The sequence below is a fragment of the Bradyrhizobium sp. CCBAU 11430 genome, from assembly GCF_028128855.1.
Lineage (GTDB): Bacteria > Pseudomonadota > Alphaproteobacteria > Rhizobiales > Xanthobacteraceae > Bradyrhizobium > Bradyrhizobium ottawaense.
Window position 1 is genome coordinate 1 of record NZ_LBJV01000055.1, and the last position, 115343, is coordinate 115343.

Annotated in this window: 103 protein-coding genes and 3 pseudogenes (1 of these 106 running past the window's edge); 46 read left to right on the forward strand and 60 right to left on the reverse strand. The window is 62.6% G+C overall.

The genetic code is table 11. From position 1 onward, the window contains the following. Positions 1 to 136 precede the first annotated feature (136 nt). Positions 137 to 673 carry a MarR family winged helix-turn-helix transcriptional regulator gene (locus tag XI04_RS16175; RefSeq protein ID WP_028142138.1) on the reverse strand — a complete coding sequence of 179 codons (537 nt, stop codon included), beginning with the start codon at positions 671 to 673 and terminating at the stop codon, positions 137 to 139. A gap of 176 nt (positions 674 to 849) precedes the next feature. On the opposite strand from XI04_RS16175, the gene XI04_RS16180 reads away from it, so the two are divergent. The 3 genes from XI04_RS16180 to XI04_RS16190 are packed head-to-tail and all read left to right on the forward strand — an operon-like array spanning position 850 to position 4395. Then, positions 850 to 1890 (forward strand): branched-chain amino acid ABC transporter permease, encoded by a 1041-nt coding sequence (locus tag XI04_RS16180; RefSeq protein ID WP_028142139.1) that lies wholly within the window; start codon positions 850 to 852, stop codon positions 1888 to 1890. A gap of 7 nt (positions 1891 to 1897) precedes the next feature. After that, positions 1898 to 3667, forward strand: a complete 1770-nt coding sequence (locus XI04_RS16185) for a branched-chain amino acid ABC transporter ATP-binding protein/permease (RefSeq protein ID WP_049806666.1) — start codon at positions 1898 to 1900, stop codon at positions 3665 to 3667. After that, entirely contained in the window at positions 3664 to 4395 is a 732-nt protein-coding gene (locus XI04_RS16190; RefSeq protein WP_028142140.1) for an ABC transporter ATP-binding protein, read from the forward strand. The genes XI04_RS16185 and XI04_RS16190 overlap by 4 nt, the downstream gene beginning before the upstream one ends. 176 nt (positions 4396 to 4571) lie before the next feature. Here the strand turns inward: XI04_RS16190 and XI04_RS16195 are convergent, their stop codons facing one another. Further along, the gene (locus XI04_RS16195; protein WP_097668317.1) at positions 4572 to 5204 is read right to left on the reverse strand and encodes a pyridoxamine 5'-phosphate oxidase family protein; all 633 of its coding nucleotides are present in this window, start codon (positions 5202 to 5204) and stop codon (positions 4572 to 4574) included. 118 nt (positions 5205 to 5322) lie between these two features. On the opposite strand from XI04_RS16195, the gene XI04_RS16200 reads away from it, so the two are divergent. Continuing rightward, complete coding sequence (locus XI04_RS16200; protein ID WP_271609563.1) at positions 5323 to 6207, forward strand: LysR family transcriptional regulator; 885 nt, start codon at positions 5323 to 5325, stop codon at positions 6205 to 6207. A gap of 151 nt (positions 6208 to 6358) precedes the next feature. Here the strand turns inward: XI04_RS16200 and XI04_RS16205 are convergent, their stop codons facing one another. Continuing rightward, positions 6359 to 6778, reverse strand: coding sequence for a PaaI family thioesterase (locus XI04_RS16205; RefSeq protein ID WP_028142143.1), 420 nt, complete (start codon positions 6776 to 6778; stop codon positions 6359 to 6361). 221 nt (positions 6779 to 6999) lie between these two features. Then, on the reverse strand, positions 7000 to 8169 hold the full coding sequence (gene pobA, locus XI04_RS16210) for a 4-hydroxybenzoate 3-monooxygenase (protein WP_271609564.1): 1170 nt from the start codon (positions 8167 to 8169) through the stop codon (positions 7000 to 7002). Between the two features lie 252 nt (positions 8170 to 8421). On the opposite strand from pobA, the gene XI04_RS16215 reads away from it, so the two are divergent. From XI04_RS16215 to XI04_RS16255, 9 genes are all read left to right on the forward strand, one after another. Beyond that, complete coding sequence (locus XI04_RS16215; protein ID WP_028142145.1) at positions 8422 to 9438, forward strand: TRAP transporter substrate-binding protein; 1017 nt, start codon at positions 8422 to 8424, stop codon at positions 9436 to 9438. Between the two features lie 224 nt (positions 9439 to 9662). Next, positions 9663 to 10172 carry a TRAP transporter small permease gene (locus XI04_RS16220; RefSeq protein WP_018321429.1) on the forward strand — a complete coding sequence of 170 codons (510 nt, stop codon included), beginning with the start codon at positions 9663 to 9665 and terminating at the stop codon, positions 10170 to 10172. 2 nt (positions 10173 to 10174) lie between these two features. Continuing rightward, the gene (locus XI04_RS16225; RefSeq protein WP_038950089.1) at positions 10175 to 11494 is read left to right on the forward strand and encodes a TRAP transporter large permease; all 1320 of its coding nucleotides are present in this window, start codon (positions 10175 to 10177) and stop codon (positions 11492 to 11494) included. A gap of 12 nt (positions 11495 to 11506) precedes the next feature. Next, on the forward strand, positions 11507 to 11968 hold the full coding sequence (locus tag XI04_RS16230; protein ID WP_271611065.1) for a DUF3237 domain-containing protein: 462 nt from the start codon (positions 11507 to 11509) through the stop codon (positions 11966 to 11968). Between the two features lie 254 nt (positions 11969 to 12222). Further along, positions 12223 to 13032, forward strand: a complete 810-nt coding sequence (locus tag XI04_RS16235; RefSeq protein WP_028142148.1) for a crotonase/enoyl-CoA hydratase family protein — start codon at positions 12223 to 12225, stop codon at positions 13030 to 13032. Further along, positions 13029 to 14912 (forward strand): feruloyl-CoA synthase, encoded by a 1884-nt coding sequence (locus XI04_RS16240; RefSeq protein ID WP_028142149.1) that lies wholly within the window; start codon positions 13029 to 13031, stop codon positions 14910 to 14912. The genes XI04_RS16235 and XI04_RS16240 overlap by 4 nt, the downstream gene beginning before the upstream one ends. A gap of 27 nt (positions 14913 to 14939) precedes the next feature. After that, positions 14940 to 15701: an SDR family NAD(P)-dependent oxidoreductase gene (locus tag XI04_RS16245; protein WP_028142150.1), complete on the forward strand. Its 762-nt coding sequence runs from the start codon at positions 14940 to 14942 to the stop codon at positions 15699 to 15701. Between the two features lie 12 nt (positions 15702 to 15713). Further along, entirely contained in the window at positions 15714 to 16133 is a 420-nt protein-coding gene (locus tag XI04_RS16250) for an acyl-CoA thioesterase (protein ID WP_028142151.1), read from the forward strand. 89 nt (positions 16134 to 16222) lie between these two features. Next, entirely contained in the window at positions 16223 to 17374 is a 1152-nt protein-coding gene (locus XI04_RS16255; RefSeq protein ID WP_038950093.1) for an ABC transporter substrate-binding protein, read from the forward strand. Positions 17375 to 17525: 151 nt separating this feature from the next. Here XI04_RS16255 and XI04_RS16260 read toward each other — a convergent pair whose 3' ends face one another. Then, entirely contained in the window at positions 17526 to 18254 is a 729-nt protein-coding gene (locus XI04_RS16260; RefSeq protein WP_271609565.1) for a glutathione S-transferase family protein, read from the reverse strand. A gap of 38 nt (positions 18255 to 18292) precedes the next feature. Further along, entirely contained in the window at positions 18293 to 18553 is a 261-nt protein-coding gene (locus XI04_RS16265) for a hypothetical protein (protein WP_018321420.1), read from the reverse strand. Positions 18554 to 18665: 112 nt separating this feature from the next. Here XI04_RS16265 and XI04_RS16270 point away from each other — a divergent pair, with 112 nt between their 5' ends. Continuing rightward, complete coding sequence (locus XI04_RS16270; protein WP_026202551.1) at positions 18666 to 19364, forward strand: helix-turn-helix transcriptional regulator; 699 nt, start codon at positions 18666 to 18668, stop codon at positions 19362 to 19364. 18 nt (positions 19365 to 19382) lie between these two features. Next, positions 19383 to 19706, forward strand: a complete 324-nt coding sequence (locus XI04_RS16275; protein ID WP_028142154.1) for a YkgJ family cysteine cluster protein — start codon at positions 19383 to 19385, stop codon at positions 19704 to 19706. Here XI04_RS16275 and XI04_RS16280 read toward each other — a convergent pair. Both XI04_RS16280 and XI04_RS16285 read right to left on the reverse strand, forming a co-directional pair. Beyond that, positions 19703 to 20101 carry a hypothetical protein gene (locus XI04_RS16280; RefSeq protein WP_028142155.1) on the reverse strand — a complete coding sequence of 133 codons (399 nt, stop codon included), beginning with the start codon at positions 20099 to 20101 and terminating at the stop codon, positions 19703 to 19705. The genes XI04_RS16275 and XI04_RS16280 overlap by 4 nt on opposite strands. Positions 20102 to 20373: 272 nt before the next feature. Further along, a complete protein-coding gene (locus XI04_RS16285; protein ID WP_049801962.1) occupies positions 20374 to 20721 on the reverse strand; it encodes a DUF3307 domain-containing protein in 348 nt (115 codons plus the stop codon). A gap of 404 nt (positions 20722 to 21125) precedes the next feature. Between XI04_RS16285 and XI04_RS16290 the strand changes: the two genes are divergently transcribed. From XI04_RS16290 to XI04_RS16305, 4 genes are all read left to right on the forward strand, one after another. After that, complete coding sequence (locus XI04_RS16290) at positions 21126 to 22571, forward strand: TAXI family TRAP transporter solute-binding subunit (RefSeq protein ID WP_028142157.1); 1446 nt, start codon at positions 21126 to 21128, stop codon at positions 22569 to 22571. A gap of 220 nt (positions 22572 to 22791) precedes the next feature. Beyond that, on the forward strand, positions 22792 to 23010 hold the full coding sequence (locus tag XI04_RS16295; protein ID WP_028142158.1) for a hypothetical protein: 219 nt from the start codon (positions 22792 to 22794) through the stop codon (positions 23008 to 23010). A 157-nt stretch (positions 23011 to 23167) separates the two neighbouring features. Further along, positions 23168 to 24274 (forward strand): cyclic nucleotide-gated ion channel, encoded by a 1107-nt coding sequence (locus tag XI04_RS16300; protein ID WP_028142159.1) that lies wholly within the window; start codon positions 23168 to 23170, stop codon positions 24272 to 24274. Positions 24275 to 24286: 12 nt separating this feature from the next. Further along, entirely contained in the window at positions 24287 to 25072 is a 786-nt protein-coding gene (locus XI04_RS16305) for an enoyl-CoA hydratase/isomerase family protein (protein WP_097668314.1), read from the forward strand. A gap of 187 nt (positions 25073 to 25259) precedes the next feature. On the opposite strand, the gene XI04_RS16310 is transcribed toward XI04_RS16305, so the two are convergent. Beyond that, positions 25260 to 25904, reverse strand: coding sequence for a glutathione S-transferase family protein (locus XI04_RS16310; protein ID WP_097668313.1), 645 nt, complete (start codon positions 25902 to 25904; stop codon positions 25260 to 25262). 89 nt (positions 25905 to 25993) lie between these two features. Here XI04_RS16310 and XI04_RS16315 point away from each other — a divergent pair, with 89 nt between their 5' ends. After that, entirely contained in the window at positions 25994 to 26974 is a 981-nt protein-coding gene (locus XI04_RS16315) for a helix-turn-helix transcriptional regulator (protein WP_097668312.1), read from the forward strand. Positions 26975 to 27112: 138 nt separating this feature from the next. Next, positions 27113 to 27361 (forward strand): hypothetical protein, encoded by a 249-nt coding sequence (locus XI04_RS16320; protein ID WP_028142163.1) that lies wholly within the window; start codon positions 27113 to 27115, stop codon positions 27359 to 27361. A gap of 56 nt (positions 27362 to 27417) precedes the next feature. Here the strand turns inward: XI04_RS16320 and XI04_RS16325 are convergent, their stop codons facing one another. From XI04_RS16325 to XI04_RS16335, 3 genes are all read right to left on the reverse strand, one after another. Then, a complete protein-coding gene (locus XI04_RS16325; protein ID WP_028142164.1) occupies positions 27418 to 28365 on the reverse strand; it encodes a fatty acid desaturase in 948 nt (315 codons plus the stop codon). A 2-nt stretch (positions 28366 to 28367) separates the two neighbouring features. Further along, positions 28368 to 29390 carry an alpha/beta fold hydrolase gene (locus XI04_RS16330; RefSeq protein ID WP_271609567.1) on the reverse strand — a complete coding sequence of 341 codons (1023 nt, stop codon included), beginning with the start codon at positions 29388 to 29390 and terminating at the stop codon, positions 28368 to 28370. A gap of 156 nt (positions 29391 to 29546) precedes the next feature. Further along, entirely contained in the window at positions 29547 to 30350 is an 804-nt protein-coding gene (locus XI04_RS16335) for an MBL fold metallo-hydrolase (RefSeq protein ID WP_212475118.1), read from the reverse strand. A 152-nt stretch (positions 30351 to 30502) separates the two neighbouring features. On the opposite strand from XI04_RS16335, the gene XI04_RS16340 reads away from it, so the two are divergent. Both XI04_RS16340 and XI04_RS16345 read left to right on the forward strand, forming a co-directional pair. Then, positions 30503 to 31705: an MFS transporter gene (locus tag XI04_RS16340; RefSeq protein WP_271623728.1), complete on the forward strand. Its 1203-nt coding sequence runs from the start codon at positions 30503 to 30505 to the stop codon at positions 31703 to 31705. A 130-nt stretch (positions 31706 to 31835) separates the two neighbouring features. Next, positions 31836 to 32849, forward strand: a complete 1014-nt coding sequence (locus XI04_RS16345) for an AraC family transcriptional regulator (protein ID WP_249162408.1) — start codon at positions 31836 to 31838, stop codon at positions 32847 to 32849. A 37-nt stretch (positions 32850 to 32886) separates the two neighbouring features. Here the strand turns inward: XI04_RS16345 and XI04_RS16350 are convergent, their stop codons facing one another. Together XI04_RS16350 and XI04_RS16355 are read right to left on the reverse strand one after the other, a co-directional pair. Then, the gene (locus XI04_RS16350) at positions 32887 to 34500 is read right to left on the reverse strand and encodes an acyl-CoA synthetase (RefSeq protein WP_271609569.1); all 1614 of its coding nucleotides are present in this window, start codon (positions 34498 to 34500) and stop codon (positions 32887 to 32889) included. A 67-nt stretch (positions 34501 to 34567) separates the two neighbouring features. Beyond that, positions 34568 to 35335 (reverse strand): FadR/GntR family transcriptional regulator, encoded by a 768-nt coding sequence (locus tag XI04_RS16355; protein ID WP_049801960.1) that lies wholly within the window; start codon positions 35333 to 35335, stop codon positions 34568 to 34570. Between the two features lie 165 nt (positions 35336 to 35500). Between XI04_RS16355 and XI04_RS16360 the strand changes: the two genes are divergently transcribed. The 4 genes from XI04_RS16360 (at position 35501) to XI04_RS16375 (ending at position 41896) form a co-directional block, all read left to right on the forward strand. Next, positions 35501 to 36706 (forward strand): ABC transporter substrate-binding protein, encoded by a 1206-nt coding sequence (locus tag XI04_RS16360; RefSeq protein WP_028142171.1) that lies wholly within the window; start codon positions 35501 to 35503, stop codon positions 36704 to 36706. A gap of 239 nt (positions 36707 to 36945) precedes the next feature. After that, the gene (locus XI04_RS16365; RefSeq protein WP_152102342.1) at positions 36946 to 38013 is read left to right on the forward strand and encodes an HlyD family secretion protein; all 1068 of its coding nucleotides are present in this window, start codon (positions 36946 to 36948) and stop codon (positions 38011 to 38013) included. Beyond that, a complete protein-coding gene (gene rbbA / locus XI04_RS16370; RefSeq protein ID WP_271609571.1) occupies positions 38010 to 40781 on the forward strand; it encodes a ribosome-associated ATPase/putative transporter RbbA in 2772 nt (923 codons plus the stop codon). Before XI04_RS16365 ends, rbbA begins: the two co-directional genes overlap by 4 nt. A gap of 2 nt (positions 40782 to 40783) precedes the next feature. Then, positions 40784 to 41896, forward strand: a complete 1113-nt coding sequence (locus XI04_RS16375; protein WP_038950110.1) for an ABC transporter permease — start codon at positions 40784 to 40786, stop codon at positions 41894 to 41896. A gap of 8 nt (positions 41897 to 41904) precedes the next feature. Here XI04_RS16375 and XI04_RS16380 read toward each other — a convergent pair whose 3' ends face one another. The 3 genes from XI04_RS16380 to XI04_RS16390 form a co-directional block, all read right to left on the reverse strand. After that, positions 41905 to 42393 carry a DUF2059 domain-containing protein gene (locus XI04_RS16380; protein ID WP_271609572.1) on the reverse strand — a complete coding sequence of 163 codons (489 nt, stop codon included), beginning with the start codon at positions 42391 to 42393 and terminating at the stop codon, positions 41905 to 41907. A gap of 29 nt (positions 42394 to 42422) precedes the next feature. Continuing rightward, the gene (locus XI04_RS16385) at positions 42423 to 43637 is read right to left on the reverse strand and encodes an OpgC domain-containing protein (protein WP_271609573.1); all 1215 of its coding nucleotides are present in this window, start codon (positions 43635 to 43637) and stop codon (positions 42423 to 42425) included. 318 nt (positions 43638 to 43955) lie between these two features. After that, positions 43956 to 47012 carry an ATP-binding protein gene (locus XI04_RS16390; RefSeq protein ID WP_271609574.1) on the reverse strand — a complete coding sequence of 1019 codons (3057 nt, stop codon included), beginning with the start codon at positions 47010 to 47012 and terminating at the stop codon, positions 43956 to 43958. Positions 47013 to 47275: 263 nt separating this feature from the next. On the opposite strand from XI04_RS16390, the gene XI04_RS16395 reads away from it, so the two are divergent. After that, a complete protein-coding gene (locus tag XI04_RS16395; RefSeq protein ID WP_152102338.1) occupies positions 47276 to 47767 on the forward strand; it encodes a hypothetical protein in 492 nt (163 codons plus the stop codon). 120 nt (positions 47768 to 47887) lie between these two features. Here XI04_RS16395 and XI04_RS16400 read toward each other — a convergent pair whose 3' ends face one another. The 11 genes and pseudogenes from XI04_RS16400 to XI04_RS16450 all read right to left on the reverse strand — a co-directional run bounded on the left by XI04_RS16400 (position 47888) and on the right by XI04_RS16450 (position 60855). After that, a complete protein-coding gene (locus XI04_RS16400; RefSeq protein ID WP_271609575.1) occupies positions 47888 to 48784 on the reverse strand; it encodes an alpha/beta fold hydrolase in 897 nt (298 codons plus the stop codon). 698 nt (positions 48785 to 49482) lie between these two features. After that, positions 49483 to 51111 (reverse strand): annotated as a pseudogene (locus tag XI04_RS16405) (methyl-accepting chemotaxis protein). 286 nt (positions 51112 to 51397) lie between these two features. Next, entirely contained in the window at positions 51398 to 52747 is a 1350-nt protein-coding gene (locus tag XI04_RS16410) for an MFS transporter (protein ID WP_092215509.1), read from the reverse strand. Between the two features lie 114 nt (positions 52748 to 52861). After that, positions 52862 to 53914: a leucyl aminopeptidase gene (locus XI04_RS16415; protein WP_038952045.1), complete on the reverse strand. Its 1053-nt coding sequence runs from the start codon at positions 53912 to 53914 to the stop codon at positions 52862 to 52864. Further along, on the reverse strand, positions 53895 to 54785 hold the full coding sequence (locus tag XI04_RS16420; protein WP_271609576.1) for an alpha/beta fold hydrolase: 891 nt from the start codon (positions 54783 to 54785) through the stop codon (positions 53895 to 53897). Before XI04_RS16420 ends, XI04_RS16415 begins: the two co-directional genes overlap by 20 nt. Further along, positions 54782 to 55498, reverse strand: coding sequence for an isochorismatase family protein (locus XI04_RS16425; protein ID WP_271609577.1), 717 nt, complete (start codon positions 55496 to 55498; stop codon positions 54782 to 54784). The genes XI04_RS16420 and XI04_RS16425 overlap by 4 nt, the downstream gene beginning before the upstream one ends. Positions 55499 to 55531: 33 nt before the next feature. Next, complete coding sequence (locus tag XI04_RS16430) at positions 55532 to 56743, reverse strand: FAD-dependent monooxygenase (RefSeq protein WP_271609578.1); 1212 nt, start codon at positions 56741 to 56743, stop codon at positions 55532 to 55534. A gap of 37 nt (positions 56744 to 56780) precedes the next feature. After that, positions 56781 to 57269: a (2Fe-2S)-binding protein gene (locus XI04_RS16435; protein WP_038950124.1), complete on the reverse strand. Its 489-nt coding sequence runs from the start codon at positions 57267 to 57269 to the stop codon at positions 56781 to 56783. A gap of 1 nt (position 57270) precedes the next feature. Continuing rightward, positions 57271 to 58140, reverse strand: coding sequence for an FAD binding domain-containing protein (locus XI04_RS16440; RefSeq protein ID WP_271609579.1), 870 nt, complete (start codon positions 58138 to 58140; stop codon positions 57271 to 57273). A 2-nt stretch (positions 58141 to 58142) separates the two neighbouring features. Further along, positions 58143 to 58592, reverse strand: coding sequence for a CoxG family protein (locus tag XI04_RS16445; protein ID WP_271609580.1), 450 nt, complete (start codon positions 58590 to 58592; stop codon positions 58143 to 58145). A gap of 4 nt (positions 58593 to 58596) precedes the next feature. Next, positions 58597 to 60855: a xanthine dehydrogenase family protein molybdopterin-binding subunit gene (locus tag XI04_RS16450; protein ID WP_083859356.1), complete on the reverse strand. Its 2259-nt coding sequence runs from the start codon at positions 60853 to 60855 to the stop codon at positions 58597 to 58599. Between the two features lie 422 nt (positions 60856 to 61277). Between XI04_RS16450 and XI04_RS16455 the strand changes: the two genes are divergently transcribed. Then, positions 61278 to 61748: a MarR family winged helix-turn-helix transcriptional regulator gene (locus XI04_RS16455; protein ID WP_038944656.1), complete on the forward strand. Its 471-nt coding sequence runs from the start codon at positions 61278 to 61280 to the stop codon at positions 61746 to 61748. A gap of 879 nt (positions 61749 to 62627) precedes the next feature. On the opposite strand, the gene XI04_RS16460 is transcribed toward XI04_RS16455, so the two are convergent. From XI04_RS16460 to mdeB, 8 genes are all read right to left on the reverse strand, one after another. After that, the gene (locus XI04_RS16460; RefSeq protein ID WP_333915578.1) at positions 62628 to 63203 is read right to left on the reverse strand and encodes an FAD-dependent oxidoreductase; all 576 of its coding nucleotides are present in this window, start codon (positions 63201 to 63203) and stop codon (positions 62628 to 62630) included. A gap of 123 nt (positions 63204 to 63326) precedes the next feature. Then, positions 63327 to 65501: a methylmalonyl-CoA mutase gene (gene scpA, locus XI04_RS16465; protein ID WP_271609597.1), complete on the reverse strand. Its 2175-nt coding sequence runs from the start codon at positions 65499 to 65501 to the stop codon at positions 63327 to 63329. Between the two features lie 34 nt (positions 65502 to 65535). Beyond that, complete coding sequence (locus XI04_RS16470) at positions 65536 to 67413, reverse strand: methylmalonyl-CoA mutase family protein (protein ID WP_271609581.1); 1878 nt, start codon at positions 67411 to 67413, stop codon at positions 65536 to 65538. A gap of 110 nt (positions 67414 to 67523) precedes the next feature. Next, positions 67524 to 69539 (reverse strand): acetyl-CoA carboxylase biotin carboxylase subunit, encoded by a 2016-nt coding sequence (locus XI04_RS16475; RefSeq protein WP_038971299.1) that lies wholly within the window; start codon positions 69537 to 69539, stop codon positions 67524 to 67526. Between the two features lie 8 nt (positions 69540 to 69547). After that, entirely contained in the window at positions 69548 to 71077 is a 1530-nt protein-coding gene (locus XI04_RS16480; protein ID WP_028140588.1) for an acyl-CoA carboxylase subunit beta, read from the reverse strand. Between the two features lie 17 nt (positions 71078 to 71094). Continuing rightward, complete coding sequence (lpdA, locus tag XI04_RS16485; RefSeq protein WP_028140589.1) at positions 71095 to 72807, reverse strand: dihydrolipoyl dehydrogenase; 1713 nt, start codon at positions 72805 to 72807, stop codon at positions 71095 to 71097. Between the two features lie 8 nt (positions 72808 to 72815). After that, the gene (locus XI04_RS16490; RefSeq protein ID WP_038948796.1) at positions 72816 to 74096 is read right to left on the reverse strand and encodes a 2-oxo acid dehydrogenase subunit E2; all 1281 of its coding nucleotides are present in this window, start codon (positions 74094 to 74096) and stop codon (positions 72816 to 72818) included. A 17-nt stretch (positions 74097 to 74113) separates the two neighbouring features. Further along, a complete protein-coding gene (mdeB, locus tag XI04_RS16495; protein WP_028149220.1) occupies positions 74114 to 76792 on the reverse strand; it encodes an alpha-ketoglutarate dehydrogenase in 2679 nt (892 codons plus the stop codon). Between the two features lie 371 nt (positions 76793 to 77163). Here mdeB and XI04_RS16500 point away from each other — a divergent pair, with 371 nt between their 5' ends. Further along, on the forward strand, positions 77164 to 78024 hold the full coding sequence (locus XI04_RS16500; RefSeq protein ID WP_173015766.1) for an AraC family transcriptional regulator: 861 nt from the start codon (positions 77164 to 77166) through the stop codon (positions 78022 to 78024). 72 nt (positions 78025 to 78096) lie between these two features. Here XI04_RS16500 and XI04_RS16505 read toward each other — a convergent pair whose 3' ends face one another. The 12 genes from XI04_RS16505 to XI04_RS16560 form a co-directional block, all read right to left on the reverse strand. Beyond that, positions 78097 to 79320, reverse strand: coding sequence for an ABC transporter substrate-binding protein (locus XI04_RS16505; RefSeq protein ID WP_028140593.1), 1224 nt, complete (start codon positions 79318 to 79320; stop codon positions 78097 to 78099). 77 nt (positions 79321 to 79397) lie between these two features. Then, entirely contained in the window at positions 79398 to 81263 is a 1866-nt protein-coding gene (locus XI04_RS16510) for an AMP-dependent synthetase/ligase (RefSeq protein WP_271609582.1), read from the reverse strand. Between the two features lies 1 nt (position 81264). Next, positions 81265 to 82044 (reverse strand): enoyl-CoA hydratase/isomerase family protein, encoded by a 780-nt coding sequence (locus tag XI04_RS16515; protein ID WP_007594449.1) that lies wholly within the window; start codon positions 82042 to 82044, stop codon positions 81265 to 81267. A 16-nt stretch (positions 82045 to 82060) separates the two neighbouring features. Continuing rightward, the gene (locus XI04_RS16520; RefSeq protein WP_007594451.1) at positions 82061 to 83194 is read right to left on the reverse strand and encodes an LLM class flavin-dependent oxidoreductase; all 1134 of its coding nucleotides are present in this window, start codon (positions 83192 to 83194) and stop codon (positions 82061 to 82063) included. A gap of 167 nt (positions 83195 to 83361) precedes the next feature. Next, positions 83362 to 84153 (reverse strand): creatininase family protein, encoded by a 792-nt coding sequence (locus XI04_RS16525; protein ID WP_028140596.1) that lies wholly within the window; start codon positions 84151 to 84153, stop codon positions 83362 to 83364. 4 nt (positions 84154 to 84157) lie between these two features. Then, positions 84158 to 84922 (reverse strand): enoyl-CoA hydratase/isomerase family protein, encoded by a 765-nt coding sequence (locus XI04_RS16530; protein ID WP_028140597.1) that lies wholly within the window; start codon positions 84920 to 84922, stop codon positions 84158 to 84160. Positions 84923 to 85027: 105 nt separating this feature from the next. Further along, positions 85028 to 85747 (reverse strand): ABC transporter ATP-binding protein, encoded by a 720-nt coding sequence (locus XI04_RS16535; RefSeq protein WP_028140598.1) that lies wholly within the window; start codon positions 85745 to 85747, stop codon positions 85028 to 85030. After that, positions 85740 to 86465, reverse strand: a complete 726-nt coding sequence (locus tag XI04_RS16540) for an ABC transporter ATP-binding protein (protein WP_028140599.1) — start codon at positions 86463 to 86465, stop codon at positions 85740 to 85742. Before XI04_RS16540 ends, XI04_RS16535 begins: the two co-directional genes overlap by 8 nt. Beyond that, a complete protein-coding gene (locus XI04_RS16545; protein ID WP_271609583.1) occupies positions 86462 to 87493 on the reverse strand; it encodes a branched-chain amino acid ABC transporter permease in 1032 nt (343 codons plus the stop codon). The genes XI04_RS16540 and XI04_RS16545 overlap by 4 nt, the downstream gene beginning before the upstream one ends. Beyond that, complete coding sequence (locus XI04_RS16550; protein WP_038948803.1) at positions 87477 to 88346, reverse strand: branched-chain amino acid ABC transporter permease; 870 nt, start codon at positions 88344 to 88346, stop codon at positions 87477 to 87479. The genes XI04_RS16545 and XI04_RS16550 overlap by 17 nt, the downstream gene beginning before the upstream one ends. A 114-nt stretch (positions 88347 to 88460) precedes the next feature. Next, positions 88461 to 88985, reverse strand: a complete 525-nt coding sequence (locus XI04_RS16555) for a flavin reductase family protein (RefSeq protein ID WP_271609584.1) — start codon at positions 88983 to 88985, stop codon at positions 88461 to 88463. Between the two features lie 90 nt (positions 88986 to 89075). Next, complete coding sequence (locus XI04_RS16560; protein WP_028140602.1) at positions 89076 to 89429, reverse strand: VOC family protein; 354 nt, start codon at positions 89427 to 89429, stop codon at positions 89076 to 89078. Between the two features lie 609 nt (positions 89430 to 90038). Between XI04_RS16560 and XI04_RS16565 the strand changes: the two genes are divergently transcribed. Beyond that, positions 90039 to 90662 carry an Lrp/AsnC family transcriptional regulator gene (locus tag XI04_RS16565; protein ID WP_028140604.1) on the forward strand — a complete coding sequence of 208 codons (624 nt, stop codon included), beginning with the start codon at positions 90039 to 90041 and terminating at the stop codon, positions 90660 to 90662. 142 nt (positions 90663 to 90804) lie between these two features. Continuing rightward, a complete protein-coding gene (gene ribB, locus XI04_RS16570; RefSeq protein ID WP_028140605.1) occupies positions 90805 to 91881 on the forward strand; it encodes a 3,4-dihydroxy-2-butanone-4-phosphate synthase in 1077 nt (358 codons plus the stop codon). Here the strand turns inward: ribB and XI04_RS16575 are convergent. After that, complete coding sequence (locus XI04_RS16575) at positions 91840 to 92778, reverse strand: AraC family transcriptional regulator (protein ID WP_028140606.1); 939 nt, start codon at positions 92776 to 92778, stop codon at positions 91840 to 91842. The two genes, ribB and XI04_RS16575, sit on opposite strands and share 42 nt — an antisense overlap. A gap of 189 nt (positions 92779 to 92967) precedes the next feature. Here XI04_RS16575 and XI04_RS16580 point away from each other — a divergent pair. Next, positions 92968 to 93426 (forward strand): annotated as a pseudogene (locus tag XI04_RS16580) (FUSC family protein); the annotation flags it as partial. A gap of 69 nt (positions 93427 to 93495) precedes the next feature. On the opposite strand, the pseudogene XI04_RS16585 reads toward XI04_RS16580, so the two are convergent. After that, positions 93496 to 93735: pseudogene (locus XI04_RS16585) on the reverse strand (DUF3363 domain-containing protein); the annotation flags it as partial. A 104-nt stretch (positions 93736 to 93839) separates the two neighbouring features. After that, positions 93840 to 94115 carry a hypothetical protein gene (locus tag XI04_RS16590; RefSeq protein ID WP_085968048.1) on the reverse strand — a complete coding sequence of 92 codons (276 nt, stop codon included), beginning with the start codon at positions 94113 to 94115 and terminating at the stop codon, positions 93840 to 93842. A gap of 294 nt (positions 94116 to 94409) precedes the next feature. On the opposite strand from XI04_RS16590, the gene XI04_RS16595 reads away from it, so the two are divergent. Continuing rightward, entirely contained in the window at positions 94410 to 94619 is a 210-nt protein-coding gene (locus tag XI04_RS16595) for a helix-turn-helix domain-containing protein (protein ID WP_028149227.1), read from the forward strand. Positions 94620 to 95526: 907 nt separating this feature from the next. Here XI04_RS16595 and XI04_RS16600 read toward each other — a convergent pair. Next, entirely contained in the window at positions 95527 to 95871 is a 345-nt protein-coding gene (locus XI04_RS16600) for a DUF1488 domain-containing protein (RefSeq protein WP_049801955.1), read from the reverse strand. A gap of 495 nt (positions 95872 to 96366) precedes the next feature. Here XI04_RS16600 and XI04_RS16605 point away from each other — a divergent pair, with 495 nt between their 5' ends. The 3 genes from XI04_RS16605 (at position 96367) to XI04_RS16615 (ending at position 98655) form a co-directional block, all read left to right on the forward strand. Next, entirely contained in the window at positions 96367 to 96750 is a 384-nt protein-coding gene (locus tag XI04_RS16605) for a response regulator (protein WP_028140609.1), read from the forward strand. 77 nt (positions 96751 to 96827) lie between these two features. Continuing rightward, on the forward strand, positions 96828 to 97712 hold the full coding sequence (locus tag XI04_RS16610; RefSeq protein ID WP_028140610.1) for a transglutaminase family protein: 885 nt from the start codon (positions 96828 to 96830) through the stop codon (positions 97710 to 97712). 130 nt (positions 97713 to 97842) lie between these two features. Beyond that, a complete protein-coding gene (locus XI04_RS16615) occupies positions 97843 to 98655 on the forward strand; it encodes a transglutaminase-like domain-containing protein (RefSeq protein WP_028140611.1) in 813 nt (270 codons plus the stop codon). A gap of 222 nt (positions 98656 to 98877) precedes the next feature. Here XI04_RS16615 and XI04_RS16620 read toward each other — a convergent pair whose 3' ends face one another. Beyond that, positions 98878 to 99555 (reverse strand): Crp/Fnr family transcriptional regulator, encoded by a 678-nt coding sequence (locus tag XI04_RS16620; protein WP_028140612.1) that lies wholly within the window; start codon positions 99553 to 99555, stop codon positions 98878 to 98880. A gap of 502 nt (positions 99556 to 100057) precedes the next feature. Here XI04_RS16620 and XI04_RS16625 point away from each other — a divergent pair. From XI04_RS16625 to XI04_RS16635, 3 genes are all read left to right on the forward strand, one after another. Then, the gene (locus XI04_RS16625) at positions 100058 to 100429 is read left to right on the forward strand and encodes a hypothetical protein (protein WP_028149229.1); all 372 of its coding nucleotides are present in this window, start codon (positions 100058 to 100060) and stop codon (positions 100427 to 100429) included. 564 nt (positions 100430 to 100993) lie between these two features. Continuing rightward, positions 100994 to 101788, forward strand: coding sequence for an alpha/beta fold hydrolase (locus XI04_RS16630; protein ID WP_271609585.1), 795 nt, complete (start codon positions 100994 to 100996; stop codon positions 101786 to 101788). Then, positions 101785 to 102906: a PAS domain-containing sensor histidine kinase gene (locus XI04_RS16635; protein WP_018642503.1), complete on the forward strand. Its 1122-nt coding sequence runs from the start codon at positions 101785 to 101787 to the stop codon at positions 102904 to 102906. The genes XI04_RS16630 and XI04_RS16635 overlap by 4 nt, the downstream gene beginning before the upstream one ends. A gap of 62 nt (positions 102907 to 102968) precedes the next feature. On the opposite strand, the gene XI04_RS16640 is transcribed toward XI04_RS16635, so the two are convergent. Further along, entirely contained in the window at positions 102969 to 104141 is a 1173-nt protein-coding gene (locus XI04_RS16640; protein WP_038944704.1) for an AI-2E family transporter, read from the reverse strand. A 178-nt stretch (positions 104142 to 104319) separates the two neighbouring features. Then, the gene (locus XI04_RS16645) at positions 104320 to 105357 is read right to left on the reverse strand and encodes an alpha/beta fold hydrolase (RefSeq protein WP_028149230.1); all 1038 of its coding nucleotides are present in this window, start codon (positions 105355 to 105357) and stop codon (positions 104320 to 104322) included. Positions 105358 to 105531: 174 nt separating this feature from the next. Here XI04_RS16645 and XI04_RS16650 point away from each other — a divergent pair, with 174 nt between their 5' ends. Continuing rightward, positions 105532 to 105768, forward strand: a complete 237-nt coding sequence (locus XI04_RS16650) for a hypothetical protein (RefSeq protein ID WP_049810602.1) — start codon at positions 105532 to 105534, stop codon at positions 105766 to 105768. 351 nt (positions 105769 to 106119) lie between these two features. Further along, a complete protein-coding gene (locus tag XI04_RS16655; protein WP_028149231.1) occupies positions 106120 to 106344 on the forward strand; it encodes a hypothetical protein in 225 nt (74 codons plus the stop codon). Between the two features lie 659 nt (positions 106345 to 107003). On the opposite strand, the gene XI04_RS16660 is transcribed toward XI04_RS16655, so the two are convergent. Beyond that, complete coding sequence (locus XI04_RS16660) at positions 107004 to 107213, reverse strand: cold-shock protein (RefSeq protein ID WP_014493181.1); 210 nt, start codon at positions 107211 to 107213, stop codon at positions 107004 to 107006. Positions 107214 to 108251: 1038 nt separating this feature from the next. Here XI04_RS16660 and XI04_RS16670 point away from each other — a divergent pair. Further along, positions 108252 to 108395: a hypothetical protein gene (locus XI04_RS16670; protein ID WP_240536492.1), complete on the forward strand. Its 144-nt coding sequence runs from the start codon at positions 108252 to 108254 to the stop codon at positions 108393 to 108395. 113 nt (positions 108396 to 108508) lie between these two features. Here XI04_RS16670 and XI04_RS16675 read toward each other — a convergent pair whose 3' ends face one another. The 4 genes from XI04_RS16675 to XI04_RS16690 form a co-directional block, all read right to left on the reverse strand. Then, on the reverse strand, positions 108509 to 108706 hold the full coding sequence (locus XI04_RS16675; RefSeq protein WP_080670088.1) for a hypothetical protein: 198 nt from the start codon (positions 108704 to 108706) through the stop codon (positions 108509 to 108511). 188 nt (positions 108707 to 108894) lie between these two features. Further along, a complete protein-coding gene (locus XI04_RS16680) occupies positions 108895 to 109233 on the reverse strand; it encodes a response regulator (protein ID WP_256379480.1) in 339 nt (112 codons plus the stop codon). A gap of 331 nt (positions 109234 to 109564) precedes the next feature. Next, on the reverse strand, positions 109565 to 110725 hold the full coding sequence (locus XI04_RS16685; RefSeq protein ID WP_028140621.1) for a sensor histidine kinase: 1161 nt from the start codon (positions 110723 to 110725) through the stop codon (positions 109565 to 109567). A 343-nt stretch (positions 110726 to 111068) separates the two neighbouring features. After that, positions 111069 to 111305, reverse strand: a complete 237-nt coding sequence (locus XI04_RS16690) for a DUF6894 family protein (protein ID WP_028140622.1) — start codon at positions 111303 to 111305, stop codon at positions 111069 to 111071. 708 nt (positions 111306 to 112013) lie between these two features. Here XI04_RS16690 and XI04_RS16695 point away from each other — a divergent pair. The 3 genes from XI04_RS16695 to XI04_RS16705 form a co-directional block, all read left to right on the forward strand. Then, a complete protein-coding gene (locus XI04_RS16695; protein WP_271623729.1) occupies positions 112014 to 112355 on the forward strand; it encodes a hypothetical protein in 342 nt (113 codons plus the stop codon). Between the two features lie 292 nt (positions 112356 to 112647). Beyond that, a complete protein-coding gene (locus tag XI04_RS16700) occupies positions 112648 to 113019 on the forward strand; it encodes a hypothetical protein (protein ID WP_049801952.1) in 372 nt (123 codons plus the stop codon). Between the two features lie 762 nt (positions 113020 to 113781). Further along, a protein-coding gene (locus tag XI04_RS16705; RefSeq protein ID WP_271609599.1) for a recombinase family protein crosses the window boundary here: on the forward strand, positions 113782 to 115343 show its 5' portion. Its footprint extends 136 nt past the window's final position; 1562 of the gene's 1698 nt are visible here — the first part of the coding sequence; it begins with the start codon at positions 113782 to 113784; its stop codon lies off the right edge, out of view.

A 115343-nucleotide genomic window follows, 5' to 3' on the forward strand; every position in this document is an offset into this window, starting at 1 on the left:
TCAGCTATGTCTCCGAACACCCGTCAGTGATCTGTCCGGGCTAAACACTTGACCCGGCCATCCACGCCTTCCCTCGCTGCCCAAAAACGTGGACACCGGGCCAAGCCTGGGCATGACGCGGACGTGGAGCGCCGCCTCAGAACTCGTTCGCGACCTTCGCGAGCATCGCGATCAGGGCTTCGCGGTTGGCCTGCCCGAGCAACTCGTTCAGCCGGGCCTCGTGCTTGGTGGCGACCAGCTTCTTGGCGCGGGCCAGCACCGCCTTGCCCTTGTCGGTCAGCACCAGGATGTGCGAGCGGCGGTCGTTGGTGGAGCGGATCCGCGCGCAAAGGTCGCGGCTCTCGAGATTGTCGAGCATGGCCACGAAGTTCGGCCTGAGAATGCCGAGGGTGGAGGCGATCTCGGTCTGGTTACGGCCGGGATTCTTCTCGACCAGCAGCAGCACGGAGAACTGCGCCGGCGTGAGCTGGAGCGAGGCCATGCAGCGCAGGAAGTTCTCGAACACCTTGAGCTGCGCCCGCTTCAGCACATAGCCGAGCTGTTCCGAGAGCTCGCCAAGCTGGAGCGCTTCGCCAGCAGCCCCCTGGCCTTGCACCTCGGCCGCGTCCTTGCGGCCCTTGGCCGAGTCGGCAGGCTTTTCGGAGGACTTTTCAGCGGCTTTGGAAACGGTCATCGCCTCGTGCTCGTAATCCCGCTAAATTCGGGAGGGATCGTTCCCGCCCTTGATGTTATATTTGATAATTGTTATGGACCATATCAAATATCGCATGCGTTTTTCAATGGCTGTGAGCGGACCGTCCACCGCGATCGAGGGGACCGGTCCGTAATCTTTAGGGGGAGCGTCCGGTCTTGAATACCACCATCATGCTGTTCCTGGTGCAGGACGGCATCACCAATGGCGCGATCTATGCGCTGCTCGGCCTGGCGCTGGTGCTGGTGTTCGCCGTCACCCGCGTCATCCTCATTCCCCAGGGCGAATTCGTCACCTATGGCGCGCTGACCTACGCCTCGCTGGCCGCAGGCCAGATGCCGGGCACGGCAAAGCTCGCGCTGGCGCTCGGCATCGGCGCTTTCGCCTTCGACCTGTTCGTCGCGCGCAAGGCGCTGCACGGCCGCCTGATCGTGCGCAGCGCCCTCACCAATATCGTGCTGCCAGCCATCGTGCTGGCGCTGACGGTTTACTTCGCAGCCCAGAAGCCGCCGGTCGCGGTCTCGATCGCGCTGTCGCTGATGATCGTGGCGATGATCGGCCTCTATCTCTACCGCGTCGCATTCCAGCCGCTGGCACACACCTCCGTGCTGGTGCTGCTGATCGCATCCGTGGGCGTCCATCTGGCACTGCAGGGCCTCGGCCTGCTGTTCTTCGGCGCCGAAGGCCAGCGCGGACCTGCCGTGCTGTCCGGCGCGTTCACCGCGGGCTCGCTGCGCTTCACCGGCCAGAGCCTCACCGTCTACGGCATCACCATCGCCTTCATCGTCGCCCTCTGGCTGTTCTTCGGCCTGACACTCTACGGCAAGGCGCTGCGCGCAACCGCCGTGAACCGGTTAGGGGCGCGGCTCGTCGGCATCCGCACCACGCTGTCGGGGCAGATCGCCTTTCTGCTGGCATCCGTCATCGGCGCGTTGTCAGGCATCATGATCGTGCCGATCACGACGCTCTACTATGACAGCGGCTTCCTGATCGGCCTGAAGGGCTTCGTCGCCGCCATCATCGGCGGCCTCGTCAGCTATCCCCTCACCGCCGCCGCGGCGCTGGTCGTCGGCCTCGTCGAGGCGTTCTCGTCCTTCTATGCCTCCAACTACAAGGAGGTGATCGTTTTCATGCTGCTGATCCCCGTGTTGTTGCTGCGCTCGCTCGCCGCGCCCGCCGTCGAAGAAGAGAAGGACTGAGGCTGAAATGCAGAGCCGCCTTCCCATCATCGTCTTCGCAGCCGTCATGGCCGTGATCCCGTTCGTCCCCGGCATGCCGCCGTTCTGGATCGTGCTGCTCGACAATATCGGCCTCGCGGCCCTCGTCGCGATGGGCCTCGTGCTGCTGACCGGCGTCGGCGGCCTGACCTCGTTCGGACAGGCAGCCTTCGTCGGCTTCGGCGCCTACACCACCGCGGTGCTGTCGACGGCCTACGGCCTGTCGCCCTGGCTGACGCTGCCGCTGTCGCTATTGGTCAGCGGATCGCTGGCGGTGCTGCTCGGGCTGATCACCGTCCGTCTCTCCGGCCATTATCTTCCGCTGGGCACGCTCGCCTGGGGGCTCGGGCTGTTCTATCTCTTCAGCAAGCTGGAGTTTCTCGGCCGTAACGACGGCATCTCGGCGATCCCGCCACTGTCGATCGGCACGTTCAAGATGCTCTCGCCCGGCTCGATCTATTACGCGATCTGGGTCGCCGTGATCGTCTCGGCGCTGCTGACGATGAACCTCTTGGATTCCCGCACCGGACGCGCCATCCGCGCGCTACGGCGCGGCCATGTCGCCGCCGAGGCGTTCGGCGTGCACACGCCGCGCGCCAAATTGCTGGTGTTCATCCATGCCGCCGTGCTCGCCGGCCTCTCCGGCTGGCTCTACGCGCATCTCCAGCGCGCGGTGAACCCGACGCCGTTCGGCGCGCAGGCCGGCATCGAATATCTCTTCATCGCGGTGGTCGGCGGCGCCGGCTATGTCTGGGGCGGCGTTTTGGGCGCGGCGATCGTCGTGGTCCTGAAAGAGGTGCTGCAGAGCTATCTGCCGCTGATCCTGCCCGGTTCCGGCCAGGTCGAGACCATCGTGTTCGGCATCATGCTGGTGGCGCTGTTGCAACTTGCGCCCGGCGGCCTCTGGCCGTGGCTGATGTCGTTCCTGCCGGAGCGGACCAGCGGCAAGAAGCCGGACACCTCTCTGAAGCTGGAGCAGCGTCCGCGCGCGCCCGGCGAGTCCAACATCCTGCTCCAGGTCGACAAGGCGCGAAAACAGTTCGGCGGCGTGGTCGCCGTCAACAACGTCTCCTTCGACGTCCAGGCTCGTGAGATCGTCGCGCTGATCGGCCCGAACGGCGCCGGCAAGAGCACGACCTTCAACCTGATCACCGGCGTGCTGTCGGCCACGTCAGGCTCGGTCTCGGTGCTCGGCAAGAAGGTCGACAAGGCGCCGCCGCAGGAGATCGTCAAGCTCGGCATCAGCAGGACCTTCCAGCATGTGAAGCTGGTCCCTGACATGACCGTGCTGGAGAACGTCGCGATCGGAGCGCATCTGCGCGGCCATTCCGGGCCGATCGCCTCGATGCTGCGGCTCGACCGCGCCGACGAGGCCAAACTGCTCGCGGAGGCCGCCCGCCAGATCGAGCGCGTCGGCCTTGCCGACCAGATGCACCAGCTCGCAGGCAGCCTCTCGCTCGGCCAGCAGCGCATCGTCGAGATCGCCCGCGCGCTCTGCGTCGATCCGATGCTGCTGCTGCTCGACGAACCGGCCGCCGGCCTGCGCCACATGGAGAAGCAGCAGCTCGCCAAGCTGCTGCGCGACTTGCGCGACGGCGGCATGAGCGTCCTCCTGGTCGAGCACGACATGGGCTTCGTGATGAACCTCGCCGACCGCATCGTGGTGCTCGATTTCGGCACCAAGATCGCCGAAGGCACCCCCGCCACGATCAAGACCAATCCCGAAGTGATCAAGGCCTATCTCGGAGTGGCGGCATGAGCGCGCTGTTGTCGGTCACCGACGCCCATGTCGCCTACGGCAAGGTCGAGGCGGTGCGCTCGGTCTCGCTCGAGGTCGGCGCGAATGAGATCGTTACCATCGTCGGCGCCAATGGCGCCGGCAAGACCACGCTGCTCTCCGCCATCATGGGCATCCTGCCGCTGAAAGGCCGGGTCACTTTTGCCGGCCAGGATCTCGCCAGGCTCGACATCGAGGACCGCGTCGCGATGGGGCTTGGCCTCGTCCCGGAGCACCGCGAATTGTTCGTGACCATGAATGTCGAGGACAATCTCGAGCTCGGCGCCTTCCGCATCGAGCGAAGCAAGGCGAAAGCCTCGATGGAACGCGTCTACACGCTGTTTCCGCGGCTCAAGGAGCGCCGCAAGCAATTCGCCGGCACGCTCTCCGGCGGCGAGCAGCAAATGCTCGCGATGGGGCGCGCGCTGATGGGCGAGCCGAAGCTGCTGATGCTGGATGAGCCGAGCCTCGGCCTCGCCCCGATCATCGTCGCCGACATCTTCCGCATCGTCACCGAACTCCGCGCCAGCGGCGTCTCGGTGCTGCTGGTCGAGCAGAACGCGCAGGCCGCGCTGAAGATCGCGGACCAGGCCTATGTGATGGAGCTCGGCGAGTTCGTGCTCTCCGGCAAGGCCAGCGATATCGCCGCGAACGAGCGGGTTGCGGCCAGCTATCTCGGCTTCCAGCACGAAGGTGAGAGCGTGATCTGATTCTTACCCTCCCCTGGAGGGGGAGGGTCGCTTCGCAAAGAGCGCAGCGATGTGCGAAGCGGGGTGGGGTGACGGTCCCTCCGCGTAGAACACTGCCCGTGTTGAGAGATCACCCCACCCCGCTCGCGCTCCGCGCGACCGACCCTCCCCCTCCAGGGGAGGGTAAGCGCGCGGCGTTACGTAGCTCCTGTCACCTTACCGCCCTTCAACGCCGCCACCTCGGCCTCCAACTCTGCAATCCTCGCGTCCCTCACCGCCAACGCCGCTGCCACATCGCCTGCGTCGAACTTCTGCGGAATGTGCTGCGGGCAGTTGGTGTCCCAGGCCGCGATCTTGAACAGGATCACCTGCTCCGGCCGGGCGCGGTAGCCCTTCGGCATTAGCGACGTCGTCAGCGCCTCGTCGTCCTCGACGACGCGCGCCTCGCCCCAGATCTTCACGCGGCGGCGATGGGCGTAGTCCATCACGAAGATGTAGGCCTTGGGATTCTCCGACAGGTTACCCTGCGTCAGATATTGCTGGTTGCCGGCATAGTCGGCAAAGGCGAGCGTCTGCTTGTCGAGGATCTTGAGGAAGCCCTTCGGGCCGCCGCGGTGCTGGATGTAAGGCTGGCCGTCCGCCGACGCGGTGGCGAAGTAAAAGCTGTTGGCCTCAGTGAGGAAGGCCTCGAGGTTTTCATCGACCTCGGTGCGCCAGCCGCGCTGCTCGACGCGGCCATAAGCCTCGCGCGAACCCTTGCGCGCCTGGATCTCCTTCACCGCGGGAGTGAAGGCCACGTCGCTGGCATAGGTGCGGGTTGCTGTCGTCATCGGAACATCTCCTAATTCCGGCGCATCGCTGCGTCTTCGCCCGCTAAAATGGACCTTTCGCCAACCAAAACAATCTACCCGCTTGACACTTCATCGTTGCGATATATGCAATAATGAGATGGACCGCCTCGAAGCCATGCACGTCTTCGTCACCGTTGCCGATCTGCGCGGCTTTGCGCCGGCGGCGCGCAAGCTGCACCTGTCGCCCTCGGCGGTAACGCGGCTGATCGCGGCGCTGGAGGAGCATCTCGGCGCCCGGCTGCTGCAGCGGACCACCCGGCAGGTGAGATTGACCGACGTCGGCTCGCGCTATCTGGAGCGCGCGCGGCGCATCCTCGCCGATGTCGAGGAGGCCGACGGCTCGGCGCGGGAGGAGCGCCACCGGCCGAGCGGACGGTTGGTGGTATCGGCCCCGGTCGGCTTCGGCCGGCTGCATGTCGGGCCGGTCATGACCGACTATCTCAAGCGCTATCCCGAGGTCGGCGGGGAATTGCGCTTGTCCGACCATCTCGTCAATCTCGTGGAGGACGCCGTCGATGTCGCGGTGCGGATCGGTCATCTCGCCGATTCCTCGCTGGTGGCGCGCCAGGTCGGCGAGATGCGGCGGATCGTGGTGGCGACGCCGGGCTATCTGAAGCGCCACGGCGAGCCGAAGACGCCGGACGCATTGCTCGGACACCAGACCATTCAGTTCGGGCCCTTCGCCAGCTGGCACTTCGTGCACGACGGCCGCGACATCGAGGTCACGCCATCGCCCCGCTTCATCAGCAACAGCGCCGACGCCGCCCTGCAATATGCCGAAGCCGGCGGCGGGGTGACGCGCGTGCTGGCCTATCAGGCCGCCGAGGGGCTGAAGCGCGGACGGCTGAAAATCGTGCTGGCGACATACGAGCAGCCGGCGCTGCCGATCCACATCATCTACCCGACCTCGCGCCTGCTCTCGGCCAAGGTGCGCGCGTTCGTCGATCTCGTGGTGGAGACGGCGGAGTGGAGGTTTGGGTAGCTCTCGTGCCCCGGACGCATCGCAGCACGCAGTGATGCGATGCCGAGCCGGGGCCCAGAAGGCGGCGCGATATCATGCCGAGACATGGGTCCCGGCTCTGCGGAGCGGCACTTCGCGCCGCACCGCGTCCGGGACACGGAGAGCGAGAGCGTCACCCCTTCTTCGGCACCACCCGAAACGTGCCGCTGGCGCGCGCGATCACGGCATCGTCGGCTTTGACCAGGCATTGTGCAAAACAGATCGTAGAGCCGGTCTTGATCGCCTCACCTTCGACCGAGAGCCATTGGCCGATCTCGGCGGCGCCGACATAGTCGACCGACAGCGAGATCGTCACGAACGACGTGGTCCAGCCCGTTGCCTGGGCGCAGCTATAGCCCATGGCGGCATCGGCCAGCGCGGCGATCAGCCCTCCGTGAATCAGCCCGCGCGCGTTGGTGTGCGGCGTCGCCAGACGCAGCCCCACGGTGACGCCCTTGTCGGACTTCTTCGAATAGAGCGGCTCCCAGGGATCGGTGAGCGGCGCTTTGCGGAAATGCGGCTCGAAGCCGGTGGGGATGTCGGGAGAGGTCATGGCGGTCTCGCGTTGCTGGTCGCCGGCATTGAACGCGATAGACGTGACGGTTGCATCAATTACAAAGTTTCAAACGGAATTTGCGCGAGTGTTTGAAACGGAAGGCGCCACAATGACGGCGCCGTAGGGTGGGCAAAGGGAAGCGTGCCCACGCGCGTTCGCAATCATGGGAAGGTGGTGGGCACGGCGCAAGAGCGCCTTTGCCCACCCTACGGACTGTCTTAAAACGGCAACCCCACATAATTCTCCGACAGCGACGTCATCGCGGCCTGCGACTGCGTGACGTAGTCGAGCTCGGCGAGCTGGATGCGCGCGCCGATGGTGCCGGTGTCGGGGAATTTGTGCAGCATCGAGGTCATCCACCAGGAGAAGCGCACGGCCTTCCAGACGCGTGCCAACGCCGTGGTGGAATAGGCGTCGATGCCGGCGCTGGATTTCTCGTCGTAGAATTCGCGCAGCGCGCCCGACAGATAATGTGCGTCGCTGGCGGCGAGATTCAGTCCCTTGGCGCCGGTCGGCGGCACGATGTGGGCGGCGTCCCCGCACAGGAACAGCCGGCCGAAGCGCATCGGCTCGGCGACGAAGCTGCGCAGGGGCGCAATGCTCTTCTCGATCGAGGGGCCCGTGACGAGGCTGTCGGCCGCCTCCCGGTCGAGCCGGCGCTTCAATTCGTCCCAGAAGCGGTCGTCCGGCCATTGGTCGACATGGTCGTCGAGCGAACACTGCACATAGTAGCGGCTGCGTCTGGTCGAGCGCATGGTGCAAAGCGCAAAGCCGCGCGCGTGGTTGGAGTAGATCAGCTCATGGCTGACCGGCGGCGTCTCCGACAGGATGCCGAGCCAACCGAAGGGATAGACCCGCTCGAACTCCTCGATCGCCGAGGTCGGAACGCTGGCGCGGCTGACGCCGTGAAAGCCGTCGCAGCCGGCGATGAAGTCGCAATCGAGCGTGTGGGTGACGCCGTCCTTCTCCCAGGTTACGCGCGGGTGACTGCCGTCGAAATCATGCGGCTGAACGTCCTTGGCCTCATAAACCGAGATCAGACCGGCGGCCTTCCGCGCATTCATCAAATCGAGCGTGACCTCGGTCTGGCCGTAGATCATGACCGTCTTGCCGGTCGCACCCTTCATGTCGATGCGGTGACGGCGGCCGGAAAAGGCGAGCTCGATGCCTTCATGCACCAGGCCTTCGGCATGCGCCCGCGCCCCGGCGCCGATCTGATCGAGCAGCGCGACGGTTCCCTCCTCGAGCAGACCGGCGCGGATGCGACCGAGCACGTAATCCGGGCTCTGCCGCTCCAGAATGACATTGTCGATGCCGTAAGCGTGCAGCAGTTGCCCAAGCAACAATCCGGCCGGTCCGGCCCCGATGATTGCGACTTTTGTCCGCAATACTTGCTCCTTCCGATCCTGTAGGCTTTGCTCGCGGCTCGCTTGTCGCGTTGCTCCGCGCACGATAATTATATCATATAACGGTTGGGCAAAAGGGGAGGGCCGTCGCCGGGCAGCGACAAATCCATGCAGCATGGCTGACGCAGACGGCCGCGCCAGTTCCGGCTTGAACGCGCCGGCCGATTAGATAACATGTTAATTAACGAGACCGGGCCATCGAAGCCCGCCGTCGAAAACAGGGAGAGACGTGTGATGAGGAAAGCCTGTCTGGCGTTGCTGCTGGCCGCAAGCGTGACGCCTGCCTTCGCGCAGGACAAGACCTTCGATTTGAAGATCTCGCACTGGGTGCCGGCTTCGCATCCGCTGCAGAAGTCGCTGGAAGACTGGGCTGCCGCGGTCGAGAAGGATTCCGGCGGCACCATCAAGGGCAAGGTGTTTCCGGCCCAGCAGCTCGGCAAGGCGTTCGACCATTACGACATGGCGCGCGACGGCATCGCCGACGTCACCTATGTCAATCCCGGCTACCAGCCCGGCCGCTTCCCGATCGTCGGCGCCGGCGAGCTGCCGTTCCTGATCTCGGACGCCAAGGGCGGCTCGATGGGGCTGGACGCCTGGTATCGCAAATATGCCGAGAAGGAGATGAAGGACGTCAAATACTGTCTCGCCTTCGTCCACTCGCCCTCCTCCTTCCATTCCAAGACCAAGAAGATCGTGCTGCCTGAAGACGTAAAGGGCATGAAGATCCGCCCTGCGCATGCCACCATGGCGAACTTCGTGACCTCGCTCGGCGGCACCAATGTGCAGTCCTCGGCGCCTGAGGTCCGCGACATCATCGAGCGCGGCGTCGCCGACGGCGTCACCTTCCCCTGGGGTTCCCTGGTGCTGTTCGGCATCGACAAGGTGACCAAATACGACATGGAGGCGCCGCTCTACACCACGACCTTCGTGTTCGTGATCAACAAGGACAAGTACAACGCGATGTCCGACAAGCAGAAGGCCGCGATCGACAAGAACTGCTCGGTCGAAATGGCGGGCGTGGTCGGCGAGCACTGGGGCAAGTTCGAGGATGCGGGCATCGACAAGGTGAAGGCGGAATCCGGCCACGAGGTCTACAAGCTGGCGCCCGAGCAGACCGCCGTCTGGAAGAAGGCCGCCGAGCCGCTGGTGAAGACCTGGTCCGAGGGCGCCAAGAAGGCCGGCGCCGATCCGGACGCGGCGCTTAGCGAGCTGAAGGCGTCGCTGAAGAAGTACAACGCGTTGGCGGAGTGACGCCGCGACGCGATCGGTCCTTCCTCCCCCTCTCCCCGTCCTTACGGGGAGAGGGTTGGGGTGAGGGGCTGCGTCCGCAAAAAGAGTGACAGATGGACTCGCGGAGAGTCCCCTCACCCGCATCGCATCTCCGATGCGATGCGGCCTCTCCCCGCACGCGGGGAGAGGCAAGAGCCGCCGCCGGAGTCGAGAGCGAGAATGACGACACTCGATAGGACACACCCATGAAGCGCTCCTGGATGGACCGCATCATCGACACGATCGAATGGATCGCGGCCGGCTTCGTCGGCATCGTCGCGCTCGACATCTTCCTGTCGGTGCTGCTCCGCAACACGCTGAATTATTCGATCCCTGATTCGTTCGACATCGGCCGCATGCTGCTCGGCATCCTCATCTTCTGGGGCATCGCCGCGACCTCCTATCGCGGCACCCACATCACGGTGGACTTGGTCTGGGGCAATGTCGGGCCGCGCCATCAGCGCTGGATCGACGTGTTCGCAACCCTGGTGCTGCTGTTCGTCGTGACCGTGCAGACCTGGACGCTGTTCGACAAGGTGCGCGGCACCTACAACGACAATGTCCTGACCTTCGACATGCACATGCCGACCTGGCCGTTCTTCGCGATCGCCTGGGTCGGCGACGTCTGCGCCGTGCTGCTGATCGCGATCCGCACCTACCGCCTGATCTTCCACCCCGAAGATATGCACGATCCCAAATTGAAGGCGACGGAGTAATCATGAGCACCGATGCCGTCGCCGTAATCGGCTTCGTTTCCCTGTTTGTCCTGATGCTGCTGCGCGTGCCCGTCGGCATGGCCATGGGCCTCGTCGGCGTGTCCGGTTTCGCCTATCTCGTCAACGGGACGGCCGCCCTGAAGCTGGTCGGCCAGACCTCGATGCGCACGGTCACCGACTACACCTTCGGCGTCATCCCGATGTTCCTGCTGATGGGTTCGTTCGTGTCCAATTCCGGCATGAGCCGCGAGCTGTTCCGCGCCGCCAACGGTTTCGTCGGGCATTTGCGCGGCGGCCTCGGCATCGCCACCGTCGGCGCCTGCGGCGGCTTTGCCGCGATCTGCGGCTCGTCGGTTGCGACCGCCGCGACCTTCTCGGCCGTCGCCTATCCCGAGATGCGCCGTTTCGGCTATCCGCAATCGTTCGCCACCGGCGTGATCGCGGCGGGCGGTACGCTGGGCGCGATGCTGCCGCCCTCCACGGTGCTCGCGGTCTACGGCATCATCACCGAGCAGGACATCGGAAAGCTCTTCATCGCCGGCATCATCCCGGGCCTGCTGGCGATGAGCATGTACATGATCACGATCTTCCTGATCGGCTATTTTCGTCCCGACTTCCTGCCCAAGGGCAAGGTGACGCCGTGGCGCGAGCGCTTTGCCGGCCTGAAGGAGATCTGGGCGCCGGTGCTGCTGTTCATCTTCGTGATCGGCGGGCTCTACGGCCTGCCCTATTTGCCGCGCTTCACGCCGACGGAGGCGGGCGGCGTCGGCGCCGCCGGCGCGTTCATCATCGGCGTGCTGACGGGCCGCCTCGACCGCGAGAAGATCCTGGCCTCGCTGCTCCAGGCGACGCGCACCGCGGCCGCCGTCTTCACCGTGCTGATCGGCGCGCTGATCTTCGGCTATTTCCTCACGGTGACGCAGACGCCGCAGAAAGTGACCGAATTCCTCACCGGCCTCGGTCTCGGCAGCTACGGCGTGCTGGCGCTGATCATGGTGATGTATCTCGTGCTCGGCTGCCTGATGGACGCCATGGCGATGATCATCCTCACCGTGCCGATCATCTTCCCCGTCATCACGCATCTCGGCTTCGACCCGATCTGGTTCGGCGTCATCATCGTCATGACCGTCGAGCTCGGCCTGATCCACCCGCCTGTCGGCATGAACGTCTTCGTCATCAAGAGCGTGGTGAAGGACGTGTCCTTCTCCACGATCTTCAAGGGCGTAATTCCGTTCGTGGTCACCGACCTGATCCGCCTCGTGATCCTGATCGCCTTCCCGCTGCTGGCGACCTGGCTGCCGACGCGGATGATGGCGAATTGACAGGGTGAAGCGATGACGACACCGACGCTCGAGACGAAGTACGTCTTCACCATCACCGCCAAAATCGGCGAGGTCGTCACCGCCGGCGAGACCGGCATCGGCGTTCGCCGCATCATCCCGATCATCGGCGGTGAGGTCACGGGCGCGATATCAGGCAAGGTGCTGCCGTTCGGCGCCGACTTCCAGACCATCCGCCCCAACGAGCTGATCGACCTGGAGGCGAAGTACGCCTTCGAGACCGACGACGGCGCCATTGTCTATGTCGAGAACAAGGGCATGCGCTTCGGACCGGTCGAGCTGCTGCAGAAGCTCAAGCGCGGCGAGCCGGTCGATCCCAAGCTGATCTATTTCCGCACCGTGCCGCGGTTCGAGACCGGGCACGAGAACTATCGCTGGCTGATGCAGCACATCTTCGTCGGCTCAGCCGCGCGCCATGCGGATCGCGTCGTGATCGACGTGCATCAGGTGATGTGAAGGGCGGCGGCCTTTCAACGCTCTCCGCTCGTCGTCCCGGCGAAAGCCGGGACCCATACCGCGTGATCTATCGGTTGCCGGCGGTCGGAGTACCGAACAATGGGTCTCCGCCAGATCTCTCCCTGGGGTTATGGGTCCCGGTGTCCCGTGCGCGCTAGGCAGGGACGACATTGTGTGCGGAGCAGCATTCTGCCGCCCCACCTTGACTCCCCCGAAATTCGTTATACAACATAACTATTCTGACAAGGACGCAAATGACACAGGGAAACGCCGAGACCGCTGACGCGGGCGCCTCCGGGCTATTGAGGATCGAGAGGGCGGACCGGGTTCTGACCGTGGGTCTGAACCGGCCGGCCAAGCGCAATGCGCTCAACGACGGCATCATCCTGGAAATCGGCGAGTGTTTTGCGTCCCTGCCCGAGGATATCGGCGCGGTCGTCATCCACGGCATCGGCGACCATTTCTCCAGCGGCCTCGACCTCTCCGAGCTGACCGAGCATGACGCGACCGGCGGCCTGCTGCATTCCCAGATGTGGCACCGGGTGTTCGACCGCATCCAGTACAGCCGCGTCCCCGTGATCGCGGCGCTGAAGGGCGCCGTGATCGGCGGCGGGCTGGAACTTGCCTGCTCGGCGCATATCCGCGTCGCCGAGCCCTCGACCTATTTCGCGCTTCCGGAGGGACAGCGCGGCATCTTCGTCGGCGGCGGCGGCTCGGTGCGGCTGCCGCGATTGATCGGCGTCGCCCGGATGATGGACATGATGCTGACGGGCCGCGTCTACAGCGCGACCGAAGGCGCCTCCTACGGCTTCGCGCAATATGTCACGGAGGCCGGCAACGGGCTCGGCAAGGCGATGGAGCTTGCGACCAAGGTCGCCTCCAACGCGCCGCTGACGAACTTCGCCGTGCTCCAGGCGCTGCCGATGATCGCGGAGGCCAATCCGCAGACCGGCCTGCTGATGGAATCGCTGATGGCGACCGTCGCACAGAGCGACAAAGAGGCAAAGCGCAGGATCCGCGAATTCCTCGAACACAAGACCGCAAAGGTAAAGCCCAAGTCATGAGCGCGCAGCCGTCCTCTTCCAGCATGGAGCGCGGCGCGAGCACTTTCCCGCTGCGGCCCATTTCATTCGGCGATCCCGTCGTCGACATCGAACGCCGCGACGACGGCACGATTTACCTGCGGCCGAAACAGGCGCTCGGCGACTATCCCGTTCGCCTCACCGACCGCCTGCATCACTGGGCCAGCACCACGCCGGACCGCGTCTTCATGGCCGAGCGCGAAGGCGGCCGCGGCTGGCGCAAGATCACTTACGCCGAGCTGCTGGTCGCGAGCCGTCACATTGCGTCCGGCCTGATTGCGCGCGGCCTGTCGGCGGAGCGGCCGGTCGTCATCCTCTCCGGCAATTCGATCGACCACGCATTGCTGGCGTTCGGCGCGTTCTATGCCGGTATTCCGTTCTGCCCGGTGTCGCCGGCCTACTCGCTGGTGTCGAAGGATTACGGCAAGCTTTCTTACCTGATGAAGCTGCTGACGCCCGGCCTTGTCTTCGCCGAGGATGCCGACAAGTTCGCCGATGCGCTTGCCGCCAACGTCTCGCTCGGGACCGAGATCGCCGCGTCCTACGGCGAGGTGCCAGGCCGCGACGTCACCCTGCTCGCCGACCTCATGGCAACGCCGATCCGCAGCGATCTCGACGATGTCCACGGCAAGATCGGCCCCGACACGATCGCGAAATTCCTGCTGACCTCGGGCTCGACCGGCAATCCCAAGGCCGTCATCAACACCCAGCGCATGATCTGCGCCAACCAGGTAATGCTGCGCGAGACGCTCGCCTTCCTCAAGGACGAGCCGCCCGTCATCATCGACTGGCTGCCCTGGAATCACACCTTCGGCGGCAACCACAATATCGGCCTGACGCTCTATAACGGCGGCTCGATGTATCTGGACGCCGGCAAGCCGATGCCCGGCGGCATCGAGGAGACCGTGCGCAATCTCCAGGAGATTTCGCCGACGGTCTATTTCAACGTGCCCAAGGGCTATGAATCGCTGCTGCCTTATTTGCGCGACGACCAGGGCCTGCGCGCAAAGTTCTTCGACCGGCTGCACGCGATGTTCTTCTCCGGCGCCGCGCTGTCGCCATTCATCTGGAACAGCCTCGACGAGCTCGCGGTGAAGGAAAAAGGTTATCGGGTTCCGATGCTGACCGGGCTCGGTGCGACCGAGACCGCGCCGTTCTTCATGTCGGTCAATCCGCGCACCAGCCGCTCCGGCCATGTCGGCCTGCCTGTTTCGGGCAATGACGCGAAACTGGTGCCGAACAACGGCAAGCTGGAAGTGCGCGCCAAGGGGCCGAACGTCATGCCCGGCTACTGGCGCCAGCCCGACATCAGCGCAAAATCCTTCGACGAGGAAGGATTTTACATGATGGGTGATGCGCTCAAGCCCGCCGATCCCGATGATCTCAACGCAGGCTTCGATTTCGACGGCCGTGTCGGTGAAGACTTCAAGCTCGCCAGCGGCACCTGGGTCAGCGTCGGCCCGCTGCGCGCGCGCCTCACGGCGGCCTGCGCCCCGCTGGTGCGCGACGTCGTCATCGCCGGCATCAATCGTGACGAGGTCTCGGCGCTGGTCGTGCTCGACCTCGACGGCTGCCGGCTGATCAATCCGACGCTGCCGACCGACGATCTCGTCGTCGCAACGCGCGACCGGCTGGTGCGCGAGGCTTTTCGCGAGCGCCTGACCCGTTTCCTCAGCCAAGCCACGGGTTCCTCGACCCGGATCACGCGCGCGATCCTGATGGACGCGCCGCTCTCGATCGACAAGGGCGAAGTCACCGACAAGGGCTCGATCAACCAGCGCGCCGTGCTCGAGCACCGCACCGAATTGATCGAGGAGCTCTACGCTGCCAATCCGTCGGACCGTGTGATATCGGTCGGCTAACCCGGACATAAGCCACAGGAGAACGCCATGTTGTTGAAAGATCAGGCAGCCATCGTCACCGGCGGCGCATCGGGGCTTGGCGCCGCCACCGCGCGAAAACTTGCGGCGCAGGGCGCCAAGGTCGCGGTCTGCGATCTCAATGCCAAGCTCGCCGAGACCGTTGCCGCCGAGATCAAGGGCGTGGCGATTACCTGCGACGTCTCCGACGCCGCTTCCGCTGAAGCTGCGATCGCGCAGGCGACCAAGGCTCTTGGCGCGCCGCGCGTGCTGGTCAATTGCGCCGGCATCGGCGTTGCCAAGCGCGTCGTCGGCCGCGACGGCCCGATGGCGCTCGCCGATTTCGACAAGGTGATCAAGGTCAATCTGATCGGCACCTTCAACATGCTGCGCCTGGCCGCGACCGAGATGTCCAAGCTGGAGCCGCAGGCGACCGGCGAGCGCGGCGTCATCATCAACACGGCCTCCGTCGCCGCTTATGACGGCCAGATCGGTCAGTCCGCCTATTCGGCTTCCAAGGGCGGCATCGTCGGCATGACGCTGCCGATCGCGCGCGAGCTGGCGCAGTTCGGCGTCCGCGTGCTGACCATCGCGCCCGGCCTGTTCCTGACCCCGCTGCTCGCGAACCTGCCGCAGGAAGCCCAGGACTCGCTCGCCGCCGCGATCCCCTTCCCGCGCCGGCTCGGCCATGCCGACGAGTTCGCCGCGCTCGCGCTGCACATGGTCGAGAACTCCTACCTGAACGGCGAAGTGGTGCGCCTCGACGGCTCGCTGCGCATGGCACCGAAATAAGGCGCGCGACACATGTTCGTGAACCGGCGCGACGTACAGATCCAGTGGGGCGATTGCGACCCCGCCAACATCGTCTACTACCCGCGCTATTTCGCGATGTTCGACGATTCGACCTCGACCCTGTTCGAGGTCGCCGGATTCTCCAAGCAGGATCTGGTCCGCAAATACGGCCTGGTGGGCATCCCGATGGTCGACACGCGGTCCAAGTTCTACATCCCCTCGACCTATGGCGACTGGATCACCATCGAGACGAAGATCGAGAGCATCAAGCGTTCGAGCTTCGAGGTGAAGCACAACGTCTACAAGGGTGACGCGCTGGCGATCGAGGGTTTTGAGACCCGCGTCCTGGTCGGTCGCGATCCCGTTAACCCCGACAAGCTGAAATCGGCACCGTTCCCGGCGGAAATGGTAGCCAAATTCACGGGGAGTTAAGTCCGGAGCTAATCGCCGCATCGCCAAAAGAGGGGGCTGAATTACCCCCCGATTTCTGCTTTCAAAGAAACACGTAAAGGGAGGAATAGATGAAACGCTTTTACTTGACCGCCGCCATCACCGCGGCGACGCTTGCCCTGCCGGCGCTGCCCGCGCTGGCCCAGACCAGCGAAATCACCATCGGCATCACCACCACCACGACCGGCCCCGGCGCCGCGCTCGGCATTCCCGAGCGCAACGCGCTGGAATTCGTGCCGAAGGAAATCGGCGGCGTGCCGCTGAAGGTGATCGTGCTCGACGACGGCGGCGATCCCACCACCGCGACCACCAACGCCCGCCGCTTCGTGACCGAATCCAAGGCCGACATCATCATGGGCTCGGCGCTGACGCCGCCGACGATCGCGGTCTCCAACGTCGCCAACGAAGCCGGCATTCCGCATTTCGGCCTGGCGCCCTTCCCGATCACGCCCGAGCGCATGAAGTGGTCGGTGGCGATGCCGCAGCCGATCCCGATCGTGGGCAAGGTGCTGTACGAGCACATGAAGAGCAAGGGCGTGAAGACGCTCGGCTATATCGGCTATTCCGACTCCTATGGCGATCTCTGGTTCAACGACCTTAAAGCCCAGGCCGTGCCGATGGGCATGACCATCGTCGACGAGGAGCGCTTCGCCCGTCCCGATACGTCGGTGACCGGACAGGTGCTGAAGCTGGTCGCCGCCAACCCGGATGCGATCCTGGTCGGCGCGTCGGGCACCGCGGCCGCGCTGCCGCAGACCGAGTTGCGCGAACGCGGCTATCAGGGCCTGATCTACCAGACCCACGGCGCCGCCAGCATGGATTTCATCCGCATCGCCGGCAAAGCGGCCGAAGGCGTGCTGATGGCGTCGGGTCCGGTGATGGACCCCGAGGACCAGCCGGACGAAGCCGCCACCAAGAAGCCGGGTCTCGCGCTCAACGCCGCGTATGAGGCAAAGTACGGCCCGAACAGCCGCAGCCAGTTCGCTGGCCATTCCTACGACGCCTTTGAGATCCTCAAGCGCATCATCCCGACCGCGCTGAAGACCGCAAAGCCCGGTACGCCGGAATTCCGCGAAGCGATCCGCCAGGCCTTGCTGACGGAGAAGGAGCTGGCGGCGAGCCAGGGCGTCTACAACTTCACCGAAAAGGACCGCTACGGCCTCGACGACCGCTCGCGCATCCTGCTGACGGTGAAGAACGGCAAGTACTCGCTGGTGAAATAGACACGGCGAAAGTTGAGAGACAACGAGAGCCGGCCCGATGGGCCGGCTCTTTTGTTTTTCGGATTTGAGATCGAGCTGCGGGCCCCAGGCGCCGGTGCGCCCCTTCTCCCGCTTGCGGGAGAGGGGCACCGAGCCCGCGGATACGGCGGCCTCAAGCCGCCTGCCGCAGCGGGGTCCAGGCGAATTCGGGGTAGTAGTTGTCCATCATGCGATCGACATAGGCGGTGAGGCTCGGAAAGCCCTCGGCACGCTCACGCAGGGCCGATTCGAAGAACGGCGAGAGGATGCCGGCGAGCATACCGAAGGCGGTGGCGTCGACGCCGCAGGGCTTGTTGCCCATCAGATAGGATTTGTCGCCGAGCTGCACCGAGAGCGCGAACAGCGAGCGCACAGCGAGCTCGACATCGTCATCGGGCCCATGGCGGCCGAGGCCCGAGAGCAGATAGTTCTCGGCGACGCGGAATTGCGCATCCTCGCGCAGTTTCTCGCGGTTGTGCTCCGGTGCGCCGTCGAAGAAATGCGCGGGCCCCTTGGCGAAATTGACCGGATCGACCCAGCGCGCCCCGACCAGCCCCCAGTAGATGTGGTGCTCGATCATCCGTTCGAACGCCCAGGCCTGCGCGCGGTCGGTCAGCGACAGCCCGGCATCGAAATCAAAGCCGTATCGGCGCTCGATATGGGCGCGGATGAAGGTGGAATCGGCCACCGCCTCGCCGCCATCGTCGATGAAGGGCAGCTGCCCCTTGGGCGAGGCGGGCGGCATGGCCCGCTCCTTCCGGTAGGGCAGTCCCGCCATCTTGAGCTGCACCTCCGTCTTGGTGACGAAGGGGCTGATTTCCGGCAGGCCGAAGCCGGTGCCAAATCCGTAGAGCGTGATCATGAAAGCTTCTCCTGAACCACCGAAAGAGTTGACGGAACCTAGTGCCGGGCTGCTGCCACCATGGTGGCAGCAGCCGTGATATCTTCTGCGAAACGGGCCCCCCGCCAGGCACGGCCCATCACATGGCGGACCAGCGCGTCCGCAGCCTGGATCAGCGGGCGTGCCACCACGCTCGCAAGGGCAAACCGGAGGTCGACGGCCATGAGATCGAGCGAAACGAGGCGGCCGAACGCCGATGCGGACCACGCCTGTGCCCGCAACATCGGAATAGCCGGGCCGAAATGGGTCGGAATGATCATGGACAAATCCTCTTCAGTCGATGTGTTGTCCCGGTATAGAACCTCCCTGCTGCCAACATCCTGTCAGCAGCAGCGCGCCGCTTTCTGAAAAGATCACCGACAAGGGACCAGCATGAGACGCGCCGACCGGCTGTTTCAAATCATCCAGGTGCTGAGGCGCACGCGTAAGCCGCTGACGGCGGACGCCATCGCGGCCGAGCTCGAGACCTCGAAGCGCACGATCTATCGCGACATCGCGACGCTGATCGGCCAGCGCGTGCCGATTCGCGGTGAAGCCGGCATGGGCTACATCCTGGAAAAGGGATTTGATCTCCCGCCTTTGATGCTGACGCCCGACGAGATCGAGGCGGCGGTGCTGGGCGCCCAATGGGTCGCCGGCCATGCCGATTCGGCACTCGCGCGCGCGGCCGAAGATCTGATGGCCAAGATCGCCGACACCGTGCCCGAGCGCCTGCGTCCTTTCGTGCTGGAGCCGGCGAGCCGGGCTCGGCCGAGCTGGAACAGGGAGCCGGACCGCCTGGACATGGTACGCACGCGCACCCAGATCCACGAAGGCAAGAAGATCATGCTGCGCTATCGCGACGAGCAGGGCCGCGCCAGCGAGCGCATGATCTGGCCGATCTCGGTCGGCTACCTCGAAGCCGTGCGCCTGCTGGCAGCCTGGTGCGAGCTACGCGGCGACTTCCGCAGCTTCCGCACCGACCGCGTGGTCGACGCCAACTATCTCGACGAGAGATATCCGGAGCGGCGCGACGTGCTGCGCGCGAGATGGCGGCAGAGCCTGGTCTGGGGCCCGCCCAAAGACACCTGACAAGGACATGTGAGGACGATGGAAGAGAACTCCCCCGTCGATCTGTCGAGCTTTTGCCAGAGTTGCGGCGCCTGCTGCGGCTATTCGGCGAACTGGCCGCGCTTCTCGATCGAGAGCGACGAAGAGCTTGCCGCGATTCCGGAAGCGCTGGTCAACGACCGCCAATCCGGCATGCGTTGCGAGGGCGATCGCTGTTCGGCCTTGCAAGGGGATATCGGAAACGCGACCGCATGCGGCATCTATGCGATGCGGCCGGAGGTGTGCCGCACCTGCATGCCCGGCGACGCCGAATGCGCGATGGCGCGGCGGAAGTTCGGGCTTCCGGCTATCGAAGCAAGTTAGGCCGGAACGGCTTCGCCGATTTCGTCGTCGATTTCGTCGTCCAGCGGTGCGAGCACCGAGAGCGGCTTGGTCGACAGCGTGATCGGCTTGCGCCCGCCCGATAGCGACGGCGAGGATTTCGCCGTGCCTTCGCGCGACAGCGCATAGAGCGTCGAGCCGACGCGGCCGCCGTTTTCGATCAGGTCGCGCTCGTTGCAGCTCCCTGCGATCGCGACCGCCAACGAGTGCAGATGGCTGCGGCGATAGCAGAACAGCGCCAGCCTGGCGCGCGCGTCAGGAGAAACACTCTCAACCAGCCTCGGCAGGCCACCCTCGCTGGCGCGATACATCTCGCCAAGGAGCTCGTCGCGAACCGGGCAGAAATCGCTCTCAAAAGTGTCGCGGCTTGAAAACATTGCAGTTCTCCCTCGTGTGCGGAAGATGCAGCGCAATTCTCTAATGAAAGGTTAACCACGCTGCCCGGTAGTCACCCGGGGTGCTTGCGCGTGGGCCGCGAATCGGAGGCGGCGGGGAGCTCTCCGCGGCCATCCTTCGAGACGCCCGCCTTCGGCGGGCTCCTCACAGGATGAGGTCTGGAACTGCTGACAGACTATCCCCTCATGGTGAGGAGGCGCGTAGCGCCGTCTCGAACCATACAGGCCCGACCGTCGCCCCGAGGCCACTCCCCTCAGTTCGCCGCCATGAAGATGGAGAGGCCGAAGCCGGTGAGATGGTGCAGGGCCTGGTCGACGCCGATCAGGGTCCAGAACCAGGGATGCGCAAGGTCGACGCCGAAATTCGCCGAGACCAGTCCCTTGGCGCGGTCGATCGTGATGTGGATCACGAAGTCGATAAAGGCCACGAACCAGAATTTCGGCGCGACGATCAGGATCAAGGGCAGCGCAACCGCAAGGTGAATCAGGCAATGCACCAGAAGCGGCAGGGCCCAGCCGTGCTTCTGGTCCTTGCCGTGCGCCATCCAGGCCGTCTGGAGAACGAAATCGGCGATGATGTGCTTGAAGGTGAGCAGCAACATCCAGCCAATGAGCGCTTCGACCGGAATCGCCGATGACATGGGTGGAAACGACAAAGCCGACGCCCTCATTGAGGTGACAAGAAAAATTGGAGCGTTCAGCGCAACTTCTTCTTGGACCGGTCAAATCGCCGGGACCTTCGATTTATGACATCTCCCGCGGCGGAATGCAGCCGGGGGGAACCGGAAAATCGCCAAGTGTGGCTAACCGGTGATAGGATGACCTTTCGCCGCGTCCGCGTCGAGTAAGGTTACCCTCGGCTCGAAATTTGCGTTCCGGTCCCGGCGCGCTATCATTGCCGGTACAGAATATCATTCTTTTTTCAGACGTTTAGGAATTGCAGGGCGCCCGCCGCGATCACGTCCGCGAGCCGTCCGTCACCGGAGAATAAGGCCAGAGTGCTGCCATGAGTACTGAAGGCCCCACCGCATCCCCGATCGAGCCGCCGCCGCGGCGCCCCAAGGTGATCAAGACCAATCAGCAACAGGTCTTCCTCTACGTCGTGCTGACCCTGCTGCTGTCGCTCGCCACCGTCTGGGGCGGCCGTGCCATGCTGCACAATTCGGAGACGCTGACCTTTGCCGTCGGCGCTCCCAACAGCGACGAGGCGCTGTTCGCGGCAAAGCTCGCCGCCCTGCTGAAGAGCAACGCCTCGCGCTTCCGGATCAAGGTCGTCAACAACGCCGACAACGCCAAGGCGCTCGCGCAGTTCGACCGCAAGCAGGCCGATCTTGCCGTGCTGCGTACCGACGCCAAGGTGCCGCTGCGGGCGCGCACGCTCGCGATCCTCGAGCACGACCTCGTGCTTCTGCTCGGTCCCGGCAACAAGAAGATCAAGTCGATCGCCGAGCTGAAGAAAAAGAAGGTCGCCGTTCTCGCCGAGAACGAATCCTCCCTCGCCTTCGTCCGCGGCATCCTCGACATCCCCGACGGTCCGGACGCCGCCAGGATCCAGATGGCGCCGCAGGGCACGACGCTCGACAAGCTGTTTGCGCCGTCAAACGGCTTTGGCGCGGTGATCGCCATCGTTCATGCCTCCAGGGCGGTGCGCGACAAGGCCTATGAGCAGGTCGCCAAGCGCGGCGGCTTCACGCTCAACGCGATCGACGAGGCCAAGGCGCTGGCGCGCAAGCTCCCGGGCATTTCCAGCGAGACGCTGACGGCAGGCACGCTGTCGACCTCGCCGCAAATTCCCGACGACGACCTCGACACGGTCGGGCTCGAATGGCTGCTGGTCACGCAATCCAGGATGTCCCCATCCACGGCGGGCGAGCTGGCGCGCACCATCTACGAGAACAAATCCGCGCTCGGGCTCGACAACGGCTTTGCCAGCAGAATTGAGCCGGCCTCGACCGAGAAGGACGCCTTCGTGATGGCGCACCAGGGGGCGGCCGACTACATCAACGACGACACCAAATCGTTCATGGATAAGTACAGCGACCTGATGTATCTGGGCGCCGCCGCGCTCAGCGTCATCGGCTCGATCTTCGCGGCGATCTACGCCAAGATCACCCGCATCGCGCCGGAGAAGGCCAGCGAGCTCTCCACCGCCATCCTCGACATCGGCGAGCGGATCGAGCACGCCCACTCTCTGGACCAGCTCGAATGTCTCCAGGACGAGCTGGAGGGCATCTTGCGCGGCGCCGTCATCGGTCTCAGGGACGGCACGATCAGTACCGACGGGCTCGACACCTTCAAGCTCGGTTACGAATTCGTCCGCGACGAGATCGGCATGCGCCGCGACTATCTGAAACGCCATGCCGGCGAAACCGAGAAGACGGTTCAGGGCGGCGGCCCTGCCCAGCACGACGACAGCAATGTCGTGGTGGTGAAGACCGCCCAGAGCGCCTGACGGCCGCGCCGGTTGGCGCCGCCGCTGTGCCGAAGGCGTTGCGGCGCCGAGCCGGGACCCAGGAACCGCAGCTTGCGCCGCTGGATGAGCCCCGGCTCTGCAGCGCATCACTCCGTGCTGCGCTGCGCCCGGGGCACGAGAGAGAGATCGTGACGACCGCTCGTCTGGAACCCAGCCCATCTGCAACCGTTGGTTTCCGGTTGCAACCGGAGACCGCAGCATGCGTGCACTCCTCATCATGGTCCTTCTGGGAATGCTGGCGGCGGCCGGCTACTTCGCCTATTCCGCAATGGCGGTCGAAGGTGAGCCGATCCCGACGGAAGGCTATGTGGCGCTGGCACTGGGCGCGGGGTTTTCCGTCATTGTCGGCGTCGGGCTGATGGTGCTGCTGTTCTTCAGCAGCCGCCGTGGCTACGACGAGCCGCCGCATTTCAGGTAAGGCACCACGCCAGCGACGGCGGCACGGACCGGCAGGCGCAGCAGCGCCGTTCACCCAGCCTGCCCGTCGTTGACGGCCCCCGCCCGGGCGGGCACTTTGACACCGGCGTCCCCGCCGGGACCCGAAGACTTGTCTCAAGATCGAGCCGCCTTTCCGCATGTCCAAGCCGCTGATTTCCGCTCTGGCCCAGTTCGCGGCCGCCACGGCCGGCCGCAACATGACCAAGGCGGCCTATGTGGCTGTGACGGTCGGCGTGCTCAGCATGGTGTTGCTGTCGGACAAGCGCGCCCAGGAGGCGCACGGCTGGTTCAACGCCCTGCTCTGGACCTGCCTCGCCTATTTCGTGTTCGAATGGCTGGTGCGGCTGCGCCACATGACGCAGCAGGGGCGGCTCTCGCTGTACATGTCCTCCTCCGCCGGACTGGTCGATGCGATCGGGGCGCTGGCGGTGCCGGTCGCGCTTCTCTTCGGCGCCGAGCCGAAGACGGCCTGGCTGCTCAGCGTGCTCTGGGTGCTGAAGGTGGTGCCTGGCATCCCCGGCCTGCGGCAGCTTCGCCGCGTGCTGGTGCTGGAATCGGGCCCGCTGGTCAGCGTGCTCGTGATCTTCCTGATGGTGGTCTTCCTCGCCTCCGTCGCCGAATATTTCCTGGAGCGGGACGTGCAGCCGCAGACTTTTGGCAGCGTGCCCGCCGCGCTGTGGTGGGCCGTCGTCACACTCACGACCACCGGCTACGGCGACGTCGTGCCGGTCACGCCGCTCGGCCGCATCGTGGCGGCCGCGGTGATGATCTCCGGCCTCGGCGTGTTCGGCCTCTGGACCGGTATTTTGGCGACCGGATTTGCCGCCGAGACGCGGCGCGACAATTTCCTCAAGACCTGGGAATCCGTCAGCAAGGTGCCATTCTTCGCAGCGCTCGGGCCCGCTGCGATTGCTGACGTCACCCACATGCTGCGGACCATGGAGCTGCCGGCGCGCACCATGATCATTCGCAAGGGCGCGCAGGGCGATTGCATGTATTTCATCGCCGCGGGCGAGGTCGAGGTCGAACTGCCCGGCAAGAAGGTCCAACTCGGCGAAGGCGCCTTCTTCGGCGAGATGGCGCTGCTCGGCAACAACAAGCGCGGCGCCAACGTCTCGACCACGAAAGTGTCGCGGCTTCTGGTGCTCGACCTCGTCGACTTCCGCGTGCTGATGGCACGGCATCCCGATCTCGCCGAGACCATCGACGCCGAGGCGAAACGCCGCGCGCTCGAAAACAGATAAAAGGAGACAAGAATGTCGGACATCACCGACGCAGCCACCGGCCCCGTGCTCGAACGTGACGGCGCCCGCGCCACCATCCGCCTCAACCGGCCCAAACATCTCAACCGGCTGCAGGCCGAAGACCTCGACGACCTCGTCAGACTGTTCGACCTGATCGAGGCCGACCCAGCCATCCGCGTGCTGGTGCTGACCGGCACCGGACGCGCCTTCTCGGCCGGGTATGACCTCAATTCGGTCGCCGAGCGCGCCGTCAGCGCCAACGAGCAGCAGAGCGCGGGCTCTGCGTTCGAGGTAGTCGTCAACCGGCTGGAGGATCTGGGCGTGCCGACGATCTGCCGGCTCAACGGCGGCGTCTATGGCGGCTCGACCGACCTCGCGCTCGCCTGCGATTTCCGCATCTGCGTCGACACCGCCGAGATGTTCATGCCGGCGGCGCGGCTCGGGCTGCATTACTACAGGAGCGGCATCAAACGCTACGTCACCCGGCTCGGCGTCGACAATGCGAAGAAGCTGTTCCTGACGGCGCAGAAGATCAGCGCGCCGGAGATGCTGCGCATCGGCTATCTCACCGCGATGGTACCGGTGGAATTCCTCGACGAGGAGGTCGACAAGCTCGCCAACATCCTCGCCGGCAATGCCCCGCAGGCGATGCGCGGCATGAAGCGCGCGATCAACGAATTCGCCCGCGGCGAGCTCGATGACCGCGCCGCCGACCAGCGCCACCGCGACAGCATGCGCGGCGACGAGATCAAGGAAGGCATCAAGGCGTTCGCGGAGAAGAGAGCGCCGAGGTTTTGAAATTTCTCTCGCTGTCGTCCCGGACAAGCGCGCCCTAAGCGCGCCGATCCGGGACCCATAACCACAGGGAGTGGTTACCGCGCCGGGCTGCTAACTCCGAGTCTTCGCAAAACACCTTCCTGTGGTTATGGGTCCCGGGTCTGCGCTGACGCTTGCCCGGGACGACAGCGGAGAATGAGGCGCCTGCTCAGCCCCCAACCGCCTTCGCATGCAGCGCCGCCATCTCGTCGTCCGCCGCATTGATGCGCTGGAATGCAGGCCGCGCGGTCATGCGTTCGGCATAGCGGACGAACACGTCCTTCTTCGGTACGATGCCGAACATCATGGTCCAGCTGAACGCCACGCCCCACAGCACGTCGGCAGCCGTCATCCGCTCGCCGAGCAAATAGGGCCCTTTCGACAGCTGCGCTTCCAGCGCGCCGAGCATGGTGTCGTAGTCGGCATAGGGCGACTGCGTGATCGGCGCCGGCTCGCGCTGCATGAACTTGTCGATCAGCGCCGGCTCGAAGGATGAGCCGTAATAGGCGATCCAGCGCAGATAAGGACCGCGCAGCGGATCGTTCAGCGCGGGCGTCAGATCTGCCTGCGGGAAGAGATCGGCGAGATGGATGGTGATCGCGACCTGCTCGGTCACCAGGGCATCGCCGTGGCGGATCGCCGGGACCTTGCCGAGCGGATTGATGGCGAGATAGGCGGGCTGACGCTGCTCGCCGGCCTTCATGTTGAGGACGTGCAGATCGTAGGGCGCGCCCAGCTCCTCCAGCAGCACCCGCGTGCCGGTGGCGCGGCTTTGCGGCGAGTAATACAGCGTGATGCGGTTCGGATCGGTCATGGCAGGTCTCCATCGGGCCAGCGGGCGGTGGGGGCAGCTTGTAGCGGGCCATACCTGACATCCTGTGTCAGGTATGGTTTAAGCAATCCATGCGCGCGAGCCGAATGTTGTCGATCCTCACCACCCTCCAGGCCAGGGGGCAAGTCACCGCGCCCGAACTCGCGGAGGCCTGCGAGGTCTCGGTCCGCACGATCTATCGCGACATCGACGCGCTCGCCGCGTCCGGCGTTCCGGTTTACGCCGACCGTGGCGCGGAGGGCGGCTATCGGCTGCTCGACGGCTATCGCGTGCGGCTGAACGGCCTGTCGCAGAGCGAGGCCGAGACGCTGTTCCTGGCGGGCTTGCCGGGCCCGGCGGCGGCGCTCGGGCTGGATGCGGCAATGATCGCCGCGCAGAACAAGCTGATGGCGGCGCTGCCCGTCCATCTGCGCCAGGACGCCAGCCGGATGCAGGAACGCTTTCATCTGGACGCGCCGGGCTGGTTCGGCGAGGCCGAAGAGCCGAAGCATCTGCGCACGATTGCCGGCGCGGTGCTGCGCGGGACACTGATCAAGATCCGCTACCAGAGCTGGCGCGCGGAGAAACAGCGTCGCCTCGCGCCGCTCGGCCTCGTGCTGAAGGGCGGGAGCTGGTATTTCGCCGGCCAGGTCGACGCCAGCGTGCGCACCTATCGCGTCGCGCGCGTGCTCGACTGCACGGCGCTCGACGAAGGCTTCGATCGTCCCGCCGATTTCGATCTCGCCGCCTATTGGCAGGCCGCGACGCTGCGTCTCGAGGCCGAGATGCATCCCAATGTCGCGATCGTCCGGTTGTCGCCGTTCGGCGTCAAGCTGCTCGACGCGCTGAGCCAGCCGTACATCAAGGCGCGCACGCAGCTCGAGGAGACCGCTGATGTGGACGGCTGGCGCATTGCGCGCGTGCCTGCTGGCAAGACGTCCTGGCACGCCGCGGCCGAATTGTTGCGGCTCGGCCCCGAGGCCGAGGTGCTGGAGCCCGCCGACCTCCGCGACAAGATGGCGGAACTGACGCAGGCGATGGCCGCGCGCTATCGCGCGGCGCGGAAAACATGAGGCCGGCATCTTTCGCCGCAGCCCACGAAACATTCCTGAAACACGATTCTCCTCCTCCCGGGTGAACGCATTCGCGTCTCGGCCCGACCGAGATGCAGGGACACAACAACGGCCTTAGCGCCACACTGGAGAATGAAGATGTTTCGTAAGCTTGCTCTCGGCCTGATCGCCGCCGGTTCGCTCGGCGTTGCCGCTCTCGCGCCCACCGCCGCCTCGGCTGGCGGTTTCCACCATCACCATTGGGGTCATGGCTGGGGTCCGGGCTGGGGCTTCGGCGGCGTCTACGTCAACACCGGCGTCAGCAACTGCTACCAGGAGCGCCTCGTTCGGACCCGCCATGGCATGCGCGTCCGCGTCGTGAATGTCTGCGCGTACGGAATCTACTGATATCTCGCCTTCCAAACAAAGCTCCGGTCGCGCTGCGGCCGGAGTTTTGCGTTTGGTTAACGGCTCCTCAGATTCCGGCGAAACCAGACCCAGGTTTCGCGCGTCGTCTGGATGTAGCCGCGGCCGCGATAAACGATCTCACCGTCGACGATCTCGTTCAGCTTCGGCAGCGCGTGAAACGGTATCGAGGGATAGGCGTGGTGCTCGACATGGTAGGGCATGTTCCACGCGAACCATTTGACCACCGCAGCGGTGTAGGTGGTGCGGGTGTTCTGAAAAGCACTGCGAGTGCGCTCGCAGCCGGTATGCTCGGCATAGAGATAGGGCCGCAGGAACAACTGCCCGATAACAAGCGGGACGAGCCAGACCCAGAGCAGCAGCGCTGACGAGAACCACAGCGAGAGCGCGAGCAGCAGGACATAGACCGCGACATAGATACGCGCCTCTCTCACGATGACGGCGCGCTTGTTTTCGGGGATCCAGGGCACGGTGACCCTTCCGGTGACCGCATGGCCGAGCATCAGCCGGAGACGGCCGGCGACCTGGAGCAGGCCGCTATAGGCGAGCGCGAGCTGCGTGTCGGATGTCGGTTTCACCCCGACGATCAACTCCGGGTCCTTGTCCGGATCCTGGGTGTAGCGGTGATGGTCCCAATGAAACAGGCAGTAATATTCGTAAGGCAATCCGATGAGGAAGGCCGAGAGATAGCCGACGACGAGGTTGAGGCTGCGGCTCCTGAACGCAGTCTTGTGCGCGGTCTCGTGCACCGCCATGAACAGGAAGGCGACGACATAGCCCTGCACCGCCATCAGCGGCAGCGCCCAGAGCACGCCCCAGGTCGACGAAACCTTCCAGATCAGCGTGCCCACCAGCACGATCACGCCATAATGGCCGAGGCTCTGCGCTGCGCCTCTGACATCGGAGCGGGCCGACAATTCGCGCAGCATGGCGGGCGTTAGCGGCTTCAGGCGATGGCCGGACTCTGAAACGGCTGTGTCGGTCATGATCATTTGCCTGCCTGCTTGCCAAGTAGGTCCGCGATTTCGGCCTTGATGAAGGCCTGGTCGCGCGGATTGCCAACGGGATTGCCGGCGCGATGGCCATGCAGCGACGGGATCGGATGCAGCACCGCGGATTTCGCGTTGACCAGTCGGCCGAGCTCGTCCTCGTTGTCGCGGACATCGAAATAACGGTCGGTCGCGCCCGGCATCAGCAGCATGTGCGCCTTGATCGCCGCCAGCGCCCGATCGAAATCGCCAGCGAAGCTCGCATAGCGGCTGATGTCGCCGTTCTGCCAGATGCCGATCTGTGCCAGCAGATCATTGGCGTCGCGCCGGGCAAACGTCGCGTCCCAGACGCGGACGAGGTAATCTTCCAGCGAGGTGAAGCCGGCCTCGCGCCAGAGCTCATCGCGGTAGAAGCCGTGCGACATCGCCCAGCCGGCATAGACCCGCCCCATGGCACGATAGCCGGCGACCGGTTTCTCGGCGAAGCGGCCGTCGCGGAAGGCGGGATCGGCGGTCAGCGCGGCCTTCACGCTTTCAAGGAAAACGTAATTGTAGGGCGCGCAGCGGGCACTGCCGCAGACGACGGCTGCGCGCTCGACCATGTCGGGGTGCAGCGCCGCCCAGTGATAGGCCTGCATGCCGCCCATCGACCACCCATAGACCAGGGCCAGCTTTGAAATGCCGAAGCGCTCGGCGAGCAGCCGGTGCTGGACCGCAATCGCATCGTGATAGGTCACCGCGGGGAACGGCGCTGCGGTATTCGACGGCGAGGACGACAGGCCGTTGCCGAACAGGTTCGGGATGACGATGAAGTAGCGCGTGGGATCGAGCACGCCGTCCGGGCCGATCAGCCACTCGGTGTCAAAATGCTGCGCGCTGAACGAGGTCGGATAGAGGATGACGTTGTCCTTTGCAGCGCTCAGCGTGCCGTAGGTCTTGTAGGCAAGCTTCAGCGAAGGGAAAACGCTCCCGGACTGGAGGACAACGTCGCCAGCCTCGAATATCTCGTAATGCGCCGTCATGAACCGAACTCCGCTTACGCAGCCGCAGAGCGCCGCAGCTTCCACGATGCATCGATCATGCCGGGCTCGCAGCTGCGTCATTGCAGCAGATTTTGTAACTGTACTTATAGTACAGTTATTCGAGACCGGCAAGATAAATCAGATCCGCTCGCCGGCTCAGGCGATGGCGGCGATGTAGCGCTCCACCGACGCCGCGAAGGCGGCCTTGGCGCCGCTGGCGATGTTGCGGCCCCACCAGGCGCCATAGATGCGATCGAAGGCGAGCGGCTCGACGGCGGCCGCAATCCGCCGCACCGCAGCTGCATTGAGCGGCATGTAGTTGGGATAGGAATACATGAAGCTGACGAAGCGGCGGTCCATCGTCACCTGGGCGATGTCGCCGGTGAGCAGCGCGCCGCTGCCCTCGGCACCGCGTTGCCAATGCAGCATGGTGGCGCCGGCGAAATGACCGCCGGTGCGTAGCAGCAGCACATCGTCTGAGATGCGGTGGCTCTCGCCGGTCCAGTGCACGATCGAGGGATGCGGCCGCGTGACGAAAGCGCGATCGTCGGCATGCAGATAGACCGGCACGCCGCCAAAGGTATCGCTCCAGTCTGCGACCGCGCCGTAGTAATGCGGATGCGAGATCGCGATCGCCTTCAGCCCGCCGAGCGCCGCCACGTACTGGATGGCTTCATCGGTCGCGAGCGGAATGCAATCCCACATCACGCAGCCGTCGCCCTGAGGCACCAGCAGCGCGCGCTGTCCGATCGCGAAGCTCGGCTCCAGACCGATCCCGGTGAGGCCGAGATCGTCGCGTCCCACCAGTCGATGGCCCCGCGCGAGCTCCTCGCGCGTGAGAAAGGTCTGCCCTTTCCAGTTCACGAACTGCCGTTCATCCTCGCAGATCACGCAGGAGGCGGGCGGATTTTCGACGTTCGGGAATTGCGCGCCGCAGGTTTCGCAGGTCCAGAGAAGCATGACCAGAACTCCGTGGGAAGATCGCAGGATGACATTGCGACCGCGCTTTCGGCAAGATCGGAACCAACGCGCCCAGCGCTCGTTACGTTCAGGTCCACGCCGGAAGGATGGTCAAGAGGATCGCGACACACGAAGAGCATGTTTAGGTATCGATGACATCGCGGCCTCCCTCCTCGTCCCGTATCTGGCCTCTGTTCGCGCTCAACCTCTTCATGGCCGACATGCAGTCGGGCATTGGGCCGTTCGTCGGGGTCTTCCTCCAGGAGCGCGGCTGGGCGACCGGGTTGATCGGCACCGCGATGACGATCGGCAATGTCGCGGGCATGCTGGTCACGACCCCGATCGGCGGCTTCATCGATTCCAGCCGCAACAAACGGCTATGGGTCGTCATTCCCGGCATCTGCGTCGTTCTCGCCTCCGCCATCATCCTGATCTCGCAGAACTTCTGGGCGGTGACGTTCTCGCAAGTGGCGCAATCGCTGGCGAGCGCCGCCATCGTGCCGGCGGTAACAGGCATCACGCTCGGCATCGCCAAGCAGAAGGGGTTCAACGCGCTCAACGGCCGTAATCAGGCCTTCAACCACGCCGGCAACATGGTCGGCGCGGCATTGTCCGGCTATCTCGGCTACAGGTTCGGCTATGTCGCCGTGTTCGTGCTGGCGGCCGTGTTCGGCGCCATCGCGATCGCCTGCGTGATGATGATCCCCGCCAAAGCGATCGACGACCGTGCCGCACGCGGCAGCAAGGAAGACGACTCCAAGGCTCCGCCGGATGCGATGACGATGCTGCTCAAGCACAAGGCTCTGCTCGTGCTGGCACTCGCGCTCGCGGTCTTCCACCTCGGCAATGCCGCCATTGTACCGCTCTACGGGCTTGCGGCCGTGGCCGAGGGACAGGCCAACGGCCCGAGCTTCGTCGCGACCACCGTGGTGATCGCGCAAGGCGTCATGATCGTGACCTCGCTGATCGCGATGAAGGCCGCGAGCAAGCGCAACTATTGGCCGGTGATCCTGGTGTCCTTCATGTTCCTGCCCGTCCGCGGCGTGCTGGCCTTCTTCGTGACGGGATGGTGGGGCGTCATACCGATGCAGGTGCTCGACGGTATCGGCACCGGCCTGCAGACGGTCGCCGTTCCCGGCATGGTGGCGCGCGCGCTGAACGGCAGCGGCCGCATCAATCTCGGCCAGGGCGCCGTGATTACGGTGCAGGGCATCGGCGCCAGCCTCAGTCCCGCGCTCGGCGGCTGGATCGCGCAATGGATCGGCTACGGGCCGACCTTCCTGCTGCTGGGCGGCTTCGGCCTCGCCTCAATGGTGCTGTGGCTGGCATTCGGGGCGGCAGTGAAGAAATTCTGAGGCTCGCCGCCACTCGAACGCCACGGCGCAAAGTGCTTTTGCAGTCCACGCACATGAGGACTGCGGCACCTGGTCGCGGTCTCTGGGCGCCGTTGCGAGTGGCTTATCACGCAATCCGCCGCTTTTGCCGTTGCGGCGCACCGGCCTGACGATACAACCTGCCGTAAACCGTCAACACCTGCGCTTCCGATCGATGATCCAGCCACAACTCTCATTCGATGGCGACCCGAATGGCCCGGCCTATGAAAGATGGCGCGAGCAGTTTTGCCGTCAGGTGGCCAACGTCGATTTCGTGCCGGTCGGAGAAGGGCGCGTTCACCGAACCATTGCGCCGGCGATTCTTCCCCGCATCAGGCTCTCGGCCTCGTTCGGCTCGCCGATGTCTTTCGTGTCGTTGGGGACCAACGACGAATTGGTGATTACGATGTCGCCCAATTCGGCGCTCAGCGGGGCCATGGGAAAACGCCCGCTGGAGATCGCCGCGGGCGACGTTACGATCGGCGATCCCTCGATCAAGGGCGCGCACATCACTCAGACAGGGTTTGGCAATTTCCAGACTGCGCTGTTGCCGCGCAAGGCGCTGCTGCGCGCGTGCCCGAATGCAGAGGATTTGATTGCACGCTCAATCCCCGGCGCCAATCCGATCACATCGATGTTCCTGCGCTATTATGATCTCGCGCATGAGTATGCCGACAAGCTCGGCCCCGCGGAGCTGGACGCGGTCTCGCAGCACCTGTTCGACCTTTCGGTGCTGATGATCGGAGCGCGCGGCGATGTCGCCGAGCAGGCTCGAATGCGAGGCCTGGCGGCAGCGCGTCTCGAAACCCTCAAGTCCGACATCCTGGCGCAGCTTGACAGCCCCGCGCTGTCGCTCACCGTCCTTTCAGCCGCGCACCGGATCAGCCCGCGCACGATCCAGCTATTGTTCGAACAGGCCGGCATCACCTATAGCGGCTTCGTGCTGGAGCAGCGCCTGCTGCGTGCCGAACGCCTGCTGCGAAATCCCGCCATGCGCATGCGCAAGATCATCGAAATCGCGCATCTCGCGGGCTTTCACGACGTATCCTACTTCCATCGCGCATTCCGCCGCCGCTTCGGACAGACGCCCGACGACGTCAGGAAGCTGGCCGGCGACGCCGGCTAGCGAACTCGATCACGACGCAGGCAAAGGCCGCCCGGCCTTACGCGCCAAAATTCTTCTGGATCGCCTTGTCGAGCGTCTCGCCGCCGACGAAGCGCTGGCGCAGCTCGCGCTTGAGCAGCTTGCCGCTCGGATTCTTCGGCAAGGCATCCACGAAGATGACGCGCTTGGGCACCTTGAAATGCGCCATCTGGCCGGCGCAGTGCTTGATGACGGCGTCCTCGTCCAGCTTTTCGCCGCTCTTGACCACGACGATGGCGGTGACCGCCTCGATCCAGCGCGGATCGGGCAGGCCGACGACGGCGACCTCGGAAACCGCCGGGATACGATATACCATCTCCTCGACCTCGCGGCTGGCAACGTTCTCCCCGCCGGTCTTGATCATGTCCTTGACGCGATCGACCACGGTGATGTGGCCCTCTTCGTCGACGGTGGCGAGATCGCCGGAGTGAAACCAGCCGCCGGTGAATGCTGCCGCAGTCTTCACGGGATCGTTGTAATAGCCGGACAATAGATGCGGCGAGCGGTGCACGATCTCGCCGACCTCGCCGACTTCAACGTCTTCCATTGACGTGTTGACGACGCGCGTCTCGACATTGAGCACCGGCTTGCCTGCCGAGCCTGCCTTGCGCAGCTGGTCCTCCGGCCGCAGCACGGTCGCGAGCGGCGCGATCTCGGTCTGGCCGTAGAAGTTCCAGAATTTTACGGCGGGCAAGCGGCGCTGCAGCTCGAGCAGAACTTCCACCGGCATGATCGAGGCGCCGTAATAGCCCTTCTGCAGGGACGACAGGTCGGACTTGTCGAAATTCGGCGAGCGCAGCATCGCGATCCAGATCGTCGGCGGCGCGAAGAACGAAGTGATCTTGTGGGCCTGGATCAGCGCCAGGATGTTGTCGGCGGTCGGCTTGCCCGTGATCACCCCGGAGGCGCCGAGATACACTTGCGGCCCCAGAAAGACGTCGAGCTGGGCGCAGTGATAGAGCGGCAGCGCGTGCAGGAACTTGTCGTCCACGCTCATGCCGCCATCGATGATGCAGCTGACATACTGCCACATCACCGCTTCATGGGTCAGCATCGCACCCTTGGGCAGCGATTCGGTGCCTGAGGTGTAGACGATCTGCGCGAGATCGCGGCTGTCGACCGAGGCTTCCAGGAACGAGCCGTCGGAATGAAGTAGATCGTCGAAGGTGGTGAGGCCCGCCGGCGCCGACGCGGGATCCTCGCCCGGCAGCCAGATCATCTTCTCGACGGCGCAATCCCTGGCGCTGGCCGCGCGCGCGGGCTCGACGAAGTCCGGTCCCGCCGCGAGCAACTTTGCGCCGGAGCTTTTCAGGATGAAACTGATCTCGTCCGGATTGAGCATGAAGTTGATCGGCACCAGCACCGCGCCGATCCGCGCCACCGCGAAGCGCAGCGCGGCGAAGGCGTGCGAATTGCGCGACAGCACCGCGAGGCGATCGCCCTTCCTCACGCCGAGCCCGAGCAGACCGCGGCCGAGCCGGTTGCAGATCGCATCCATCTCGGCAAAGGTCCAGCTCACATCACCGCAGCTCACCGCAAGCTTGTTCGGCTCACGGCCCGCCGAGCGGCGCAGGAGATCGCCGATGGAATGTTCGCGCGCTTTCGAGATGGTAACTGCGGTGTCGCCGGTCATGTGTCCCTCCGTGTGATGTCTTGATTTGTTGAATTTCTTAACTGAAAATCTTGCGTCTTGTTTCGCGCTACCGGCGCCGGGCCGCCTGCGCGTGCTCCATGTACATGTGTTCGACCGAGCGATCGAGCGAAGCAATCTTCTCGAAGCCGCGGCGCCAGTCCTGCAAATGCCGGCGAGTCCAGAGCACGCCGGCCTCGCGGTCGCGGTCGCGGATCGCGTCAATGAGATGGCGGTGCGCCGCGACGAGACGCGGGCCGCCTTCGGCGACACCGGTCACGATCATCTCGGTGGTCGGATAGAACAATTGCGCCGCGGGCTCGCGCGCGAGCTGGAGCACGCGGTTTTGCGAGGCTTTTGCGACCAGCACGTGGAATTCGGCATCGCATTCGGCCAGCCGCGCGGGATCGCCGACCACGGCCTCGCTGCGCGCGAGATTGCCGGCGAGCTCGGCGAGATTCTCCTCGCTCGCACGCTCCACCGCGCCCTCGATGCTGGCCACCTCCAGCGTCATCGAGGCCTCATAGAGCTCGCGGAACGTTACCTCGTGCAGGACCAGCGCGCGGCTGAGACGGCTTGCGAGTTTGCTGTAGCGCGGCAGGCAGGCGTGCAGGCGGCGCGAGGAATCGCGCCGGATCAGCCCGCCCTCCTCCAGCACACGGATGCCCTCGCGGATGGTCGAGCGATTGACGCCGAACTGGCGGACCAGATCGTGCTCGGTGCCGATGGGATCGCCGGGCTTGATGCGGCCATTGACGATCTCGCGCTCGATGGCGTCGGCCACCTTCTGATAGGCCGGCGCGACATCAATCGGTCGGAACAGCGGCGCGACAGGCAAATCGGCCTCCAATGGTGATTGTCGGACAAAGTATAAGCGTCGCTGCGGGATGCGTCAAACTGCGCCATTCCTGCGACAGAGGCAACAAATTGACTCTGCCGGAACCGAGTTCTAACTTTGTCGGACAAAGGGACAGAATAGTCCCGCTCAAGAGGAAACGTATCCATGAGATCTATCGCAGCACTCGTGTCTGCGGCCGGCTTGCTGTCGGCTGCCCTGATCACCCCCGCCTCGGCCCAGCAGGCGCCGCTCAAGATCGGCGTGCTCTCCGACTTCTCCTCCGTCTATTCCGACATTGGCGGCATGGGGAATGTCGAGGCGACCAAAATGGCGATCGAGGATTTCGGCGGGCAGATGTTCGGCAAGCCGATCGACATGGTCTCGGCCGACGTGCTCAACAAGCCCGACGTCGCCTCGACCATCGCCCGCAAATGGTGGGAGACCGAGGGCGTCGACATGATCATCGACCTGCCGACGTCGGCGACCGCGCTTGCGGTGATGGAGCTGTCGAAGCAGTACGAGAAGATCATGATCGTGACGGATGCGGCCAGCTCCGACATCACGGGAAAATCCTGCTCGCCCTACACCGCGCACTGGACCTACGACACCTATGCCAACGCGCACACCGTCGGCAGCGCCATCGTCAAGAACGGTGGCGACACCTGGTTCTTCCTCACCGCCGATTACGTGTTCGGCCATTCGGTCGAGCGCGACACCGGCGATGTCGTGAAGGCCGCGGGCGGCAAGGTGCTCGGCAGCGTCAAGCATCCGCTCAATACGGCCGACTTCTCCTCGTTCCTGCTTCAGGCCCAGGCCTCCAAGGCCAAGATCATCGGCCTCGCCAACGGCGGCGGCGACACCATCAACGCGATCAAGCAGGCTGGCGAGTTCGGCATCGTCGCCGGCGGCCAAAACCTGGCCGCGATCGTGATGTTCATCTCCGACGTGCACAGCCTCGGCTTGAAGCTCGCGCAAGGCCTGATCATCACGGAGGCCTATTACTGGGATCTCAACGACAAGACCCGCGCCTTCGGCAAGCGCTTCCTCGAGCGAGTCAAGCGCATGCCGACGATGAACCAGGCCGCCACCTACAGCGCGACGCTGCATTACCTCAAGGCCGTGCAGGCCGCCGGCACCAGGGACACCAAGACGGTGATGGCGAAGATGCGCGAGCTGCCGGTGCGCGACGCCTTCACCGACAACGGCGTGCTGCGCGAGGACGGCCGCATGGTGCACAGCATGTACCTGTTCCAGGTGAAGAAGCCCGAGGAATCCAAAGGGCCGTGGGATTACTACAAGCTGCTCGCCGAGGTGCCCGCCGACCAGGCGTTTCGGCCGCTGAAGGATGGCGGCTGCCCGCTGGTGAAATAGGGCGGCCCGGATCGAGCCGATAGCAATCCGTTCAGCAATCCTCGCTCGTCCGCTTGCAATCACGGCGGACGAGCGAGGACGCAGAGCCCAAATTTGAGGCAGATACGCCTCGCGCCTCCGTCTGATCTGCATCAAGTTGCGATGCAAAATTCGCTGCAATGTTGAGCCTGCCTTTCCGCACCATCAGCGGCCGGGTTCGTGTCTCAACAGTGGGCGCCGCCTCACGGCGTTTTGATCAAATGAACTTCACTCCGGGTCGCGTCATCGCCGCGATCGCCGTCCTCTTTGCTGGCGGCGGCTATTACTATTGGCAGCACCGCGATACCAACACGCTGCCTGCAGGCTTCGCCCGCGGCAACGGCCGCATCGAGGCAGTCGAGATCGACATCGCGACCAAGACGCCCGGCCGGATTCGCGAGATCCTGGTCAACGAGGGCGACTTCGTGCGCGCGGGCCAGATTCTGGCGCGCATGGACACCGAGCAATTGCAGGCCCAGCGCCGCCAGGCCGAAGCACAGCTGCAGCGCGCGTCCATCAACGTCGAGACCGCCAAGAGCCTGGTGAACCAGCGCGAAGCCGAACGCAAGGCCGCCGAGGCCGTGGTCGACCAGCGCATCGCGCAGCTCGACAGCACCAGCCGCAAGCTCGATCGTTCCGAACAATTGATCAGAACCAGTGCGGTATCGCAGCAGGTGCTGGACGACGACCGCTCTGCCAACGCCACGGCCAAGGCGGCGCTTGCCGCGTCCCACGCTCAGGTCGCGGCATCCGAGGCCGCGATCAACTCCTCCCGCGCCATGGTGATCGACGCGGGCGCTTCGGTCGACGCCGCGAAGGCCGCGATCGAAAGCATCATTGCCGACCTCAATGACAGCGTGCTGAAGGCGCCGCGCGACGGCCGCGTGCAGTATCGCGTGTCGCAGCCCGGCGAGGTGCTCGCCGCCGGCGGCCGCGTCCTCAACATGGTCGATCTCGGCGACGTCTACATGACGTTCTTCCTGCCGACGGCCGAGGCTGGCCGCGTCGCGATGGGCGCCGAGGTTCGCCTCGTGCTCGACGCCATCCCGCAATATGTGATCCCCGCCAAGGCCACCTTCGTCGCCGACGTCGCGCAATTCACGCCCAAGACCGTCGAGACCGAGGAGGAGCGTCAGAAGCTGATGTTCCGCATCAAGGCACATATCGCGCCCGAGCTGCTGCGCCAGCACATCGAGCATGTGAAGACCGGCCTGCCCGGCATGGCCTATGTGCAGCTCGATCCGGCCGCACAATGGCCCGACAATCTCAAGATCAAGCTGACGAGATGAGCGCGACTGCCACAGCCGATGCATCGGCTGCCGCCGGCAGCGTGGTGCATCTGGAAGGCGTGGGCCTGAGCTATGGCAAGGCCCGGGCGCTCGATGCCATCACGCTCGACCTGCCGTCCGGCTGCATGGTCGGACTGATCGGCCCCGACGGCGTCGGCAAATCGAGCCTGCTGTCGCTGATCGCCGGAGCCCGCGCGATCCAGGACGGACGCATCCACGTGCTCGGCGGCGATATGGCAAGCTCGCGCCATCGCCGCAACGTGTGCCCCGACATCGCCTATATGCCGCAGGGGCTCGGCAAGAATCTGTATCCGACACTGTCGGTGTTCGAGAACATCGACTTCTTCGGCCGTCTGTTCGGACACGACAAGGCCGAGCGGCACAGGCGGATCGCCGGCCTGCTGCGCGACACCGGGCTCACGCCCTTCGCCGACCGGCCGGCGGCAAAACTCTCCGGCGGCATGAAGCAGAAGGTCGGCCTGTGCTGCGCCCTGATCCACGATCCCGAACTCTTGATCCTGGACGAGCCGACCACCGGCGTTGATCCGCTGTCGCGCCGCCAGTTCTGGGAATTGATCACCTCGATCCGCGATAGCCGGCCCGGCATGAGCGTGATCGTCTCGACCGCCTACATGGAAGAGGCCGCGCAGTTCGACTTCCTGATCGCGATGAATGCCGGCCGCGTGCTGGCGACCGGAACGCCTACCGAGCTCAAGCGGCAGACCGGCGCGGATACGCTCGATGACGCCTTCATTCGCCTTTTGCCCGACGCGGATCGCAGCAACTACACCAATGTCGTCATCCCGCCGCGCGCCGAGGACCATGACGAGATCGCGATCGAGGCCGACCACCTGACCCGACGGTTCACCGGCTTCGTGGCCGTCGACGACGTCAGCTTCCGCATCAGGAAGGGTGAGATCTTCGGCTTCCTCGGCTCGAACGGGTGCGGCAAGACCACGACCATGAAGATGCTCACGGGCCTCCTGCCGGTGAGCGAAGGCACCGCGCGGCTGTTCGGCAAGACCATCGATGCCGGCGACATGTCGGTGCGGCGGCGCATCGGCTACATGTCGCAGGGCTTCTCGCTCTATTCGGAGCTCACGGTCGCGCAAAATCTCGATCTGCATGCGCGGCTGTTCGAGCTGCCGGCGGAGACCATCGCCCCGCGCATCAGCGAGATGATCAGCCGGTTCGACCTCGCCGACGTTACCGAGGCCCTGCCCGATGCGTTGCCGCTCGGGCTGCGGCAGCGATTGTCGCTGGCGGTCGCCATGATCCATGCGCCCGACATCCTCATCCTCGACGAGCCGACCTCCGGCGTGGATCCGGTCGCCCGCGACCGCTTCTGGCAGATCCTCGCCGAGCTCTCCCGCAAGGACAACGTCACCATCTTCGTCTCGACCCATTTCATGAACGAGGCCGAGCGCTGCGACCGGGTCTCGCTGATGCATGCGGGCAAGGTGCTGACGTCGGACACACCCGCGGCGATCGTGGCCGCACGCGGCACCGCGACGCTGGAGCAGGCCTTCATCGCCTGCCTGGAAGAGGCGATCGCGGATAAGGCGGAGCCGGCCGGCCAGCCTGCGATCGCATCGCCCCTACCGGCCGCGACAGCGCAGCCGCCACGCAAGCGCGGCGCGACGTTCAATCCGACCCGCATGCTCGCCTATTCCCGGCGCGAGGCACTCGAACTGCGGCGCGATCCGATCCGCGCCACGCTCGCAATCCTCGGCAGCGTGCTGCTGCTGTTCGTGCTCGGCTATGGCATCAGCATGGACGTCGAGAACCTGACTTTCGCCGTGCTCGACCGCGACGACAGCGCGATCAGCCGCGATTACAGCCTCCAGATCGCGGGCTCGCGCTACTTTACCGAAAAATCCCCCATCACCGACTATGCCGATCTCGACCGTCGCATGCGCGCCGGCGAGATCGGGCTTGCCATCGAGCTGCCGCCGGGCTTCGGTCGTGACGTCAGCCGCGGCCGCCATGTCGAGATCGGCGCCTGGGTCGACGGCGCCAATCCGACGCGGGCCGAAACGCTGCGCTCCTACGCCCAGGCGATCCACGCCACCTGGCTCGCGCAAAAGGGCCGCGAGCTCTATGGCGAGGCGGCGATCGCCGGCGCCTATCAGCTCCAGCTGCGCTACCGCTACAATCCCGATGTCATCAGCGTCGTCGCCATGGCGCCGGGCATCATTCCGCTGCTGCTGATCATGATTCCGGCCGTGCTCGCCGCGCTCGCGGTCGTGCGCGAGAAGGAGCTCGGCTCGATCGTCAATTTCTACGTGACGCCGGTGACGCGGCTGGAATTCCTGCTCGGCACGCAGCTGCCCTATGTCGTGCTGGCGTTCGGAAATTTCCTCCTTCTCGTCGGCTTTGCCCTCGTCGTCTTCCGTGTCCCCTTCACCGGGAGCTTTCCGACCTACGCGCTCGCCGCGCTGCTCTACGTCACGGCGACGACCGGCATGGGGCTGGTGATCTCGGCCTTCATGAGCAGCCAGATCGCGGCCCTGTTCGGCACCGTTCTGGTCACGCTGATTCCGGCCATCCAGTATTCCGGGCTGATCGATCCGGTTTCCTCGCTGCAGGGACTTGGTGCCCTGGTCGGGCGGCTCTATCCCACCACCTATTTCGTCACGATCTCGCGCGGCACCTTCTCCAAGGGCCTGGCGTTCGACACCCTCCACAACGATCTGCTGGCGCTCGCGATCATGGTCCCCGTCCTGGTGATTGCCGGCGCGATGCTTCTGAAGAAACAGGCCCGCTGACCATGCGCTTCGACAATTTGTTTCAGCTCGGCATCAAGGAATTGCGCGGCCTCGTGCGTGACCCCATGCTGCTCGTGCTCATCGTCTATTCCTTCACGCTGGCGGTCTATGCCGGCGCGAAGGCGCTGCCGGAAACGCTGAACCGCGCCGCGATCGCGGTCGTTGACGAAGACCATTCGCCGATCTCGACCCGCATCGAGATGGCATTCACGGCGCCCTACTTCTCCGTACCGCGCATGATCTCGCAATACGACATGGACCGGCGGATGGATGCCGGCCTCGATACCTTCGCGCTCGACATCCCGCCTGACTTCCAGCGCGACCTGCTGGCGCGCAAATCGCCCACGATACAGCTCAACGTCGATGCGACCCGCATCTCACAGGCGTTCAACGGCGGCGGCTATATCGAGCAGATCGTCAGCGCGGAAGTCGCGGAGTTCCTGGCGCACACGCGCAATGCCCAGACCGCGCCGATCGAGCTGACGCTGCGGGCGCGATTCAATCCGGAGCTGAAGAAATCCTGGTTCGGCGCCATCGACCACGTGATCACCTCGATTACGATGCTCTCGATCATCCTGACCGGCGCGGCGCTGATCCGCGAGCGTGAGCACGGCACCATCGAGCATCTGCTGGTGATGCCGGTCACGCCATTGGAGATCATGGTGAGCAAGGTCTGGTCGATGGGCGCCGTGGTGCTGGTCGCCTCCGCGCTGTCGATCGCCTTCGTCGTCAAGGGCTGGCTGGAGGTGACGATCGACGGCTCGCTGGCGCTGTTCCTCGTCGGCGCCGCGCTGCAGCTGTTTGCCACCACCAGCATGGGCATCTTTCTCGCCACCGTCGCCGGCTCGATGCCGCAGTTCGGGCTGCTGCTGATCATGATCCTGCTGCCGCTGCAGACCCTGTCGGGCAGCATGACACCGCGCGAGAGCATGCCGCAATTCGTCCAGGACATCATGCTCGCGGCGCCCAACACGCATTTCGTGATGCTCGCCCAGGCGATCCTGTTCCGCGGCGCGGGCCTGGAGGCCGTGTGGCCGCAGCTGGTCGCGCTCGCCGTGATCGGCAGCGTCTTCTTCGTGATCGCACTGCGGCGCTTCCGCGCGTTCCTGGCTTAGCCCGCGGCTCAGAGCTTGTGGCCTTTCTGGCGCAGCGCCTCGATCAGGCGCTGCTTCAATTCGTCGGCGGCCTTCTGGCTGACATCCTGGCCGATCTGCGCACTCGCCTGCGCCAGCGCATCCGACTTCTCCAAGAACTTCTTCCCGGCCGGCTGGGCATAGAACGCCTCGATCTGGCGCAGCTCGTCCACGCTGAAGCTTTGGGCATAGAACGCCGCGATCTGCTCGACCATGGACGCAACGAACGGAGCATAGATCTCGGAGCTGGGTGCCGTCACCGCATCGTAGTCGCGCTCGATCTCCGGCCTGTCCTGCGCGACCACGGGCCGGAGCTTGAGCAGGAGCTGCGGCAGCAATGCGCGGTACTGATCGGCGATCTTCAAGGTGACGACGAGCTTGCGCGCCGCGCTCATCGCCTCCGGCGACGGCGCCTGCGCCGATGCACCGCAGACGAGAAACAGGAGAGCGCCGGCGATCGTCAACAAACGTTTGGACATTGGGCTCTCCAGGACATGCGGACGATGCTTCAGCGGCTCGCGGGAGCCGCGCCGGCGGTCGCGGCCTGCGCGCTCTCGACCATCTCCGGCTCCTCGACCTCCGTCACCTTCACGAACAGGTTCGGCACACGCTCGGCGCGGTCGAGCAGCCAGGCCGCGCCGACCATGATGACGATGCCGACGATGGAGACGGCGAGCTGCTCCCAGATGCCCCTGGTGTACTGCGTCAGGATCCAGTGCGCCGAGAACGACAGGAACACGCCGAGGCAGAAGATCGGCAGCGAATGCTGGCCGCAGAGGATCACGGGGCGCAGCCAGGCCCCATGCAGCGCCCGCCATTTGCGCGAGAGGAAGTGGGTGACCCAGATTGCCAATGCCAGGAAATGCGTGAAGCGCAGCATGTCGAGATCGGTCTTGTCGATCGGGTAGATCGCCTTGATCATCCATTTCGGGATCAGCGCCTCAAGCGCTGGGACGTGCCAGGTCATCACGATCAGCAGCGCGAACACCAGCCAGGCCGCGGCCAGACCCATCGCCGCCCTCGACCACACCCATCTGGCGACCTTGTCGATCTGCCCGACGCCGCACCAGGCCGCAAACACGAACATCAATTGCCAGCAGAACGGGTTGAAGTACCAGGTCGTGCCGGGCGGGTAGGAAGCGACGTTCCAGTTGAACCAGCGCGACAGCATATAGAGCACGACCGAGGCGGCGAGCGTCAGGTTGGGCCGGCGCACCAGGCACCAGACGATGAAGGGCGAGGCGAGCACCAGCGTGATGTAGAGCGGCAGCACGTCGAGATTGACCGGTTTGTATTTCAGCACGATCGCCTGCCCGATCAGCTCGTCCGGATGCGCCAGGAAGTTGAACACGTTGAACTCGTGCTGGTACATCGGATTGTCGAAGCGGCGCGCGGTGCGGGCGATCTGCGCGGTGAACAGCAGAAACAGCATGATGTGCGCGACATACAGCTCGGCCGCACGCCGCCACAGCCGCTTCATCGCGGCGAGAAACCAGCCGCCGGCGACGATCGGGCCGTAGATCCAGCCGACCAGATAGCCGGAGATGAAGACGAAGAACTCGGCGGCGTCGCTGAAGCCGTAATTGCGCAGCGTCAGCCAGGCCACGACGTCGTGCGGGATGTGGTCGAGGAAGATCATCCACAGGCCGATGCCGCGGAAGAGATCGAGCCTGAGGTCGCGCTCGACCGGCGCCAACAACGCTGACTGGTCCCGTGTGATCATGGCCCCGCCTCATCCGGTAGGCGTCGCGCCATGGCGGCGCCGGCAAAATGCGATGCTAAGAAATCGAGATCAAAAGTCACCTGGCCCTGCGGCTAGTCACCGACGGTAGCCCACCTTGGCGTCGGTGCAAGGGGCTTCGTCACTGCGGTGAGCGGGGCTGCCTCTCGCAGCCGCCTGGAGGCGGCGCCCGATCAATTATGCGAAAACAACCCCATGCACAGTAGCTAACCCCTTGTGCTACCTACAAGATTCATTCGGCATTTTGGGCCGACGGTTCGGTCCCGCGGCGACAAGGTGCAGACCCGGCGGGACGCGGCGTCAGATGAGCTCGCTGCCCTGGGCGAGCACCTCGGTCAGCATCGCCTCGGCCTTGCGCTGGAGCGGCAGCGCGCCGCTTTCGGAGGCGATCGCGATGGCCGCGCGCAGCGCGGTAAGGATGGCCGCCCTGCTCTCCGTACTGGAGATGGGCGTCACAACGGCTTCGCCGAACAGGGCCTCGGCCTCGAGGCCCGAAAACCCCTGCTGGCGGGCGGTGTTGCGCGCCTCGCGCAGCATGTTCTGCGCAGCCCTGACATCGCCGAGGCGGCAGGTCGCGAGCGCAAGGTAGATCGAGCTGCGCAGCACCGCCGAGGTGTAGCCGACCGCCTTGGCCTCCTCGCGCGCCTCGGTCAGCATGCCGCGCGCCCGGTCGAACAGGCCCTGCTCCAGATAGGCCATGCCGAGGTGGCAGGCGAGCACCGGCACGAACAGGCGGATGCCGTGCTTCTGCGCCAGGACAAACCCGTCTTCGAGAATGGCGGCAGCCGCCGCCGGGTCGCCTCGACCGAGCATCAGCCAGCCGCCGCTATAGGCGGCGGCGACACGGTCGTAGGGGCGGCCGGTCTCCTCCGCGATCGCCGCGGCCTGTTGCTGGAGCTGCTCGGCGGCGTCGAGCTCACCCATGACGGTGTGGGTGATGCCGTTCATCATGCAGCAGAGGAGGAGCAAGGATCGTGGAGTCGTGCCGATCGGGGCACTCGATGCCGAGCCCACGAGACCGGCACGTGCCGCGGCCAGCATCTTCTCGGCGCTTTGATAGCGGCCGCAGAGAAAATAGGCCTGCCCAAGACCATATTGCGCGAGATTACGCCAGCCGGGATTGCCTGAGCTTTCCGCCAGACGCACGACCTCTTCCCCGATCGCGACAGCTTCGACCGGCGTTCCGTAGAAGTTCTGCGCGCCCGCTCTCACGGTCATGGCCGCGATCTTGCGCCCGATGTCGTCGATTGCATCGGCGCGCCGTTCGGCTTCGCGTCCCAGATCCAGGGCTTCGGCGACGCGCCCCGATCCGGCAAAGGCCAAGCGCGCCTCCATCCGGAGATCGATGGCGTCCGCTTCTCGCGCTTGCGTCACCGGGGTCTTGTCGAGAGACCCCATTGCGATCTCGAAATAGTCGACCGCGTCGGCATAGGCTGAGCGCACCAGACATTTTCGAGCGGCGCTTCTGCCATGGTGAAACGCCTTCTGCCAATCCTTCGCCCTCGTCGCGTGATAGCAGAGCGCGTCCGGCCCGTCGTTCGATGCCTCGTCGTCCTCGAGCGCTGCGAGGATGCTGGCATGGATGCTCTCGCGCACCTTTTCGACCATGGAATCGTAGGTCACCTGCCGGACCATCTCGTGCCGAAATTCGAGCGAGTCCTCCAACTCGCTATCGATCCTGACGAGCAGTTCGGCCCGGTCGAGCGCGGTGAGGCAATCCTGCAGCACGCCTTCCGGCAAGGCCGCGATCTTCCGGAGCAGGGCCTGGTTTGTCCGGGGACCAAACGCCGCGGCGATCTGCAGGAGCGATCGTTCCTGTCGTGACACGCGATCGAGCCGCGCCGCGATCACACCTTGGATGCTGGTGGGAATGCCGAGCTCTTCCACGGGACGCGCAAGAGACAGGTCGCCCCATTGACCGAGGAGCATGCCGCTATCCTTCAGACTGCGGCAGACTTCCTCGATGAACAGCGGAACGTTGGCGGTATGGGAGATGATCCGGTTCTTCAGATCCGCGTTGGTGGTGGCGGGGCCGAGCATTTCGGCGAGCATGGCCAAGCCCGAATCGTCGTCGAGGGGCCGCATGGCCACGATCTCTGCGTGACAGCGCGCAATCCACACCGGCATCCCGTTGGGCCGCGTGGTCAGCAGCACGAGCAAATCGGGACATTGCAGCGCGGAGAGCGTGGCCATGACCGTATCGCTGGCCCGATCGATCCAGTGCAGGTCCTCGATCAGAAGGATCGTGCGCTGACGACGGGCGATGCTCTCGACGATCGCGCAGCTAGCATCTGAAATCGCGCGCCCGCGCGCGTGCGGCTCCAGTTCGTCCCATTGCGGATCGGAGATCGGCAGGTCCAGGACCGCGTCGATGGCCCGCTGCTGCACGGCCGGCAACGCGCCTCTGGGATCATCCGCCCTGGCCTGATCCCTTGCGGCCGACTCGAAGATCGACAGCAACAATCGCTTGAGGGCGCTGTACGGCGCGCCCTGGAGATTCGGACTGCACTCGGCATCGATCAGCCGCCAGCCGCTGGCGCGAAGGTCCTGCGCGAACTCGTGCGCAAGCCGCGACTTTCCGATGCCGGCGTCACCCATGAGCAGAACGGTCTGGCGGCTGGCGCTGACCCTTTCGGCCGCACGCCACAGCAAGGCCCGCTCCGTCGTGCGGTCGACAAATCGGGAAACACTGCGCGCACGCCGGACCCGCCAGCTCGAAAGATCGCTCGCGCCCATGACCCGGTACACAGGCATCGGCTCGCCGAAACCGCGGAGCGTCTTGCGGCCCAGGAATTCGAAGCGGACGTGTCCATCCGCGAGCTTTTGACAGGCCTCAGAGACGTAGACCTGGTTCGCCTCGGCCGCCGCTTCCAGCCGCGCGGCCAGATGCTGGGCCGCCCCGCCGATCTCATAGACCTTGGAGAATTCGCTGGCGACCATGTAGGCGACCACATGGCCCGAGTGGAGCCCGACCCGGACCTGAAGACCGGGATCGCCCAGGCTGCCAACACGCCGGACGAGCTCGATGGCCGCGTGGCAAGCGAGCGGCGCGTGGTTGTCGTCGGCGATCGGGGCACCGAACACGGCGGCCAGCCCGTCTCCCAGCTCCTTGCTGACAATGCCACCGAACTGGCGCACCGCGCCTCTCATCGCCGCGAGAGCCGGCTCGAGGCGCGACACCGCGGCCTCCGGCTCCAGCTCGGCGACAAGTCCTGTGGAATCGACGACGTCGGCGCGCAAAATGGTCACGAACCGCCGTTCGCTGTCGGGCTCAACGCGCTCGCGGACCGCCGCTCCGCATTTGGAGCACCAGCTATCGCCCGGACCGATCGCCGACTGACACGCGAAGCAATGCATTCCAGCGCCTTCAAACGACTGCCTCAGCAGTCTTCGCTACCCGCGCCCGCGAGACGTTGGGCTTACATTACCAATAGGGGACTGCATGGCAATTAGGCTTGCGGGATACGCGACCTTACCGGATGGTAGCTCGCTGGACGAAGTACAGTCGTGGGTGGTAGCGTGCCTGCACACAACAAATTGTGTGATCGGCCGCCGCATCGCGCGTATTTGCGGCCACACGCTACGGTTTTTGACAAACAGACATATCGAGGAAAGAGGCGATGGCCGGACTGGTATATAGCGGCAAGGCATTTCGAGACTTGATGAACGCCAATTACTATCCCCTGGCGAACATGAAGAAGAGCGTCGCCAAGCTCAAGGCATCCGACGACATCGACCTGCCGACCCTGGAATACGGCCAGTACCATTTGATCTTGAACCCGCCGTCGAGGTGGCCGCAGGGCAGCGCCAAGTACTGGCACAAGGAGAAGGGCCGCGCCCGCGTCGACCTCAGCACCCAGCCAAACACGGTCCCGCTCTCCAAGGACGAGCCCGGCGTCATCCCGCTGACACGATGTGACCTGCTCGATGCCTGTGTGCGGAAATGCTTCAATTCCGAGCCGCCGATCCCGATGAAGACGAAGATCATCACCCACGCGGCAAGCGATGCCTATGCCCACCGACACGAGATCCGGTTGGAGTGGGAATACAAGAAAGGCTCGGACAAGCCGACGCTGCTGAACCTGACGATGGTCTGTCCGTACAGATCTTGAACATGACCCGAGCTCGCAGAAGCGGATGCTAGCAATGCTAGGCGTCCGCTTCGAGGCGCTGGCAGCGAGGCCTCGGTCTGCGCGCTAACACCCCGGCGCCGACGCGGGCTGGCATTGCTGCTACCGTCTGCCGAAAAACCGGTTCAATTCGTCTGCAGTCTGCTGCGAAAGCTCCTCGGGGAAGAAGTGTCCTCCATCGAGCGGCTTCCCTTGCACGTCATCGGCCCAGCTCCGCCAAAGCCCCAAGGGACCGCCCTCGCTCGCGTACCACGCGTTCAACGGGCCGCGACCACTCCAGAGAACCAGGACAGGGCAATCAATCCGCCGGCCGGAATTGCGATCCGCCAGATCGTGCTCGTGATCGATCGTTGCCGCCGCGCGATATTCCTCGCAGATCGCGTGAACATGCGCCTCAGCGCGCAACGCCTCGACATAGGCTGCCCGGACCGCCGGACTGAAGCTGCCTGCTGCCGAACCCCAGCCATGGAGGGCATTGTCGACGACGGCGTCGGGAGCTGCGGACAAGAGCCGCTCAGGAAGAGGCGCTGGCTGCGCAAGCAACGACCATGGCCAATAGCCAACCGCCAATTTCTTGTCGGCGCGCTCCCAGGCATCGGCGATCGGAACGACGTCGAAAACGGCGAGCCGCTCCACGCGTTCGCCGTGGTCGAGTGCGAGCCGGTAAGCGACACGGCCACCGCGATCATGGCCGGCGACCGAGAAACGGTCGAAGCCAAGGCGCGTCATGACGGACACCATGTCCTTTGCCATCGCACGTTTGGAATATGGCGCGTGGTCGGGGCCTGAGGGCGGACAAGCGCTACGCCCATACCCGCGAAGGTCGGCGCAGACCACGGTAAATTGCTCAGCGAGCAACGGCGCAACGTCCCGCCACATCAGATGCGTCTGCGGAAATCCGTGCAACAGAAGCAGCGCCGGTCCCGAACCGGCCCGACGGATGAAAATCCGTGCTTCCTCCGCCTGAACATCGGCGGCCTCGAAATCCTCGAACTTCATTGGACCAGCCCTTCCGAATGACAGACGCCCGGAAAGCAAGTGCCGGATGGGCCCGGCGACAAAGATGACGCGCGGATCGAGACCGTGTTCCTTCAATCATGAGTGCTGTTGCGCGCGGCATGCACGCCCATGGAGCGGCGGCCCGTCATGTCCTATCCGAACCAGCACCAAAGAATCGCAGCTCCGCGCGATCGCCCCCCAAAAAAAATGGCCCGCGTGATGCGGGCCATTTTCGTCTCGGATCCGGTAAAATCCGAATTTGGTTGCGGGGAGGCGCAACCACCGATACCGACATTCGGTTCAAGTTGCGATCTGACCGAGCCCCCCGCCTCTCGAACGCGGTGGCCATCCTCTAAGCTATTGATTTCACTGATAGCAATAGGCGTTTCCGTCACGCTTTGTTCACGGTCGTTTCACCAATTCGTTGCGACGTTCTTGAGACCGCGACCCGTTGGGGCGGGATGGCACCTGCAACCGGGCATTCCTATGGAGCACAAGATAAAACTGTCAACCTCGACAGGGAAAAAGAAACATATCTCTTAAAAAAGGCGACCCAACGCATCAAAACATCCAATGGTCGCGTGATCATCACGTAAGAACTTCCCACCCAACCGCCATGTGAAAGGCGGAGTTGCCTCGCGTTGGGCGCGGACGTCTCAAGTGCCCACGAGCGATGCGCCGCTGGCAGGAACGTCCGGTCAGGCGGCTCGCATTTTGGTCAGAAATTGGTCTACCGCCGTACGCAGCATATCCGACTGATTCTCCAACCCGCGCGCGTTAGTGAGAACGTCGCCGGCTGCTGTACCGGTGGCGGCCGCAGCGGTGCTGACGCTGCCTATATGGCCTCTGATTTCGCTGGAACCCGCGGCAACGGACTGGATGTTGCGCGCAATATCGCTTGTCGCAGCACTCTGCTCCTCGACCGCGGAGGAAATGCTCAGCGTGATGTCACTCATCCTGGCGATCGTTTGCGTAATTCCGTTAATGGCGAGAACTGCGTCGTTTGTAGTTGCCTGCATGGTCTCGATCTGCGCGGAGATCTCCTCCGTTGCCTTTGCCGTCTGATTGGCAAGCGCTTTAACCTCGGCTGCCACGACAGCAAATCCGCGTCCGGCGTCGCCGGCACGCGCCGCTTCGACCGTCGCGTTGAGGGCCAGGAGATTGGTCTGCGTGGCGATACTATGGATGAGCTGGACGACTTCGCCGATCTTTTCGGCTCCGCTTGCCAAGACCTGCACCGTAGCGTCTGTGCGCTCAGCGTCACCAACAGCTTGGCGCGCGACCTCAGTCGACTGCAACACCTGTTGCGATATCTCCCTTACCGACGCAGATAATTCTTCGGCGGCGGCGGCTACCATTTCGACGTTCCCGGACGCTTTTTCTGACGCAGCGTCGACGGTGGACGCGCGCAGACTAGCATCGCTGGCGGTCGTGGTCATAATATCCGCTGTGCCCTGCATATCGGCGGCTGAAGCGGCGACCGCACGAACGATGCCATCGACGCTTTGCTCAAAATCATTCGCAATGCTCTCCAAGGTGGCACGGCGCTCGGCAGCCGTGCGTCGTTGAGCTTCGGCCTCGACCTGCTCCAGCCCCCGAATGCGAATCGCGTTGTCCTTGAACACTTGGACGGTCGCGGCCATTGCGCCGATCTCATCTTTCCGACCTACACCTGGAATGTCCTGTTCGAGTTCGCCGTCAGCGAGCCGCCTCATGCACGTGCCAAGTACTGCCAACGGTTTAGTGATGCTGCGGCCGAGGAACCAGGCGATGACACCCGAGACCAGTCCGATCACGATGATGGCACCCCCGAGCGACTACATGATCGGTTGCAGCTTGGCATCAAGATCATCCAGATACGCGCCGGAACCGACGAACATGTCCCATCCGGGAATGCCTACCGCGTAGGACAGCTTCCTGATCGGCTCCTTTTCGCCGGGCCTCATAAACTCGTAACGCAGCACGACATCGCCGTTCGCCGCCACGCCGTCCCGCAGTTCGCGGATCAGCGCACGTCCGTTGGTCTTGCCGTCAAGACGATTGACCCCAATTGTCTTTGGATCCTGAGAGGCGACCGCGACACCTTCCATGGTATTTGCGAAAATATAGCCCGCGCCCTTGTCATACGTCATCGTCTGAGCACGGCGGGAGAATTCAGCAATTGCCGCCTCTTTGGTGAGTTGGCCTGCCTCGACTTGCTTCTGCAAGCCTAATGCAAAGTTCTTGGCGATCTCGACGATGGCGCGGGTCTGTTCGACACGCGAATTGATCATTTCCTTCTGCATCAAATAGCCCGCAAGCAATCCAGCTGAGAAGAGGCCCAGCATCGAGATCGCAACTAGAATGCTGATCTTGGGAGTGATCGGCAGGTTATTGAGTGATTTCAAGGAACGTCTCCAAGGCAACTGCCCGGCGGGCTCAGGCGCATAGATTATTGCTTGTATACAAGTGATCGGTTTTAGGTTTCGTTACAGCCGCTACAAGTCGGCCAACACTTGCGCCATGTTGACCAGGATCGGATGACGGAGTGCCAGCTCCTTTCCACTGCGCATGCATCGACGAGATGAGCAGGTCGACAACCCTCATCTCGCCGGTCAAGCCCTTCCACCAGCGTCAAACGCTCGACACCGACGCAGCCTTCATCGTGGCCTCCGTTTCCGTGTCGACCTTGAAGCCCTTCGCGGACAAATCCCGGCCGAGGGTCTCGGGCAGCAAAAGAGAGGCGAGAATGAAGACGGCCGCAGCGGGAAGGGCCACCGCAACCATGCCGTTGAGAAGGCTTCCGCCGAAATGGGCGGCCGCAAGTGGCACGATCACAGGGGCTATGCTGCCGAGCCCGCGACCTCCCATATAGAATGTAGACACCGCTGTCGCACGCAGGTTGACCGGATAGAGCTCCGAGATCCAGACGCCCGTCACACCCAGCGCGACGTTGCCAATGCCGAAGCCGATGTAGAGCCAGAACATCGGCCACTCAGTCTTCGATCCCACGTAGAGCTGGCTCCCCCACACAGCCATACCGACCAAAGACCCGACCCAGAACAGCGCGGGCACGAGGGCTCCGAAGCGGCGGCCAGCCCTGTCGTTGAAAAAGCCGTTCGCGAGGTAGCAAATGCCGCTGACCACCGAGAGCAGAACGGCTGTCGTGCGAACGACATCACCTGGCGTATGCATATCGCGCAGCAGCAGTGTCGGAATAAAGGAGACTACGCTGTAGTAGCAGAGCATGTAGCTCATCAGCCATACGAAGGCGATGACGGTCTGCCGTGCCAGCCCATTGCGGAAGAGATCCGCAAGGGGAAGTGTGCGGGCTTCTGCGGTGACCTGACCGGCCTTGCGTTGCGCCTCATACTCCAGCCAGATCTTGGATTCAGGCATAAAGAAACGAATGAAGATGATCAGCAGGATGGGCACACCGCCACTCAGTAGGCCGATGCGCCAGCTCCACTCGTCGCTGAACGTCGCAATCAGCCAGATGCCAACGATTGAAGCCGTGGATGACGCGATCACGGCACAGCCTTGGAGCGCGGCCGCGCCCAAACCTCTGCTGCTCTTTTTCCAGGCCTCGTTGAAGAGCACCATGCCTACGCCATACTCGCCGCCAAGACCGATGCCCGTGATCAACCGCAGCACGGCAAGCGACCAGTAATTCCATGCGAAGGCCGAAATGATCGCGGCAACCGAGAACAGCGCGATTGTGAGTTGAAGCGAGGTCTTTCGGCCAAGTCGATCACCAACGATCCCAAACAGCGCGCCGCCAATGGCCGACCCGAACAATGTCAGAGCCTGCAGTGAACCGACCTCGGCCAACGATAGCGACATCGACCGTTGGATCGCGGGCAAAAGAAACGGAAAGATCAGAACGTCGTAGAAGTCGAGAATGTAGCCCAGCATCGCCGAGATCATAATCGAATACCGTTGCCTCGCCGTGTAATCTTCCGAAGTTCCGATCGCCGTAGACATGTGGTGCGCTTCCCGTTGAGAGAACTGGACAATTGATGGTCGTTATCGAAACGCTTTCCGCGTCGTTGGGAGTCGCAAATGCGGCTCCGAGCACCGATTTTGATGCGCTGGCGCCTAGCGGCCCGGCGCTCTCAATTCCGGATAAGCAAAGTCGCCCTTGTCGAGGATGTGGATATCGTCGAGCCACAGGCTGCAGCCGCGAAGCGGGATGTCCAAATGACACGGCGTGTCATTCGTACCGCCGAGCTCCGTGTTCGGCCCCGTCGAGAACAGGACGTTCCCGTAGAAGGAAAGCGCATTCATGATGTGCTCCGACGCGAGCTCCTGGGAGACCGCGATGTGGTGCCAGGTGGCACGCTCGTTCGATCCCCAGCCGATATGCGAGATCGCCCAGCCGCGCGGATCGCCGAAACTGTCGATATAGTTTTTGATGAGGAGCGCGTCCGTGCCCTCGCCCTTGAGGTCGACGATATAACCGTCCTTTACAGTCAGCGTGACCGGCGACTGGATGTAACGCTTGAACGCGCAGAGGATGTCACCGGGCATCAGCACGACCGTGCCGTTGACCTCGCCATCGGTCGCCTGGGTGAAGGCAAAGCCTGACGGGAAATGATCCCAGCGCCCGGGCTCATCCGTGTATCCGTATTCGGAAATGACCGGGTATTGCTTCAGACCATAAGTTACGTCCGTTCCGCCGGGCGACGTGATCCGCATTTTGCTGGCCGACTGGAGGAGGGTTCGAGAAAGCTCCGTTCGCCGGCGCAGATCTTCGGTCGGGAACATCTTCTTGAGGATGTGGAACGGCTCCATCACGCGCAGGATGCGCGTGCCCGCTTCCTGAATTTCGGCTTGCTCGCGAGAGAACAGCAACCCCAGGAGATCGATCACCATGTCCACGCGCTTGAGCGTATCAATCGCCGGCTGGTTGCCCGTGAGCGCATGCCGGCCCTGCAGGCCCGCGACCTTGCCCTGGCCGTATTTGGGCACGTTGAGATGAAATGTCGTTGCGCCGAGGCTCTGCGCGGCCAGCATGAAGGCCTGGGCGTATTCCTGCTGATCCTCGCCGCCGCTCAGGACCGCAACGACTTCGCCCTTCGTCACCTTGCAGAGTGTCAGCTCGGCCTTGAAGAGCTCGAGCATTTCAACATCAACGATTTGTCGGGACATCTTCACTGATCTCCTGTTTGCCGAACGTAGACACGCGGCCGTCGAACCGATCGTGTGGTCGCGCTAGAAGCTCTTCGACGATCAAAAGGAAGCCCTCGGTATCGTCGATCTGCATTTGGTGACCCGCGCTTTCCAGCGTCCTGATCGCGATCGACGGCAGCAATCCGCGAATTTCCGCTTCATCTTCGGGTCGAATGACCCCTCCCCGCCCGGCGACGATCAATGCGGTGGGAACGCCGAGATGGGCGAGGTCGCGGTGGATATCATCGTCATGAAAGCCGTTATGGCTCTCGATGAGAGCACGCTCGTCGCAGGTATGCATCCACTCGGCCCGAGTGCGGATGTGCAGCTCGGGCCACCGCGGAGCAGAGGGGCTTCGCAGCGCCGCGTCGGCTTCTCCGCGCTTCGCGCTTTGAAGCAATTTGAGAAGCGGTTCGACCGGAATCGGATAGGCGCGGCGTCCGGGACCGGAGACCGGCGGATCGACCAGTATCAGTTGGTCCATGAAAGATGGCCGCCAACGCGCGGCGCGGATTCCGATGCGGCCGCCCATCGAGTGGCCCAGCAGCGTATAAGGGCCCATTCCAAGCGCTTCAGCGAACCCGATGAGGTCGGATGCGTATGCGTCGAGCGAATAATTGAGATGCGGGCCGCTTTCGGAAAGGCCGCGACCGCGGACATCGAGCACGAAAACGTCGTGTCCGGAGCACAGGCGTTCTGCGATGAAGGCCCATTGCGCCGCAGTCGTCGAGATGCCAGGGACAATGATGATCGCCGGCCCGGCCCCGCCGAACCGCAAATAATGCTGCCGAATGCCGTTGGCGTGCACATTGGCGCCGTAAAGCAATCCGGATGCCGCGGCGCCGCTCACGTCTGCTGATCCTTTGTGTGGTCATCCGACAGCGCGCGAAGCCGCTCGATGGCGACCTGCGTCGGCATGACATCCGCGTATTTGCTGGCGATATCGAACAGGTTGACGGCGTGAGACGTGGGCGAGCGGTCGTAGACCGCATCGCTCGGCACAATTGATTTGAAGTTCAGCGCGCACGCATCCACAACCGAAGCCCGCACGCAGCCGCTGGTCGTGCAGCCGGTCACCACCAGCGAGTCGACGCCGGCACCAATCAGATAGGTCGCAAGCGGAGTGCCGAAGAACGCGCTTGCCTGAGTTTTCAGCAGCAGCAACTCGCCGGGCTCCGGAGCCACCTCTCGGACGAACTCGTAGCCCTCGGACGGGATCCGCATGATACCCGGGATCTTCGCGGAGAACGCGCCCTGGTCCTGGCCTACCTTCCGCGCGACATGCGGGAAAATCACCGGCCGTTCTTTCTCGCGAAACAGCCGCACCAACTCGGCGATGTGTGCGATCGCATGCCAACCGGCCTCGCCGCAGCTGGTGGGGTATTGCTTGATCGCGTCGCGGATCGGCATCGGCCGGTCGCCGACCGAACGATACTGCACGTCGATGACCAGCAACGCCGGTCGTCTGCCGAATCCCGCCGCACCACCCAGCCCTGCGAGGGCATAGGTCTCGCGCTCGTCCAGCGGTATCACGTCGTCCCAGGGTTGCCTGGTGCCAGTCACTGTTGCGCTCCAGAGGTCACAATCGTGAGCATGTCAGTGAAGCGGCGCGGTGGCCGCGTCGTACTGGTAGATCCAATCGTATCGCGCAGCCGTCGCGTCCGGTGCCCACTGGGTCTTGATGTAGTCACCCGCCGTCTCCGGCTTGCACAGCGCCTGGTTATGAAAGATCGGCAGCATGCCGGCCGCCGACTTTGCGACCTTGGTGGTGCGATCGAGCCGCAGGCCCTGATACGTCTTGAATACCGCCGCGATGTCATCGGGCTTCTCCTCGAAGCAACGGGCGAGGACGGATGCATCCTCCAGGGCCATGTTCACGCCCTGCCCGAGGTACGGCAGCATCGAATGGCAGGCGTCGCCGAGCAGGGTGACGCATCCCTTCGACCACGTACCCAGCGACGGCCGCACGAACAGTCCCCACTTGTTCAGGGTATCCACATTCCTGACCAGTTGGATGATGTCCGGATGCCAGCCCTCGAAGTCCTTCAGGCATTCCTCGACAGAACCCTTCTCCGACCAGGATTCGAGGAGCCAGTCGTCATGGTCGACCTGGCCCGAAAAGGTCATCATGACGGTGTTCTGCCAACGGACCGGATAGGCCGTGACATGAGCGGTGGGTCCGATCCAGGTTGCCACCTCGGGTTCGCGCTGGTGCGGCGCAAGGCGGTCGACGGGCACGAGACCACGCCACGCGATGGCCTTCGTGTACTGGCTCTCGATGTTGCCGATGAGGCCAAGACGGACCTTCGAATGCGCACCGTCAGCGCCGATCAGCGCGCGCCCTTCGACTTCGGAGCCGTCAGCAAGCTTGGCCCGAACCCCTTCGTCGTCTTGACTGAACCCGACAACGTGGGCGCTCAGATGAATGGCGCCCGGCTTCAACTCGCGCACGCCGTCGACGAGAATCTTCAGCAGGTGAGCACGGAGCAGCAGATAGGGCTGATTGCGCGCCGCGTCGGAGCTGCGGTTGTAGAGGGGCCACCTATCACCGGTGTTCCAGAGCCGGATCGAGCGTCGCTCGGCCGCGATGCAGTTCTGCTCGACCTGTTCGGTGAGGCCGAGATCCCGAAGAACGCGCACGCCGTTCATGGAGATCCAAAGGCCGGCTCCGACCTCGCGCAACTCGGACGCTTGCTCAAATACGTCACAATCGATGCCGCGACGAAGCAGCGAAAGCGCCATCGCCAAGCCGCCGATGCCGGCGCCGGCAATGAGGACACTCGATTTACTGACCTGTTCAAGACTCATGATATCTCCAAACGACATTGCGCTATCTTGCGACGGGCTAGGCGGCGTCTTCGGAGACTTGCTCGGCGGCAAGGCTCCTTACGGCCTCGAAAATCTTGGTGTATCCGGTGCAGCGGCAGAGGTTGCCGTGCAGGTAGTGACGGATTTCTTCGTCAGTCGGGTGCGGCGTCGCCTTCAGCAACGCTGTGACAGCCATGATGAAGCCCGGAGTGCAAAAGCCGCACTGAAGGCCGCCGTGAAGCACGAACGCCTTCTGAATCCGCGACAGGCCCTCAGGCGGCGTTACGCCCTCGATCGTCGTGACCTCCCGCTGATCGACATCGACGGCGAGCGTGGTGCAACTCGAGATCGGCTCACCGTCGAGCAGAACGGTGCAGGCGCCGCACACCTCCATGTCACAGGAGCGCTTCGTCCCCTTGAGGCCAAGGCGATCCCGGATCAGGTCGATCAATAGCGTATGGGCAGGAACGTCGATCGCGATCGCCTGGCCGTTCAGCGAGAACGAAATGGGCAGCACATGTGTCATTTCACGCGCTCCCGGCTGCGGCGATCGCCTCGTCCGCGTTTCGCAGAAGCAAGACACCTGCAAGGTGCCGCTTATAGTCGGCGCCGCCGTGCCGATCCTCGTTGACTTCAAGCTCATCCAGCGTCGTCGGGAGCGCCGCCTCGATAGCCGGGCGGACTTCCGCGACGGATATGCCCTGGAGGGTGTCTTCGACGGCCTTCAAAGGCTGAGGTCGCGAACCGAGCGCTCCGACCCGCACGCGGGCGCTTTTGATCGTCCTCTCGCCGACGCCTAGCGACCAGGCCATCGCGACATTCACCGAGGGCCTCTCACCATGCTTGAACCGCCGATAGGTCACCGGACCGGTAGGGCGCGAAAACGCAATGACTGTCAGAAGCTCATCCGGCTCCCGCACCGTTTCCAGCTCACTCCGGATGAAATCGTCAGCGTGAACGACACGCGTACCGCTGGGGCCAATAAGCACCAGCCGTGCGTCCAAGGCCGCGAGCATAGTCAGCGGATCGGCGTGGGGCTCTCCGAAGCACAGATTGCCTCCGATCGTTCCAACGCTGCGGACCCTGACGTTTGCGACGTTGGCGCAGAGCGAGGACAGCGCCGGCACGTACTCGCGAATAACAGGATCATTGGCGATCTTGTTGTGCGTGCAGCGCGCACCGATTTCGATGTTATTCGCATCGTTCAGAGCAATGCGGTCAAGTCCGGGGATTCCCTTGATGTCGATGAGCCGGTCCGTATGGATGACGCGCATCTTCATCGCCAGCAGCAGTTCGGTTCCGCCGGAGTAGAACATGCCATCACCGGACTGTCCGACCGCACGCACGGCGCCTGCGATCGTCGAAGGCCTCTCGAATTCGAAGGGTGATGGCAGCATGATCAGGTCGCGCCCAACATTTCTTTGAGCCGCTTCTCGAACTCATCGAAGTTCTGATCGACGCGACGCTTGATGACGCTGAACCCCATAGTCGCGAGGCGACCTTGCACGTCGACCTTCGCGTCTACGGCGAATGTGGACCCCGCCCCTTCCGGCGTCACGGTCACGTCGAGAACCACCGCCAGCCTCGTCCCGGTGATCTTGTCGCGGCCCGTGGCGCGCGTGCGGACGTGAAATGGCTCCGTTATCGATTCAACGATGATGTCGGCGGGGACCTCGACCTTGAACGGGCCGATCTTCTGTTTGACGGTCGCTTTGTAAGTTGCAAGCCGCTCGATTTCCTCGACGTTTTCGCAGCCGGGGATGCAACCCGATATGCGAGGGACGTCAAGCAGCGTGCTCCAAAGCTCCGCCGGCGTCGCTGGCACCACCATCGACATATTGAATTCCATGAATTCAGTTCCTCTTCTGCAGGGCGCGCCATACCTTTTCGGGCGTCATTGGCAGCTCGGTGATCCGAATGCCGTAGGTGGAGAACAGCGCATTGGCGATCGCGGGCGCGACCGGAAGGATCGCTCCCTCGCCCATTCCCTTGGCGCCGCCTGGACCAGGACCGTCCCCGTTTTCGACAAGGATGGTGTCAAACACGGGGGGAACGTCAGAGATGCGCGGTATCGAATAATCGATCGGCGTCGCATTGATGGGCTGACCATCCTCGAACTCCAGCACTTCATAAAGCGCGTGTCCGAGGCCCATGATAGCAGCCCCCTCGTCCTGCCCTTCCGCCGCAACGCGATTGATCGCGCGGCCGACGTCAGCGGCGCTGGCATATCGGGGGACACGGATCTCGCCGGTGCCTTCATCGACAACGATTTCAGCAAGGCCCGCGGAAGTCTCCCAGAACAGAGGGGACTCGGCCAGGGCGCCCTTCTTCGAGCGCGGCGTAATCGCGCCGCGGCCGATGACCTCTCCCGAGTCGACACCCAGCGTGCGGTGAAAAATCTGATGGAAAGTGAGAACCTCTGATCCGGTAGAGACACCCCCCTCAACAAGCGACAGGTTCTCCCGGGGAAGCTCCCAAACATCAGCAACCATTTCGAGGATCTGATCGGCTGCGTCGATTGCGGCATTCTCGACGGAAAGGCCGACGACCACGGTCGATCGGCTTGCGCCTGTGCCCCAGTCGTAAGGGGCGACGGCCGTATCGGTGCGCAAGACGGTTACCGCGGAGGCCGGCTGCTTCAAGGTCTGCGATGCGATGCGCGCCATGGCCGCGTGCGCGCCCTGGCCGACTTCAATGCTGGAGACCGAAACTAGGATCGACCCGTCGATCTTGAGACGTACGATCGCGTTGCTGATCGGCGTATTGGCCGGATCGGTTGCGGCGACTGCCAGTCCGCACGCCTGCCGGTTGGAGGCCTTCACCTCCGATGCGAACGACTGGGTCACCCGGCCTATCAGCTCGCTCATATCCATATCGAGCGCCCGCAAATCGGGGCGGATGCGCTCACCGCGGGACGCCAAATTCAGCAACCGAAACTCGGACGGATCCATGCCGATTGCCGCCGCGACATTATCCATGTGCGATTCTTTGGCCCAAACAGCTTGCGGCCCTCCGATCGAGCGGAAGGCCGCACCTGGAACGGTGTTCGTGTAGACCGCGCACGCCTCAAGACGCAGATTGGGCACCACGTAGGGGCCCATGATGCGATTTGCCGATTTCGTGGCGACCGCTGAGCCTGTGTCGGAATATGCCCCGCCATCGAGCAGCAGTTTGGCGCTCTTGGCGAGGATCCGTCCCTTGGCGTCCAAAGCCGTTCGAATCGTGATGTCGGCGCCCAACCTTCGGCAGGTGAGCATTGATTCAGTCATGGATTGCGCAACGCGAACCGGGCGCTGCACCTTCCACGATGCAGCGGCAACCAAAGGTTCGATCTTCACCGAGGCCTTGCCGCCAAACCCTCCGCCGACAAACGGAACGATCACGCGGACCTTGGCCAACTGCAGTCCGTAGAGCCGTGAGAGCACCTTCTGAACAGCGGTCGGCGTTTGTGCACCTGCCCAAACCGTCAGAGAGTCCCCCTGGAAATCCGCAATGACCGCATGCGGCTCCATTGCGAAGTGAGAAATGGCCGGGAAGGTGAAGCGGTCTTCGTGGATGTAGGCCGCGGCCGCCTCTGCAGCATCAACGTCTCCGACGTTGTTCCGGTAAGTGTGGAAAATGTTGCTGTTCTGGGTCGGCCGGGCGCCGCCCTTGAAATAAAAGTCTTCCAGATTTTCATGGCGCTCGTGGATGAGCGGCGCTTCTTCCGCCAGGGCTTCCTGGATGGTCGTTGCGCGCGGAAGGTCGTCGTATTCCACATCGACTAGTTCTGCGGCGTTTTCTGCGATCTCGATTGTCTCCGCGATCACCACGGCGACGGGTTCGCCCACATATCTCACGCGGTCGGTCGCAATGATCGGCCGGTCTTTAAGCACAACGCCCCAGTTACCGAACGAGGCGACGTCTTCGCCGATTAGCACGTCCACAACGCCGTCCATGGCCCGCGCAACGCGCGAATCGATCGAAGCGATGCGGGCATGAACGGCTGGCGAGCGAACCACAAACCCATGCAGCATCCCCGGAACCGTCAGGTCGGTAACGTACTCGGCGCGTCCCGTAACCTTTTCGATCAGGTCGGACCGAACGGAACTCATGTTGTCAATCGCCGACATACGCAAATCCGATAGTACTTTGGCGCGCCGGTCCGTAAGGCGTGTAGCCAAGGCCCCGGGGAGCAATCTCAGGACACTACGACATTTATCACTTGTATGCAAGTGCTGCACTCGCTTGCAAGTTATGAGATGTCCTCTTCCCGTGATCGGAGGCAAGCCAGGAGCGAATCGGTCTAGCCCAGCGCGTGCGAGAATGGGTTTGCCTCTTAGGCGGAGCGGATTTCGATATGCGAACGACGGACGCATCGAAGCGAGCCACTGCCGGGGCTCTCAACGAAGCAAATCGCATTAAACAGAATGAAGTCGAACAAAGATGGATTTCCTAGGTCGGGAAATGTAGACAATCGGCCGGCACCGAAGACCTTCGGAGCTAGAAGCCTGTATTTCTTGAACTGAGGCAACCTACGGCAAGGAAGCAAAAAGTGGTGCAACCCAAGACAAAGCCGCGCGCGGCCGGGAAAGTGAAAGAAGCTATAGATTCGTACCGGCTGGATGACGCACCGGGCTTTTTGTTGCGAGTCGCGCTCCGTACTCACACGTCCATCTTTGCCGCTAAGATGATTGAAGAATTAACGGGGCCCCAATTCTCGACGCTAGCGAAATTGAAGGAGGTAGGTCCTTGCTCGCAAAACCACTTAGGACGGCTAATTCATTATGATTCGGCGACCATCACCGGCGTTATCAATCGCCTGAAATCTCGCGGCCTCATCAAGAGCTCCAAAGACCCTCTGGATCCGCGGCGACGCGAGATAGATTTGACCGAGAAGGGAAGACGGATAGCGGACGCAGCGATTGAAACTATTGGCGAGATTTCCGGCGAGACATTCGCTCCGCTGACCCAAGATGAATTTCGAGCGCTCACCGAAATCTTGAAGAAGATCATACGACGCTGATCAACCGGCTTCGAGCGGCACTAGATATCGTCAGCAGCCGAGAAAAAGGGCCCGGCGATCGCGCCGGGCCGAGTAGAGGGAGGAAAACGAAAGATCGCAAATCTTTCGCAGACGCCGAATGCGGAATTCGATCGCAGAAACCCAACGAACGACCTCCAGCAGCAATACTATCGTACATGTCAGACCGCATTTTGTGCTGAAGTCGGCACCTCTCCGCACCGTTTCCGGCATTTGACGGGTCGTACGATTTCGACAACACGACAAAGAGCGCGCGCGAGACTTGGAAGGTCCCGATCACCAGGCTCCGCGCGTCCGGTAGTTCATTTCATCGCCCGGCTCCGATCTCGCAATGCCCGCACCGCCGTACCCGCCTCTGCAATTCAGAGATCCGAATCTCCTGCCAAGGGATGACTGCCGTTCCTCGTTGCGTCGATGAGTATCTATTCCTCTAATCTGCGCGTTGAATGAATCGTGCTAGTAACCCGAGGGGCTGTCCTCAATCGTCCCTACCTAGCGCGCGGAGTATCTTCCTTCTATAGCTCGCCAGGTCGAACAGGAGTCTTGGCACTCTTTTGAGCGCAATCGCCTTGCCCTCGATTGCGAGATGTAGAACTCGTACCAATCTGGCAAGACCAAGTTCTACAAACGCGAGCCGAACATGCGGATCGTTCACAATCCTGAGCTGGTTGTGTACAATGACGATGGATGCCGCGAGATCAGGTTTCCTCTCCAGAACGAAGTCTCGACATGCCGCGGCAAATTCCTCCTCTTGAACGCTCAAAGGTACCTTTACTTCCCTGCGAGAACTTCCCGCCATATTCGGGTCCCCTATGAACAATCGGCAGCGAGGCACCTGAGCCGGCTCAGGTTTTTGGATTTCTAGTGGCTCGCCCGCTTGGTCGATCTCTTCGGACCCGGCAACACATCCGTGCAAACACCTTCATACACTTCGCCAGCCAGGCCTATTGTCTCTCCGAACGTCGGATGCGGATGGATGGTCTTGCTGAGATCAATTGCATCGGCGCCCATCTCGATCGCCGGGCAGATTTCTCCAATCATGTCGCCAGCGTGCGGGTCAACGATCACACCGCCGATGATGCGGTGCGTCTCTTGGTCGATGATCAGCTTGGTCATGCCATAAGACGCGCCCGAGGCGATCGCTCTGCCCGAGGCAGCCCACGGAAACTTCGCGGATCTAACGTGCCTGCCTGAGGAGGCCGCTTCTTGTTCCATGATGCCAACCCAGGCCACCTCAGGATCAGTGTAGGCGACGTTCGGGACGATCTTCGCGTCAAATAAGCTCTTGAGCCCGGCAGCCGCTTCTGCCGCGACATGCCCCTCGTGAACCGCCTTATGGGCGAGCATCGGGTTACCCGCGACATCGCCGATCGCGAAAATATGGGGCAAATTCGTCCGCATTTGCCTATTGACTGCAACGAAACCTTTGCGTCGCATCTTACACCAATCTTCTCCAAGCCCAGATATGCGCTGTTCGGCACCCTGCCTGCGGACTGCAGGATCAATTCGTAAGTTCGACGCCCCGGCTTTGAGCTTTCAATCTGGACCGATACGCCGTTACTATCTGCCGTGGCGCTTACTATTTGCCGCCTCACTGTGCCCGAGCCGAGCATTGAGCTTCTGGATCAGCTGATCCGCGGCATCGGCGATCACCGTCCCGGGCGGGAAGATCGCCTCGGCACCGGCCGCGTAGAGCGCATCGTAATCCTGCGGCGGCACCACGCCACCGACAATGATCATGATGTCGTCGCGGCCCTGCTTCTTCAGCGCGGCTTTCAGCTCCGGCACGGCGGTCAGATGCGCGGCGGCGAGCGAGGAGACGCCGAGAATGTGCACGTCGTTCTCGACGGCCTGCCGCGCCGCTTCGTCGGCGGTGGCGAACAGCGGCCCGATGTCGACGTCGAAGCCGATGTCGGCGAAGGCGGACGCGATCACCTTCTGGCCGCGGTCGTGGCCGTCCTGGCCGATCTTGGCGACCAGGATGCGCGGACGGCGCCCTTCCGCTTCCTCGAAGGCATCGATCATCGCCTGAACCTTCTCGACCCGGTTGCCCATGCTGGAGGCCTCACGCGTGTAGACGCCGGTGATGGACTTGATCTCGGCGCGGTGCCGGCCGAACACCTTCTCCATCGCGTCCGAGATTTCGCCGACGGTCGCCTTCGCCCGTGCGGCGTCGATCGCGAGCGCGAGCAGATTGCCATTGCCTTCACCGGCAGAGCGCGTGATCGCGGCCAGCGCGGCATCGACGTCCTTCTGGTTCCGCTCGGATTTCAGCCGCTTCAGCTTGTCGATCTGAAGCCGCCGGACATTGGTATTGTCGACCTTGAGGATGTCGATGGGGGTCTCATCCGTCGGCTTGTACTTGTTGACGCCGATCACCGCCTGCTTGCCGGCATCGATGCGGGCTTGGGTCTTGGCAGAGGCTTCCTCGATGCGCAGCTTGGGCACGCCGGCCTCGATCGCCTTGGCCATCCCGCCGAGCTCCTCGATCTCCTGGATGTGGCCCCACGCCTTGGCCGCGAGGTCGCGGGTGAGGCGCTCGACGTAATAAGAGCCGCCCCAGGGATCGATGATGCGGGTGGTGCCGCTCTCCTGCTGGAGGAACAGCTGGGTGTTGCGTGCGATGCGCGCCGAGAAGTCGGTCGGCAGCGCCAGGGCCTCGTCGAGCGCGTTGGTGTGCAGCGACTGGGTATGGCCTTGCGTCGCCGCCATCGCCTCCACCGTCGTGCGCATCACGTTGTTGAAGACGTCCTGCGCGGTGAGCGACCAGCCGGAGGTCTGGGAATGCGTGCGCAGGGACAGCGAGCGCGGGTCCTTCGGATTGAAGGGCTTCAAGAGCTTGGCCCAGAGCAGGCGCGCGGCGCGCAGCTTGGCGACCTCCATGAAGAAGTTCATGCCGATCGCCCAGAAGAACGACAGCCGCGGCGCGAAGCGGTCGACGTCGAGACCTGCGGCGATGCCGGCCCTTAAGTATTCGACACCGTCGGCGAGCGTATAGGCGAGCTCGAGGTCCTGCGTCGCGCCGGCTTCCTGCATGTGATAGCCGGAGATGGAGATCGAGTTGTACTTCGGCATCTTCTGCGAGGTGTAGGCGAAGATGTCGGAGATGATCCGCATCGAGGGCGCAGGCGGATAGATGTAGGTATTGCGCACCATGAACTCTTTCAGAATGTCGTTCTGAATCGTCCCTGAAAGCTTCTCCGGCGGCACGCCCTGTTCCTCGGCGGCGGCGACGTAGAGCGCGAGGATCGGCAGCACAGCGCCGTTCATAGTCATGGATACGCTCATCTGGTCGAGCGGGATCCCCGCGAACAGCGTGCGCATGTCGTAGATGGAATCGATCGCAACGCCGGCCATGCCGACATCGCCGCCGACCCGCGGATGATCTGAGTCATAGCCGCGATGGGTGGCGAGGTCGAAGGCGACCGAGAGACCCTTCTGCCCGGCGGCGAGGTTGCGGCGGTAGAACGCGTTGGAATCCTCCGCCGTGGAGAAGCCGGCATATTGCCTGACCGTCCAGGGCTGGTTGACATACATGGTCGGGTAGGGACCGCGCAGGAACGGCGCGATGCCTGGCCAGGTCTCAAGGAAATCGAGCCCGGCGATATCTGCTTCTCCGTATGCTGACTTGACCGGAATGCCCTCCGGAGTCACCCACGGATCGACGGAAACAGAAGAAGCGGCGACCGAGCACCTTTCGAAAGCAATACTTGCAAAATTCGGGATAACGCTGATGGATGACATCTGAGTGTTCGCGTTCGATTGTCGATTATCCGGAAACCTTCGGGTTTTGGATCCGGTTGTAAGCGGCATTTAGCGTTGCCAAGGCGTCGCAACTGACGTGAATAAAGCTGCAGATGCCAGCCCGCCCAAACGCGGCCTCGGATTGAGAGGGAAGTCCCGCCAAATAGATGTGCCTAGCTCCGACTTGCTGAAGCGCGTGGGCGGAGATTTCGGCGCGCTCCGCATAGATCTTATCGCTGGAGCAAAGGCAGGCAAGTTCGGCACCAGATCCCGTGAATGCGAGGGCAAGCTCGGCTGGGTCGGCGAAGCCGGCGCCGTCGATAGCCTCAATTCCTCCCGCTTCGAAGAAGCTCTTGGCGAATGTCGCGCGGGCCGTAAAGTCGGTCGGTGTGCCGAGATTAGCAAGAAACACTCGCGGCCGCGCGCCGAGTAGCTTCAATATCGCATCGGACTTATCGCGGAGCGATTCGAAGGGTTCCGCAAGCCGGATCGGCGGCAGTGCGTCGAATACGAATTTCTGATTAAAGCTAGGCGGAAGAGCCATCGGTCTTACGCTTAGTACCGCCGCTGCGCCTTCGCCAAGGTTTGCGAACTCGCTCACTCCGGTCAGCGGGTCGCTGCGTTTCGCGAGATTTGCACGGCGCGCTGTGCGTGTCGCTGTGATCTTCGCCTGAAGCGTTCCTTGCTGTAGAGCGGCAAAAATGCCGCCCGCATTTTCAGTCTCTTGAAAACTCCTCCAGGCCGCGTCGCAAAGCTCCGTTGTTAGCGCCTCAATGCCGCCAGCACCTGAGGCAGGATCGCTAACCTTGGCAAGATTGCTTTCCTCCAGCAGCAGAAGCTGCGTGTTGCGGGCCACGCGCCGGGCAAACGAGTCTGGAAGGCCGAGCGCCAACGTGTGCGGCAGAACTGTGATCGCATTGGCACCGGCGATTCCCGCAGAGAATGTCGCCAAGGTAGCGCGCAACATGTTTACGTAGGGATCGCGCCGGGTCAACATGCGCCAGGACGTGTCAGCCGCAATGAACAGCGGCCTCGGCGCCACACCGCACGCCGATTCGATGCGCGCCCAGAGGAGCCGCAACGCGCGGAATTTAGCCATAGTCAAAAACTGGTCGGCGTCAGCAGTGAGTCGCGCATAGATCATACTTCGCGCTTGATCCAGCGGAATGCGCGCCGCCTCCATAGCGTGCAGATATGCCACGCCGCAGGCGAGCACAAAGGCAAGCTCCTGCACTTCTGAGCCGCCGGCGTCATGAACGATACGCCCGTCGCTCGCGGCAAACGGCCCCTTGAACCCCAGCGTTACAAGCCCTTTGATCGTGCTGGCAACGTTCCGTGCGATTTCTTCCCAAGTGTATGGACTGCGTCCGCTTAGGGCGCACGCGCCCAGCGGATCGAGCCCAAATCGAATGTCGCAGACGGCAGGATCGAGACCGACCGACTTCACATATTCCGCAACATGGATCGCGGTCTTACGCCCGTCTGTACCAATTTGAAGTTCAATCCCGATGCCGGCATCAAGGTGGACGTCCTTTAAAGCTTTGGCGACGGCACCTGCCGTTTGATCGAGACCGAACCCGCGGCTGCAGTTGGCGCCGGCAAAGACGAGCGCCAGGCCCGTCGCCCCATTCTCCAGATCGTGAAGGGCCTGCCTATTGGCCGTCACCGCGTCTGGATGATCGATGCGCTGTATGATCTGCCAAGGCGCCGCGGGTGCCCGCCCGTCGACTAGTGCAATGTCTTTCGCGCGGAGATAAATCGGCTCGATTCTCAAGTCGTCGTACGTCCTACCAATCAGCTTTTCGAACGGCGCTCCCTTTAGCACGCCATCAACCAGCTTGTGCCAGTCCTGGCGTGAAGCAGGCGCAAAGCCCGATGCCAATGCCAACCGTTCGGTTTTCATCAAGTCCACCTAATCCCAAGTGACGCCGAGCTGCCCAACATGACTTCTGCCTGGAAGTAACCGGAATTCCTGCAGACAGGCTGCCCATCTCAGGTCGCCTCTTGCGGTGTTCAGGAAAACTCCAAAATCAGCGCGTCGACCGCGAGCGTCGCACCGGCACTGGCGTGGATCTTCTTCACGGCGCCGTCTTGCTCGGCGCGCAGCACGTTCTGCATCTTCATGGCTTCGACGACCGCGAGCGTCTCGCCGGCCTTGACCTCCTGCCCCTCCGTTACCGCGATCGAGACGATCAGCCCGGGCATCGGACACAGCAGCTTCTTGCCGGTATCGGCGGCCGTCGTCACCGGCATCAGCCGCGCCGAGGTCGCTTCCGCTTCGGTCCAGACATAGACCGGGACTTCGACGCCCTGATGCGCGAGGCGGATGCCGTTGGCAATCGGCCGCACCTGCACCGCGGCGAGGTGGCCGTCGATGGTGCCCTGCCAAACCGGATCGCCCGGCTTCCACGACGAGACCAGCAGATGCGAATTGCCGGCCTTGCCCTCGGCGTCGACGAAGCGGATCGCGATGGCGGCTCCCTCGCGTGCGACCTCGAGCAAAATCTCCTGCCGATCGAGCCACACCGCGCGGCGGCGCTCGCGCTGCACGACGCGGCCGCCCATCTGGCCCGAGATCTGTCGCTTGCGCTCACCAAGCACGTGATCGATGGCGGCGCCGACTGCTGCGATGCGCCGGGCGACCTCGCCCTCCGGCACGCGCACCGCAAAGCCCTTGGGGAACTCCTCGGCGATGAAGCCGGTCGAGAGCCTTCCCTCGCGCCAGCGCGGATGATGCATCAAGGCCGACAGGAACGGAATGTTGTGGCGGATGCCGTCGACGTAGAATGAGTCCAGCGCAGTGGCCTGCGCCTCGATCGCAGCGGCGCGCGACGGGGCGTGAGTGACGAGCTTGGCGATCATCGGATCGTAATGGATCGAGATCTCGCCGCCCTCCTGCACGCCGGTGTCGTTGCGCACGCTGATGCCGCCCTCGCTCGCTTCCGCCGGCGGGCGATACTTCACCAGGCGCCCGATCGAAGGCAGGAAGTTGCGGAACGGATCTTCGGCGTACAGACGGGACTCCACCGCCCAGCCGGTCAGCGTGACGTCCTTCTGCGCCAGTGCCAGCTTCTCGCCGGCGGCCACGCGGATCATCTGCTCGACCAGGTCGACGCCGGTCACGAGCTCGGTGACGGGATGCTCGACCTGGAGGCGCGTGTTCATTTCCAGGAAGTAGAAGCTCTTGTCCTGGCCGGCGACGAACTCGACCGTGCCGGCGGAGTCGTAATTCACGGCCTTGGCCAGCGCGACCGCCTGCTCGCCCATCTTGCGGCGAGTGGCCTCGTCGAGCAGCGGCGACGGCGCCTCCTCGATGACCTTCTGATTGCGGCGCTGGATCGAGCATTCGCGCTCGCCGAGATAGATCACGTTGCCATGCTTGTCGCCCAGCACCTGAATCTCGATATGGCGGGGATCGACGATGAACTTCTCGATAAAGACGCGGTCGTCACCGAACGAGGCCTTGGCCTCGGCCTTGGCGAGGTTGAAGCCTTCGGCAACCTCGGACTTCGAATGCGCGATGCGCATGCCCTTGCCGCCGCCGCCGGCGGAAGCCTTGATCATCACGGGATAGCCGATCTCGTCGGCGATCGTGACCGCGTGCTTGTCGTCCTCGATGACGCCGAGATAGCCCGGCACGGTCGAAACCTTGGCCTTGGCGGCCGCCTTCTTGGATTCGATCTTGTCGCCCATCGCCGCGATCGCGCCCGGGTTCGGGCCGATGAAGACGATGCCTGCTGCCTCCAGCGCGCGCGGGAACGCCTCGCGCTCGGACAGGAAGCCGTAGCCGGGATGCACGGCCTGTGCGCCGGTCTTCTTGCAAGCTTCGACGAGCTTCTCGATCACCAGATAGCTCTCGGCCGCCGCCGGCGGGCCGATCAGCACCGCCTCGTCGGCCATCTCGACATGCAGGGCATCGCGGTCGGCCTCGGAATAGACGGCAACCGTCTCGATTCCCATCTTGCGGGCGGTCTTGATGACCCGGCAGACGATTTCGCCGCGATTGGCGATCAGAATCTTCTTGAACACAGCTCTTCCTACAACGGAATGTTGTCGTGCTTCTTGGCCGGCATCTCGACCTTCTTGTCCCTAAGCATCTCCAGCGCGCGGGCGATGCGCTTGCGGGTCGAGTGCGGCATGATGACGTCGTCGATGTAGCCGCGTTCCGCCGCGATGAACGGCGACAGGAAGCGGTCTTCGTATTCCTTGGTGCGCGCCGCGATCTTGTCGGGGTCGCCGATGTCGGAGCGGAAGATGATCTCGACCGCGCCCTTGGCGCCCATCACCGCGATCTGGGCGGTCGGCCAGGCGTAGTTGAGGTCGGCGCCGATCTCCTTGGAGGCCATGACGTCGAAGGCGCCGCCATAGGCCTTGCGGGTGATGATGGTGACGAGCGGCACGGTGCACTGCGAATAGGCGAACAGCAGTTTCGCGCCGTGCTTGATCAGGCCGCCATATTCCTGCGCGGTGCCCGGCAGGAAGCCCGGCACGTCGACGAAGGTGACGATCGGGATGTTGAAGGCGTCGCAGAAGCGGACGAAGCGCGCGGCCTTGCGCGAGGCGTCGCTGTCGAGCACGCCCGCCAGCACCATCGGCTGGTTGGCGACGAAACCGACAGTACGGCCCGCGATACGGCCGAAGCCGGTGACGATGTTCTTGGCAAAACCCTCGGCGATCTCGAAGAAGTCGCCCTCGTCCACGACTTTAAGGATCAGTTCCTTCATGTCGTAGGGCTTGTTCGGATTGTCGGGGATCAGCGTGTCCAGCGACATGTCGACCCGCTCGATGGAATCGAAGCTCGGCCAATCCGGCACGCCGTCGGTGTTGTTCGCCGGCAGGAAGTCGATGAGACGGCGCATCTGCAAAATCGTCTCGACATCGTTCTCGAAGGCGCCGTCCGCAATCGAGGAGCGCGTGGCGTGCACCGAGGCGCCGCCGAGCTCTTCGGCGGTGACGACCTCGTTGGTGACCGTCTTCACGACGTCGGGGCCGGTGACGAACATGTAGCTGGTGTTCTTCACCATGAAGATGAAGTCGGTCATGGCCGGCGAGTAGACGTCGCCACCGGCGCAGGGGCCCATGATGACCGAGATCTGCGGGATCACGCCGGAGGCAAGCACGTTGCGGCGGAACACGTAGGAATAGCCGGCGAGCGCGGCGACGCCCTCCTGGATGCGCGCGCCGCCGGCATCATAGAGGCCGATGATGGGCGCCCGCGCCTTCATCGCCAAGTCCTGGAGCTTTGTGATCTTCAGCGCGTGGGTCTCGGACAGCGAGCCGCCGAACACCGTAAAATCCTTGGCGAAGACAAACGTTTTGCGGCCGTTGACGGTACCCCAGCCGGTGACCACGCCGTCTCCTGGAATCTTGGTCTTCTCCATCCCGAATTCGGTCGAGCGGTGCTGGACGAACATGTCCATCTCCTCGAACGAATGCTTGTCGAGCAGCAGGTCGATCCGCTCCCGCGCGGTGAGGCGGCCGCGCGCATGCTGCGCGTCGATGCGCTTCTCGCCGCCGCCGAGTTTGGCACCGGCGCGACGTTGTTCAAGGGCTTCGATAACGGACATCGATTGGGCCAACTGATCTACCGCTTTCTGGCGATTGGAGGCAGGTCGGTGCAAATGCCCTCATGGACTTCGGCAGCCATGCCGATCGTCTCGCCGAGGGTCGGATGCGGGTGAATGGTCTTTCCGATATCGATCGCGTCAGCCCCCATTTCGATAGCGAGACAGATTTCCCCGATCATATCGCCGGCATGCGGTCCGACGATCACGCCCCCGACGATGCGACCGGTTTCGGCGTCGAACAGCAGCTTCGTCATGCCATAGGATGCGCCCGACGCGATGGCCCGGCCGGACGCGGCCCATGGGAATTTTGTCGAACGGATCTTCCGTCCGGATTCGGCGACATCACGCTCGGACTTGCCGACCCAGGCGATCTCAGGATCGGTGTAGGCGACATTGGGGACGATCTTCGCGGTAAAGGCCGCCGGCTTCCCGGCAGCTACTTCCGCGGCGACGTGCCCCTCGTGAACGGCCTTGTGCGCCAGCATCGAACCGCCGACGACGTCGCCGATGGCGAAGACGTTGCGCGCCGTCGTTCTCATCTGCTCGTCGACCTGAATGAAGCCGTTCGAATCGATGGCAACGTCGATCCGTTCGAGGCCGAGCTCGCTACTGTTGGGAACACGGCCGGCCGATTGCAACACCAAATCGTACGATCGTGTCCGTACCGATGCGCCTGTGGTACCGACCCTCACGCCGTCCGGCGTGATTTCGGCGGTTGATACGCTGCTTGCGACGTCGATATGCTCGAAGCGATGCGCGTTGCGCGAACGCCAGATCTTCACCGCGTCGGCATCCACGCCCGCCAGGATATCGGGAAGCCTTTCGACAAGATCGATCTTGGTGCCGAGCGAGTTGTAGACGGTCGCCATCTCCAGCCCGATGATCCCCGCTCCGATCACGAGCATGCGGCCCGGAATGCTTCGCAGCGCGAGCGCGCCGGTCGAGGTCACGACCCGCTCATCCTTGGGAAGCACCGCTAGCTGCACCGCGCGCGAGCCCGTGGCGATGATGCATTGACCAAATTCAATTTGCTGCGAGCCTGCCCCCTCACCGACAATCTCGAGCCGCGTGGCGGAGGCGAATTTCGCGATGCCGCGGATCACCGTGACGCGGCGCGCTGCTGCCATCTGGCTCAGCCCATCCGTCAGCTTCTTGACAGTGCCGTGCTTGAAGGCGCGCAGCTCCTGCAGATCGATCTGCGGCGCGGCGAAGCGAATGCCCTTGTCCGCGATCCGTTTGGCTTCCTCCTTGACGGCCGCAACATGAAGCAGCGCCTTCGACGGGATACATCCAACGTTCAGGCAAACTCCGCCCAAGGTGCCGTAGCGTTCGACGATCGCGGTGTTCAGTCCAAGGTCTGCGGCCCGAAACGCTGCTGAATAGCCGCCCGGCCCGCCTCCGATCACGACAAGATCGTAGCGCGTATAATCTGTTGCGCGCTGGCCAACATCCTGATCCGCTGAGATCGTCTCGCCTTGCGCGCCCGCTTCGTCCGACGCCGACGCCGTGCCAATCATGGAGCCTTGAGACACCTTGTCTCCAACACGCAGCGACATGCTCGTGATCACCCCTGCGATCGGCGACGGAATCTCCAGCGTGGCCTTGTCGGATTCCACTGTGATCAACGCCTGCTCTCGCACGACGACGTCGCCTGCCCTGACGTGGACCTCGACGACCTCGACGTCTCGAAAATCCCCGATGTCGGGGACCCGGATTTCCTCTGTCCGCATCTGCGTCCTCACAACGCGAAGCGCCGCAGATCGGAGAGCACCGACGCGACGAAGCCCAGGAACCGGGCCCCAGCCACGCCGTCGACGACCCGGTGATCCCACGACAGACTCATCGGAAGGATGAGGCGCGGTTCAAACTCGCGGCCGTTCCAGACCGCCTCGGTGGCGGCCCGCCCGGCGCCGAGGATCGCCACCTCGGGCGCGTTGATGATGGGCGTAAATCCCTGACCGCCGATGCCTCCGAGAGACGACACCGAGAAACAGCCGCCCTGCATGTCGCCCGACGCGAGCTGCCCCGCGCGCGCCTTGTCGGCGAGCGAGCGCATCTCCGCGGCAATTTGCCGAAAGCCCTTCTTATCGCAGTCCCGGATCACCGGCACGACCAGACCTCTCGGCGTGTCGACAGCGACGCCGATGTGGACATAGTGCTTGAGGATCAACTCATCGCCATCGAGCGACGAATTGAAGCGCGGGTATTTCTGCAGCGCCAAGGCCGCGGCCTTGATCAGCAGCGACACCATGGTGAGCTTCGCCGTGTCCTTCGCGGCCTCGGCATTGGCGAGTTGACGAAAGGCTTCGGCGTCGGTCACATCCGCTCTGTCGAAATTCGTTACATGGGGAATGACGCTCCAGTTGCGCGAGAGGTTCGTACCGGTCAGCTTCTGGATCCGTGTCAGCGGCAGGCGCTCGACCGCGCCGTACCTCTCGAAATCCACCTTGGGCCAATCGACCGGGGCGCCGGGCTCAGGCGCCGTCGCCGGTCTCGATCGCACCAGTCCGTTGACGAAGGCCGCCACATCCTCGCGCAAAGTCCGGCCCTTGGGGCCTGTGGGCACGACAGAGTCCAGCGTCACGCCGAGCTCACGCGCCAAAGCGCGGACCGACGGCGATGCATGCGCCGCCCCGCTAAGCTGCGGCTGCTGTGCACGTGCTCGCGAGTCATCGACTGGAGCCACGGGCGCCGGCCGTGACAGCGCCTCCTGCTGCGAGATCCGTTGCTCCACCTGCGGTGCCGACGCAGTCGCCGGCGGAGGCGCGGTGGATTCGCCGCGCCCTTCGAGGACCATCAGAACCGAACCTTGAGAAACCCGCACCCCGACGTCGATCATCAGTTTGGCCACCGTGCCTGCGGCCGGGGATGGCACCTCCATCGTCGCCTTGTCGGACTCGATCGACAGCAACGGCATGTCGATCGTGACCTCGTCGCCGACCGACACATTGATTTCGACTACCGGAACATCCTTGTAGTCCCCAATATCTGGCAGAACGACTTCAATTGAACGAGACATGCGCGCTCCGCCCTCTCTCAGCGCGACCAAGGCGATGCAACGCCGGTCGGCAATTCGTAGCTGGCGATGGCTTCGGCGACCTGCTCACGCGCCACTTGACCCAATTTTGCCAGCGCCGAGAGCGCCGCAACGACGATCTGCTTGCGATCGACCTCGAAGAACGATCTCAGCGCGGCGCGTGTATCGCTGCGCCCGAAGCCGTCGGTGCCCAGCACCGTATAGGGCGCCTCGATGTAAGAACCGATCAGTTGCGGATACGCCCGGACATAATCCGATGCCGCGACGATCGGCACCTTGCCGCCGAGGCATTGTACGACGTGGCTCTCGACCGGGGTCGACAGTGGCGAGAGCCGATTAGTTCGCTCCACATCGCGCGCCTCCCGCGCCAGCTCGGAAAAGCTCGTTGCCGACCAGACTTCACAGGCCACTTTCCATTCGCTTTGCAGCATCGCTGCGGCGGCGAGCGCCTCCGGGAGAATGGCGCCCGAGCCGACCAGCCTGATCTTCGCCGGCCCGTCAGCGCTCGGCAGAACCCGATAGAGACCCTTGATGATGCCGTCGCGTGCATCGTCGGGCATCGAGGGCTGCGCATAGTTCTCGTTCATCGCCGTGAGGTAATAGAACTCGTCGTTGCCCTGCTCGAGCATCGACCGCATGCCGTGATCGACGATGACGGCCACCTCGTAGGAGAATGCCGGATCGTAGGCCCGGCAGTTCGGAACGGTCGCCGCCATCAGATGGCTGGACCCGTCCTGATGCTGCAAGCCTTCGCCGCCGAGCGTCGTCCGGCCGGCCGTCGCCCCGATCAAAAAGCCACGCGCGCGCTGGTCCGCCGCCGCCCAGATCAGATCGCCGACCCGCTGAAAGCCGAACATCGAATAGTAGATATAGAACGGCAGCAACGGGAAGTTATGGATGCTATAGGAGGTCGCCGCCGCGGTCCATGACGAAATCGCCCCCGCCTCGGTGATCCCCTCCTCCAGCAATTGACCGTCGATCGCTTCCTTGTAGTACAGCATCGAACCGGCATCTTCCGGCTCGTAGAGCTGTCCCGCCGGCGAGTAGATGCCGACCTGTCTGAACAGGTTCGCCATTCCGAAGGTGCGGGCTTCGTCGGCGACGATCGGGACGATGCGCGGGCCGAGCGTTTTGTCCTTGAGCAAATTGGTGAACAGCCGCACGATCGCCATCGTGGTCGACGTCTCCTTGCCGTCGCCGCGCAGCGCGAACTCCGCGTAGGATTGCAGCGGCGGCACCGGCAGCGCCGCCGAAGCGCGTCGCCGCGCCGGCATGTAGCCACCGAGTGCCGCGCGACGGGCGCGCAGGTACTGAATTTCCGCGCTGTCTTCCGCAGGCCTGAAGAATTCCAGATCCTCGACTTGCTCGTTGCTGAGCGGCAGGGCGAACCGGTCGCGGAACGCATACAGCGCGTCGACATCGAGCTTCTTGGCCTGGTGCGACGTCATGCGCGACTCGCCGGCGCCGCCCATGCCGTAGCCCTTCTTGGTCTTCGCCAGAATGACGGTCGGCCGACCCTTAATGTCTTTCGCGGCGGCAAAGGCCGCGAACAGCTTCTTGAAGTCGTGGCCACCGCGCTTAAGGCCGTCGATATCCGCGTCCGACATGTGCGCAACTAGCGCCCGGACCTCGGGATCCTCGCTGAAGAAGTGGGCGAGGTTGTAGGCCCCATCCTTGGCGCCGAGCGTCTGATATTTGCCATCGACGGTGTCGGCGAATTTGCGCAGCAGCGCATGCTTGCTATCGCGCGCGAAGATATCGTCCCAGTCCGATCCCCACAGCACCTTGATTACGTTCCAGCCGGCGCCCTGGAAAAGTGATTCGAGTTCCTGAATCACCTGCCCGTTGCCGCGGACCGGCCCATCCAGGCGCTGCAGGTTGCAATTGACGACGAAGGTGAGGTTGTCGAGATTTTCCCGCGCCGCCAGGGCGAGCCCGGCGATCGATTCCGGCTCGTCCATCTCGCCGTCGCCGAACACACCCCAGACGTGACGACCAGCCGTCTGCACCAGGCCGCGATGCTGCAGATACTTCATGAACCGCGCCTGGTAGATCGCGCTGATTGGCCCAAGGCCCATCGACGCCGACGGCACCTGCCAGAACTCCGGCATCAGCCAGGGATGCGGATAGGACGACAGACCGGGGCCGCTCAGTTCCTGGCGATACAGCTTCAGATTTTCGTCCGACAGTCGGCCTTCGAGATACGCTCGTGCATAGACTCCGGGGGACGAATGCGGCTGGAAATACACCAAGTCGCCCTCCGACTCGGAGCTTGACGCGCGAAAGAAATGATTGAAACCGACTTCGAAAATCTCCGCGGCCGAGGCGTAGCTGGCGACGTGCCCGCCGAGCTCCCCATAGGCCTTGTTGGCACGGACCACCATCGCGAGCGCGTTCCAGCGAATGATCGCCGTCAGGCGGGTCTCGATCGCGATGTCGCCGGGGTAGGGCTTCTGCTGCTCGAGCGGAATAGAATTGCGATAGGGCGAAAACGGCGGAGAGTCCGGCAGAACGCCGAGCTCCTTCGCGCGCCGATCGAGCGCAGCCAGGATGTAACGCACGCGCTCGGCACCGGCGCTGTGGTGGAGCGATCCAAGCGAGGCGAGCCAATCGGCGGTTTCGACCGCATCCTGATCGGCGTTGACGACCTTGCGTGGCGGATCGATGTGTGCAGTCATGCGTCGGGCTCCGAGAAAGCCCGCACTTGGTAGCATCGGGTGCTATGGCACGTGCTGCTGAATTCGGCCGCGTTCCGACGGATTGCCCGGCTCCGGCGGGACGCGGAGGCTCGCATCGCAGCATTCTCTGCTGTTGGTTTAATCGGGCGAGTGATCGAGCCGTCGGCCGCCTGACAGGTGCTCCCGCTTGGTCACGGCGCAGCATGCCGCATCGCTCAGCGCTCACGCCGCAGTAGCGGGCATCTTGTCGCAGATCAGCGAACTCGACGGCTCGCCGCGACTAGTGACCTGACCTTTCAAAACAGCTAACCTCGGCTAGCAGCAGGATCTGCATCAAGGCTTGACTGACTTGACGAATTGGCAGGATTGAAATGCCGCCCGAGACCGAGTTCGATCGCGATTTTGCGCGAATGGATCTGCCCGATCTTCGGATCAACTATGATCCTGTCGATCCGGATCAGTTCGATCGTCCCGTCACTTCATTCTGTCTCGAAACCAGCAAAGACAACGACGACCTGCCGCTGCACTCACACCGCAAAGGCCAATTGGTCGTCGCATCTCACGGCTCGGTGATGTGCCGGGCGCCCGGCGGCTTGTGGATCGTGCCTCCGCAAGGCGCGGTATGGATCCCGGCCGGCGTGCAGCACAGCAATTGCGTGGCCGATTTCGGCAAACTCTACACAGTGTTCATCGATCCGCAGGTCAGCATGCTGCCGCGGACCTGCTGCACGCTGATGATCACGTCGCTGGTGCGGGAATTGATCCACCGCCTCTCGGTGTTCCCACCGCTCTATCCGCTGGAAGGACCGACCAGCCGTCTCGGCCGGGTTTTGCTCGACGAACTCGTGCAGATGTCGACGACGGATGAAATGTATTTGCCGATCTCCCCCGACGCCCGTCTTCAACACCTCGCGACCTCCTTGTTGAATAATCCGGGCGACCGCAGCACGATGGACGAAGTCGCCTCGCGCTACGCGATGAGCGAGAGTACCTTCGCACGCTTCATAGCCAAGGAAACGGGGATGACCTTCGGGCGCTGGCGCCAGCGTCTCCACATTCTGATCGCCATGCAACGCCTCACGGCGGGCACTTCGGTCCAGGCCGTGTCGCTGGAACTGGGGTACGAAACCCCCAGCGCGTTCATCACGATGTTCAAGAAGACGATGGGAAAGAGCCCCCGCCGCTTCCTTGCCGAGCGGTCGCGCCTGATTAATTCGGACAGTTTGCCCTAGCTCGCACGTCCCTGCCTGGGCACTTGACGACCGCGACCCCGCGACGCTTTCGCGGGGCCGCCCGTAACGACGTCAGCGTTTGCTGTAAGGCGCAAGCGGATACTCGAGCGACGCTTCCGCAATGGCCTTTGGAGCCACCACCCGAGGCCTGCCTTTCAAACCCTGCAGCATCACCATCGAACAGTGGATGTTCTGGCCGGTCTCGTCGAACTTGGTGTTGTCGCCGTACATCAGGATCGGCTTCATGTCGGTCTTCTTGAGCGCGCCGTGAATCGCCGCGGACTCCGGCGAAGCCGCCCGCGTCACGGCGTCTGCGACGATCTGCACCGCCTCGAACGCGCAGCCCGCATTGGCATCGAACCAGTCGTTCGGGTAGTCGGCCGCGAACATCTTCATGATCTTGTCGGTCTCGGCGCCCTTGGGATTGAGCCACAACGCCGACAGAACCGGACCGTCACCATACTTTCCGAGCGCGTCGTGATACGCCTTGTCGGACACGCCGTTGGAGTTGGGCGAAAACACCATCTTCGGGTCCCAGCCCTGCTTGATGCATTCGCGCGCGATCATGATCGCGTCGTTGACGCGCGTGACCGAGATCAAAGCATCGGCACCCGACGCTTTCGCCTTGGCAACTTCCACCGACAGATCCTTGGCCTTCTCGTCATAGGCAACGTGCTGCGCGATCTTGAGCGGAACATCCACTTCCTTCCACGCCTGATCGATGCTGGCCGCCGTCGACTGCCCCATCGTGTTGTTGAGATGGAGAACGACGGCGCTGCTCGGCGGATCCTTCAGCGTGCCGAGCACGGACTTCAGCTCGGCCAACGATTGCCGCACGATGGTCAGCGACGTGGGGTAATAGCGGAACACCTGGGTGAAGCCCTGTGAAGTTACCTGGGTGGCGCTCGCGATGTGGACCACCATCGGCACCTTGGCGGCCTCGCAGGCCTGCAGCGCCGAAATGGTGGCACCGGAATCCCACGCGCCGATCAGCACGGTGCAGCCCTGCCGGATCAGGCTCTCGGCGGCAATCCGGCCGTTCTCCGGACGGCTTTGCGTATCGGCGTGAACGATCTCGATGTCGAGGCCGAACTTCTCACGCGCGAATTTGGCGCCGAGATCGATGCCGCGCACGCAGGCCTGACCGGGAAACGCCAGCACGCCGCTGCTGGGCATGATCGCTCCGACTTTCACTTTCGTGTTCGCCGCAAACGATGGCCTTGATACCAGGCCTACCGCAATTCCCAATCCGCTTCCGACAATCGTCCGCCGCGTGATTCCGCTTCGCTTGGTCATCTCGATGTCCTGTTGCTGAAGGAGTGAAATCTTATCTCGACTGTTAGCTTCGTACGTTTTGGGACCGACCGCCGACCTCAAAGGCCCATCTCGGCCTTGATCAATTCTTCCTCGGTTTCGTCGTAGAGCGACGCGATCAGCGACTGATAGCGCTCGTTGATCTGCTTGCGACGCTTCTTTCGCGTCGGCGTCATCACGCCGTTCTCGAGCGACAGCTCCTCTGGCAGAATGCGGAACGCCTTGATCTGCTCGGCTCGCGCCAGCCTTCCGTTGGCCTTGCCGATCTCCGCCTCGATCAGCCGGTTGACGATCTCGGAGCCTGCCAGGTCCGCGTAACTCGCGATCTTGTCGTCGCGCGACTTCGCCCAGTCCATTGTGGCGGTGGCATCCACTTCGATCAGGGCGGTGAGATATTTTCGCCCCTCGCCGATCACAGCCGCCTCGGAGATGAACGGGCTGTGCCTCAGCTCGTTTTCGATCTGAGTCGGGCTGATCGATTTGCCGTTCGACGTGTTGATGATCTCCTTCTTCCGGTCGACAAGCTTGAAGGTTCCTTCCGGCGACACTTCGACGATGTCGCCGGTGTAGAGCCAGCCGTCGCGAAGCGCCGCTTTCGTCTCGTCCGGCTTGTTCCAATAGCCCGCGAACAATCCCGGTCCACGGACGATCATCTCGCCGTCCTGGAGCACGGCGGTTTCCCAGGCCGGATCCGGCAGCGGGACCCCGACGTTGCCGGCCTTCGGCCACTCCGCCATCTGCACCAGATTGGCACCGACCAGTTCGGTCTGGCCGTAGCACTCCTTGAGCTGCAAGCCCCACAACTGCCACAGCGACATCAGCTCGGACGGCATCGCCGCCGACGAGGTGAACGCGACCTTCAGTTCGTCGAAACCGACCTCCGCGAGCAGCGGCAGGAACACTTGCTCGCGGCAGGCCGCGAACAGTTTCGAGACGAAGACATCCTCGTGGCCGCGCTGACGGTCTTCGAGCGCCCTGCGCGCGATCGTCACGGCAAGCGTGTAGTTCTGATCTCCCGCTTCACCGGCGGGATGCACCTTGCTGAGGATCTGTGTCGCAAAGCGCTGGTAGAACCGCGGCGGCGCCATATAGTAGGTCGGCTTCACCTCTTTGATCGTCTGGGCGAAGTCCGCGGTCGTCTCGCCGAAATATGGAACTGCGTCGGCGATCAGCGGCAACGTGGTCGCCTGCCCGCGCGCCACAGTGTGCGACATCGGCAAATGCACGACCACCCGGTGTTCCTCTTCGCGCATACTGGGGCCGAACAGGGTGATGCAATGAACGCCGGCGAGAATGGAAAGGTGCGTCAGCATGGCGCCTTTGGGGTTTCCGGTCGTCCCGGACGTATAGCCGATGCTGACGACATCGGACGCCTTTGCTGTCGCGCTCTCCTTCTGCAGATAGTCATGCGCATCGACATCGTGTGCTCCAACAAAGTCGGCCAGCGACTTGATCAACGCCGAGGCCTCGCCGGTCCAATCCGGGTCGAGCACGATGATGCCGCGGAGCTGCTCGGCCCGACCGGAGGCGAGCACGATGCGAAGCTGCGGCTCCCCGCCGACGAACGCGAACTTCGCGCCTGAATCCGTGAAGCAGTAAGCCACTTCTTCGGGTGACGAGGTGAAGTAAACGCCCACCATGACGCCGCCGGCGCACATCGTGGCCATGTCGGCGATCAGCCATTCCTCGGACGAATCGCCCATGATCGCGACCCGATCGCCGCGCTCGAGACCAGCACGCCGCAGCGCGCTGGCCAGGTTCACGACACGCTGCGCATAGGCGCCCCACGTCATGGCGGTCCAGGCGCCGTGACGCTTTTGTTGCAAGGCGATCTTGTCGGGCCGCTCCGCGAGTCGCGCGGCCAAAAGCTGCACGACGGTCGTATCCGCCAACTGGGCGCCGGATGTCATCTCAGCGACGTTCATCTCAGCGCTCCGCGAAACGCTTGCGCTTGGCCGCGAATGCGGCAACCGCCTCGGCCCGCTCGGGCGACTTGAACGTCAACATCTCCAGCGCCGCAGAGGTGTCGAGCAGCAGGTGGGCGTACTGCTTGATGATCTTGTTGACGCTGTACTTGGTCCACACGATCGATTCCTTCGGCCCGCTTGCCAGCAGTTCGGCGTATTCGATCGCGGCATCGAGAACGTTGCCGTCTGCGACCACCTCGTTGATCATACCGATAGCAGCCGCTTTCTCGGCGGAGATGAATTCGCCGGTCATCAGATAGTGCTTCGCGCGTACCGGCCCCATCAGCAGCGGCCAGATCACCGCGCCGCCATCGCCCGCGACGACGCCGGCATTGACATGCGTGTCGGCGAAACGGGCTGTCGAGCTCGCATAGATCACGTCGCAGAACAGCGCGAGCGTGGCACCCAGGCCGACCGCGACACCGTTGACGGCCGCGACGATCGGCACTTCGACTTCCAGCATGTTGCGGATGAGGTGGCGACCGCTGCGCGTCGGGGACGGCAGCGTTCCCTTATCCAGCGACTTCTGATCGCCACCAGAGCAAAATCCGCGGCCCGCACCGGTGAGAACGATCGCGTTGACAGAACTGTCGTGATCCAGCTTGACGAAGACGTCTTCGAGCTCCTCGTGCATCTCCCAGTTGATCGCGTTGAGGATCTCCGGGCGGTTCATCGTGACGATCGCGACGCCAGTGGCGCGCTGCTCGACGATCAGGTACTTGTAGCCGTATTGCGACATTGATTTCACCGTTCGATTACTGCTTCTGGGTCCGCATCAGCCGGATCTGCCCGAGAATCTCCTCGGTCGGCCGCACGACGTTGTTTCCGTCGTTGAAATGCGGGATGACGTAGCGACCGACCATGTCGATCGCCTCCATGATCTTTTCGTGCGGGACGGAGTCCATGTGCAGCAGCACCTCGTCGATACCCATGGCCTCGAACTTCTCGATCTGACGAATGACCGTATCGGGGCTGCCGCACACCGTCGTGGCCGACTCGTTGACCAGATAGTCCCAGTCGTTGGCGGCGCGCTCCATCGACGGCACGCTCTCCCCCATGTATTTGTAGTCGTCGGCAATCGCCGCGAGACGCGGATAGGCATCGGTCGAGATCTTGGCATAGTGCATTAGCGGGCCGGCATAATCCGCCTTGGCCTGCTCGTCCGTTTTCCCGATGCCGATGAACAGCGGAATGCCGATACGCGGACGCTGCAGCGGTCCCTCCGCGTCGCACTTCCAGTTTTTTTGATAGGCGTCGATCAGCTTCTGCTGAGCTTCCCAGCCCTGATAGATGTTGCTGCTCATCACGGCGAAGCCCTGCGAGGCCGCCCAGAGATGACTGCGCTCGCTGGTCGCCGCGATCCCGATCACCGGATGCGGCTTCTGCAGCGGCTTCGGAACCAGCTGGCGCGGAGGGATCTGGTAGTACTTGCCGTCAAACGTGAAAATGTCCTGGCGCATCGCCGTTTTCAGCAGCGCCAGCCCTTCTTCCATCTGCGCCAGCGTTTCGTTCGGATCGACGTTGAACGCCCGCATCGCGATGGTGGTGTTGGCGCGGCCGCCGTAGAATTCCATGCGGCCGTTGGACAGGATGTCGGTCACGGCAAGCCGCTCGGCCGAACGCAAGGCGTGGTTGATGCGCTGCGGCATCAGCGTCACCGCCGCGCGCAGCTTGACGCGCGACGTCACCGCGGCCAGATAGCCGAACACCACTTCGGGCGCCGAGCTCGAGATCCCGCCCAGTGCCACGTGCTGCTCGGAGAGCGCGACGCAGTCGAAGCCGACCTTCTCGGCCAGACGGACTTCGTCGACCAGTTCGTGAAGCCTGCGCGAGTAACTGTGGCCGACCTGGGTTTCCTGTTCAGACCAGAACCCAAACGTAAGTGCCATGTCTCAATCCTTTTAGCTTGCGAGATGGCACAGGGTTTCATAGGCGTGGCGATATTTTCGCCCGAAAGCCGCGTTGCGTAGTAACGCTTTCCGAATTTTATGCTGTCAGCATTCGCAACATGGCAGACGCCCCGGGAAGCTTCGCCACGCAGCGGACGGGCTGACCGTCAACGGCGGGCGATGGCGGCTCCGGCCTCGCTATCGAAGGTCTTGATCAGCAACTCGGCGACCGCCGCGAGGCACGCTTCGCCGATGGCGTAGCTCGAGCCGATCGGACTTCCGATCACGCCGTTCTGCGAAACCGATCGGATGCCGTTCTTCCACATCAGTTCGAGATCAGCCTCCGACAAGCCGCCAAGATGGCCCACCTCGAAGCGGTCCGGTCTGACGCTGTCGGGCCTAATGACCATCATCAGCGACGTCTCGGCGATGTCGGCGTGGCCGCCGACGGCCAACACGTCTCCTCCGGCTTCGCGCACCGCATCGCGCCACGTGTCGATCCATTTCGTCGAGTCGAAGAACGCCAGGATCTCGACATCCGAGGGGACGGCCTCGCGCAAGCGACCGAGCATGTCCTTCAGGACCGGAAAATTGCCGATGTGACCCGAGTGAATCAGGATACGCTTGAAGCCGTGCCGCGCCAGGCTTGTGCAATAATCGACACAAATCGCTTCCAGCGTCCCCGGCCGTAGCGAGATCGTACCCGCGAATGGCAGATGGTGAGACGAGCAGCCGACCGTGATGGTCGGCGCCACCAGCGTGTTGCCGCGGCTGCGCGCGATCCGCTCGGCCAGAGCATCGGCATGATCCGCATCCATGCCCAAAGACAAATGCGGCCCATGCTGCTCGACGGCCCCCAGCGGGATCACTACCGTCGTGCACCCATCGGCCAGCGCCGCGGCGACTTCCTCGTGGCTCATCTGCTCCAGATAGATCTGATCGGGATATCCGCGCGTCATCGGCTCAACCCTTACTGTTCTTTGATAGAAATCTTGCACGCGCTTTGGTTGAGCTCTCGGCTGTGACATAGGCGTCGAGGTCGGCCACGGTCATTTTTTCGAGCGCCTGATCGCTCATTTGCGCGGTGAGGTTGAGCGATCGCTTGATGGCATGGAACAGCTTGCGGTCTTTCTGCCGCAACACGCCGCACACGTCTCGCGCACGGGATGCGACCTCCTCGGTCGGGACGATCTCGTTCACGGCGCCGATCGCCACGGCGCGCTCCGCGCCGACGAGCTCGCCCCAGTACAGCAGCTCTTGCGCCGCCCGCACGCCGAGCTTCTCGACGGCCCGGCGCATGCCTTTGGTCACCGGCAGCAGGCCATGGTTGATTTCCGGAAATCCAATCTTGCACGCCGCATCGGCCACAACATAGTCCGCATGCAGCAGAAACTCCAGGGCGCCTCCGACCGCATAGCCGCGGACGGCGCAGACGATCGGGCCCGGATAGTTCTCCATCGCCACGAGGAGTTCGTGGAAGAACCGGATGCGCGGCCTAGCGACGTCGATCCCGACGACTTCCTTGATGTCGCCGCCTGCGCTGAAGAAGCGGTCGCCGCTTCCGGTGAGCACGATGCCGGGCGGATTCTCGTCGTCGGCAAGGCGCCGGATCGCCTCCAGCAACTCGACGATTAGTTGCGCATTCAGCGCATTGGCCGGCGGCCGGTTCATCGTGATCGTGACCAGGTCTTGATCACGCTCGATCAGGAGAGAAGTGGCAGTATTCATCAATGAGACCCAAGCGAGAGGCGGCTGCAACAGCCGGGGAGCGGTGGACCGAACGGCGGCGAGACGAGAGCCGCAACGCCCGACGCCTCGCCGAGACGGCGCGCCTCACAATCCCAGATAGGCGCGCTGGACATCGGGGTTCTCGAGCAGATCGCGGCTAGATCCATGCAACACCACGGAGCCGTTCTCGAGCACATAGCCGCGGCTGCTCAGAGCGAGCGACTTGGCGACATTCTGCTCGACGAGAAGGACCGTGATGCCCTGCTCGTTGAGGGATTTGACGACGCTGAACATCACATCGGTCAGCGCCGGCGACAGTCCGATCGACGGCTCGTCGAACATCACGATTTCTGGCTTCGACATGATCGCCCGACCGATCGCCAGCATCTGTTGCTCGCCGCCGGACAGCGTGCCGGCGAGTTGGTCGCGGCGCTCGCGAAGTCGCCCGAACAGCTGATAGACGGAATCAAGCGTATTTGCCAGGTCGTGCCTGGCCCGCTTCAGCGAGCCGCCGATCAGCAGATTGTCCTCGACGGAGAGCGCACTGAAAATCTGGCGGCCCTCGGCGACCTGAGCGATGCCCATTTCGCAGATGTCCCACGGCGGTAGCCGCGAGATTTCGACTCCGTTGATCCTGACGGAACCGCGCGACGACGGCACGATCCCCGCGATTGATCGGATCAGAGAGGTCTTGCCGGCGCCGTTGGCGCCGACCACGCAGATCAGTTCACCCTTGCCGATGCGGAGCGACACGCCGTTCAGCGCATTGGAGCCGTCATAGGCCACGCACAGGTCGTCGACTTCGAGAAGCGCGTCGTCAGGCATGGAAACCGGCTCCCAGATAACTTTCCAGCACCGCAGGATCCGCTACCACCTCTGACGGCTTGCCCTCGGCGATCTTGGCGCCGTGGTGTAGCACCACCACGGTCGACGCCACTTCCATCACGATCCGCATCACGTGCTCGACCAGTAGGATCGTCAGTCCACCCTCGGCGAGCCGGTGCAGCACGCCGACGACGCCTGCCGCTTCGGTCGGACGCAGCCCCGCCATCACTTCGTCGAGCAGCAGCAACTTGGGGCGAGTCGAGAGCGCCTTCGCCATCTCGAGCATCTTGCGATCGGGCAACGTCAACTGATCCGTCCGGGCATTCGCCTTGCCGGCGAGCCCGACATTTTCGAGCGACTCATACGCCTTGTCCCGCGCCTCCTTGACGTTCGTCGTCCAGCTGAAGGCGCCCACCATGGCATTCTCGAGCACCGACATATCTTTCATCGGTCGGACGATCTGGAAGGTGCGCGCAATGCCCATGCGGCACACCGCTTCGGGCGGCTCGCGCTCGAGCGAACGCCTCTCGAATAGCACCCGCCCGGCGGTCGGTCTCAGCGCCCCGGCGACGAGATTGAAGCAGGTGGTCTTGCCGGCGCCGTTCGGCCCGATAAGGGCGGTGATGCGGCCTGCCTGCAGTGAGAAGCTGACGTCATTGACCGCGACCAATCCAACGAACGCTTTGGTCAGGTTCTTCACTTCGAGCAGCGCGGTCATTCCTCGACCTTCCGCAATTGTGAGATCCGGCCGCGCGCCGGCAGCTGGATCGCCTCGTAGAGCCGGACGACCGCCGGCCAGATGCCGTCGGGCAGAAACCACACGACCAGGATCAGCACCGCCCCGTAGGCGACGCTGTTCAGTCCGGGGAGCCCCAGGCTGTCGCCGAGCGCCCCCATGGCGTGATGCAGCGGGATCGCGGCCATCGAGCCGACCAGCGGGCCGAACGCAGTGCCCAATCCGCCGACCACAGGGCCGATCAGTACGTCGACCGAGATCGCCATGCCCATGATCGAATCCGGAAAGATCGCACCCTGCACCAAGCCCAGCACGCCGCCGCCGACCGCGGCCGTCGCGGCCGATATCGAGACCACCAGCACCTTGTGGCGAAACGTCCGCACCCCCAGTGCGCGGGCGGCCTCTTCGTCGTCCCGCATCGCCCGCCAGACATAGCCCCAATAGGACCGTGAGATCAGCTCCGTTCCCGCGACGCCGATGGCCGCAAGCGCGAGCGCGACGAAGTAGTAGAACCGCGCGTCACCGCGCAGCATCCCGAGGTCCATCGTGCCGCTCGGCGCCTGATAGAACAGGCCCTGCATGCCGCCGACATAGTCCCACCCGCCGAACATGATCCGGGCGAATTCGGCGGCTGCGATCGTGAGCAGCGCGAAATAGATGCCACGGACCTCGAAGCGGAAGCTCAGCCACGCCAGCACCGCGCCGACGAAGCCCGCAATCACCGCGCCCAGCAGCAGACCGATCCACGGGGTGACGCCGTATTTGATGTTCAGGATCGCCACCGCATACGCACCGATTCCAACGAACAGCGCGTGACCGATGGATAGCTGCCCGCCGATCCCGAGCATCAGGTTCCACGATTGTCCCATGAAGGTGAACAACAGGACGATCGTCAGAAGTGAGATGACGTAGGCGTTGGACATGCCACCCACCACGGCCAGGGCGGCGAAGACCAGAGCGCCGGCACCCCAACGCTTGGTGTCGCTGGCTTGATCAGATGTCCTTTGCACCGAAAAACCCCCTCGGACGGAAAATCAGGATGATAATCAGGAGCGCGTAAGGGAGTGCTGTTTTCATCGACGGCGTGAACATCAAGGCCGCGATCGCTTCGGCGACCCCGATCGTCAGGCCGCCCAGAAGAGCGCCACCGAAGCTGCCGAGACCGCCGACGATCACCGTCACGAAGGCCAGCAGCGTGAAGTCGACGGCGAGATAGGGCTGCGCATCGAACAGCGGCGAGATCAATGCGCCGGCGACGCCAGCGCAGGCGGCTCCGATGCCGAAGGTCACCGCATAGACCCGAGGGATATTCAGCCCGACCACCAGTCCGCCCAGTCGATTATTGGCGGCGCCCCGCAGCGATCGGCCGAATGCGGAGTACTTCAGATAGGCTCCCAGTGCGGCGATCAGCAGTCCGGCCGTAGCGGCCGCCTGGATGCGGGCCCAATCCAAGGTGAGCGGACCCACGCTCACGGTCTGGAAGGACAACTGAGACGCCGTCGGCCGCGGATCCGGACCGAACGACATCAGCAATACGCCGCTGAAAAGCAGTGAGAGGCCGATGAAGACGATGAACTGATAATGATGCGGCCGATTGACGAACCGCTTCACGACGAGCGTCTCTAGCAGATAGCCGAACACGAACATGACGACCGCGGCGATCGCGGCGGCTATAACGATCGGGATGTCACAGATTTGAACGGTCCAGTATCCGATGTAGATCCCGAACACGACCATCTCGCCATGAGCGAAATTGACCACGCGCATAACGCCGAAGATGATGGTGAGACCGAGCGCGACGAGCCCGTAAACCAGCCCGATGAGCACCCCGCCGGCGATGACATTGAGCCAGAGCGACAGCATCAGCGACCGACCGCCGATGGATGCGCGATAGAAAGTCTTCGTCTTCCTTGCATGCTGATCGGTTCCATCTTGGCTGTAGCGGAAACGTAGCGGCGCCTGACGTCGTCCTGTGTTTCAGACCGCCTTTGGCGCGACGAAACATCCGTCGATGTAGACGAGCGACTCACATCCGGCCCTCGTGGTCTGAGCCACCACCTCTCCGGTGAAAATGGTGTGACTACTGTCGCTGTAAGCATTCACCACGCGGCAATCGAAGCTGCAGACCGCGCCGACCAGACTTGGTGCTCCGGTTTTGAGATCGCACCACAAACCGTCACCGAAGCGGATATCGCCCTTGCTGCCGTCCTGCCCGGAAAACTTGAGCGCCAGATCGCGATGCTCGACTCCTAGAATATTCCAGCAGAACGACCCACTGCTGAGAATGATGTCGTGCGCACCGGCAGATCGATTGACGCAAACCAGCACGCTGGGCGGAGCCGCCGACAGCGAGCAGCCCGCCGTCAGTGTCAGACCATGGCGGTTCGGCGCCCGACCTGTCGTGACGATCGACACGGTGCCCGGCACGCTGCGCATCGCAGCACGGAATGCTGCGGCATCGAGTGGGCTCGTTTCGGACAGCGGCGGTGTTGCGGACGGCATGGCTACGACCCTTGGATTCATGAGATGGATGCGCCCTCTTTGTCTGGTTGTGAGTCCGGGCATGCAGCGCTGCCCCGGTGAACGTCTGAGCTATCCGGCTGCTTGATAGAACTGGATGACGTTGCCGCCCGGATCCCGCACCTTCACCGCACGGCCGTGACTTTCCATGTCCCGGACCGCGCCGACTTGCGCCCCCATGGCTGCGGCACGCTCCATGGCGGCATCGAGGTCATCGACACCGAAGACAAGAACGGCATCTTGCAGCTGGTCCGAGACCGACTCCGTCGGTCCGGCGACGCAGAACGCAGCCGCATCGCTCACGAACTGTATCCACTTGCCGGGATCAGCGAAGCGCACCTTCAGACCCAGACCTTCGTAGAACTCGGCCAGGCGTCCAGGATCGTTCGCTGTCAAATAGACTTGCTTCAGTTTCACGCTCGACATCCAAACCGTCGCTACCCAAGTGCGATCGTGGGTGGATAGTCGCCCGAGCCTCTCAGCATTACTGCTTGAACAACGCCTGTCACAGAAGCTTCATCAGCATTTTATGCTGTAACGACTTGTCGAGTCGCTAGATCCAACTCTGCATCCGGCCGATCTTTGCCATTTTCTGGTTGACGAGGTGGGCGTCGTTGCTGCCGAACCTTTTGTCTCGCGCAACGCCCGCGGCGTGGTCAGCGACGTGGGACCGAAGCCACACGCGACGACAGGCGGTTGTACGAAACAGGGCAGTTCTCGACATCGAGCTCTGCTGCACGTCCCGTCAAGTGACACGGGGAGCCAATCGATGGAGCGGCGGGCATTACATCTTGACCGAATCCGTGGATCAACGTCGGCCTGCATATCGCATAGGCAAAAAATGTATCGGAAGTAGGCAACTAACCTTTTGATCGCAATGCACAATGCGAAGGTTGACGGTTTTTCGATACAAATCGACGATTTGTCGAAATCCCACAAGCGCAATTGCGGTTAGCTTTTACCACGCGATTGTCATCACCCCGCAAACGACGGTGATACGCGCCGCAGAAGACTGCCATACTTGGGAGATACGCGATGTCGACAACCTCTCTCGACAGAATAGATATCAAGATCCTCAACGAGCTCCAGCAGAATGCGAGCTTGACCAATGTCGAGCTCGCATCACGCGTCAATCTTTCGCCGTCGCCGTGTCTGGCACGCGTCAGAACACTCGAAAAACTCGGCGTGATCGATCGACGGATCGCCCTTCTTGATCCCGCCGTGCTCGGCATTGGTGTAACGGCTTTCATCCAGATCAAGCTGGAAAAGCAGGTCCAGACGTCCCTCGAGAATTTCACCCGATCCATCGACCGGCTGGCCCAGGTAATGGAATGCTATCTCATGACCGGTGAGAGCGACTACATGCTCCGCGTCATGGCGGCCGACATCGAAGATCTCGAAGACCTGATTGTCAACAAACTATCCCGCATTCCCGGCGTCAGCAGCATTCGATCAAATCTGGCCCTCAAGCGCATTTCGCACAAGACCGTGCTGCCGATCGACGCCAATCGGCCGGTCACCGTCAAGGCTTGCGCCACCCCCTCGCGCCCTCTGGAGCGCTCACCAAGACCCCGATACGACCCAACCGGTCCTTTGCTGTCCGATGCGCCGATCGGGCTCGACACCAATCGTCCCAGCTACAGCGTGGAAAGGCTATGAGGCGCCCCGCCATGGGCTCCGGCCAGTTGGCAATAATGGTGAAGTTAAGATCGGCAGAGTGCTCGAGCGGCGCTGCGAGCCTGACAATCCGCACACGACCCAACGCGAGCACCCGTCGGTTCCAGCGAGCAGAGCGACCGAGATGACGGGATCGATCGAAGCGGCCCTGCAGGCGCTCGCCGACGGCGAAATCGTCGTGGTCACCGACGACGACGATCGCGAGGGCGAAGGGGACCTCGTCGTTGCCGCCTCGCGGTGTACGGCTGCGAAGATGGCCTTCATCATTCGCCATACATCGGGAATCGTCTGCGCTCCGATTACCCTCGAAGACGCGAGACGCCTGCGGCTTGACCCGATGGTTGTCAACAACGACTCGGCTCACACCACGGCGTTCACCGTGTCAGTGGACTACCGGCCGGATAACGGTACGGGCATCTCGGCCGAAGAGCGGGCCTCGTGCTGCCGTGCACTCGCCAACCCCAACGTCGGCGCCGGCGATTTTTGCCGGCCGGGACACGTTTTCCCGCTGATCGCAAAAGAAGGTGGCGTACTCATGCGCTCGGGTCACACCGAGGCCGCCGTCGACCTGTGCAGACTGGCAGGTCTCGAGCCGGTCGGTGTCATCAGCGAACTGATGAACGACGATGGCTCGGTGATGAAGGGTCCGCAAGTCGCGGCGTTCGCCGACAAGCACAAGCTGAAACAGGTCACCATCGCAGACCTCATCAGCTTCCGGCAGGCCCGCGAGACGCTGATCGAGCGCGTCTCGAGCGTCACGGCGGAGAGCTCGATCGGCCCGCTCCAGGGCTATTCGTATCGCTCGCCGTTCGACCCCATTCATCACGTCGCCTATATCTACGGAGAACTGGGCGACGGCACCAACGTCCTCACGCGCTTCTATAAACCCAACATCCTGCGCGATTTGTTCTCGGGTCAGGAACAGGCCAAGATGAACGTCATTCTGCAACGCTTCAAGGATAATGGCAGCGGCGTGCTCGTCTATCTGCGCGACGGCGCGGCGGGCGTTCCGCCTGCGCCGCTAGGCCCGATCAGTTCGCGCGAAGACGACCGTAATCGGCAATGGCGCGAGATCGGTGTCGGCGCCCAGATCCTGCGGGATCTCAAGATCAGCTCCATCCGTCACCTCACGTCGTCGACGCATCACTTCAAGGGACTGTCAGGCTTCGGCATCGAGATCGTCCGAAACGAAGCGCTCTAACTCCAGCCATCCGCGTTTCGAAAGTCCATTGAGCGCGTCCCGCACCTCAGGCATCCGGCGAAGCTTGCAGTTCGTATCGCGGCAGGTCTCCCCCGGGCCAGTCTGGCCGGCCTCGCGCTCGGAGAAGTAGCGCGCCGGCGATTTGCCAAGCGCCTTCTTGAACATGGTGATGAACGCGCTCACCGACTCGTAGCCGAGCGCCTCGGACACGGACTGAACCGTGTTGCCAGCAGACAATTTCTGGATGGCGACGATGATCTGAAGCTGCTGACGCCAGCGACTGAAGGTCATGCCGGTCTCGGCGAGCACAATGCGCATCAGCGTCCGCTCGCCGAGCGCGACGGCTTGCGCCCACTCCGCCACGGTCCTACGGTCGGCCGGATTGTCCATCAAGGCATCGGCGATCATACGCAGTTTCGAACTCCGCGTGATCGGAAGATGCAGCCGTTCGGTCGGCATGGCGATCAACTCGTTGAGGAGCACCGCGGCGATCTGCGCGGGCGGGCCGTCGGGATCGTAGAGCGGGGGCAGCGTCGCCATCCGATGGATCAGCTCGTGCAACAGCGGTGAGATCGACAGCGTGCAGCATTCCTGCGGCACGCTCGCCGCATCCATGTCCACATAGAGAAACAGCAGGCTGGCGTTGCCGCTGACGCGATTGCTGTGGGGCATACCGCCGGGAATCCAGACGCCGCAGCGCGGCGGGACCATCCACAGGCCGCTCGGCACTTCGCACGTCACACCGCCGCGCTGGGCGAGGACGAGCTGTCCCTTGCGATGGATGTGAACCGGCAGCTCGTCCTCCTGCTCCCGGGTATCCACCATGCCGGCCACGATCGGACGGTCCAAAATGTCAGGATCGAACCGCCGATAGTGCTGATAGAGCGTGCCGCGCATTGTCATCCTTTAGCAATTAATTGGCAGAATAACGAAATTCTCTCGACGCAGCAACGCCTATGGTCTCCGTGCTTCACGGACGATCACATCATGCCTTCACCATTTCTGTCTCGGCTTCTCGCAACAGCAGCGCCCGGCCGGCTCGATCCGAAATGGGCGCTGTTCTCTTCGAACTCCTTCATCGCGGCAATGCTCGCGATCTATTTTGCCTTCCGGCTCGGATTGGAGCGGCCGTATTGGGCGATGCTCACGGTCTATCTGACCGCACAGCCGTTCGCCGGCGCGGTTCGGTCACGCGCCGTCTACCGCTTTGTCGGGACATTGCTGGGCGCCTGCGTGGCGCTGGCGCTGGTCCCGATCCTGGTCGATCAACCCGCGTTATTGTCGGTTGCCGTTACCGCATGGGCCGGACTCTGCCTCTATATCTCCTTGCAGGATCGCACGCCGCGCAGCTATGCTTTCCTGCTGGCAGGCTACACCGCGACGACAATCGCGTTCTCGAGCGTCAACGTTCCGGCGATGGTATTTGTGACCGCGCTGTCGCGTGTCGAGGAGATCCTGCTCGGCATCGGCTGTGCGACCTTGGTGCACACCCTGCTGTTCCCGAGCGACGTCACTACTCCTGTGCTGAAATCCCTCTGCGCCGCATTGTCGGACGCCTTCGCCCGGACCACCGATGTGCTCTGCGCGCGCGTCGACAAGGCACCGAATACGGGTGTGCATGGTCTTGATGATGTCGCCGCGCATGCCGAGATCGCGCAAGCTGCGCTCGGCCTCGAGCCCAACCATCCATTCCCCCGATGCGGCGGATGCGGCGAGGCCCATCTTCTCCAAATGTTGAAGGCGACCGACCATCAGGCGCCGGATCTCGGGATCGGACTGGCCGGGGTTCTCTGGGCGAAGATCGATCGAGCCGGTCTCATCTGCCGCCAGCCGGATCTCCCGATCGAGCCGCGTCCTGTGCCGGCGCTTCATGCAGATTCCCGGCGTCGGTCCGATCGCGGCGCTGAGCTTCATGACCGCGGTAGCCCAGCGCTAATCTGTCGTCACCTGCACCGCGACTACTGCGCCGGTTTCAACCGCAGCCGCTGCGTGATCTTCGCCAAACCCGACGTGGAAGTCGGTCTCGCTAACCCACATCCGGTGCAGAATGCTTGCCAGCTTCCGTGCCACCGCGGTGATCGCGCACAGCATGCTCGACCGTTTGGCGATCCGCAGGCCCCATGCCCGCAGTGCCGATCATTCCTGACCCGCAGCAGCAGGCTTGCGGCCGCCTCGCAAAGCGCCTCGCGTACGGCGACGTCGCCTCGTTTGCTGATGCGTCCTTCGTAATCGATCGACGTGCCGGACTGGTGATCCCGCCGCTAACCGCTGCGCGCCGTAGCGTACAAATCGGACGGACCGGCCTTTTGTTTGGCACCGTAGGCGATATGGATCAACGCATCCCGGACAGTTGAGCAACGCGCAGATGGCGTCGAAACAAGTCAACAGCAACCTCGTCAGCTACCACAAATCCAGCGCCTTCCTAGGAGGCCCGCATCGACACCAAGGTCGCGCCATGGAAATGCCCATCTCGCTCAACGGCGCTCGATCCGATTCTGGCCGGGATCATCGGAGCACGTGCAGGAACCATGGTTGACAATGATAACAACGAGCGGCGCCGACTCGTCGAGTTCAAGGACGGTTGCCGCTATGGCAAATTCGGAAAGACTAAGGCCTACGAGCTGATCGCCCACGAGAGGATCAGGGCCTACAAGATGGGGGGCAAGACCATGATCGACCTCGACAGCGTGGATGAATATCACGCTTCGCTGCCGAGGCTCGAAACGAGGGCGAGCTAGGCCGCCGTCTGCGTAGCGAAACGGCGGGCGCATCGTCGCTCAGGCTATCAAGGCGATCAACTTTATGTTGTATTAAACGCACCGTTCGGCCCGCTAGGCCGCACGGTTACAGATGCCTGGTTCTTATTGTCCCAAAGCTGGCGCCGTACCACCTCGTCGCGCAGTGGCGCTCTTTTTCTCCGTACTATGGGCGAGCTGGGCTTCCGACTACATCGTCGTCGAACGCGACCTACTCGCTCAGCAGGTCGACGCGGTCGAGCGGACGCGTGCGCGCGGTGGTCGCCGCCGGGGCATTATCGCAGTCCATGGTCCGCAGCGCCTTGTTCAGTGTTTTCGGACATTAGGACGCTCTCGTCATTGGACGCCCAGCAGATCGCGGATCAGCGTCGCGCGATCCCGCGTTATCGATACCGGTTTCGCGTGCACGCGACATAGGCCCGCCCTTAACCTCGCGTTACGTTAGGTCGAGTCCCCGCTGGGACTTCGAGTCAGAACCGGGTTCGATTCCGGTCGGGGGCGATTTTGGAGACCGGAACGCGATGAGCGGTGCCTGCTGCCGAGGCAGCCTGCAGTTTTATTTTTGCCAGTAAATACAGTGCATCATATTGTTGTATTCCTGTGTCGGCAGCCCTCGATCGCGTTGAAAACACACGCAAAAATTCACCGCCTCCGTCCGTTTGGTGGCATTTTGTTGGTATCGGGAGAACAAACAATCGCGGCGATTTTTCGCCATTCCGAACAAGGGAATTGAGCAGATGGCCCGCCAGAACGATGGCGCGTGGCCAAGCTGATCAGGACCAACGTCGATCGACGCGCCGCCTGACATCTTTTCAGATTGAAGGGCCGACGTTTCGGCAAGCGTTGAGCAGTTTCGGATGAGACGAAGCCCTCACAAAGCGCAATCGGTTCAAAAATTACCGGCGACCAAATCGTAAGAGCCCCTACTGCCGCGGACGTACACCTTGGCAGCGGCGGCGCATATCAAGTCGCGATTGCAATCGAACACGCGGAGAAAGCCCGTTTCATCGTAACCGGCATCTGGTTGAATTCGCTTCAGCGCATCTTCGTCGATGAAAAACGATGCCTCGATAGCGCTGTCGTGTCCCCAGAATCGTACGGCACGCCGCGTGCGGTCGTATGAACGGCTATGGTTTGGAAACTCGATCATATGGTCGGGGCCGATCAGTTGTCGGTGAAGGAGACTTCCTTGCCGACTTATCCGATTTTGCGCCGGTCGATGGCCAATCTGCATCGACGCTCGCAACGGCCAAGCATGGCGAGGGGGAAAGAGCGTTAAGGCGATTACGCCAACCCTTAAGTGGCTACGTTGAAAGCGAACTACAACTCTGCTCGCCCCTGTCACAGCAAATAGTTCTGCTTGACCTCGTTATTCCGCCGATGGGCATTATATCTCGAATATCACCGCGAGTTCACGGCTGTTATCGGTGACTGAGAGCATCGTGCTCCCGCCGCGACCAAGAGGCGGTCAATATGTCGAACATCTCCAAATTCGGACTCCGCGAGTGGCTGGTACCGCCGGTCCTGCTGCCGATCTTCTTCGCGCTTGTGATCGCTGGTGCGGTGCTCATTCAGTGGTAGTTGCTCGCCTGCGCGGGCCCGCGCCGCCAGCGCCAAAAGTCTCTGCATGATGGAACATTTCAGCAGCACGAGGGATACCCCAGCGAGGCAGCCATCGGGGGACGAGATACCTAGGATCAACTCGCACCCGCATTGCGGAGAGTTACCGATGACGTTCGGTCCGTCACGCAGTCCAGCCATCGTTCTCGTCGTAGAAGACGAGATGGTGCTCCGCATGCGCGCAGTTGGCATGGTGGAAGACGCCGGCTACACGCCGTTGGAAGCGCGGGATACCGACGAAGCCCTCGCAATCCTGAGCTCCAGATCCGACATCGCGCTCGTTTGCGCCGACATCCAGCTGCCGGGCAGCATGGACGGCATGGGCCTCGCGCGTACCGTGCGTAAACGGTGGCCGGCGATCGATATCATCCTGATGTCCGAGCAATTGAACCCGCCCAGCATCGATCTTCCCCCCCGCAGCAGATTCTACGGTAAGCCGCTCCAAGCCTGGCAGATCATAGCTGGGATTCGCACGATGATTGGCCACGCCTGAGGCGCCCAACATCGCCCGACCATCCGCGTCAAGCGGCCATCCTAACTAGCCCTCACCTCTCGTCGATCGGCAACATTATGGCGATCTTCCTCGTCCGGCATGTCACAACATATCGGTACCGGCGTGCGGTCAGGCTGGGCCGACATCAACTGATGGCGCGCCCGCGCGACAGTTTCGACCAGCGACTGATTGATTTCTCGCTCGATGTGACGCCCGCGCCCTCGGAGGTGAGGTGGCTGCACGACGTCTTCGGGAATTGTGTTGCGCAGGTCGAATTTGCCTGTGACAGCGACTACTTGCGATTCGAGTGTATCATCAAGGTCGACCACACGCCGGAGAATGCGCCCGACTTCAGAATTGAGGCCCACGCGAAGGACCATCCATTTGCGTATCAGGATGATGAGGCGCCGGACCTGGCACCCTATGTTCAAAGATGGTTCTCGCACCCGGAAGATCATCTCGGCCGGTGGCTGGATACGTTTCTCGTGCGCGGGACCAGACGCCGTACGGGCCAGGTCCTGATGACCCTCAATGAAGCAATCTCGGATGGCTTTGCATATGACCGCCGCACGGCGCCAGGAACGCAAAGTCCCTCCACGACACTTGAACGCAGGAAGGGCAGCTGTCGGGACTTTGCCGTCTTGATGATTGAAGCCGCGCGAAGCCTAGGTTTCGCCGCACGCTTTATCACCGGCTATATCTACGTACCGGATCGCGATGGTCCAGCCTGGCTGGGCGGGGGAGCCACTCATGCCTGGTGTCAGATTTACGTCCCCGGCTCCGGCTGGGTCGAGTTCGATCCGACCAATGGGATCGTCGGAAACCGAGATCTGATCCGCGTGGCGGTGGCCAGGGTCCCGAGCCAAGCTGTTCCCCTGTTTGGCAGTTATTGGGGAACTCGCGAGGATGAGCTTGGAATGGACGTGGACGTGAACGTCAAAACGACGTCAGCTCTGTCATAGAGTTGCTCAATGAACGGACAGGAACACGGCAACTACTAACGCGTTGGCACTTTTGCAGTGCTGCGCTGTGTCGACGAGCCATGCTCACGATTAGCAGCCGCGGGAATTTGTCGACTTTGGAGGACGCCGCGTGAAGATCCGGGTCGGCTATGAGATGATCTACGACTTTCCGCAGCCCACGCCCATGATCATGGTCCTGGGCGTTCATTTTTCCCGGGCATCGGACGTTATCGTCCCCGATTATCTGACCACCACGCCCTCGGTTGCGATCGTCCCCTATCGTGACGGCTTCGGTAACTGGTGCAGCCGCATCGTTGCGCCAGCGGGTCGAATGCGCCTGGCGGCTGACGGGATCGTTCGCGACACGGGCTTGCCGGACGTCGTTGTGCCCTCGGCTACCCAACACGCGGTCGAGGACTTGCCGGCAGAGACGATCGTGTATCTGCTCGGCAGCCGCTATTGCGAAACCGACCAGCTGTCCGATGTCGCGTGGAAACTCTTCGAGAAGGTCTCGCCCGGATGGGCCCGTGTTCAGGCGATCTGTGATTTCGTTCACAATCACATTGAATTCGGCTATGAGCACGCGCATGCAACCAAGACGGCCCGGGACGTCTTCAACGAGCGCAAGGGCGTGTGCCGGGACTTCGCGCATCTGGCCGTCACGTTCTGTCGCTGCATGAACATTCCCGCCAGATACTGCACCGGCTATCTCGGCGACATTGGTATGCCTCCCCCTTATGCCCCAGGGGACTTCGCGGGATGGTTCGAAGCCTATATCGGCGGGCGTTGGTACACATTCGATCCACGCAACAACGTCCCCCGGATTGGACGTGTGCTGATTTCTCAAGGACGTGACGCTGCCGACGTGCCGATTACCCAGACGTTTGGCCCCAACACCTTGGTCAGCTTCAAAGTGTGGACCGACGAGATCCCTTCTTCCTGAGCACAGGATACAGCGAGTCTGGACCCTGAATCGCTTGGAGAAATGATCGCTGACTTGCGACGGGATTTGTCAGTACGAAACCGAGTTGGGCCTCTGCCGGAACGAATGTCGGTGGCGCAACTTGGTAAGCACGACCGGATGCAAACGCCCCCCAAAGCATCCGAGGAAATGACGGCCTCATTGCGCCCCCACGCTCTGGGGCCGTCGCTTGGGACGGTCCCTCTAGTCGCGCTCTCTCAGCACAGGCTTCTCGTGCAACACCGCACTCAACAACGAGTTGTGGACTTCGATGTGGCCGTTATAGCTGATGAGCCCCAATCTTCGAAACTTGTTCATGAAATAGCTGACCCGCGATCGTGTCGTTCCGATCATTTCAGCCAATGTCTCCTGATTGATGCTCGCGCTGATCGGCTGCGGACTGCCTTCCTTGCCGAAATTGGCGAGGAGCAACAGCAGACGAGCAAGCCGCCGTTCGCTGGAATTGAATAGCTGGTCGATCAGGTCCTCCTCGATCCGGCTATTTCGGGTCAAGAGATACGAAATGAACAGCTGGGAGAATTTCGGCTCGTCACGAATAGCCGACATCATCGATTCTCTGGTTATCGATGTGATGACGCAATCTTCCATCGCCGCTGTCGTCGACATCCGCAGAGGGTGACCATTCATGCACCCCTCGCCGAAGAACTGACCGGGCTCGAGAATGGCGACGACTGCTTCTTTGCCCTGCTCCGAAACGACCGTCAGCTTGACCTTGCCGCTTTGAATGTAGAACACTGAGTCAGCAGGGTCGCCTTGCTGAAACACAAGCTGGTTCTTGCGAAACGTCAGAATGGCTTTGCCGGTGCCCACCCTGGCGAGAAATTTCTGGGGGTCGAACATGTCCTTGGTCGACTTCGCCACGCGTGGACTCCCTTGGATCGACGAGACTTGCCCGCTTCGATCGATTGCCAAGCGAACGACTTTCTCGACCAAGCGACGAACAGCCGCTTCTTGCCGGCTGGAACTTGCGGGAGCGGACCCGTTGGGCAGACTTTACTCCTTGATTGTTCGCAATTCTAGGGAAGAGCCACTTTCCAAGCGGCGCGGCTCACTGTGCGCCCATCAGCGGGCGTTTTCGGTCATCTCAGACGAGGAGGCGCTGGCCCTGTGCGCGGCACGATCTTAAGGTGGAGCATAGAAGCCCGGCGGCGCGACGCGCTGGTCAATATAGCTCACCATGGAGAGGTTGACGGGATTATTGTAGAAGGCAGCAGCGACACGACTCTTTACTGAGTCTGCTTTGCATCCCTCGTTATTCGACCCTCCCATACCCATATCCTATCCTGTGTCTCTGATCGTGCCAGCCGGCAGGAGAGTGGCACCAGCTGCAGATATGAACAGTGGTCGACAATAGGAGGATGCCATGTCACTTGCGCAACTTCGGATCGATGACGGACCGCACACCATGGACGGGCTCCGGCTCATTGCGCGGGACGACAACAAACAGGTCGAGGCGTTCATGAGTCGGAAAGTGATGGACATCTGGGCGGAATCTGTCGAGCATCGCGGAGGACGCCAAAGTCTTTTCCGAGGTCAATACAACGCGCTCGGAAGACTGAACCTGCCCGCACTGCAACGGATTGTGCGCGCGAAATACGAGCGAGGTATCGCGTTCAACCGCCAACATCCCTTCGTCGAGGTTCTGTTCTCTGACATCGCCGAAAGTGGCGAGACTTTGAATCTAAGTGAACTGGTTCGAGAGACACTGCCGCCGGCATTTCACAGGCTGACCTAGGATCCTGAACGCTGTGACCGAAGCGTACGCTCCCGGCTGTCCTAGATGGGTTCAGGACAATTACTTGCAAGTTGAGCAATATTGACCAGCGGGGGGGGGGCATCAAGCCAGGTTCCATTATGGCTTCCGTAGCTCTTCAGTGAAGGAGAGCCAGCACGCCGCCTATCCATGGTTGATGTCATGCGGTCACTTCTGCGCAAGCGAACAGACAAACAAATCGGCTACAGCATCTCGCAACTTGTTCAATTGCGCCATCAGATGCTCCGATTTGCTCGGACGCTCCCGCCGGGACCTGACCGGAATCAGCGGCGGCAAATCGCGTCTTCCTTGCGAAGCCTTGCCAGACGCACGCGGTGAACCGGCTGTCTCCAGCCAGCAAAGTCAAACATTGCAAGGCAAGACACGTTCCTCATGGCCTTTCTGATCCCGGGAGCGCACCGGGGTATCCCGCTGAGAGCTCGAACGTCCAAACAGGTCCGTTTCCCCTCTGGGGCTCGCAAACCGGACTGCGCCCCGGCAACTGCGGAAAGCTTGCAAGAATGATGCATGATTCAAAGGGGTCGGATGGCAAATGTAATCGAACGGAATAACGTCCAGGTTCGTGGCGCGGGCGACAGGGCGATGGTCTTCGCCCACGGCTTCGGGTGCGATCAGAACATGTGGCGGTTCGTGGCTCCGGCGTTCGAAAAGGACTTCATGACCGTTGTGTTCGACCACGTCGGCGCCGGCGGATCCGATCTGTCGGCCTACGACAGGGCCAAGTATTCGACCTTGTCGGGTTACGCCGACGACGTGGTCGAAATCGGCACCGAACTTGGTTTGAAGGATTCCGTCTTCGTCGGACATTCCGTCAGCAGCATGATCGGCGTGCTGGCCGCGCGACAAGCGCCAGGCACGTTCGGCAAGCTCGTGCTCATCGGCCCTTCAGCCCGCTACATCGACGACGAAGGATATGTCGGCGGGTTCAGTGCCAAGCAGATCGATGAATTGCTCGAATTTCTCGAATCCAACCACATGGGTTGGTCGGCGCAGATGGCACCTATGATCATGGGCAATTCCGACCGGCCGGATCTCGGTCAGGAGCTCACGAACAGCTTCTGCCGCACGGATCCCGATATTGCCAAAGCGTTCGCCCGAGTGACTTTCACCTCCGACAACCGTAAGGATCTCGCGGAGGTCTCCGTTCCGACCCTCGTCCTCCAATGCAGCGAAGACATCATCGCCTCCCAGGAGGTCGGCGAGTTCGTTGCCCGTAGTATCCCCGGCGGTCGAATGATCGTCCTGAACGCGACCGGGCATTGCCCGAACCTCAGTGCGCCCGACGAGGTCATCGCGGCGATTCGAGCCTTCGTCTCGTGAGCGTCTCCGGTCCAGACTTCGAGGACATGGTCAACAACGCCCCGTGCGGGTACGTCACCCTGCACCCGAACGGCCGCATTGAGCATGTCAACCCGACCTTGCTGGCGTGGAGCGGGCACCCGGCAGACCAGATGGTCGGCAAGCGTTTCACCGATTTCCTGACCATGCCAGGCCGCATCTACTACGAAACTCATATCGCGCCGCTGCTGCGGATGCAGGGCTTCTTCAACGAATTCGCTATCGACATGGTGACCGCTGCCGGTGAGCCGCTCCACATGATCGCCAACGCGAACGAGCGCCGCGATGCGGATGGAAAGCTGCTGCTGATCCGTCTTGCGTTGATCAAGGCGACCGACCGACGGCGCTACGAACAGGAGCTCCTCGCCGGCCGAGAATTGGCCATTGCTGCCGAAAGGGCGACGCAAGAAGTGCTGCTGCTCGAGCACGAAACCTCCGAACTGCGGGAACAGTTCATCGCCGTACTTGGTCACGATCTTCGCAATCCTCTCGCCTCCATCAGCGCCGGCGCGAGACTTCTCGGCCGTACCGTGCAGAATGAGAAGGAGCAGCAGATCGTCGCCATGATGCAGACGACGGTCATGCGCATGGCCTCGATGATCGACAACGTCCTCGACTTTGCACGCGGTCGTCTGGGCGGCGGCATTACCCTGGAATACGATGCGAAAGGACCGCTGGAGCCCGTCCTTGCCCAGGTGATCGACGAACTGAGGCTGGCTTCGCCCGGTCGCGTCATCGAATTCGAGTTTGCCGTCGACGGGCCGGTAAACTGCGATCGCATCCGCATCGGCCAGCTCCTTTCCAACCTACTCGGCAACGCCGTGACGCATGGCACGGCCAACAAGCCCATCACCGTTCACGCCGAGACGCGAAATGGATTGTTCGAGCTCTGGGTCGCCAATGCCGGTGAGGCTATTCCGCAAACGGTGATGGACAAGCTGTTCGAACCGTTCTTCCGCGGCAAGGCCCGTGCGAGCAAGCAAGGGCTTGGACTTGGGCTGTACATCGCCTCTCAGATCGCAAAGGCGCATGGGGGCGCATTGACCGTCGCATCGACACCCGCGGAGACCCGCTTTAGTTTCTCAATGCCGCTGGCGTAACCTGCATGCTGGCCGCCTTCCGACGGCGCGGTCCTCAATCTTCTCCCAAGAGCGACACCGGACTAGCCTTCGAGGACGTGCCCCAAAGCTCTTAGCGGACGCACGCGATCGCTGACGATCTTGAGGATGGCCAGCATCGGAACAGCCAGGATCGCGCCAGGCACGCCCCACATCCAGAACCAGAACACCAGCGACAGGATGACCAGCACCGGGTTCAGCGTGAAGCGTCGGGCAAGCAACATGGGTGTCAGGGTTTCGCCTTCGGCGAGGTGGATGCAGAAGTAGAGGGCCGGCGGCAGCAAGGCCCACCACAAGCTGTCGAAGCTCAACATTCCGGCCAGGAGGAAGATGACGGTGCCTAACAGTGGGCCCAGAATCGGAACGTAGTTGAGCAGGAAGGCCGCGGCTCCCCACAACAAGGGGTCTCCAAGCCCGCAGAAATACATCGCAACCGCCGTTGCAGCTCCCACCGCAGCGTTCATGGTAGTGATTGTGAGCAGATAGGCAGATATGTCCGCTTCGATCTGCTGGGAGATGTCCACCGCCTGCCTCTTGTCGCGAAAACTTGGGAGGACCTCGACGATACGTCGCAGAAAAACGTCGCCTGCGACCAGGAGAAAGTAGAGCACCAGAACCGTGGTGAACAGGCCGTCGATGACAGCCCGCGTTCCAGCGAAGAGCGCGCCGGTCAGGCCGAGATCGCTGCGGACCGAAACCGTGGCTCCCTTTTTCTCGGGAGCGTCAGCGACGTGCTCGGCCTGCTGGATGACTTTCTGCAGCGCTTCGATCGGGCGCTTTAGAACGACCAGATGAGTTTCGAGGCGAGGCAGGCCCTCCGGCAATTTCTCCGCCCAAGACGCTGCCGGTAGCGACAAGGCTGCCACGAAGCCCACGAGCGCTCCGACGACCACCAGGATCGCCAAGAGTGCTCCTATGGCACGCGGAAGACCTATACGCTCAAGCAGATGCACGACGGGGTGCAGAATGAGCTGCAGCACGAAGGCGAGCACCACGGGCAATATGATCGAGCTTGCCACATGGATGGCTGCGAGCACGGCCAGTGTTAGCAGACTACCGAGAAAGAACGTCTGCGGGCTGGACGGCAGCGGCATTTCGATATCGTCGGCCGCCTGCGGTGGCGAGGCAACCGGTTCCGGTACGCCGACATTCTGCCCTGGGGACCAGGGGGGCTCATGCGGCAACTTTGACAGCGAGACCACGACGCTTTTCTCCATCCCGATCCAGGGGCCTGCCCCAACCCGCTGAGTCAGCTTCGCACCGGTCGGAAGGGCGCGATGCGGCTGCAGGAGCCTCTAGCCGGATAAGCAGTCGGTCCGGCTGGACGGTTCGGCCGCGGCGGGCCTCTTCGCCAACTGAAGAATAAGGAGAACACGTGGCCCCGCCGGAGCGTTCCTAGGCGCTCGCGAACCGATGCGGCGCATTCCCGCCAATCTCGGTCTCGGCAGCGGCTTCATCGATGGCCGCCAGCAACCGAGCCGTGGCAGACTGTTGGATCATGTGCCCTGCCCCAGCGACGCGGTGCAGCTTGCTGTGAGTGACTTCGCCGTGAAGTCTGACCGATTGCTTGTTGATGTCGATGAGGCGATCATCATCGCCGGCGATGATGATGATGGGCATCCTAAGTTGGTCGTAGGTCTTGGACGAGGCAAATGCGGCGGGGATCATCAACGTTGCCTCCGCCGCGCTGGCACGCATCTGTGACGGTCGCAACGCCAATTCCTTGGGGAAGCCGACGAACTTGTCAGGGACTGGCCGCGGACCGAACATCTTGCGCAACATGGAAGGCCACAAGAGGCGGCTGACGATCGGCGAGATGGTGTGACTGATGGCATCGCCGATGCCGGGTATCGCTGACATCGAAGATGCCGCCGCGTCAGCACGAACGGTTGGAAAATAGTATCCCGACGCCAGCACCAAGGCTTCGACAAATGACGAATGTCTTGTCGCCAACGCAAGAGCGACCGCCGCACCCCATGAATGTCCAAGCACGATCGCCCGCTGAACGCTCAGACGATCAAGTGCCTTTCTGAACAGGTCTGCCTGTGCTTCCGGGGTCCAGATCACGTTTCGTGGCCGCGAGCTGTGTCCAAATCCGGGGCGGTCGAATACGATCACCCGAAACCTGTTGGCCGCGAGATCGATCAGGCCGCTTGATTCAAAATCCTGGATCATGCTGCCGTTGCCGTGCAGGAGCACAAGCGGACGCCCATTGCCACGTTCCACGTAGTGCAGTCGGACGCCATCGATCTCCAGGAACTGCCCACGAGGCGGGTTATCGCGTTCCGCTTTCTTGGCGACTCGCCCATTTACGATCGCTATGGCGCCGAGAAGGGAAGCCGCCCCAGCAAATGCCATAAGCGCGGGATGTCGCCGCAAGGCCGTGGTGTAGTCGGACCGGAGCGAGAGGGAGCGTGTTCGCGGGGATGCCATGTGCAGTACCTCAGGTGGCATGCACGATGACTCAGGCAAATTGAGAAATGTTGCAGGCTCATCCTCAACGGTCGCCGCCGAGTCTTCGTTCCAAACGCAACTTGGAGCGCCTCGTTGTCGCTCTCGCCGGTGCAAGATTACTCCGACTGATCAGCCCAGCGCTGAAGGCAATAAATGATGGCATGGAACATGTCGACGTTGGTCTTGTTCAACATTGTTACTCTTACCGAGAAAGCGACTGGATCGATGGCAAACAACAAAAACCCGGATGAGAAGCAGCCCGGTGAAAATCCGAAAGGTAAGTACCATTACAATCCGGGAAATATGGCGGGAAAAACGCCCGGTGACGCGGAGCAGACTGACGAAAATCGGGGCACTCCGTCTCGGCACAAAGAGAAGCCCGCCGAATAGGCCCGCGACTTTGCCCTCTTCGTAGCGGTCGCGGAATGAACCTGAAAGACCAACTCAGGCACCTTCCGAGAACCGGCTCATCGCAAGACGCGCGTCCGACGATGAGCCATCCCGGGTGGATGACGCAAGCTGAGGGGTCAGGTATCGCGCCATAGACCAATATGACAATCCCACGATGAGAGAGTTGTTCCTGTCAGAACGTGGCGAGGGCAAGCTTGTCCCGCCTCTGCCTGCGCTCCGAGACACAACTTGGCTGCCAGCGCCTGATGCCGCGATTAGGTTCTTTTGCTGGCATGCTGTCGGTCTTTGAGGCGCCGCCTGCCATGCTTTCGCTGCACAATGGGAGTTCATATGAAAATGCCTGTTCACTCATCTGAAGAGCCCGAGCCGAGAGCACCACGCGCTGATAGACTGCCGATGGAAGGATTTGCGATCGTTGTCGACGGGCACTTCAAGTCAAGGTTTGATACCGCGGAAGCCGCCGAGTCGTCGGGTCGCGCACTTAAATCGACCTACCCGATGCTCCGGATCGAAATTTATGACGCCGTGACAACCGCCCGAACCTTATTGGGCTGAGAAATCAACTCTCCGAGGATGCTCATCGGAGCGGAAAGGGCCTTGCTCGGCAAAGAGCCGCATCGTCGAGCAAACGGTGACGAGTTGTCTTCGCTACGGAGCGAAAGCCGGCGCACTCGGAGACATGCAGTGGGGGCGCAATCGAAGACGGCCGCTGGACACAGCGAACTATCTAACGCAGGCGCCACGCTGCCGCTCACCGCGAGCCGTTGCTCGGAATCACAATTCACGAAAAACAGTTGGCTGCGCCAACCGAAATTTAGAACCATCGGTCTACGATGACTATCCAAGGCCTAATCGGCGCAAGCCGCTGCCCATTGCCCTCACGTCTTACGACGGGCTTTGGTCGCAAGTCCGCTCCGGTATTACGAACCGCATCTGTCAGCATCTGACGGAGTTCAGCCTTCGTCGCCGCGTTGTCGATTTTTGCCAGTTTGTCATTCATTTTATATGAGAACGCCGGCGGAAAATGCCACTTTTTCGTTCAAGCTGGATTTCCGACGGCGACGAGCGCGGAAGGAAACCGGCATAGCGCGAAGGGCCATCTTCTTTGCGTTCTAAAAAACAACCCCGCGGCCGTTAAACCGGTCGCGGGTTTGCGAAGCCAGGGGCCCTGCCAGTACATCCGTGGTCAAAGCAGCATGGCATCCTATGCGCGCTTACGCGACGCGCAGATTCTCTGCTGCGGACTTGCCGGTCCGGCGGTCAGCAACGACGTCGAAGGACACCTTTTGTCCTTCATCGAGACCGCTCATGCCGGCGCGTTCAACCGCGCTGATATGAACGAAGACGTCTTGGCTTCCTTGGTCTGGTTGAATGAAGCCGAAGCCTTTTTGGCCGTTAAACCACTTCACAGTTCCCGTATTCATGGGTGATCTTCCTTTGGGATAGATGTTCGGAGCCGCGCTCGAGCGCGCAGCAAGCTAAGCGAGATCTGGAGGGAGGTCGTCAGTCAGGCGCGCTGAAAGCGGCGAGGCCAAGTCGTTCGGCCGAAACTCGATAATTACCATATGGCTATTGCTTGTTCGTTCCGCAAGTGGCCGTGGTGAGGGAGAGCCCGCGTTACTGCAACACAAGGGGAGCTGGCAGTGGCCCCTTACGGGTCAAGCACACGCGCCGTCCGCCGATCTGCTGACAGCCGCACTCTCGAAGGGAACAAAGGGTGAGAAGACGGTTTGAATCTGGCGGCAGAACCAGGAGACTGGGAGCCGCGAAGAAAAGCCGTTCGGTGTAACGCCCGGCGGCTTTTGTTTGATGGGGCATCTCTCGATGCCTGTGACGTGTCGTCCCCCGCCTCAAGCAAGGGCACCGAGTTGAGAGCACCTCACTGGGGTCTGCATGTCCAAGCGACCTCGCCGCCTTTTCCTCTGTGCGCAACCAGGACGGAGGAACACTCCGCCCCCAGTCGGTTTGGCTCCCCAAGCAGCATTTTTGTGATGCGGTGCTTTAACACTCGCGCGAATCGGAATTGGCATGGCTTCCGTCATAGTGGGGCTGAACAGATACTTCGCATTGATCGAGCGTCGAGTGCCCACGAAAGTGGGGACTTTCATTCGCTGGCTGCGAGAGCCATCCAAATTCTGGATCCGTGTCATTGTCGCGGGGATATTAATTCTCGGGGGCGTCTTCAGCTTCTTGCCCCTCTTCGGTCTCTGGATGCTCCCCCTTGGGCTTCTTCTCATCGCGCAGGACATGCCGGTCCTGCAAAAGCCTCTCCTCGCCATGTTGCGATGGATTGAGCTGAAGTGGAAGTGGCTGAGGCGACGGTTCAGAGCGAGGTCGTCATAACGGCGACGGCCAATTGCGGAAGCAACCAGATGACGCGACCGTCCCACCCGCGGCGTCGGGGCAATCCCCCTATTTGGAACGTTGTGGCTAAGCTAGGCTTGGTCCAGCAGGAGGTCACCATGACCAAACCATCAGGCCACGGCATCATGCGCGTACGCGGAGAAGACCAGCCGGCGGACAAGGAGCGTGCCCAACTGGCTCAAAAAATTGAACTTGGCCACACGCCCCCTGAGATCAAGGAAGAGGCGAACGACCGGGACTGAACGGCAAATATCGTGCGCAAGCGCGAGGGCTCGCCAGCAGGATGCCGCCAAATATCAGGCTGCTTTCTGTGCTCGGTCATATGGCGGAACGTCCCGGATGCCCTCCCGTTCCTTCATTCCGGAGCCGGTAATCCGGGTGTGGACAGCCATTCGCTGATTTGAGCCCCGGTCTCCGCCTGCCGAGCTTTGCGGATTGTGTGTTCCCGCTCGATACCTGGCGGGAGCGACTTTGCCTTTTGACGAAGGACTCGCCCGTGTTCGGCAAGGCGTTCTTCAAAGGAGGTGGTCTGCTTGAGACGGCGTCGCTGCATAGCGTGCTCCTTTTCCCAGGGAAGGCGGGAGCGCGACAGCGTTCTCGTCACCGACAGATGCCGAGGGCCGCGCGGTGATGCAATGACAGTAGCAAGTTACGGTCCGACGCGCTGGTCAATACTGATCATAGCGGCGCCAAAGGCCCCTTCAGCAACCTGTTGCGCCGGACAAGCAACGCTCTTCACGGTCAGGCAGCAAGCTCTCGGAGCGCCGAGATGATCGCCTCCGACGGGTACGGCTTGTGGAAGAACCTTGCCCCATCGGGCAGCTCAGAACCTTTGACGAGATGGCCCGAGACGATCAGGAGCCTGATCGGTGGCCATCTTTCGCGAACGGCTTCCGCGAGCCCAACGCCGTCCATCGAACCAGGCATCCTGACATCTGTGAAGACAACGCAGACATCCTGTCGGGCTTCGAGTATTCTGATGGCCTCATCGGCATTGCCGGCAAGCAGCGGATGCAGTCCCGCATCCTCGACGAGGTCGTTCGCCATCAAGAGGAGCATTGGTTCATCCTCGACGACCAAGACGCAACTGCCACGAGGAGAGCTTTGCTCTGGCATATTAGTCCTTTCTAATGCAGGAGACGTCACCGGCCGGGATATCCCGCAGTCACGCCTTTAAGCCATCGCAGCAGCCGGCGTTCCGAATGGCCGCTTCTTTTCTGATCAGTCTTTCTGGCGGACCCAATGCGGCTAACGGTTAGCGAGAGGTTTCGCCGTGCGCCGCCACGACTTCCGCCGAATGACCGCAGCACTCGCCTCGCTCGGCAATGTGCGTCCAGCGGCCTTGCCCGATCATCGCCGCAAGGTTAGCGCGTCGACGCCGCAAGCCCTTTCCATAAGGAAGCATGACTGGTCATTTGCGCGGCAGTCGGATTGAAAAGCGCGTGCCTGTTTGTTCGCTGGATACCACAGAGATCTCGCCGCCATGGGCTTCGACGATCAATTTCGCGATGTGGAGGCCAAGGCCAAGGTGGGTACTGTGCTCCGACGGGTCACCGACTTCCTGGCCTCGCGTCCAGGATTGGAAGATTGATTTTTGCGCATCAAGCGGGATCGAGGTTCCGAGATTGTGCACTTCGATGGTCATAGCATCGGGATCGTTACCTGCGACAGTCACCGTGATGGGCGACGCTGCGTCGCCATAATGGACTGCGTTGCCCATCAGGTTGGACAGCACCTGTCCAAGGCGGGCGGGGTCGCAGGAAACCAACGGATCGCCCTCCTTCGTGACCTCAAGTTTCCGATCTGGGTTGACGGCGCGAAACTCATCCGCGATTTCCTGACACAAAGCCGCAACGTCGTTGTTGGTCTTTGTGACGGGGATTTGAGTGCCGAAGGACGAGCGGGTGAGATCGAGCAGATCGTTCAGAATTTGTGTCGCCCGCCCGGCCGCCAGCCTGATCTCGGAAACTACCCTGGCCTGCTTTGCGTCGGTTGTCCCAGATCGCTCCATCCACTGAGCGCCCATTGAAACGGCACCGAGAGGATTGCGCAGGTCGTGGCCGAGGACGCCCAGAAACAGGTTGCGCGAGTCGTTTATCGTCTTCGTATAGTGGGCAACCGACTCGGTCACGGCCTGATCGATCGCTTCGTTGAACCGCGTCAAGTCCTCGATATCGGTGTCCGCAAGGCTCCGATGGTGGGCAACCCATTGCTTGACCACGCTTGCGCGAAGCGCCCTGTATTCCGACACCATCTGATCGATGTCAAAGCCGTCGGCCAGACGCAGAGCGGCATGGAGTTCAGCCGCGCTTTGAGAAAAGGCGCTATCATTCGTGCCGTCGCCTCGCGATTTATCAAATTGCTCCCGCGGGGTTTGTGCGGTTTCGAGGTCGTCCGCCACGAACCCGAGAAGATCGACGATATGATCTTCCAGAGCCAACTTCGTCATCCGGTCGCTGGCCGGTGATAGAGTTCGAGCGAACTCCGTCCATTCCTTCACGATCGGAGCCTGGTTCTGTCGAATGAAGTCAGCCAGGCGTTCGTACGTTGGCCGCTCAGTGGAATTGCTCAAGCCGGCCCCCCCAAGTAGATGACGCGAGCCCTCGATCGAGCAGGCACAAGCCCTCCGCTCGCGAATGCCGTGCCTGCACTCCGAAGCGCCGAGTCTAGAGTATAGTCACTGGCTTCGCGGCTGTCACAACTGACTTCGCCTGCGAGGAACCGCGCGACTTTCGGAGAATCGCTCGACTTTGGCCGAACCTTCGGGACAACGGTCGTTTTGCCCTTGCCGTGCCGGATGTGGGTGTGTCGGAAAGCGATCGCTACACTCACGCCGCGGCAAGACCGGCGCACCTATGCATCGATCGGTAGCGGATCCAAGCGAGCAGGACTCTATTGGCCTTTGGGAACCGGCTTCAATGCGTGGTGCTCGAGTTCCGATGGACTATCGAAACGCAGAACAGCTGTTCGGTGCTCGAGCGCACTTCCACTGCCAAATCCGGCCGCTTGCTTTGGAAGACGGATTCCTTGGCGATTCCAGTCAAGGTTTGCATTGCTTTGACTTCGGCGGCTTTCAGATTGGGAAGGGGTAGACCTTCCTCGTCTGCAAAGAAATCGCGACCACTTTGGATGTCAAAGAAATACCGATTCATGGAGCGCTCCAGAAAATTGGATCACATATAGTCCCACCAATCGGTGTGTCGCTTGCCTGACGACTCGGACATCGATACGGCTGTCGTCCTGTCACACGATCAGCCTCAACTGTTCGATCTGTCCCGCCGCACGTTGCGAAATTCTTCGGGGCCCTTCATTAGTTTCCCCTTCCGGCTTGCCCTGTCTTCAGATGTCGCATCCGCATCGCCCATCCCGTCGATTGCGTCAGAGGCCAGCTCCTTTGCCCGGATCCGAGAGCTCTCACGCTTCGACTTCGGAGCTTGGCGCATAGACCGATCACGCAGGCCGTCCAGCGCCGTCTTCACCAGCAGCTGTATCGCTTCTGATCGGTTGGGCCTTCGCTTCTGGCTGAGTGCCCAAGCGTCAACCTGATCGAGAAGCTCAAGCGTTAGCCGAACTACCCGGCCTTGCTCACCTGTCGCCGCTGGTGACTTCTGACGAACCGCTTTCGACCCAGACATATTGGACATCATTCAATTGGAGTGTGACAACCGCGCCGCCGCGACACTGAGAGGCGGAGACAGTCATGCCTGCGAGGTGGCGCATCAGGCCATTTCGTTCCGCTCTTGAGCTAATCAACCCGGCCGCTTAGGGTTCCAGTGAACGCTTGCCTTGAGCGCGGCGCCGATTTCACTGGCTATTCCCCACCGGGAAGCGCAGCGTGGTCCCGAGCAAGGAGCCCGGCCTTGAGCGAAGCACGTTTAGCAGCGTGGGTGCTTACAGTGGCTCAAGGTACTCAGTCTCGATCGCGCGTCCGAACGCCCCGCGCCAACGACGCCGAACACGATCAGGTGTCCAGCGCAGGTCTTTCGGCGGGTTTGCAAAAAAGGCGCCGTATGACGGAGATCACCAAGGAGGCCAAGGAAGGTGCCGCTGCGCGGCATCTCTCGGCTGGCTTCAACTTCCGTGCCTATACGCCGCACAAGATCGCTTACGATCTTATCCGTTGGGATGAGGAATTCAGACACGCCAATTACACTCGGCTCGTCGTAGCCGTGACGCTCTGGCAAAGCGGCTCGTCTGACTAGGGGAAGCGGCCGCGGCTCGTCGCGCGGCCTGGATCTGCAGTCGAGCCAGAGCGGATCGTCATTTACACGGTCACTCCATTTACACGGTCACTCCAGGGATATAGTGTTCGGCTAGAGGTTGGCGGATGCTCACCTTGAAGCTGCCCAGAAAGCAGCGACCTCCGAAGTCGCCGCGTATCGTCGTAGTAGCAGCTCACGTGCCATCGGAAGGCGCAATCATAAAATTGGGTTTACCAACGTGCGTCAGCAGCGCCGATGCACGTCCTCATGCGCTCACGAAAGGCCAACCATCATGAAACTTCCTGCAATATTACAAGGCGAGGCGCGGACCCGCTTCCTTCAAGGAATCGCTTTCGGCGCGGTGGCGACCATGGCGATTGGATTTGCCTGGGGCGGTTGGGTCACCGGGGAGAACGCTAGAATCATGCGCGCCTCGGCGGAGACCAGTGGCAGGATGTCGGTTCTGGTACCGCTGTGCGTCGCTCAGTTTACAGCCGCGGATGGAGCTATCGCCAAGTTCAAGGCGACCGGCCCTTACTCCAGGGAAAACGTCGTCAGCGAATTCGTGAAGAGTGTGGCGTCCACGAGCATGGATTACTCATTCGCCAAGGCTTGCGCGACCGGCGTCGAGACGGAGATTGCCAAGACGGCGACAAAGACCTGACGAGCCATCCGGAAGCACATGGTGAATTCTGGTGGCGCGGTGGGGTCGCTCGCGCCCAATGACGGGCTAGGACACCTGATGTCGCCGGACCTCTCTCAGCCGCATGTTGCGAGGACAGGACGTCTCGCGGTTTCGTGCGGTGTCGGTGAGGTTGACCCGCTTGTTAGGCGATCCTTGCGAGTCCCGTCCGAATTGACATGAAGAGGCCGGCGGATTCGGCTTCGAAGCGGCCCACTTATACGAAGATGTATCCGAAGACCGCCTCGACGTCCTCGCGTACTTTCAAGTCCACGGAAGCTTTGTTTTGACTGTGCCCAGCGGAGGCACAGCGTTGAAAATCAAGAGCGTCGAAAATTCAAGGCTTCCGACCATAGCGGAAGCAGTCAATCAGGCGAAGCCTTCCGAGCACTCAATCCTTCGCCTCGCCCGGCTTATCGGACGACAAATGGCCCGTGACGATATCAAAGGTCGTCGATCAGCTTGTGCCTCGCCCGAGAAAGAAACCAGCACAATCTAGGCGCGGCTTAGCCGACGCTCATCGCACATCGCCATTGTGTAGATGGAGCTCTCGAGTACCAGCAAATGGGATATGAGCAAAGACGCACACAGCGCAGCGTCTTTTAGTTCACTCCAGAGCGCCGCGATAGCCTTTCCTTGCATCACATATCCGGGTGTGCACGGCATATAAATGCCGCGTTCATTCGATATTTTTTGCTTCACGGCGCCATGTGCCGGCGCAAAGCGGAATGCAAGGACAAGTCAATGACGCGAGTTGCGCTCTATGCCCGATACTCGTCTGACAATCAACGTGACGCCTCGATCGAAGACCAATTTCGTATTTGCAGAGAACGCACGATGCGTGAGAAGTGGACGATCGTCAATTCTTACAAGGATGCCGGAATTTCCGGTGCGAGCATGATCCTTCGTCCGGGCATCCAAGCCCTGTTGCAGGATGCTCAGAGCCGTGCGTTCGATATCGTGCTCGCTGAGGCGCTCGATCGCATCAGCCGCGACCAAGCGGACGTGGCGACCCTGTTCAAGCAACTGCGCTTTGCCGGGGTTCCGATCGTCACCTTGGCCGAAGGGGAAATCACCGAGCTTCACGTCGGTCTAAAAGGGACTATGAATGCTCTATTTCTGAAGGACCTCGCTGCGAAGACGCACCGTGGTTTGCGAGGTCGGGTAGAGGGTGGAAAGTCAGGTGGCGGGCTTTGCTACCGATACCGCGTTATCAAACGGCTCGACGAGCGCGGAGATCGTATCCGGGGAGACCGAGAGATCGATCCGGCCCAGGCCGGCGTAATCCGGCGCATCTTTCGGGACTTCGCCGCTGGCATCAGTCCGCGAGCGATCGCGGTGAAGCTCAACGCCGAAGGCATAGCCGGCCCTGAGACCCAGCTGTGGAATGACACGACGATCCGGGGCCATGTCAAGCGCGGCACCGGGATCATCAATAACGAGCTTTACGTGGGACGCCTCGTTTGGAATCGGCTGCATTACATTAAGAATCCTTCGACGGGGAAACGCATCTCGCGTCTCAATCCGGAGGCCGACTGGATCGTCACCAAAGTTCCAGAGCTTCGCATCATCGAGGATGAACTCTGGGATCGGGTGAAAGCCAAGCAAAGTGAGATCGCCGAAAAATTTATCAATGTGACAGTAGCTGTCCGCGAGCACCATTCGAACAAACGACTTAACAGTGCTCGTCGCCCAAAGTCGTTGTTCTCGGGACTTGTCCTCTGCGGCTTATGCGATGGCCCCTGTTCACTGCGCGGAGCCGATCGCTTCGTCTGCTCGGCACATGTCAGCAACGGGTCCTGTTCGAACGGCCGCACCTTGGCGCGGAGCGAACTCGAACATCGCGTATTGGGCGGGCTGAAGGACCGGTTGCTGGCGCCAAACGTCATCGCAGAAGCAATGCGCGCCTATGCTGAGGAGATGAACCGGCTGAACCGAGACCGGCGAGCCCGCGGCGATGCTTGGCGCGCTGAACTGGCGAAGGTAGAAAAGCAAATCCATGGAATGGTCGAAGCGATCAAGGAGGGCATGTTCCAGCAGTCGATGATCGCGGCGATGGATGCGCTGGAGGCTCGCAAAACCGAGCTCTCTGCCCTGCTCGCCGAAGCTCCTGCCGATACCCCGGACATTCTCCCGAGCGCCTCGCAAGTCTACGCCAAGAAGGTCGCCCACCTCACTGAGGCTTTGAACCGTCCTGAAGACCGGGCCGAGGCCGCCCAGGCTCTTCGTGGTCTGATCGAACGCATCGTTCTCCGGCCGGGTGCCAAGCGCGGCCAAATCGACGCCACCCTCCATGGTGATTTGGG

Coding starts and splice junctions, on each gene's coding strand:
- XI04_RS16310 (WP_097668313.1), bottom strand. CDS start 25,904: ATGACCGATCCGAACCGCATCACGCTGTATTACTCGCCGCAAAGCCGC.
- XI04_RS16350 (WP_271609569.1), bottom strand. CDS start 34,500: ATGACCGGCGACACCGCAGTTACCATCTCGAAAGCGCGCGAACATTCC.
- XI04_RS16340 (WP_271623728.1), top strand. CDS start 30,503: ATGACATCGCGGCCTCCCTCCTCGTCCCGTATCTGGCCTCTGTTCGCG.
- XI04_RS16630 (WP_271609585.1), top strand. CDS start 100,994: ATGGCAAATGTAATCGAACGGAATAACGTCCAGGTTCGTGGCGCGGGC.
- XI04_RS16380 (WP_271609572.1), bottom strand. CDS start 42,393: ATGTCCAAACGTTTGTTGACGATCGCCGGCGCTCTCCTGTTTCTCGTC.
- XI04_RS16415 (WP_038952045.1), bottom strand. CDS start 53,914: ATGTCCCGACAAATCGTTGATGTTGAAATGCTCGAGCTCTTCAAGGCC.
- XI04_RS16305 (WP_097668314.1), top strand. CDS start 24,287: ATGTCGGACATCACCGACGCAGCCACCGGCCCCGTGCTCGAACGTGAC.
- XI04_RS16260 (WP_271609565.1), bottom strand. CDS start 18,254: ATGATCACGCTCTACGGATTTGGCACCGGCTTCGGCCTGCCGGAAATC.
- XI04_RS16365 (WP_152102342.1), top strand. CDS start 36,946: ATGAACTTCACTCCGGGTCGCGTCATCGCCGCGATCGCCGTCCTCTTT.
- rbbA (WP_271609571.1), top strand. CDS start 38,010: ATGAGCGCGACTGCCACAGCCGATGCATCGGCTGCCGCCGGCAGCGTG.
- XI04_RS16290 (WP_028142157.1), top strand. CDS start 21,126: ATGAGTACTGAAGGCCCCACCGCATCCCCGATCGAGCCGCCGCCGCGG.
- XI04_RS16520 (WP_007594451.1), bottom strand. CDS start 83,194: ATGGCACTTACGTTTGGGTTCTGGTCTGAACAGGAAACCCAGGTCGGC.
- XI04_RS16690 (WP_028140622.1), bottom strand. CDS start 111,305: ATGAATCGGTATTTCTTTGACATCCAAAGTGGTCGCGATTTCTTTGCA.
- XI04_RS16470 (WP_271609581.1), bottom strand. CDS start 67,413: ATGAAAACCGAACGGTTGGCATTGGCATCGGGCTTTGCGCCTGCTTCA.
- XI04_RS16235 (WP_028142148.1), top strand. CDS start 12,223: ATGACACAGGGAAACGCCGAGACCGCTGACGCGGGCGCCTCCGGGCTA.
- XI04_RS16400 (WP_271609575.1), bottom strand. CDS start 48,784: ATGAAGTTCGAGGATTTCGAGGCCGCCGATGTTCAGGCGGAGGAAGCA.
- XI04_RS16565 (WP_028140604.1), top strand. CDS start 90,039: ATGTCGACAACCTCTCTCGACAGAATAGATATCAAGATCCTCAACGAG.
- XI04_RS16335 (WP_212475118.1), bottom strand. CDS start 30,350: ATGCTTCTCTGGACCTGCGAAACCTGCGGCGCGCAATTCCCGAACGTC.
- XI04_RS16675 (WP_080670088.1), bottom strand. CDS start 108,706: ATGCAGCGACGCCGTCTCAAGCAGACCACCTCCTTTGAAGAACGCCTT.
- XI04_RS16700 (WP_049801952.1), top strand. CDS start 112,648: ATGAAACTTCCTGCAATATTACAAGGCGAGGCGCGGACCCGCTTCCTT.
- XI04_RS16660 (WP_014493181.1), bottom strand. CDS start 107,213: ATGAATACGGGAACTGTGAAGTGGTTTAACGGCCAAAAAGGCTTCGGC.
- XI04_RS16510 (WP_271609582.1), bottom strand. CDS start 81,263: ATGAACGTCGCTGAGATGACATCCGGCGCCCAGTTGGCGGATACGACC.
- XI04_RS16435 (WP_038950124.1), bottom strand. CDS start 57,269: ATGACACATGTGCTGCCCATTTCGTTCTCGCTGAACGGCCAGGCGATC.
- XI04_RS16230 (WP_271611065.1), top strand. CDS start 11,507: ATGACGACACCGACGCTCGAGACGAAGTACGTCTTCACCATCACCGCC.
- XI04_RS16240 (WP_028142149.1), top strand. CDS start 13,029: ATGAGCGCGCAGCCGTCCTCTTCCAGCATGGAGCGCGGCGCGAGCACT.
- XI04_RS16200 (WP_271609563.1), top strand. CDS start 5,323: ATGGACCGCCTCGAAGCCATGCACGTCTTCGTCACCGTTGCCGATCTG.
- XI04_RS16550 (WP_038948803.1), bottom strand. CDS start 88,346: ATGCTGTCGCTCTGGCTCAATGTCATCGCCGGCGGGGTGCTCATCGGG.
- XI04_RS16595 (WP_028149227.1), top strand. CDS start 94,410: ATGGTTGACAATGATAACAACGAGCGGCGCCGACTCGTCGAGTTCAAG.
- XI04_RS16625 (WP_028149229.1), top strand. CDS start 100,058: ATGTCACTTGCGCAACTTCGGATCGATGACGGACCGCACACCATGGAC.
- XI04_RS16525 (WP_028140596.1), bottom strand. CDS start 84,153: ATGACGCGCGGATATCCCGATCAGATCTATCTGGAGCAGATGAGCCAC.
- XI04_RS16555 (WP_271609584.1), bottom strand. CDS start 88,985: ATGCCGTCCGCAACACCGCCGCTGTCCGAAACGAGCCCACTCGATGCC.
- XI04_RS16220 (WP_018321429.1), top strand. CDS start 9,663: ATGAAGCGCTCCTGGATGGACCGCATCATCGACACGATCGAATGGATC.
- XI04_RS16445 (WP_271609580.1), bottom strand. CDS start 58,592: ATGGAATTCAATATGTCGATGGTGGTGCCAGCGACGCCGGCGGAGCTT.
- XI04_RS16610 (WP_028140610.1), top strand. CDS start 96,828: ATGGCGATCTTCCTCGTCCGGCATGTCACAACATATCGGTACCGGCGT.
- XI04_RS16645 (WP_028149230.1), bottom strand. CDS start 105,357: ATGGCATCCCCGCGAACACGCTCCCTCTCGCTCCGGTCCGACTACACC.
- XI04_RS16560 (WP_028140602.1), bottom strand. CDS start 89,429: ATGTCGAGCGTGAAACTGAAGCAAGTCTATTTGACAGCGAACGATCCT.
- XI04_RS16385 (WP_271609573.1), bottom strand. CDS start 43,637: ATGATCACACGGGACCAGTCAGCGTTGTTGGCGCCGGTCGAGCGCGAC.
- XI04_RS16330 (WP_271609567.1), bottom strand. CDS start 29,390: ATGACGGCGCATTACGAGATATTCGAGGCTGGCGACGTTGTCCTCCAG.
- XI04_RS16325 (WP_028142164.1), bottom strand. CDS start 28,365: ATGACCGACACAGCCGTTTCAGAGTCCGGCCATCGCCTGAAGCCGCTA.
- XI04_RS16395 (WP_152102338.1), top strand. CDS start 47,276: ATGGCCGGACTGGTATATAGCGGCAAGGCATTTCGAGACTTGATGAAC.
- XI04_RS16295 (WP_028142158.1), top strand. CDS start 22,792: ATGCGTGCACTCCTCATCATGGTCCTTCTGGGAATGCTGGCGGCGGCC.
- XI04_RS16450 (WP_083859356.1), bottom strand. CDS start 60,855: ATGTCGGCGATTGACAACATGAGTTCCGTTCGGTCCGACCTGATCGAA.
- XI04_RS16270 (WP_026202551.1), top strand. CDS start 18,666: ATGAGACGCGCCGACCGGCTGTTTCAAATCATCCAGGTGCTGAGGCGC.
- XI04_RS16375 (WP_038950110.1), top strand. CDS start 40,784: ATGCGCTTCGACAATTTGTTTCAGCTCGGCATCAAGGAATTGCGCGGC.
- XI04_RS16175 (WP_028142138.1), bottom strand. CDS start 673: ATGACCGTTTCCAAAGCCGCTGAAAAGTCCTCCGAAAAGCCTGCCGAC.
- XI04_RS16410 (WP_092215509.1), bottom strand. CDS start 52,747: ATGTCTACGGCGATCGGAACTTCGGAAGATTACACGGCGAGGCAACGG.
- XI04_RS16360 (WP_028142171.1), top strand. CDS start 35,501: ATGAGATCTATCGCAGCACTCGTGTCTGCGGCCGGCTTGCTGTCGGCT.
- XI04_RS16315 (WP_097668312.1), top strand. CDS start 25,994: ATGCGCGCGAGCCGAATGTTGTCGATCCTCACCACCCTCCAGGCCAGG.
- XI04_RS16285 (WP_049801962.1), bottom strand. CDS start 20,721: ATGTTGCTGCTCACCTTCAAGCACATCATCGCCGATTTCGTTCTCCAG.
- mdeB (WP_028149220.1), bottom strand. CDS start 76,792: ATGACTGCACACATCGATCCGCCACGCAAGGTCGTCAACGCCGATCAG.
- XI04_RS16250 (WP_028142151.1), top strand. CDS start 15,714: ATGTTCGTGAACCGGCGCGACGTACAGATCCAGTGGGGCGATTGCGAC.
- XI04_RS16390 (WP_271609574.1), bottom strand. CDS start 47,012: ATGCATTGCTTCGCGTGTCAGTCGGCGATCGGTCCGGGCGATAGCTGG.
- XI04_RS16225 (WP_038950089.1), top strand. CDS start 10,175: ATGAGCACCGATGCCGTCGCCGTAATCGGCTTCGTTTCCCTGTTTGTC.
- XI04_RS16440 (WP_271609579.1), bottom strand. CDS start 58,140: ATGCTGCCATCACCCTTCGAATTCGAGAGGCCTTCGACGATCGCAGGC.
- XI04_RS16650 (WP_049810602.1), top strand. CDS start 105,532: ATGATGGCATGGAACATGTCGACGTTGGTCTTGTTCAACATTGTTACT.
- XI04_RS16320 (WP_028142163.1), top strand. CDS start 27,113: ATGTTTCGTAAGCTTGCTCTCGGCCTGATCGCCGCCGGTTCGCTCGGC.
- XI04_RS16640 (WP_038944704.1), bottom strand. CDS start 104,141: ATGGAGAAAAGCGTCGTGGTCTCGCTGTCAAAGTTGCCGCATGAGCCC.
- XI04_RS16535 (WP_028140598.1), bottom strand. CDS start 85,747: ATGCCTGACGACGCGCTTCTCGAAGTCGACGACCTGTGCGTGGCCTAT.
- XI04_RS16195 (WP_097668317.1), bottom strand. CDS start 5,204: ATGACGACAGCAACCCGCACCTATGCCAGCGACGTGGCCTTCACTCCC.
- ribB (WP_028140605.1), top strand. CDS start 90,805: ATGACGGGATCGATCGAAGCGGCCCTGCAGGCGCTCGCCGACGGCGAA.
- XI04_RS16280 (WP_028142155.1), bottom strand. CDS start 20,101: ATGTTTTCAAGCCGCGACACTTTTGAGAGCGATTTCTGCCCGGTTCGC.
- XI04_RS16185 (WP_049806666.1), top strand. CDS start 1,898: ATGCAGAGCCGCCTTCCCATCATCGTCTTCGCAGCCGTCATGGCCGTG.
- XI04_RS16480 (WP_028140588.1), bottom strand. CDS start 71,077: ATGTCCGTTATCGAAGCCCTTGAACAACGTCGCGCCGGTGCCAAACTC.
- XI04_RS16515 (WP_007594449.1), bottom strand. CDS start 82,044: ATGTCGCAATACGGCTACAAGTACCTGATCGTCGAGCAGCGCGCCACT.
- XI04_RS16540 (WP_028140599.1), bottom strand. CDS start 86,465: ATGACCGCGCTGCTCGAAGTGAAGAACCTGACCAAAGCGTTCGTTGGA.
- XI04_RS16205 (WP_028142143.1), bottom strand. CDS start 6,778: ATGACCTCTCCCGACATCCCCACCGGCTTCGAGCCGCATTTCCGCAAA.
- XI04_RS16600 (WP_049801955.1), bottom strand. CDS start 95,871: ATGCAGATTGGCCATCGACCGGCGCAAAATCGGATAAGTCGGCAAGGA.
- XI04_RS16245 (WP_028142150.1), top strand. CDS start 14,940: ATGTTGTTGAAAGATCAGGCAGCCATCGTCACCGGCGGCGCATCGGGG.
- XI04_RS16530 (WP_028140597.1), bottom strand. CDS start 84,922: ATGAATACTGCCACTTCTCTCCTGATCGAGCGTGATCAAGACCTGGTC.
- XI04_RS16575 (WP_028140606.1), bottom strand. CDS start 92,778: ATGCGCGGCACGCTCTATCAGCACTATCGGCGGTTCGATCCTGACATT.
- XI04_RS16255 (WP_038950093.1), top strand. CDS start 16,223: ATGAAACGCTTTTACTTGACCGCCGCCATCACCGCGGCGACGCTTGCC.
- XI04_RS16500 (WP_173015766.1), top strand. CDS start 77,164: ATGCCGCCCGAGACCGAGTTCGATCGCGATTTTGCGCGAATGGATCTG.
- XI04_RS16670 (WP_240536492.1), top strand. CDS start 108,252: ATGACCAAACCATCAGGCCACGGCATCATGCGCGTACGCGGAGAAGAC.
- XI04_RS16490 (WP_038948796.1), bottom strand. CDS start 74,096: ATGTCTCGTTCAATTGAAGTCGTTCTGCCAGATATTGGGGACTACAAG.
- XI04_RS16505 (WP_028140593.1), bottom strand. CDS start 79,320: ATGACCAAGCGAAGCGGAATCACGCGGCGGACGATTGTCGGAAGCGGA.
- XI04_RS16430 (WP_271609578.1), bottom strand. CDS start 56,743: ATGAGTCTTGAACAGGTCAGTAAATCGAGTGTCCTCATTGCCGGCGCC.
- XI04_RS16275 (WP_028142154.1), top strand. CDS start 19,383: ATGGAAGAGAACTCCCCCGTCGATCTGTCGAGCTTTTGCCAGAGTTGC.
- XI04_RS16190 (WP_028142140.1), top strand. CDS start 3,664: ATGAGCGCGCTGTTGTCGGTCACCGACGCCCATGTCGCCTACGGCAAG.
- XI04_RS16265 (WP_018321420.1), bottom strand. CDS start 18,553: ATGATCATTCCGACCCATTTCGGCCCGGCTATTCCGATGTTGCGGGCA.
- lpdA (WP_028140589.1), bottom strand. CDS start 72,807: ATGCGGACAGAGGAAATCCGGGTCCCCGACATCGGGGATTTTCGAGAC.
- XI04_RS16655 (WP_028149231.1), top strand. CDS start 106,120: ATGAAAATGCCTGTTCACTCATCTGAAGAGCCCGAGCCGAGAGCACCA.
- XI04_RS16460 (WP_333915578.1), bottom strand. CDS start 63,203: ATGCGACGCAAAGGTTTCGTTGCAGTCAATAGGCAAATGCGGACGAAT.
- XI04_RS16605 (WP_028140609.1), top strand. CDS start 96,367: ATGACGTTCGGTCCGTCACGCAGTCCAGCCATCGTTCTCGTCGTAGAA.
- XI04_RS16215 (WP_028142145.1), top strand. CDS start 8,422: ATGAGGAAAGCCTGTCTGGCGTTGCTGCTGGCCGCAAGCGTGACGCCT.
- XI04_RS16300 (WP_028142159.1), top strand. CDS start 23,168: ATGTCCAAGCCGCTGATTTCCGCTCTGGCCCAGTTCGCGGCCGCCACG.